The 115,343-nt window shown below is 65.4% G+C and carries 102 protein-coding genes and 1 pseudogene (2 of these 103 only partly in view); 44 read left to right on the forward strand and 59 right to left on the reverse strand.

Annotated elements, in window-relative coordinates:
• Both DX923_RS14690 and DX923_RS14695 read left to right on the forward strand, forming a co-directional pair.
• Window positions 1-876, forward strand: the 3' portion of a protein-coding gene (locus DX923_RS14690) for a hypothetical protein (protein WP_162873038.1). Its footprint begins 258 nt before the window's first position; the window shows 876 of its 1,134 coding nt (coding positions 259-1,134); the start codon falls outside the window, past its left edge; its stop codon occupies window positions 874-876.
• 449 nt (window positions 877-1,325) lie between these two features.
• Complete coding sequence (locus DX923_RS14695; RefSeq protein ID WP_116115843.1) at window positions 1,326-2,246, forward strand: hypothetical protein; 921 nt, start codon at window positions 1,326-1,328, stop codon at window positions 2,244-2,246.
• Window positions 2,247-2,342: 96 nt separating this feature from the next.
• Here the strand turns inward: DX923_RS14695 and DX923_RS14700 are convergent, their stop codons facing one another.
• A complete protein-coding gene (locus tag DX923_RS14700; RefSeq protein ID WP_116115844.1) occupies window positions 2,343-3,242 on the reverse strand; it encodes a DMT family transporter in 900 nt (299 codons plus the stop codon).
• A 246-nt stretch (window positions 3,243-3,488) separates the two neighbouring features.
• Here DX923_RS14700 and DX923_RS14705 point away from each other — a divergent pair, with 246 nt between their 5' ends.
• The 8 genes from DX923_RS14705 (at window position 3,489) to DX923_RS14740 (ending at window position 11,523) form a co-directional block, all read left to right on the forward strand.
• Entirely contained in the window at window positions 3,489-4,499 is a 1,011-nt protein-coding gene (locus DX923_RS14705; RefSeq protein ID WP_116115845.1) for an ABC transporter substrate-binding protein, read from the forward strand.
• A gap of 25 nt (window positions 4,500-4,524) precedes the next feature.
• Complete coding sequence (locus DX923_RS14710) at window positions 4,525-5,727, forward strand: MFS transporter (protein WP_116115846.1); 1,203 nt, start codon at window positions 4,525-4,527, stop codon at window positions 5,725-5,727.
• Window positions 5,724-6,806 carry a FecCD family ABC transporter permease gene (locus DX923_RS14715; RefSeq protein WP_116115847.1) on the forward strand — a complete coding sequence of 361 codons (1,083 nt, stop codon included), beginning with the start codon at window positions 5,724-5,726 and terminating at the stop codon, window positions 6,804-6,806. The genes DX923_RS14710 and DX923_RS14715 overlap by 4 nt, the downstream gene beginning before the upstream one ends.
• A gap of 28 nt (window positions 6,807-6,834) precedes the next feature.
• Window positions 6,835-7,608 carry an ABC transporter ATP-binding protein gene (locus tag DX923_RS14720; protein ID WP_116115848.1) on the forward strand — a complete coding sequence of 258 codons (774 nt, stop codon included), beginning with the start codon at window positions 6,835-6,837 and terminating at the stop codon, window positions 7,606-7,608.
• A 41-nt stretch (window positions 7,609-7,649) separates the two neighbouring features.
• On the forward strand, window positions 7,650-8,186 hold the full coding sequence (locus DX923_RS14725) for an O-acetyl-ADP-ribose deacetylase (protein WP_116115849.1): 537 nt from the start codon (window positions 7,650-7,652) through the stop codon (window positions 8,184-8,186).
• Window positions 8,187-8,392: 206 nt separating this feature from the next.
• Window positions 8,393-8,680 (forward strand): lactococcin 972 family bacteriocin, encoded by a 288-nt coding sequence (locus tag DX923_RS17225; RefSeq protein ID WP_162873039.1) that lies wholly within the window; start codon window positions 8,393-8,395, stop codon window positions 8,678-8,680.
• Between the two features lie 107 nt (window positions 8,681-8,787).
• The gene (locus tag DX923_RS14735; protein WP_162873040.1) at window positions 8,788-10,803 is read left to right on the forward strand and encodes a bacteriocin-associated integral membrane family protein; all 2,016 of its coding nucleotides are present in this window, start codon (window positions 8,788-8,790) and stop codon (window positions 10,801-10,803) included.
• Between the two features lie 33 nt (window positions 10,804-10,836).
• Window positions 10,837-11,523, forward strand: a complete 687-nt coding sequence (locus DX923_RS14740) for an ABC transporter ATP-binding protein (protein ID WP_116115852.1) — start codon at window positions 10,837-10,839, stop codon at window positions 11,521-11,523.
• An 11-nt stretch (window positions 11,524-11,534) separates the two neighbouring features.
• Here DX923_RS14740 and DX923_RS14745 read toward each other — a convergent pair whose 3' ends face one another.
• The 11 genes from DX923_RS14745 to DX923_RS14795 all read right to left on the reverse strand — a co-directional run bounded on the left by DX923_RS14745 (window position 11,535) and on the right by DX923_RS14795 (window position 22,251).
• A complete protein-coding gene (locus tag DX923_RS14745) occupies window positions 11,535-12,026 on the reverse strand; it encodes a hypothetical protein (protein ID WP_162873041.1) in 492 nt (163 codons plus the stop codon).
• A 401-nt stretch (window positions 12,027-12,427) separates the two neighbouring features.
• Window positions 12,428-13,399, reverse strand: a complete 972-nt coding sequence (locus DX923_RS14750) for a hypothetical protein (protein WP_116115854.1) — start codon at window positions 13,397-13,399, stop codon at window positions 12,428-12,430.
• A 140-nt stretch (window positions 13,400-13,539) separates the two neighbouring features.
• Window positions 13,540-14,466 carry a DUF456 domain-containing protein gene (locus DX923_RS14755; protein WP_162873042.1) on the reverse strand — a complete coding sequence of 309 codons (927 nt, stop codon included), beginning with the start codon at window positions 14,464-14,466 and terminating at the stop codon, window positions 13,540-13,542.
• A gap of 278 nt (window positions 14,467-14,744) precedes the next feature.
• Entirely contained in the window at window positions 14,745-15,038 is a 294-nt protein-coding gene (locus tag DX923_RS14760; protein WP_162873043.1) for a hypothetical protein, read from the reverse strand.
• Window positions 15,028-15,354: an SAV_915 family protein gene (locus tag DX923_RS14765; protein WP_116115857.1), complete on the reverse strand. Its 327-nt coding sequence runs from the start codon at window positions 15,352-15,354 to the stop codon at window positions 15,028-15,030. Before DX923_RS14765 ends, DX923_RS14760 begins: the two co-directional genes overlap by 11 nt.
• A 111-nt stretch (window positions 15,355-15,465) precedes the next feature.
• The gene (locus tag DX923_RS14770; protein WP_116115858.1) at window positions 15,466-16,428 is read right to left on the reverse strand and encodes an N-acetylmuramic acid 6-phosphate etherase; all 963 of its coding nucleotides are present in this window, start codon (window positions 16,426-16,428) and stop codon (window positions 15,466-15,468) included.
• On the reverse strand, window positions 16,425-17,675 hold the full coding sequence (locus DX923_RS14775) for an anhydro-N-acetylmuramic acid kinase (protein ID WP_116115859.1): 1,251 nt from the start codon (window positions 17,673-17,675) through the stop codon (window positions 16,425-16,427). Before DX923_RS14775 ends, DX923_RS14770 begins: the two co-directional genes overlap by 4 nt.
• Window positions 17,672-19,261 carry a glycoside hydrolase family 3 N-terminal domain-containing protein gene (locus tag DX923_RS14780; RefSeq protein WP_116115860.1) on the reverse strand — a complete coding sequence of 530 codons (1,590 nt, stop codon included), beginning with the start codon at window positions 19,259-19,261 and terminating at the stop codon, window positions 17,672-17,674. Before DX923_RS14780 ends, DX923_RS14775 begins: the two co-directional genes overlap by 4 nt.
• 4 nt (window positions 19,262-19,265) lie before the next feature.
• Window positions 19,266-20,075 carry a carbohydrate ABC transporter permease gene (locus DX923_RS14785; protein ID WP_116115861.1) on the reverse strand — a complete coding sequence of 270 codons (810 nt, stop codon included), beginning with the start codon at window positions 20,073-20,075 and terminating at the stop codon, window positions 19,266-19,268.
• A complete protein-coding gene (locus DX923_RS14790; RefSeq protein ID WP_116115862.1) occupies window positions 20,072-20,977 on the reverse strand; it encodes a carbohydrate ABC transporter permease in 906 nt (301 codons plus the stop codon). Before DX923_RS14790 ends, DX923_RS14785 begins: the two co-directional genes overlap by 4 nt.
• Window positions 20,977-22,251, reverse strand: coding sequence for a sugar ABC transporter substrate-binding protein (locus DX923_RS14795; protein ID WP_116115863.1), 1,275 nt, complete (start codon window positions 22,249-22,251; stop codon window positions 20,977-20,979). Before DX923_RS14795 ends, DX923_RS14790 begins: the two co-directional genes overlap by 1 nt.
• A 278-nt stretch (window positions 22,252-22,529) precedes the next feature.
• Between DX923_RS14795 and DX923_RS14800 the strand changes: the two genes are divergently transcribed.
• Window positions 22,530-23,537, forward strand: a complete 1,008-nt coding sequence (locus tag DX923_RS14800) for an N-acetylglucosamine kinase (protein ID WP_116115864.1) — start codon at window positions 22,530-22,532, stop codon at window positions 23,535-23,537.
• Window positions 23,538-23,933: 396 nt separating this feature from the next.
• Here the strand turns inward: DX923_RS14800 and DX923_RS14805 are convergent, their stop codons facing one another.
• From DX923_RS14805 to DX923_RS14825, 5 genes are all read right to left on the reverse strand, one after another.
• Window positions 23,934-24,347: a DoxX family protein gene (locus DX923_RS14805; protein WP_116115865.1), complete on the reverse strand. Its 414-nt coding sequence runs from the start codon at window positions 24,345-24,347 to the stop codon at window positions 23,934-23,936.
• Window positions 24,348-24,456: 109 nt separating this feature from the next.
• On the reverse strand, window positions 24,457-25,773 hold the full coding sequence (bioB, locus tag DX923_RS14810) for a biotin synthase BioB (protein ID WP_116116368.1): 1,317 nt from the start codon (window positions 25,771-25,773) through the stop codon (window positions 24,457-24,459).
• A 139-nt stretch (window positions 25,774-25,912) separates the two neighbouring features.
• On the reverse strand, window positions 25,913-26,698 hold the full coding sequence (bioD, locus tag DX923_RS14815) for a dethiobiotin synthase (RefSeq protein ID WP_116115866.1): 786 nt from the start codon (window positions 26,696-26,698) through the stop codon (window positions 25,913-25,915).
• Window positions 26,695-28,080 carry an adenosylmethionine--8-amino-7-oxononanoate transaminase gene (gene bioA, locus DX923_RS14820; protein WP_205413059.1) on the reverse strand — a complete coding sequence of 462 codons (1,386 nt, stop codon included), beginning with the start codon at window positions 28,078-28,080 and terminating at the stop codon, window positions 26,695-26,697. The genes bioD and bioA overlap by 4 nt, the downstream gene beginning before the upstream one ends.
• A gap of 91 nt (window positions 28,081-28,171) precedes the next feature.
• On the reverse strand, window positions 28,172-29,266 hold the full coding sequence (locus tag DX923_RS14825) for an SGNH/GDSL hydrolase family protein (RefSeq protein ID WP_162873044.1): 1,095 nt from the start codon (window positions 29,264-29,266) through the stop codon (window positions 28,172-28,174).
• A 295-nt stretch (window positions 29,267-29,561) separates the two neighbouring features.
• Here DX923_RS14825 and DX923_RS14830 point away from each other — a divergent pair, with 295 nt between their 5' ends.
• The 6 genes from DX923_RS14830 (at window position 29,562) to DX923_RS14855 (ending at window position 37,190) form a co-directional block, all read left to right on the forward strand.
• Entirely contained in the window at window positions 29,562-30,503 is a 942-nt protein-coding gene (locus DX923_RS14830; protein ID WP_116115868.1) for a COX15/CtaA family protein, read from the forward strand.
• Window positions 30,504-30,717: 214 nt separating this feature from the next.
• Window positions 30,718-31,935, forward strand: a complete 1,218-nt coding sequence (locus DX923_RS14835) for an acetyl-CoA C-acyltransferase (protein ID WP_116115869.1) — start codon at window positions 30,718-30,720, stop codon at window positions 31,933-31,935.
• A 64-nt stretch (window positions 31,936-31,999) separates the two neighbouring features.
• A complete protein-coding gene (locus DX923_RS14840; RefSeq protein WP_116115870.1) occupies window positions 32,000-32,845 on the forward strand; it encodes a 3-hydroxyacyl-CoA dehydrogenase family protein in 846 nt (281 codons plus the stop codon).
• Window positions 32,846-32,938: 93 nt separating this feature from the next.
• Entirely contained in the window at window positions 32,939-35,041 is a 2,103-nt protein-coding gene (gene paaZ / locus DX923_RS14845; protein ID WP_116115871.1) for a phenylacetic acid degradation bifunctional protein PaaZ, read from the forward strand.
• 439 nt (window positions 35,042-35,480) lie between these two features.
• Complete coding sequence (locus DX923_RS14850) at window positions 35,481-36,665, forward strand: hypothetical protein (RefSeq protein ID WP_116115872.1); 1,185 nt, start codon at window positions 35,481-35,483, stop codon at window positions 36,663-36,665.
• A 315-nt stretch (window positions 36,666-36,980) separates the two neighbouring features.
• Window positions 36,981-37,190: a hypothetical protein gene (locus tag DX923_RS14855; protein WP_162873045.1), complete on the forward strand. Its 210-nt coding sequence runs from the start codon at window positions 36,981-36,983 to the stop codon at window positions 37,188-37,190.
• Between the two features lie 121 nt (window positions 37,191-37,311).
• On the opposite strand, the gene DX923_RS14860 is transcribed toward DX923_RS14855, so the two are convergent.
• Window positions 37,312-38,055 (reverse strand): CPBP family intramembrane glutamic endopeptidase, encoded by a 744-nt coding sequence (locus DX923_RS14860; protein ID WP_116115874.1) that lies wholly within the window; start codon window positions 38,053-38,055, stop codon window positions 37,312-37,314.
• Window positions 38,052-38,651, reverse strand: coding sequence for an isopentenyl-diphosphate Delta-isomerase (gene idi / locus DX923_RS14865; protein ID WP_116115875.1), 600 nt, complete (start codon window positions 38,649-38,651; stop codon window positions 38,052-38,054). The genes DX923_RS14860 and idi overlap by 4 nt, the downstream gene beginning before the upstream one ends.
• 230 nt (window positions 38,652-38,881) lie before the next feature.
• On the opposite strand from idi, the gene DX923_RS14870 reads away from it, so the two are divergent.
• A complete protein-coding gene (locus DX923_RS14870; RefSeq protein ID WP_116115876.1) occupies window positions 38,882-39,427 on the forward strand; it encodes a MarR family winged helix-turn-helix transcriptional regulator in 546 nt (181 codons plus the stop codon).
• Here DX923_RS14870 and DX923_RS14875 read toward each other — a convergent pair.
• From DX923_RS14875 to DX923_RS14890, 4 genes are all read right to left on the reverse strand, one after another.
• Window positions 39,424-39,915: a pyridoxamine 5'-phosphate oxidase family protein gene (locus tag DX923_RS14875; RefSeq protein ID WP_116115877.1), complete on the reverse strand. Its 492-nt coding sequence runs from the start codon at window positions 39,913-39,915 to the stop codon at window positions 39,424-39,426. The two genes, DX923_RS14870 and DX923_RS14875, sit on opposite strands and share 4 nt — an antisense overlap.
• 111 nt (window positions 39,916-40,026) lie before the next feature.
• Window positions 40,027-41,580, reverse strand: a complete 1,554-nt coding sequence (locus DX923_RS14880; RefSeq protein ID WP_116115878.1) for a hypothetical protein — start codon at window positions 41,578-41,580, stop codon at window positions 40,027-40,029.
• A gap of 374 nt (window positions 41,581-41,954) precedes the next feature.
• A complete protein-coding gene (locus DX923_RS14885; protein ID WP_116115879.1) occupies window positions 41,955-42,620 on the reverse strand; it encodes a TetR/AcrR family transcriptional regulator in 666 nt (221 codons plus the stop codon).
• A gap of 55 nt (window positions 42,621-42,675) precedes the next feature.
• Entirely contained in the window at window positions 42,676-44,037 is a 1,362-nt protein-coding gene (locus DX923_RS14890; protein WP_240322657.1) for an AMP-binding protein, read from the reverse strand.
• Between the two features lie 276 nt (window positions 44,038-44,313).
• Here DX923_RS14890 and DX923_RS14895 point away from each other — a divergent pair, with 276 nt between their 5' ends.
• From DX923_RS14895 to paaE, 6 genes are all read left to right on the forward strand, one after another.
• On the forward strand, window positions 44,314-44,982 hold the full coding sequence (locus tag DX923_RS14895) for a CPBP family intramembrane glutamic endopeptidase (RefSeq protein WP_162873046.1): 669 nt from the start codon (window positions 44,314-44,316) through the stop codon (window positions 44,980-44,982).
• Between the two features lie 249 nt (window positions 44,983-45,231).
• Window positions 45,232-46,263: a 1,2-phenylacetyl-CoA epoxidase subunit PaaA gene (gene paaA / locus DX923_RS14900; protein ID WP_116116371.1), complete on the forward strand. Its 1,032-nt coding sequence runs from the start codon at window positions 45,232-45,234 to the stop codon at window positions 46,261-46,263.
• 2 nt (window positions 46,264-46,265) lie between these two features.
• A complete protein-coding gene (gene paaB, locus DX923_RS14905) occupies window positions 46,266-46,586 on the forward strand; it encodes a 1,2-phenylacetyl-CoA epoxidase subunit PaaB (RefSeq protein WP_116115881.1) in 321 nt (106 codons plus the stop codon).
• Entirely contained in the window at window positions 46,583-47,434 is an 852-nt protein-coding gene (paaC, locus tag DX923_RS14910) for a 1,2-phenylacetyl-CoA epoxidase subunit PaaC (protein WP_116115882.1), read from the forward strand. Before paaB ends, paaC begins: the two co-directional genes overlap by 4 nt.
• Window positions 47,434-48,015: a 1,2-phenylacetyl-CoA epoxidase subunit PaaD gene (gene paaD / locus DX923_RS14915; protein WP_430732307.1), complete on the forward strand. Its 582-nt coding sequence runs from the start codon at window positions 47,434-47,436 to the stop codon at window positions 48,013-48,015. The genes paaC and paaD overlap by 1 nt, the downstream gene beginning before the upstream one ends.
• Window positions 48,016-49,176, forward strand: a complete 1,161-nt coding sequence (paaE, locus tag DX923_RS14920; protein WP_116115883.1) for a 1,2-phenylacetyl-CoA epoxidase subunit PaaE — start codon at window positions 48,016-48,018, stop codon at window positions 49,174-49,176. It begins immediately after the preceding gene.
• 40 nt (window positions 49,177-49,216) lie between these two features.
• Here paaE and DX923_RS14925 read toward each other — a convergent pair whose 3' ends face one another.
• The 3 genes from DX923_RS14925 to DX923_RS14935 form a co-directional block, all read right to left on the reverse strand.
• On the reverse strand, window positions 49,217-49,906 hold the full coding sequence (locus DX923_RS14925) for a PadR family transcriptional regulator (RefSeq protein ID WP_116115884.1): 690 nt from the start codon (window positions 49,904-49,906) through the stop codon (window positions 49,217-49,219).
• A 51-nt stretch (window positions 49,907-49,957) separates the two neighbouring features.
• Window positions 49,958-50,737, reverse strand: coding sequence for a hypothetical protein (locus DX923_RS14930; RefSeq protein WP_162873047.1), 780 nt, complete (start codon window positions 50,735-50,737; stop codon window positions 49,958-49,960).
• 156 nt (window positions 50,738-50,893) lie between these two features.
• Window positions 50,894-51,211 (reverse strand): hypothetical protein, encoded by a 318-nt coding sequence (locus DX923_RS14935; RefSeq protein ID WP_116115886.1) that lies wholly within the window; start codon window positions 51,209-51,211, stop codon window positions 50,894-50,896.
• Between the two features lie 653 nt (window positions 51,212-51,864).
• Here DX923_RS14935 and DX923_RS14945 point away from each other — a divergent pair.
• The gene (locus DX923_RS14945) at window positions 51,865-52,764 is read left to right on the forward strand and encodes a Cof-type HAD-IIB family hydrolase (RefSeq protein ID WP_116115888.1); all 900 of its coding nucleotides are present in this window, start codon (window positions 51,865-51,867) and stop codon (window positions 52,762-52,764) included.
• A gap of 52 nt (window positions 52,765-52,816) precedes the next feature.
• Here the strand turns inward: DX923_RS14945 and DX923_RS14950 are convergent, their stop codons facing one another.
• On the reverse strand, window positions 52,817-53,359 hold the full coding sequence (locus tag DX923_RS14950) for a YceI family protein (protein ID WP_116115889.1): 543 nt from the start codon (window positions 53,357-53,359) through the stop codon (window positions 52,817-52,819).
• A gap of 100 nt (window positions 53,360-53,459) precedes the next feature.
• Here DX923_RS14950 and DX923_RS14955 point away from each other — a divergent pair, with 100 nt between their 5' ends.
• Entirely contained in the window at window positions 53,460-53,978 is a 519-nt protein-coding gene (locus DX923_RS14955) for a MarR family winged helix-turn-helix transcriptional regulator (protein ID WP_116115890.1), read from the forward strand.
• On the opposite strand, the gene DX923_RS14960 is transcribed toward DX923_RS14955, so the two are convergent.
• Entirely contained in the window at window positions 53,950-55,437 is a 1,488-nt protein-coding gene (locus tag DX923_RS14960) for an amidase (RefSeq protein ID WP_116115891.1), read from the reverse strand. The two genes, DX923_RS14955 and DX923_RS14960, sit on opposite strands and share 29 nt — an antisense overlap.
• Window positions 55,438-55,518: 81 nt before the next feature.
• The gene (locus DX923_RS16390; RefSeq protein WP_162873048.1) at window positions 55,519-55,701 is read right to left on the reverse strand and encodes a hypothetical protein; all 183 of its coding nucleotides are present in this window, start codon (window positions 55,699-55,701) and stop codon (window positions 55,519-55,521) included.
• A gap of 258 nt (window positions 55,702-55,959) precedes the next feature.
• Between DX923_RS16390 and DX923_RS14965 the strand changes: the two are divergent.
• The 4 genes and pseudogenes from DX923_RS14965 to soxR all read left to right on the forward strand — a co-directional run.
• Window positions 55,960-56,326, forward strand: a pseudogene (locus tag DX923_RS14965) (aldo/keto reductase); the annotation flags it as partial.
• Between the two features lie 197 nt (window positions 56,327-56,523).
• Window positions 56,524-57,843, forward strand: coding sequence for an MFS transporter (locus DX923_RS14970; RefSeq protein ID WP_162873049.1), 1,320 nt, complete (start codon window positions 56,524-56,526; stop codon window positions 57,841-57,843).
• 111 nt (window positions 57,844-57,954) lie between these two features.
• Entirely contained in the window at window positions 57,955-59,538 is a 1,584-nt protein-coding gene (locus DX923_RS14975; protein ID WP_162873050.1) for a wax ester/triacylglycerol synthase family O-acyltransferase, read from the forward strand.
• 89 nt (window positions 59,539-59,627) lie between these two features.
• Window positions 59,628-60,122 (forward strand): redox-sensitive transcriptional activator SoxR, encoded by a 495-nt coding sequence (soxR, locus tag DX923_RS14980; protein WP_116115894.1) that lies wholly within the window; start codon window positions 59,628-59,630, stop codon window positions 60,120-60,122.
• On the opposite strand, the gene DX923_RS14985 is transcribed toward soxR, so the two are convergent.
• Complete coding sequence (locus DX923_RS14985; RefSeq protein WP_116115895.1) at window positions 60,097-60,510, reverse strand: VOC family protein; 414 nt, start codon at window positions 60,508-60,510, stop codon at window positions 60,097-60,099. The two genes, soxR and DX923_RS14985, sit on opposite strands and share 26 nt — an antisense overlap.
• 421 nt (window positions 60,511-60,931) lie before the next feature.
• Between DX923_RS14985 and ptsP the strand changes: the two genes are divergently transcribed.
• Window positions 60,932-63,517 carry a phosphoenolpyruvate--protein phosphotransferase gene (gene ptsP, locus DX923_RS14990; protein ID WP_116115896.1) on the forward strand — a complete coding sequence of 862 codons (2,586 nt, stop codon included), beginning with the start codon at window positions 60,932-60,934 and terminating at the stop codon, window positions 63,515-63,517.
• A 20-nt stretch (window positions 63,518-63,537) separates the two neighbouring features.
• Complete coding sequence (gene ptsG / locus DX923_RS14995) at window positions 63,538-65,460, forward strand: glucose-specific PTS transporter subunit IIBC (protein ID WP_116115897.1); 1,923 nt, start codon at window positions 63,538-63,540, stop codon at window positions 65,458-65,460.
• Between the two features lie 109 nt (window positions 65,461-65,569).
• Here the strand turns inward: ptsG and DX923_RS15000 are convergent, their stop codons facing one another.
• The gene (locus tag DX923_RS15000) at window positions 65,570-66,649 is read right to left on the reverse strand and encodes a hypothetical protein (RefSeq protein WP_116115898.1); all 1,080 of its coding nucleotides are present in this window, start codon (window positions 66,647-66,649) and stop codon (window positions 65,570-65,572) included.
• Between the two features lie 334 nt (window positions 66,650-66,983).
• Between DX923_RS15000 and amrB the strand changes: the two genes are divergently transcribed.
• Window positions 66,984-67,799, forward strand: a complete 816-nt coding sequence (amrB, locus tag DX923_RS15005) for an AmmeMemoRadiSam system protein B (RefSeq protein WP_116115899.1) — start codon at window positions 66,984-66,986, stop codon at window positions 67,797-67,799.
• A 49-nt stretch (window positions 67,800-67,848) separates the two neighbouring features.
• Here amrB and DX923_RS15010 read toward each other — a convergent pair whose 3' ends face one another.
• The 5 genes from DX923_RS15010 to dapA all read right to left on the reverse strand — a co-directional run bounded on the left by DX923_RS15010 (window position 67,849) and on the right by dapA (window position 73,483).
• The gene (locus tag DX923_RS15010; protein WP_116115900.1) at window positions 67,849-69,510 is read right to left on the reverse strand and encodes a methyl-accepting chemotaxis protein; all 1,662 of its coding nucleotides are present in this window, start codon (window positions 69,508-69,510) and stop codon (window positions 67,849-67,851) included.
• A 133-nt stretch (window positions 69,511-69,643) separates the two neighbouring features.
• The gene (locus DX923_RS15015; protein ID WP_116115901.1) at window positions 69,644-70,393 is read right to left on the reverse strand and encodes an ABC transporter ATP-binding protein; all 750 of its coding nucleotides are present in this window, start codon (window positions 70,391-70,393) and stop codon (window positions 69,644-69,646) included.
• An 11-nt stretch (window positions 70,394-70,404) separates the two neighbouring features.
• Complete coding sequence (locus DX923_RS15020; protein ID WP_116115902.1) at window positions 70,405-71,505, reverse strand: hypothetical protein; 1,101 nt, start codon at window positions 71,503-71,505, stop codon at window positions 70,405-70,407.
• Window positions 71,506-71,651: 146 nt separating this feature from the next.
• Window positions 71,652-72,368 carry a hypothetical protein gene (locus DX923_RS15025; protein WP_116115903.1) on the reverse strand — a complete coding sequence of 239 codons (717 nt, stop codon included), beginning with the start codon at window positions 72,366-72,368 and terminating at the stop codon, window positions 71,652-71,654.
• Between the two features lie 203 nt (window positions 72,369-72,571).
• Window positions 72,572-73,483 (reverse strand): 4-hydroxy-tetrahydrodipicolinate synthase, encoded by a 912-nt coding sequence (dapA, locus tag DX923_RS15030; protein WP_116116373.1) that lies wholly within the window; start codon window positions 73,481-73,483, stop codon window positions 72,572-72,574.
• A gap of 83 nt (window positions 73,484-73,566) precedes the next feature.
• Here dapA and DX923_RS15035 point away from each other — a divergent pair, with 83 nt between their 5' ends.
• From DX923_RS15035 to DX923_RS15050, 4 genes are all read left to right on the forward strand, one after another.
• Window positions 73,567-74,487 (forward strand): LysR family transcriptional regulator, encoded by a 921-nt coding sequence (locus tag DX923_RS15035; RefSeq protein ID WP_116115904.1) that lies wholly within the window; start codon window positions 73,567-73,569, stop codon window positions 74,485-74,487.
• 57 nt (window positions 74,488-74,544) lie between these two features.
• Window positions 74,545-75,063, forward strand: a complete 519-nt coding sequence (locus DX923_RS15040; RefSeq protein ID WP_116115905.1) for an SRPBCC family protein — start codon at window positions 74,545-74,547, stop codon at window positions 75,061-75,063.
• Window positions 75,064-75,528: 465 nt separating this feature from the next.
• Window positions 75,529-76,686, forward strand: a complete 1,158-nt coding sequence (locus DX923_RS15045; RefSeq protein WP_116115906.1) for an AAA family ATPase — start codon at window positions 75,529-75,531, stop codon at window positions 76,684-76,686.
• Entirely contained in the window at window positions 76,683-77,261 is a 579-nt protein-coding gene (locus tag DX923_RS15050; protein WP_205413060.1) for a hypothetical protein, read from the forward strand. The genes DX923_RS15045 and DX923_RS15050 overlap by 4 nt, the downstream gene beginning before the upstream one ends.
• Before the next feature lie 55 nt (window positions 77,262-77,316).
• Here the strand turns inward: DX923_RS15050 and DX923_RS15055 are convergent, their stop codons facing one another.
• The 12 genes from DX923_RS15055 to DX923_RS15105 all read right to left on the reverse strand — a co-directional run bounded on the left by DX923_RS15055 (window position 77,317) and on the right by DX923_RS15105 (window position 95,193).
• Entirely contained in the window at window positions 77,317-78,624 is a 1,308-nt protein-coding gene (locus DX923_RS15055; RefSeq protein ID WP_116115907.1) for an enterochelin esterase domain-containing protein, read from the reverse strand.
• Window positions 78,617-79,441 (reverse strand): ABC transporter ATP-binding protein, encoded by an 825-nt coding sequence (locus tag DX923_RS15060; protein ID WP_116115908.1) that lies wholly within the window; start codon window positions 79,439-79,441, stop codon window positions 78,617-78,619. Before DX923_RS15060 ends, DX923_RS15055 begins: the two co-directional genes overlap by 8 nt.
• A complete protein-coding gene (locus DX923_RS15065; RefSeq protein ID WP_116115909.1) occupies window positions 79,438-80,547 on the reverse strand; it encodes a FecCD family ABC transporter permease in 1,110 nt (369 codons plus the stop codon). Before DX923_RS15065 ends, DX923_RS15060 begins: the two co-directional genes overlap by 4 nt.
• Window positions 80,547-81,560: a FecCD family ABC transporter permease gene (locus DX923_RS15070; protein ID WP_116115910.1), complete on the reverse strand. Its 1,014-nt coding sequence runs from the start codon at window positions 81,558-81,560 to the stop codon at window positions 80,547-80,549. Before DX923_RS15070 ends, DX923_RS15065 begins: the two co-directional genes overlap by 1 nt.
• Before the next feature lie 31 nt (window positions 81,561-81,591).
• Window positions 81,592-82,593, reverse strand: a complete 1,002-nt coding sequence (gene fepB / locus DX923_RS15075) for a Fe2+-enterobactin ABC transporter substrate-binding protein (protein WP_240322659.1) — start codon at window positions 82,591-82,593, stop codon at window positions 81,592-81,594.
• Window positions 82,594-82,759: 166 nt separating this feature from the next.
• Window positions 82,760-83,785 carry an endonuclease/exonuclease/phosphatase family protein gene (locus DX923_RS15080; RefSeq protein ID WP_162873051.1) on the reverse strand — a complete coding sequence of 342 codons (1,026 nt, stop codon included), beginning with the start codon at window positions 83,783-83,785 and terminating at the stop codon, window positions 82,760-82,762.
• A 90-nt stretch (window positions 83,786-83,875) separates the two neighbouring features.
• Window positions 83,876-84,016, reverse strand: a complete 141-nt coding sequence (locus tag DX923_RS16395; protein WP_162873052.1) for a hypothetical protein — start codon at window positions 84,014-84,016, stop codon at window positions 83,876-83,878.
• A 36-nt stretch (window positions 84,017-84,052) separates the two neighbouring features.
• The gene (locus tag DX923_RS15085) at window positions 84,053-86,746 is read right to left on the reverse strand and encodes a TIGR03773 family transporter-associated surface protein (RefSeq protein WP_116115912.1); all 2,694 of its coding nucleotides are present in this window, start codon (window positions 86,744-86,746) and stop codon (window positions 84,053-84,055) included.
• A gap of 26 nt (window positions 86,747-86,772) precedes the next feature.
• Window positions 86,773-88,605: a choice-of-anchor M domain-containing protein gene (locus DX923_RS15090; RefSeq protein WP_162873053.1), complete on the reverse strand. Its 1,833-nt coding sequence runs from the start codon at window positions 88,603-88,605 to the stop codon at window positions 86,773-86,775.
• A 386-nt stretch (window positions 88,606-88,991) separates the two neighbouring features.
• Window positions 88,992-90,986, reverse strand: coding sequence for a choline BCCT transporter BetT (gene betT, locus DX923_RS15095; protein ID WP_240322660.1), 1,995 nt, complete (start codon window positions 90,984-90,986; stop codon window positions 88,992-88,994).
• Between the two features lie 113 nt (window positions 90,987-91,099).
• Window positions 91,100-92,896: a choline dehydrogenase gene (gene betA, locus DX923_RS15100; protein ID WP_116115915.1), complete on the reverse strand. Its 1,797-nt coding sequence runs from the start codon at window positions 92,894-92,896 to the stop codon at window positions 91,100-91,102.
• Window positions 92,893-95,193 carry an aldehyde dehydrogenase family protein gene (locus DX923_RS15105; protein WP_116115916.1) on the reverse strand — a complete coding sequence of 767 codons (2,301 nt, stop codon included), beginning with the start codon at window positions 95,191-95,193 and terminating at the stop codon, window positions 92,893-92,895. Before DX923_RS15105 ends, betA begins: the two co-directional genes overlap by 4 nt.
• A gap of 361 nt (window positions 95,194-95,554) precedes the next feature.
• Between DX923_RS15105 and DX923_RS15110 the strand changes: the two genes are divergently transcribed.
• Window positions 95,555-96,082: a PH domain-containing protein gene (locus DX923_RS15110; RefSeq protein ID WP_205413061.1), complete on the forward strand. Its 528-nt coding sequence runs from the start codon at window positions 95,555-95,557 to the stop codon at window positions 96,080-96,082.
• On the forward strand, window positions 96,079-97,728 hold the full coding sequence (locus tag DX923_RS15115) for a PH domain-containing protein (protein WP_116115917.1): 1,650 nt from the start codon (window positions 96,079-96,081) through the stop codon (window positions 97,726-97,728). Before DX923_RS15110 ends, DX923_RS15115 begins: the two co-directional genes overlap by 4 nt.
• Before the next feature lie 81 nt (window positions 97,729-97,809).
• Here DX923_RS15115 and DX923_RS15120 read toward each other — a convergent pair whose 3' ends face one another.
• The 3 genes from DX923_RS15120 to DX923_RS15130 all read right to left on the reverse strand — a co-directional run bounded on the left by DX923_RS15120 (window position 97,810) and on the right by DX923_RS15130 (window position 102,000).
• A complete protein-coding gene (locus DX923_RS15120; RefSeq protein ID WP_162873054.1) occupies window positions 97,810-98,133 on the reverse strand; it encodes a GIY-YIG nuclease family protein in 324 nt (107 codons plus the stop codon).
• Window positions 98,134-98,515: 382 nt separating this feature from the next.
• Window positions 98,516-100,957 carry a DUF917 family protein gene (locus tag DX923_RS15125; protein WP_162873055.1) on the reverse strand — a complete coding sequence of 814 codons (2,442 nt, stop codon included), beginning with the start codon at window positions 100,955-100,957 and terminating at the stop codon, window positions 98,516-98,518.
• Between the two features lie 98 nt (window positions 100,958-101,055).
• Complete coding sequence (locus tag DX923_RS15130) at window positions 101,056-102,000, reverse strand: nucleoside hydrolase (RefSeq protein WP_116115920.1); 945 nt, start codon at window positions 101,998-102,000, stop codon at window positions 101,056-101,058.
• 103 nt (window positions 102,001-102,103) lie between these two features.
• On the opposite strand from DX923_RS15130, the gene DX923_RS15135 reads away from it, so the two are divergent.
• The 5 genes from DX923_RS15135 to DX923_RS15155 all read left to right on the forward strand — a co-directional run bounded on the left by DX923_RS15135 (window position 102,104) and on the right by DX923_RS15155 (window position 106,494).
• Window positions 102,104-103,135 carry a LacI family DNA-binding transcriptional regulator gene (locus DX923_RS15135; RefSeq protein ID WP_162873056.1) on the forward strand — a complete coding sequence of 344 codons (1,032 nt, stop codon included), beginning with the start codon at window positions 102,104-102,106 and terminating at the stop codon, window positions 103,133-103,135.
• Between the two features lie 97 nt (window positions 103,136-103,232).
• Window positions 103,233-104,093 carry a GNAT family N-acetyltransferase gene (locus tag DX923_RS15140; protein ID WP_116115922.1) on the forward strand — a complete coding sequence of 287 codons (861 nt, stop codon included), beginning with the start codon at window positions 103,233-103,235 and terminating at the stop codon, window positions 104,091-104,093.
• Window positions 104,094-104,407: 314 nt separating this feature from the next.
• The gene (locus DX923_RS15145; protein ID WP_116115923.1) at window positions 104,408-104,623 is read left to right on the forward strand and encodes a hypothetical protein; all 216 of its coding nucleotides are present in this window, start codon (window positions 104,408-104,410) and stop codon (window positions 104,621-104,623) included.
• 356 nt (window positions 104,624-104,979) lie between these two features.
• The gene (locus DX923_RS15150; RefSeq protein WP_116115924.1) at window positions 104,980-105,948 is read left to right on the forward strand and encodes a DMT family transporter; all 969 of its coding nucleotides are present in this window, start codon (window positions 104,980-104,982) and stop codon (window positions 105,946-105,948) included.
• 105 nt (window positions 105,949-106,053) lie between these two features.
• Window positions 106,054-106,494 (forward strand): hypothetical protein, encoded by a 441-nt coding sequence (locus tag DX923_RS15155; RefSeq protein ID WP_116115925.1) that lies wholly within the window; start codon window positions 106,054-106,056, stop codon window positions 106,492-106,494.
• A gap of 46 nt (window positions 106,495-106,540) precedes the next feature.
• Here DX923_RS15155 and DX923_RS15160 read toward each other — a convergent pair whose 3' ends face one another.
• The 8 genes from DX923_RS15160 to kdpB all read right to left on the reverse strand — a co-directional run.
• Window positions 106,541-107,401, reverse strand: a complete 861-nt coding sequence (locus DX923_RS15160; protein WP_116115926.1) for an alpha/beta fold hydrolase — start codon at window positions 107,399-107,401, stop codon at window positions 106,541-106,543.
• A 179-nt stretch (window positions 107,402-107,580) separates the two neighbouring features.
• The gene (locus DX923_RS15165; RefSeq protein ID WP_162873057.1) at window positions 107,581-108,681 is read right to left on the reverse strand and encodes a DUF418 domain-containing protein; all 1,101 of its coding nucleotides are present in this window, start codon (window positions 108,679-108,681) and stop codon (window positions 107,581-107,583) included.
• A 123-nt stretch (window positions 108,682-108,804) separates the two neighbouring features.
• Complete coding sequence (locus DX923_RS15170; protein WP_116115928.1) at window positions 108,805-109,449, reverse strand: response regulator transcription factor; 645 nt, start codon at window positions 109,447-109,449, stop codon at window positions 108,805-108,807.
• A gap of 1 nt (window position 109,450) precedes the next feature.
• Window positions 109,451-110,770, reverse strand: a complete 1,320-nt coding sequence (locus tag DX923_RS15175) for a sensor histidine kinase (RefSeq protein ID WP_162873058.1) — start codon at window positions 110,768-110,770, stop codon at window positions 109,451-109,453.
• A 50-nt stretch (window positions 110,771-110,820) separates the two neighbouring features.
• Complete coding sequence (locus DX923_RS15180) at window positions 110,821-111,504, reverse strand: response regulator (RefSeq protein WP_116115930.1); 684 nt, start codon at window positions 111,502-111,504, stop codon at window positions 110,821-110,823.
• 1 nt (window position 111,505) lies between these two features.
• Window positions 111,506-114,085, reverse strand: a complete 2,580-nt coding sequence (locus tag DX923_RS15185; protein ID WP_240322661.1) for a sensor histidine kinase — start codon at window positions 114,083-114,085, stop codon at window positions 111,506-111,508.
• Entirely contained in the window at window positions 114,075-114,659 is a 585-nt protein-coding gene (gene kdpC / locus DX923_RS15190; protein WP_116115932.1) for a potassium-transporting ATPase subunit KdpC, read from the reverse strand. The genes DX923_RS15185 and kdpC overlap by 11 nt, the downstream gene beginning before the upstream one ends.
• A gap of 6 nt (window positions 114,660-114,665) precedes the next feature.
• On the reverse strand, window positions 114,666-115,343 hold the 3' end of the coding sequence (gene kdpB, locus DX923_RS15195) for a potassium-transporting ATPase subunit KdpB (RefSeq protein ID WP_116115933.1). 1,362 nt of this gene lie beyond the right edge of the window; only the last 678 of its 2,040 coding nucleotides appear in the window; the start codon falls outside the window, past its right edge — the gene reads right to left on this strand; the stop codon is at window positions 114,666-114,668.

The raw sequence follows: 115,343 nt of genomic DNA on the forward strand, positions 1-115,343 counted from the left end.
GCTGCGGTCGACAACGTCGGACACTGGCGTGGCCTGCCGATCGACGCGGTCACCTCCTACTCGAACAAGCGGGTGCTCCACCCGTCGTCCGGCCCGGACGCCCTCGCCGATTCCCGCTGGAATGTCAGCACGTTCTCCGGCTTCGGCGGACTGATGTCGTACAACCTGGCGATGATCCCCAGTGACAACACTGTCACCTTCGACTCGATCGCCAAGGGCGACCAGGACGAGGTCTGGCGGTTGAACGCACGGGCACTCAAGGACAACGGACGCGGGAACGCTCTGGTCAACATCGGCTGGGAAGTCAACGGCGACTGGTACAAGTGGAGCGCCACCTACCTCACCGCGCCGAAGTTCAAGGACGCCTGGAATCGCATCGCGATGGTGATGAAGCAGGAAGCGCCGGGGCTGAAGTTCGGCTTCATCATCGGCTGTGGACGCGCAATGACCGGCCAGCTCCACCGGATGGATTCCCTGGAGCGGCTCTACCCTGGCGATGAGCGGGTCGACGTGGTCGGCTGCAATGACTACGACTGGTGGCACATCAAGGGACGCAACGAGCGTGAATGGAAGAAACGGATCAATCCGCCGCTGGCGGCCGGCCTGGCCGATGTGGCTTCCTTCGCCCGGAACCACAAGAAGGGCTTTGCGATCAGTGAGTGGGGGCTGTCGGCCACCGACAAGCACGGCAGCGGCGACAACCCGTTCTACATCCGGAAGATGTTCGAGTTCTTCGAGCAGAACAAGGATGTTCTCGTCATGGAGAACTACTTCATGGAAGCCGAAGGAAATGTGACGAACTCCCTGCACAACCCAGCACAGATGCCGAAATCTGCTGAGGCCTACAAGGAGAGCATCAACCGCATCAAGCGCTGATCCCCAGCGGCGCGACCGAGTCGGTCGCCACGTGAGCATGCCCGCGGGGGCGCCTTCCGGATCAACGAATCCTGGAGTGGCGCCCCCGTAGTCATGTCTCGGGGAGCTTCTCGACGAGGAAAAACCAAAGGCCTTCATATGGTAAATCTAGAAAGATGAACTCCCTTTCATGAAAAATACGGGCATAACCGCATATGACCCGATATCGCCAGATCGATAACGCCTGAAATCATTCAGCAGAACTAATAGCCTCACACTATCTATACGGGTCAATCCTCCGTGGATGTAGAGTGCAGAATATATTCAAGCTGCACACAGCATGTATGCCTACGTTTCAGGGGCTCCACGAGACCGAGATTCGCCGCAGGGTCGTGACGCTCTCCGATGAGCGGACCCTATGAACGCGCAGAAATCTCATCATCTTTGTCATAGAAGACAGGATTCGACATATGGGAATTAAGTCACACTTCAAGAAGCTCTTCGTCGTCGCCGCCACCGGCGCCCTGGCTTTCAGCTTCGCCCCCGTCTCTGCTCAAGCGTTCACACCCGGCGAGATATACGACGGAGCCTTCGCCGGACACGGCAAATACACCAAAGAGCTCGTCAGAAAACACATCGCAGAAAACCAGAAGAAGTACGGTTCCCCGATGTTCGCCCGGCTGGCCCTGGCCTTCGACAACGAGTTCCTCAACAAGGCTGGCGCAAGTGGTCAGGCAATCGTCACCAGGAGATGCCTTGACAATGCAGCCTGCGCGTCTGTGCGAGGGCTTCCCATGGACCCGATCAAGCCTCATTCTGTCGAGAAGTTCCACGCGGCGCTGACCGAGCAGTGCGCGAAGCTGACCACCAAACCCGGAAGCGGAGTCACCTTCAAGAAATATAACTTCACACAAGAGGGTCCCTCCAAGTTCGTCATCGCGAAGGCTGGAACCATCCAGACCAATGCCACTCAGCAGTCAGTAGCCTTAACGCTAAAAAATGCTGAGAGCTACACCAAGACCAACACCATCGGTTGGAATGTCGAGGCCAGCCTCGCGATCAAGGGGATCGTCACCTTGAAGAGCGGCTTCCAGTCCTCCTGGGCAAATGCGGTCAGCAGCACCGCTGAAACATGGCGCACCGTCCAGGCCAAGCCCGGTGAGAGCTACCGACTGGACAAGGGCCATCAGGAGACCACCGGCAAGGTCACCGCGCTCTTCGACACCACCAAACAGGCCCGGAACACTGGCTGCCGCAGACTCATCGCCAAGGACACCAAGGTCACTGTCGGACATTCGGCATCCGAGGTCGTTCACCAGGTCAACACCTCTGGCATGATCATTCGTGACGCGCCTCGGGTCGAAGCTCAGCGCGGCCCGAAACCTGCCTGAGCAACTCCCTAGCACTGCGCGATTCGCTATAGACATCGCCCTTCCTCGGCATCGCGACCAGGCGCCGGTCGTAGCCTTCCGAGGGAGGGCACATTCTTACCTCCGGTCCGGCTCGCCCAGCTGGGCGAGCACGATCCCGCTCAGCATCACTGCACACCCGGTCAGACCCCGTGCCGTCATCTGTTCTCCCAGCAGCAGCATCCCGCCCAGCAGGCCGAACACTGCTTCCAGGCTCATCAGCAAAGCCGCCGTCGTGGGCTCCGCGTCGGCTTGGGCCACCACCTGCAAGGTGTACGCCACCCCCACGGAGAACAGTCCGCCGTACACGATCGGGACCGCTGCCTGAGTGACTCCCGCGAAGGGTGTCTCCTCCACCACCACAGCTGCCAAGCAGCTCAACACACTGCTCGTGGCGAACTGGGCCACCGAGAAACGCAAGGGGTCCAGGCCCCGCCCGCTGAACGTCCCGACCAGCAGAATGTGCCCGGCGAAGAAGAAGGCACACGCGAGAACGAGCCCGTCCCCGTAGGCGATCGACAGCTCTTCGGTGACGCTCAACAGGTAGAGCCCTGTCACGGCCAGCACCACTCCGGCCCAGGTCGGCCAGGTTGCCCGGCGACGCAGGAAGATCCCCAGTACCGGCACGATCACGATGTACAACGACGTGATGAAACCGGCGTTGCCGGCCGTGGTGTGTCCCATGCCTGCCTGTTGGAAGGCTGACGCGGTGAAGAGCACCCCTCCGGTGAGCAGCCCGGGTACCGCCACCGCCTGCCACCGGGCCGCGCCGTCGTTGGCCCGTAGCCGATGATCGACGGCCCAGACCAGGGGTATCAGCGATGCCGCCCCCAGGGCGAAGCGAACCCCGTTGAAGGTGTAAGCGGTGACATGTTCAGCGCCGACCCGCTGCGCGACGAAGGCGAATCCCCAGATCATCGCGGTCAGCACCAGGAGTGCGTGCGCACGGAGCCGGCGCGCATCGGCTCGGGTCGTCATGAAAATCAAGAATATTCACTGACTTCAGAGCGCAGGTCACCTCTACCGAACGAACGGTGAACGTAATATACCGTTATCACCGCTCACGGGTTAGTATAACCTAAGTAATTGACAATAATAATCATTATTATTACGCTGCTGGGACCCTCCCGCCGGTGATCCCGACGCCAGGACCTCACCCATCCCTGCACTGTGACCGGCACAGCCCGAAATCCTGCGCCGGCGAAATACGGAGAGTTTCGACCCATGAGGAAACTTCGCCCCGGCCTTGCCCTGACATCAGCTGTCCTGATCATCGCCGCCGGCTGTGCCCCGGCCGGCCATGACAACGGCACCAAAGCCAACTCGTCATCGATCACCATCAACAGCTGCGGCCGGGAGGTCACCTTCGACTCCCCTCCGAAACGCGTCCTGGCGATCGGTTCAGAAGCACCGTCATTGCTGGTCGCTGCGGGAGCCGGGGACAAGATCACGCACTACGCCGGCAGCCTGAAAGTGCCCTTCGAGCAAGAGACCAAGGCGTTGGTCGAACGTGCCGAGCGGGTGAGCGAGGACTCGCACAATGTCTCCTACGAGATGATCCTGAACTCCAAGGCCGATGTCGTCATCGGTACCGACATCACCAAAGGTGTCGACATCAATGCCCTCGCCAAACGCCTGGAACAGGCAGGCACGAAACTCCTGACGGTCAGCGGATACTGCGGAGGAATCCCCGGTCGAAGCACTAACGGCATCAACGGTTTCGACCTGATCTACCAGGACGTCGACAACTACGGTCGCTTGTTCGGCACCAGCCAAAAAGCAGCAGACTCCGTCAAAAGCATGAAGGACCGCGTCGACGCCGCCAAGAAACTCCTGACCACTCAGACAGGAAAGACCGCAGCGCCTCTTTACGTGCCGTCCAAAGGAGGGATCGGCTCCTACGGCGGCCAATCACTGGTCTCGGAGCAAATGGCCGCGCTGGGGCTGAAGAATGTCTTCGCCGATGTCCCCAAACGCTACTTCGAGCCCAGCACCGAAGAGCTGATCGGCAAAGAACCCGACCTGGTCTTCGGGATGTACCTGCCCACCGGATCGTCGAGCACCGAATCCGACGAGGACGTCGTACAGCAGCTACGCACCCGGCAGGAGCTCAAGGGCCTGGCCACCGTCCACAAAGACGGTGCCGTGCTCCCGCTGAACTACTTCTACACCTCCCCCGGGCCACTTGCTGTCGACGGGATCGAGCTGATCGCCAACCGCCTGTCAGCGTCATGATCCGCGCCGAACTCTCGAGGACCTCATGAGCGACGCGACCCCGACGGAGACCCTGCCCAGCGAAAGACGCATCATCGCAGCGGTCTGGCCGACCCTCCTGGCCTCGGCCGTGGGGCTGCTGCCGTTCACCGTCTTCACGACCTATCTCGTGCCCATCGCCGACGCTGTCGGTGACGGGCACGCCGAAGTGGGCTCGATGCGCGGTCTCGCCGGGATCGGTGCAGTACTGACCGGGGTCGCGCTGGCTCCTCTCATCGGACGGATCGCCCCCGGCCGGGTCGCTGCCGCCTCCCTGGTCCTGCTCGGCCTCGCCGCACTGGTCGGAACCGCCGCCTGGATTCCGGCACTTGCCGCATTCTGCCTGCTCACCGGGGTGTCGAATGCGCTGCTGTACCCGGCCCTGTCCGCAGCAGCAGCCGACCGCTTCGGCTCCGGCCCGGCCGCCAGCAGAGGCGCCGCCCTCGTGATGACCTCACAGACCCTGGCCTCCACGCTGGGAGCACCGCTGCTCATCGTCCCCACGCTGTGGTGGGGCTGGCAGGGCGACCTCGTTGCCGTCGCCGTGCTCGCCTTTCTCCTGTCGCCGCTTCTCTTCCGCTTCGGACGTGACGAGCACGCCGGCAAGGCACCCACGCTCGGCTATGTCGCAGCATTCCGCACCCTGGCCGCAGTTCCGGGCGCCGTGCCGCTGTTGCTGGTCTCCTTCGCCCGGGCCGGTGCCTTCATGGGGCACCTGGCCTTCCTCGCCCCGTTGTACGGCGACCGGTTCGGTCTGACGTCGTCGATATTCGCCTTCGTCTGGTCGCTCAGTGGTGGTTCGTTCTTCCTCGGCCACCTGGTCTCGGGTCGCATGGTCAATCTGGACGAGTCCGACCGGCGGGCGCAGGGGGTGATGGTGGCCAGCCTGGTGACAGCGTTGGTCGCCATGATCGGTGTGTACACCGCGCCGGTCCTGCCGTTGGCCCTGGTCTGTACGGCGGTGCTCTCGGCCAGCCATGCGGTGGTCGCGGCAGCGGTCGTCACCTTGTTGGTGCGTCGCTGCGCCGATGTCCGAGGGACGGCGTTGAGCCTGAACTCCGCCGGGATGAGCCTGGGCCTCTTCCTCGGCGCTGCCGCCTCCGGGGCAGCGCTGACAGCGGCCGGTGACCGTGGCGCGGTGGCTGTCCTGAGTGCCATGACCGTGGTCGGGCTCGTGGCCGCGATGAGTTTGAGGAGTCGTACCCGATGAGTGCGACGACATCGGTGATCGTCCCGGACGACGACCTGGATCACGACCGTCGGAGAAGACACACCAGGTTGTGGGTCGGCGGGCTGTGGCTCGCCCTGTTCCTCACCCTGCCGACGGCGATCGGCCTCGGGCCGGTCTCCATCCCGGTGGACACCGTGGCCGGGATCCTGGGGCACCATCTCTTCGGCACCCCTGTGGAGGTGACGTGGACGAGGACCGAGGACTCCATCGTCTGGCTGCTGCGCGCACCACGGGTCCTCCTGGGTGCAGCGGTCGGTGCGGGCCTGGCCATCGCCGGTGTGGCTCTCCAGGCACTCACCCGCAATATCCTCGCCGAGCCCTACCTCCTCGGAGTGACCTCGGGGGCGTCCACCCTGGCAGCGGCCTCGATCCTGTTCGGTGTCGGGACGGGGATCGGCTCGGGTTCGCTGGCGGGCAGCGCCTTCATGGGTGCCTTCGCCGCCGGGGTCGCGGTCTTCCTCCTCGCCCATGTCGGCGGGCAGATGACCTCGACCCGGCTCATCCTGGCCGGTGTCTCCGTCGGTTATGTCCTGCAGGCCCTCACCTCGTTCCTGATCTTCGCTTCCGACGACCCCGACGCGGGCCGTTCCGTGCTCTTCTGGACCCTGGGTTCACTGACCTTGGCCACCGGGCAGTCCGCGCTGATCACCGGGACGGTGGTGTTCGTGACCCTGGCCGTCCTCGTCGTCAAGGCCCGGCCGTTGGACGCGCTGGCGATCGGAGACAACACTGCCCAGACGTTGGGGATCTCTCCGCTCCGGTTGCGGGCCACGGTCATGTCGGTGGTCGCGCTCTGTGTCGGGGCTCTGGTCTCGGCGTCGGGTGGGATCGGCTTCGTCGGCCTGATCATCCCGCACGTCGCACGGTTGTGCGTCGGCACCGCCCATCGCCGGTTGCTCCCGGTCTCCGCTCTGCTCGGCGCGATCTTCCTGGTGTGGGCGGACGTCCTCGCCCGGGTCGTCCTCCCTGCTCAGGAACTCCCCCTGGGCATCGTGACGGCCCTGACCGGTGCCCCGTTGCTCTTCCTCCTCGTCCGCCAGCTCAACACCCACCAGTGATGAGTCACCCCGCAAGGAGCTCCCCACCATGATCGCGGCGAACGATGTCTCCGTCGGCTACGACGACACCCTCGTCCTCAAGAACGTCGGGCTACGGGCGGGACCCGGCGAGGTCGTCGGCCTGATCGGCCCGAACGGTAGCGGCAAGAGCACCTTCCTGCGCACCTTGTACGCCGCGCTACGTCCCCGCGCCGGCCTGATCACCATCGACGAGCAACCGATCACCGCGCTGCGCAGTCACGATCTGGCGCGGCGGGTCGCCGTGGTCGCCCAGGAGACCCCGTCCGATCTGCCGATCACGGTCGCGGACATGGTGCTGCTCGGCCGGGCGCCGCATCGCCAGGCCTTGGCCGCGTTCACCAGGGAGGACCATCAGGCCGTGGCGGCGGCGTTGACCCGCGTCGGCGTACGGGCGCTGGCCGATCGCCGGTTCGCGACCTTGTCCGGTGGGGAGAAACAGCGGGTGTTGGTGGCCCGGTCGCTGGCGCAGCAGGCCGATCATCTTCTCCTCGACGAGCCGACCAATCATCTCGACATCCGCTATCAGCACGAGCTGTTGCGCATGGTCGGGCAGCTCGAGGTCACTACGGTCGTCGTCCTGCACGACCTCAATCTGGCGGCCAGGTACTGCACGAAACTCGTCCTGCTCGAACGCGGTCAGGTGGCAGCCGCGGGGACCCCGGAGGAGGTCCTCACCCCGGAGACGCTACGCCGGGTCTACGGCATCCAGGTGGAACGGGTGATGGTGAAGGACTCCCTGCAGTTGGTCTTCAGCCCGTTGGACGAGCACGACGCGGCGTGACCGGAGAAAATGGCGAGGAACCCCGACCTGAGGAAGATCCCATGAACAGCCCGGCCCGGATCGACGCCGTCCACGGCGACATCACCACCGAGCAGGTCGATGCCATCGTGAATGCCGCCAATTCTTCCTTGATGGGCGGCGGCGGGGTCGACGGCGCCGTCCACCGCGCTGCGGGCGTCGAGCTCCTCAATGCCTGTAGAGAACTACGGTCCGGCGAGCTTCCTCGAGGGCTGCCGGTCGGTCAGGCTGTCGCCACTACTGCCGGACGGTTGCCCGCCGCGTGGGCGATCCATACGGTCGGCCCTAACCGATATGCCGGGCAGGATGATCCGGAGCTGCTTGCGGCGGCTTTCCGCAATAGCCTCGACGTCGCTGTCAGCGTCGGAGCACGCAGCGTCGCTTTCCCGGCGATCGGCGGAGGCGTCTACGGCTGGGATATGGCCGACGTCGCCCGGATCGCAGTCGCTACGACAGGCGCGCATCCGGCGGCCACCGATGGACGTCTCGACCTGATCCGGTTCGTGCTGTTCAGCGTTGAGGCCCACCGAATCTTCACCGAGCTGATCGATCACCACTGAGTACGGCCAGGCCCCGCCCCCACCGGTCGATGCAGCCGATGCCGTCACGGTCGGAAAGCTCGTGTCGCTACCCTTCTGCCGCTGAAAGATCTCTTATTCTCAGCGGCGGGATGCCCATCTATCACGGTGAGCTGTTTCACCGGCAGGCCGTCCCTCCACCATGGATATCAGGAGCTCCGCATGTCACTCAGCATCAGGAGCTCCGCATGTCACTCAAAAAAATTCTGATCTGCACAGTCTCAGCAGCTGTCATCGCAAGTGGCTCAACTGCAGCTTTTGCCTACGCGGAAGTAGACGGCGGAAAATGGGACTTCGGTCATGGTCCATTCGACACCTATTCCAACTACTGGCATCCCACAAAAAATCATGGAAGCTCCGTGACTCGGAATGGGCAAAAATTTGACTCAGGGTGCGCATCGCCCAACGAGTGGTCAAGAGCAAGCGTCAATGCAAAATGGACCGACAGCGTTGCGCAGTACTATCGATTCTGCTGAGAGAAACAGCATTTAGAATCCACAGGCTCTTGGCGGATCGCAATTTTCTCCAATGATCCGCCAAGAGCCATAGGCAGCGAAAGCAGACCATGCGATTAAATCGAACCTTGACAACGGCACACGTACTGCTTATTTTTTTCTCCTTTCTGTTCGCATTCCACTGCTTCAAAATCTTCGATGAACAATCGGTTGTCGGCCCCACAGGACGACTCACCGCTCTCACGGAGGAAAACCACGTAGATCCGCGAGTCTTTTTTTCGGAGCTCGAAAAATTTGCTCTTGAAAAGAGCATCGATATCGCCGTCGTCGAACCTGATCCCGCTTCGCCGCTCAGTGGAGAAAATATTCATCCGATACGGGGCGAAAAGGCGCCGGGCTCCACTCTGTCCATGTGGGAAAAACATGGATATCCCCATTTCAGCCGAGACACGGAGAGGGCCGTCCTACCTCCTGGAAATCTAGCCAACAGGGACCCCCGCATCTCATATTTCATCTTCGGCGATGAGGGCAAGGTCCAGTCTGTACAGAACTTCTTCAGCGCGAAGGGTTTCACCTGGCATTACGAAAAGGTCTTCTCCTGGGAGAAAGCCTTCAGTTTCTTCCTGACAGGCCACCGTCTGATCTGCGCGTCTCTTACCGTCCTCCTGGTCTGCCTGCTGTCTTTGAGTGGAGTTCTTTACGACGCCAAGAGGTACGCCATCCTCTCGCTTCACGGCCACACCATCGAACAACAAGTGTTTTTTCGCGCACGACAATCGATACAACAGATCGCACTCTTCTTCACTATCGGTGCAACCATCAGCGCAGCTGGCCTATGGCTCTATAACCGACTCAATTATTTTCCCATTTTTATCGGGCTGTCGCTTTTTATTCTCGCCGTGACATCCGTAGCCATGATCGCCGTTCAGACCATCACCCTCTGGCTGGTAGCTCGACTTCCCGTGGTCGAGGGCGTTAAGGGGAAACTCCCTTTCAAATCCGCCCATGCCCTGACTTACCTGGTGCGCATACCGACACTTTTTTTAATCATCATGGTCGTACAAAGTTCTTCCATCGCCCTCCATGCAGTAGAACAGGCTGAGCAAAACTCGCGGCGTTCGCTGCTCTCCGGGGAGAGCTACTCGGGGACTCTCAGCATGGCGACCCAGAACCCTGAGGATGAAGATAAAGTGGCTGCGTACCTACGTGAAGCCGAAGAAAAAGGTGACATTTTTGTCGCCTCAAAAGTCAGCCTCAGCGGCACCCCTGAAGCCATGCCTATAAGAATGGTCAACCATCATCTCTGGCAGCGACTCAGAAGCCACGACCACACGCTGCCTCAGCTGCCCTCAGCACCAGACGGATCAAAGGCATATCTCATCGCACCCGCTGGGTTCTCGAGAAACATTAGTTCCGTCGAAGAACAGCTACGTTCAAAAAACATCCTGAAGAACAAAGAAGTCCAGATTCATCAGATCATCAGCGATCACGACCTGGATTATGCACCGGCTGCCACAGGCGGGGCACATCTCGCTTCGATTCCCCGGCAAGCTCTCCTGGTCGTCTCTGCCGGGGTGCCCCTGTTGGGGGACAGGAATGCTGTCGCCGCGCTTTCTCGGGGAGAGCTGTTCTTCGCGGACAAATCTGCCGCCGAACGAATGCTCGCTTCGGAAGTGACCTGGGCGCTGGCTGGGATCGGTTCTACTGCTCAACTCAACGCAGCCATCATGGCCGCGCCCCGGCAGGCTCTACAGATCTCCTACATCAACGGGGGTCTTTCACTCGTGATGCTGGTGATCAGCTCGTTGGCCGTCGCCACGACTCACATGGCACGTTACCGGCAACGTGATTTCGTCAGACGACTGTTCGGGTGGACAGTGCTGCAGTCCAACCCTGTTCCCATCTTCTTGGAGGTTGGGCTGACCTCAGCTGTGGCCGCATGGGCTATCGACAAGTTCATCGCGAGTCAGGTTCCTGCCTCAGATGTTCCTGGTGCGCCACCGCCGTTGCCGGACGCCTTCGTGCCCACAGCAGTGAGTTTGTTCGTCACCCTCGGGGTGCTCGTTCTGTCTGTCGCGCTCTTCATCTGGACTTTGCACCGGCTCAGCGACCGATCGTTGAAGAACTTGTCCGCGCAACCGTGATCTCGCTGATCGAACACTGACAAAGGATTATTCATGCTTCATCAGTTGTCCCTGAAAAAAGCGACGAAATCTTTCGGGAACAAGCAGCTGTGGGCTGGCCTTGACCTACAGGTCTCAGGTGGTGAGTCTCTCGCGCTGTCCGGTCCCAGCGGAAGCGGCAAAACCACCCTCTTGAACTGCATCGGTGCACTCGACGAACTCACAGCAGGAGATATCTACTTGGATGATGTCCACGTCAATGCCTTGCGGGAGCGGCAGACCCGCAGCTATCGACGTGACCATATCGGCTATCTCTTCCAGGACTATGCGCTCATTGATGATGCAGATGTCTACGCCAACTTGGAGGTCGCTGTCGGTGTCTGGGGGACATCGCGCAGGATTCCCCGTTCAAAACGTCGAGAGGCCTTCGACGCAGCACTCGACCAGGTTGGCCTCACCGGGCGTGGGCATGATCCCGTTCATATTCTCAGCGGTGGCGAACAGCAACGGGTTGCTCTTGCCCGTCTGATGATCAAGAAACCTTCGATCGTTCTGGCTGACGAGCCGACTGCTGCTCTTGACCTCGTCAACGAAGACATGGTCCTGGACGCTTTGCGGAAGCTGGCCGATGAAGGAGCAATCATCGTCATCGCCACCCATAACGAGCGTGTCTACCAGTGGTGCGACCAGGCGATTCAACTAAGCGAAGCAGATCATGAGGCTCACTGCAGATTGACTTAATTAACTTCTTGTTAGTACTCAATTATTCCTGGGGTGGCGCTCCTGCGCTGAACCTCTTCAGCGATGTCCCGCAACGACTCCCGAGTGCCCAATCGCTGGCGAGCAGCTTCATTCTTAAGATAGAAGTCAACGACATTTGCAGCATAGCATTTATCATCATGAAAAATATTTATTGCAAGAGACACCATCTCCCCCTCCCCTTCGCGAAAAGGAATATGCACTCCTAAAAGGATCGGAAATTGCCGCTCTGGCCTGAAACCATCTTTCATGAATAGAGCCCCACCAAGCATCGGATACTTCACAATTAAGATCCCGTCCCAGGGGATAATCGTGCGAGAAAACTTTTCCCGGTAAATAATTTTATCCGGCATTAGGATTAAGGTTCCATACCCATCCCACATCCCCAGCGAAGGGAGAAGCAAACCAATACCAAATAAGTATAAGAATGCAACCAGAAAAGGGTGGCCTTGCCCTCTCTCAAATTCCGCGCCCAATGCGATCATGTAACCGATAGAAAACACTGAACATCTTATAGGCCACGCCTCTTTCCTGGGCCACCCTGGGATGACCGTTACAAAACGACGTCTACAGACTGAGATATATGACTCCGGCATATACTTCGGCACTCGCCCCGGGAGTACTGGCCGCATTAAATATGCAAAAGAAAATATTCCGCTTCCGACAAGAATCGCTCCTATGCGGAAGATTATTTCCGTATTCACATCACGCAGCCCACTTGCCACCACCTGATATCCCCCATAAACTAATACGGGAAATAAGATTAATTCAAAAAGGAACCACCCCCAAGTCTGCTTGTCTTCTCCACTGTTAGACAATTACATTCACCCTTCCTCGAAGGCTACCACCGAAGGCCCACCTCGACCTCGCGTCATTCGCAGGCATATTAAAAAATATAAGAATAAAAAGTGTCGTCTTGATTATCCCACTTAAACGAGACCGGACAGCATTGACAGCCCTCCGGACAATTAACTCTCTCATCCATGTCAGGCAAAAGAAGATAAGGTCTGGTTCTCAGTTCTTCATCCCTAATCTCTCGCAGAGACTCCCGAGTTCCGATCCGCTCCCGCGCCTCCGCATTTGCTAAGTAAAAATCAACGATGCGCGAAGCATACCCCCATTGGTTGATCAGAAACCAATGCTCAAAGAGGGAATGGATATCGATGTTATTCGGAACCTGAATGAGAGGCGTGGGGATATTCAATCCAAAGAGGATACGAAACCTCCTCTCGGCCCTCACCTGCGCCGCGACTTTAATCCTAAAATTCTGGCCTGAACTATCTTTAACAACCTTCTCCCAAGGAATGATGGTCTCCCAGGTTTTGTAGTGGATAACAACTGCATCTGAACGCAATATCACCCTGGGCCAACCCATCCAGACCCCCGAAACTGCTGCTAACGACATAAGCAGTAGAGGGAAGACCATGATCCAGAAAAACCTATCAAAAACTAAATGTCCATCATTTCCTGCTAAACTAAGTGTGAGCATAAAAGCAGCTATTGAATGTACCCCAAGATTGGAGACTACCGTAAGCAACCTGGGAATAGATGACATGACTACAACTTTTCGCCCTCGATAAATTGAAATATAACATTCTGGAGATACTCCAAAAATATCCCATACCATGAATGCGGAAAATAAGATCCCGCCGAAAAAAGATATACTAAAGAAGGGGATGCCTATCCAGGCTCTCTGGTCAAAGGCCACTCTCTGGTCAAAGGCCATGTAAGCAAGGCCCCCAGCGAGGAGGAGGTTTCCTCCCGCCAAAAAGGCCAACCGCGCTACCTCATACCACCACTTCCACGTCTTTCTCTCTGCCCCGATAAAAAATTTGATGAAAACTCTGTCTTCAGACATGTGACTCGCCGACTTTCTTCTCCACGGCCATAGCGCACGTCGGAAACAGCCGCAACCCTATGCCCCGGAGGGGGATATACCTTTCTCCCGACGCCTGGCCAACACATACTGCTATGCAAAAATACTCTCTAAGAGAGAGATCACCTTCTGATCTTGCTTATCAGCGAGCCAACCCCGCCAGCAGCAGCTGAAGTAAGTTCTGCGATGTCTTTACCTGTCTGCACAACGGCCTTCATGCCGTCCTTCCCTGCTCTTCCAAGGTCTTGATGATCATAGAGAGACTCGACTGCTCCAGATGCAAACGAGCCGGCAGCTACCCCAACGAGACTCCCAACGACAGCTCCCGCAACTGAACCTGGAGGCCCTAAAACCGAACCTGCAAGAGCGCCTGTTGCTGCTGAAGCTAGCAAATTAGTGCCACCAGAAAGGACCGCTTTCTTAGGGTCCTTTCCATTCGCAATATCAGCCACTGTTCCAGCTGCAGCAAATGGCGCACCAGCCTTGACTGCAGATGTAAAAGATCGAATAGGTGTGTACTTTGCTGGGATCTTCGCTATCTCATCGCCCGCCTTCGCGAACTTCACCTTATCAGAGGCTGCAGCTCTCTCATGAAGATCGCGAAATGCAGGACCAACCCCTGGTTTTTCGGCTGCCTTCCGCGCACTCTCTCCCGCCCTTTCGTATCTACCTTTCAACTTTTTCTGCCACTTATCATATTTATTGTCAATTATCCTCTGCTTGATATCCTTGGACAGAGGATAAACTACCCCTGCAACAGTAAAGGCAGCCTTAGCTCGAGCAGTATTCAAATCGCTCAGATATTTCGTCTGCCCCAACCGCAGGTCCCCGAATATCTCTTCGACCTTTTTCTGCGCCGCCCGGTACGCCTCCGCCTTCTGCTGGTGCCGCCGATAAGCGACCTCAGCCTCCCGCACCTGACGCACCGACTCGCTGCTGCTGTCCGACGCCAGCATCGGCGGCTTACCCGGCCCCGCCCCCGGGTCCTCGATCGTCGTCGCAGTGACTCGAAGACCGGCCTGCTCCGCTTCCTGACGAACCCTGCCCATACTCTCCTGGCACCGACGTAACCGACTCGCATAACCATCGCTCGCCGCCGCCATCGCCTTCACACCATCGGCGAAAGAGTCCGCTTTCTTCCCGCTGTCCCCAGCCCGCCCCTGAAAACGGTTACTGGCTTCACCGGTCCAGGACGAACTCGCCGCATTCTTCGCCCGGGCAAGGTCATCCCCCGCCTTCACAGCCTGAGCCGCCACCGAGCCACGCAGCCACTCAGCAACCTTGCTGAGGTCTTCAGGTCTCCCCTTGATCTCCGTCCCCAAAGACATCAGCGGTCACCCCGCGTCTGCGCGGCTCTCTGCACAGCGTCCAAGGCACTCTTGTCCGTCTGCTCATAAGCGCCCCGGCACTCGTTCACCGCACCGGACAGCCCATGGAGCTCTTGCGACAAAGCGCCCGCCTGCTCAGCGATGAACGCCAAAGCCTCGAAGACCGCAGAACTGACCTCCCCCGCATCGACCTCGCCAGGCGCACCATCAGCCACCCCGTCAAAAGAATCACCAGAGCGCGACAAGATCCCAGAAATCTGCGACAACTGCCCCAGATCAACCTCAAAGTTCACGAGAAGCCCCACCCTCAGCGCCATCTGCGCCGCCGTCACCCAACAGATCCAGGTCGTACAAGAACAGGTCGAACGGGCTCAAATCATGCACCTGCTGCAGCCCATCAGCATTGAGCAGCACCCACGGACAATCGCCGATTCCGTCACGAAGCCGATCCAGCGCCGTGTACCCCACCAAAGCCACCCGGCCGTCCTCCATCCGCCGCAGCATCACCCGCAACTCGCCGTCGACCTCCATACACGGCACGTACCACACCGGAGGAAGCTCAACAGGCTTCTCCTCCGGAACCGACCGCGCCCACACCTGTTCGTCCACCGTGCCCCCTTGGCCACCAGCATCACGCCGAAGAAGGTCACCCCGGCCCAGGGAGAATAGAACGGACCCCGCCCCCGCCGCCCCAGTAACCGAAGAACAAAACACCGACGTTCAGGAACGCCCCGAAAGCACCCGAGCCACCGCCGCCCGAACCCCCGAAGGATCCCCTCTCCGACCCGGATCCGGTGGATACGCCGCCACCGCCGCCCGCACGCCCGCCGAGCCGGCCTCCTCCGGACACAGCCCAGCCACCAGAGCCACCAACGCCGGCCGCACCTCCCCCTGCGCCGCCGCCAACGCCCGCACACACTCCGGCTCCGAACGGCCGCTGCCCTGAACCAGCATCCGCACCGACCTCGCCCGCAACTTCGCATTCGTCGGCACCAGGTCGATCATCAAACCCTCGTACGTCTTCCCCAGACGGACCATCGTCGCCGTCGACAAGGCGTTCAACACCAACTTCTGCGCCGTCGCCGCCTTCATCCGAGTCGACCCCGTCACGACCTCCGGGCCCGTGTCCGGCAAGATCGCCACCTCCACCAGCCCTGCCAACGCCGCATCCGGAACCGCCGCGATCAACACCGTCGCCAACCCGCGCGCCCGCGCCGCCACCACCGCCCCCCGCACGAACGGAGTGCGCCCGCTCGCAGCGATCCCGACGACCACATCACCCGGAGCACACCCCCGCACCACCGCGGCACCCGCCGCCTCGTCGTCCTCCGCACCCTCCACCGCACGAGTCATCGCAGCCAGCCCCCCAGCCAGATGAGCCCGCACCGACTCCGGGCCCACCCGATACGTGGGCAACAGCTCCACCGCATCCAATACGCCCATCCGCCCGGACGTCCCCGCACCCACGTAATGGACGACCCCCCCGGCATGCACCGCCGCGACCATCAACTCCGCCGCCGCCACCACCTGCGCAGACACCGCCTGCACCGCGTCGAAGACCTGAAGATCAGCAGCCAGCACCGCCGCCACCACCTCAGCCGTGTCACCGGTGTCGAGACACCCCGAAGCCGGATGACGCCCCTCAGTGCGCCACCCCAGATCCGGCCGGGAAGCGCCGCTCACCGCCCGCCCCCGTCACGCACCCCACCGACGGACGGGCCACCCACGACCAGCCGTCGAGGCGACCGACCACACCGGCCACCACCAGGCACCGAGCAATGCGGCGGAGTCAACGACCCCAACACCACCGACCGGGCCGCCCCCGTCACCGGACCCCGCGAACCGGTCGCCACCCCCGGAACCCCATGAAAAGACATCCACCCCAACAAAGCCATCAACAAAGCCTCCTTCGCGGACGACGGCAGACCGAGCTCATCACTGACAGCCACCGGCACATCAGCCAACTCGCGGATCCTCCCCATCAACGTCGGATTCTCCACTCCGCCACCCGACACCACGATCCGCTCGACGCCCCCGAGCGCACCCACCACCGTACGAGCCGTCAACTCGGTCAACGTGGCGAACAGATCAGGCCCCGTCGGCGCCCCCTCCCCCAACAGATCACGAACATAACGACGATGGAAATAGTCCCGACCAGTGCTCTTCGGAAAAGGCCGGGCGTAATACGGGTCAGCCAGAAGCCGCGCCAAAGCAACCCCGTCGACCCGACCGGCCGCCGCCCAACGGCCACCCCGATCACACGGCTCCCCGACCTGCGCCGCCGCGCTGTCCAACAGACAATTCGCCGGACCGGTGTCACCCGTGGCGACCGCCCCCGCCGCATCGACCAGGGTCACATTCGCGATACCACCCAGATTGACCGCCGCCGAAGGCCGATCGTTCAACCACAAGGCGTCCAACGTGCTGGCCAACGGCGCGCCCTGACCACCCGCAGCGATATCAGCGCTCCGCAGATCACTGATCACCGGAACCCCCGTGGCCGCATACACCTGAGCAGGCGAACCGACCTGAAGACTGGCATACACCCGACCGTCCTGCACGACATGCGCAAGCGTCTGCCCATGGCAAGCGATCAGATCGACCGGCCCCCACCCAGCCACCACCTCCGCACAGGCCGCGCCCAACACCCGCCCGACCTCGGCATGCCAACGACACCACCGATCCGGACCGGCCGCACCCGACCCCGTACTCGCCGCAAGCAGCTCCTCCCGCAAACCAGCCGGCCACGGCACCTCCCCCTGAGCCACCGGTGCCAGACAGACGTCATATGCCCCGGCCAGCGCCCCTGAACCCGCCGGACCCTCCGGCACCTCCCGCCCCGGCACCGGAAGATCCACCGCAGTGATCTGCGCCAACGCCAGATCGACAGCGTCCAAGGACGTACCCGACATCACCCCGAGTACCCTCACGCGCCACCCCCGCCAGTGCCCCCGGCCGCCAATACCTCCACCACCGCCACCGCATTCGCCGCGCCACTCCCGAAAGAACAGACCAGACGAGGCGGAGCAGGCGCCGCGCCGGACACCCCGGTATGGACGACCACCCCGTCCGGACGCGCCGCGAGCACCGACTTCAACAGATCGCCCTCGACCGGATCAGCACACGCCCGCCCGGTGAGCACCACCACGTGATGGCCCACCGGAGCCACGTCCAGAGCCGCCTCGACCTCAGCGACGTCCAACGGGATCAGGACATCGGTGGCCACCCACGTCCGCCGAAAAGCCTCCGCGAAAGGGCACGTGAGACGGTCAGCAGCCATATCGACACGACGACGGACGTCGATGAGCAACGGCGGCCCCGTCAACGCGACATCACCCGAACACCGCAACGCCTGCCGCGCAGCCTCACTGCCGACGACCCGCACCGCCTCCTCCGTGATCTGCCACACCTCGGAAGCCACCCGGGCACCACCGTCGACCGCCACCTCGTCCGAAATACCGTCCGAAGGCCAACCCAGACCGCGAGAACGCCTGACAAGAGAAGCATTACGCGCAGCCGACGCCGCCAAGGCAGCCGGATCGACCCGCCCCGCCGCCAAGGCCTCGTCGATCGCCCCCACCGCCTCCGCGAAAGCCACCTCCGGGTCACGATGATGCGGCGCATCCAAACACAACAGATCAGCCCCCGCCACCAAGGCCCGCACACACGCCTCCCCCAAGGACATCCGATCGCCGAGCGCCCGCATCCCCAAGGAATCGGTGACGACCGGGCCGGCAAAACCCCACTCCCGGATACTGCGCACCGCCCATGGCGACAAGGACGCCGCATCAGGGCCCCGGCCAGGAAACACCAGATGACCCACCATCACCGCGTCGACGATCGACCGTCCTTGACCGTCCGGAGTCAGCAGAGCCCGGAAAGGAGCCAGATCACGACGCTCCAGCAACTCCTCGTCGACATCGAGCACCGGCAACGCCAGATGACTGTCCACCCTGGTGTCCCCATGCCCCGGATAATGCTTCGCACAAGAAGCCACCCCCGCCGCCGCCAGACCCGCAGCGAAGGCCGACGCCTGCCGGACCACGACCTCCGGCTCCCCACCGAACGCCCGCGTACCGATCACCGGATTGAACGGCTCCGCCGCGACATCCACACACGGCGCCAGATCGAGATCCACCCCGACCTGAGCCAACAACTCGCCCAACATCCGACCGCACCGCCAGGTCAGCTCCGGGTCGTCCACCACGCCCAAGGCAAAAGCGCCGGGCAAGGACGAACCATGGACAGCCTGCAGCCGGGTCACATCACCGCCCTCCTCGTCGACCGCCACCACCAGCCCCCCGGCGCTGTCCGCCTCAGCACCCGCCCGGGCCGCCGCCTGATCGTGCGCAGCCCGCAACCGAGCCGTCAGCTCACGCGTCGTCTCCGCATCAGGAGTATTCCCGGCGAACAGACAGACCGCGCCGAGCCCGTCGGCAAGAGCCTCCGCCAGCCACGCAGGAACCTCGGTGCCCACGAAACCGGTCATCAACACCCCATGGGCCAGCCTGCTCATCAGGTCATCCCTTCACCGCACCGGAAGTCATCCCCGAGACGAGATGACGTTGCACCACCATGAAGAACACGACCACCGGGACGGCGAGCAAGGTCGACGCCGCCATGATCGGCCCCCACTCGGCGGTGTTCTCCCCGAAGAACCTCTGCAGACCGATCGCCACCGTGTACTTCCGCTGATCCTGCAGAAAGGTCAACGCGAAGATGAACTCGTTCCACGCCGTGATGAAACCGAAAACACTCGTCGCGACAAGACCCGGAGCGACCAGAGGCACCAGCACCCGCCAGAACGACTGCCACCACGTACACCCATCGACCTGGGCCGACTCCTCCAACTCCACCGGGATCGCCGCCACGAAACCACGCAACTGCCACACCGCGAACGGCAACGAGAACGCCAGATAGACCACGGACAGGCCCAGAAGAGAATTCAACATGCTCAACGTCCGAGCCTGCAGGAACAACGGAATGACCAAAGCCTCCAGAGGCACCATCTGAGCGACCAGGATCATCACCATCACCGTGGTGCGCATCCGGAACCGGAACCGAGCGACCGCCACCGCCGCCAACAAGGCGACGAACGAACTGATCGCCACCGCCACCAAGGCCACCAACGCCGAATTCATCAGATAACGACCGAAACCGGCCCCGCTGAACACCCGCGTGAAATGCTCGGCGCTGACCCCCGACGGCAACAGGCCCCCACCTCTGGTCGCCGCCCGTGGATCGACCGCGGTGGACACCATCCAATAGGCCGGGAACAGCGCGAAGACCAGCAGGGCGACGACCCCGGCCCACCGTCCGACGCCCTTCACCACTCCTCCTCGGCGAACAACGTCCGCAGATAGACCACGGTCACCGCCAATAACAACAAGGTCAACAGGACCGCGATCGCCGCCCCCATGCCATAACGGCCCTGCCCAAAACTCGTGATGTAACTCCACACCCCCAGGTTGAAGACCTCACGGTTCGTGCCACCCCCACCAGGCATCAGGAAGATCTGCGTGAACACCTTGAAATCCCAGATGGTCGACAAGATGGTGACCACCGCGAACAGCGGCCGCAGCATCGGCAAGGTCACATGCCGGAACTGCCGCCAGGCCCCCGCCCCGTCGATCCGCGCCGCCTCGTAGAGCTCGTCCGGGACGGCCAACAACCCGGCCAGCACCGTCACCGCCACGAACGGGAATCCGTGATGAACCACGTTCAACGTGGCGATCGCGAAGAAGGACGTCCGGTCGAGGAACCAGTTCGTCCGCCCCGTCTCGACCAACCCCAGACCGCCCAACAGGTGCGTCATCAACCCGTCCCCGGGATCGAACAGGAAGACCCATACATAGGTCCCCGTGATCGCCGGCACCGCCCAGGCCACCATGATCGCGCTGCACAACACGAAGCGCAGCGATGTCGGCAAGGACTTCAGGAAAAGCGCCACCACCGTGCCCACTACGACGGTGAGCACCACGCACACCGCCGCGAAGACCACCGTATTGGGCAACACCGTGCGCCACAGATAACCGTCGCCGAGGATCTCGGCATAGTTACGCCACCCGATGTCATTGGTCGTTCCCCGATTCAGTTCACGCAGCCCGTAGTCCTGGAAGGACAACCGGACGACCTTGCCGAGCGGCCACACCATGAGCACCGCGAGAATCGCCAGAGCAGGCGCCAACAACAACCACGGTCGAGACCGCCGGACCAGACCACGAACCGCCATCACTTCGCCGCGAAGACCTCGTCCATGTCCTTCGCCGCCTGATCAGCGGCCTGCTGAACAGTGGCCTTCCCGGAAAGCACCGACTGCATCATCGTCGGGACGACCTTCTTGCCCTGTACCTTGCCCCACGCCGGTGTCACCGGTACCGACTTACCGCCCTGCGTGAACTGCTCCACGAACACCTCCGTCAGCTTCCCCTCCCCGCTCAGCTGCCCGACCAGGCTCTTCGTCCCGGGGAAATAGGTCGATTCCTTCCCCCACCTGGTCGCCAGGTCACCGGTGGTCATCAACTTCACCAGCTCGAACGCCAAGTCCTTCTTCGGGCTCCTCTCGAAGACCGCCAGATGGGAGCCGCCGGTGAAGGAATGCGCCATGCCGTCCTTCCCCGGGATCGGGAAAGCCCCCGTCCGAGCGGCGACCTCCGGGGCGTCCTTCGTCAACGTCGGCGGGGTCCACGACCCGGAGACGATCATCGCGACGCTGCCCTTGGCATAAGCCGCCAGGGCGTCCTTCTCGTTCCAGGTCGCTGCCGCCGGGGTCGACCCCTGCTTCTTCACCGCGAGATCGGTCAAGAAGGTGATCCCTGCGACGGACTCGGGCGAGTTGATCCGGCTCTTCCACCGGTCGCCCTCCTTCGCCGCGAGTTCGCCGCCCCCACCCCAGATGAACGGCACCGCCGTGAACTCGCTGCTGCCGGGCACCGCGAACGGCGTGACCCCCGGCTGGTGACTCTTGATCTTCTCCACGGCCTCAGTGAGTTCGGACCACGTGGTGGGCGTCGACCTGATCCCCGACCGGGCGAAGATCTCCTTGTCGTACAGGACGGCGCGTACCCCGGCGTACCAGGGCATGCCGTAGAGCTTTCCGTCGAGAGTGCCGGCTTCTTTCAACCCGTCGACGAGATCGTCGGCCAGACCTGCTTCGCGAACTTTCGTGGTCAGATCGGCCAGGGCACCGACATCGGCGAACTCAGGGGTCCACGTGGTACCCACCTCGGCGACATCAGGGGTCGTTCCGCCGGCGATGGCCGTGGTGAACTTGTCCTTCGCGCTGGCCCAGGGCACGAGCTGGACGTCGAGCTCGGCACCGGTCTTCGAGGTGAAGGCCTCTTTCACCTGAGCGAAATAGGCGGTGCTGTCCGGGTTGGTGCCCTCCATGATCCAGACGGTGAGTTTCTGACCGTCACCGCGGGTGGAGCTGCTCCCGGAGTCTCCGCAGGCTGCCATCGGGAGCAGCAGCAGGCCGGTCAGGGTACACGCCAGACGCTTGCCCATCAGTTCTCCTCGTCGAGTCCGCGCGGGCCGGGTGATCCTCTGAAACTAACGTGTCCTCCCCTGTCCTGTAGCGCATTTGATACCACTGGCCGCTTCGGCGTGCCAGGTCGCCCCACCGCACTGGGCGATCTCGGCCCACCGACGACGGACATGTGGAAGCCTGTTTTCCTCTGGGGAATCGGTCCGTCTCGGGTTCTTCTCCGTGCCAAGCACCTACGAAGGACGTACACCTGCGGTCGGGTCGACAGACGGCGTCGACAGGTTGAAGAGGTGACCCCATGGTTTTTCTCGGCGTGGACATCGGCGGAACCACCATCCGAGCCGTACTCACCGATGCCCAAAGTTCTTTGGTCGGAAGGGGATTGGCCCGCGGCGGCAATGTGCGTTCCTCTCCGGGTGATCTGGCCGGTCATCTGACGCGGGCGCTGCGGGAATGTCTCGACACCGGGCCGATGCACACCCGGCCGGAACAGGTGTGCATCGGGTCGGCCGGTGCTGGTCCGGCCCGCCGCGACGAGGTCGCCGGAGCGATCCGCCGGGCGTGTGCCGCCGTCGGTCTGAAGGTCGCCGAGCAGCCGTCTGACCCGGATACACGCTCTTTCTCCCTGGTCACAGACCTGGAAATCGCTTTCCGCGCGGCCGCTCACAGCCCGGACGGGCTCGTCCTGATCGCGGGAACGGGCGCGGTGGCCGCCTCGATCCGTGGGTGGAAGCTGCACGACCGACGGGACGGCCTGGGCTGGCTCCTGGGCGACACCGGGTCAGGGGTCTGGTTGGGGCGGCGGGTGTTACGCGCTGTCGCCGCCGACCTGGATCGGGGCGGGGCACCGACGGCGATGACCGGGGCCGTCTTACGGCAGCTGTCGCTCAACCCGGAGGCCGGCCGCGAACAGGTCGACCCACAACAGTTGATCCGGGCGGTCGACGAGCTACGCCCCGCCGAATGGGGACAGTTCGCGCAGGTCGCCCTGAACCTGGCCGGGCAGGACGAACAGGCCACGGTGATCGTGGACCGGGCCGGGCAAGCCTTGGCAACGACCTTGGCCGCCGTCGGACCTGTGGGCGTGGCCGGGGGCTCGGAGGCGATCGACGATGTCGACCACCGTGAGACTCCGGTGATCTTCGCCGGCGGGCTGCTCGCGTCGGGTCCGCTGCGTCACCGGGTGGGCGCGGGATATCCGCAGGCGGTCTTCGTCCCCCATCCGGTCGTCGGCGCCTGCGCGGCGGCGGCCGCTGCGGCAGGCGTCGAGCTGGACCGAGCAGCCCTGGCCCGGGCGATGGAGTGAACACCGGCGCCGTGGGCGGCGCCGTGGGGGACGACGTGGGCAGCGACGATGCGACCATCGACGAAGTCGCTGGTCGGACACGTGATTCATCGTGGCCTACTTCGTCGACACCTACATCAGGCTGAATTCCTGAGAGCTCCTTCCCGATCCGCTGGAGGCCTGCTCCATCCGCTGGAAGCCTGTTCCATCAACTGGAAGCCTGTTCCATCAACTGGAGGCCGTTTTGAATACGGCCGGTAGTGTCCGAAACAGGCTTCCAGTCACCCAGGAAGAGTCAGGACACGCGAAGAGGGTCGTCCGACCCCCTGGATCGGGCGACCCTCCGAGAAACGAGCGGCGGCACCGCCGACGGTCAGGCCTCCCTCAACCCGAGACGTCCCGGCAAGACAACCGCTCTCAACGCGAAACCGGCTCCGACGGCCCGCTGGTGGCCCACAGCGCCCAGGCCACGAACGCCGGCTGCACCAGCAACCGGACCAACCGTTTGTTGTCGTCGTCCAGACCGAAAGTGTCCTTGCGTTCCATGTACTGCCAGACATTCGCCGGGAACACCCCGACGAAGAAAGCCGCTGCCGTCCGACCCACCACACGCTGCTGGGACGGCAGCGCGATCAATGCAGCGCCCTGAGCGATCTCCGCGACCCCGGAGGCCACGACGGTGCGGTCCTTGTCCGCAGGGAACCAATCAGGCACGATCTCGGCGAATTCGGCGCGCTTAGCACCCAGGTGACTCAGACCTGCCCGAATGAGCAGCGCTCCGAGTGCAACCCGACCGACCGTCCTGGCGGTGAACTTCATGAGTGATGTCATCTCCTCGTCCGGGCCCGCGCGTGATGCCGTGACGACGTGCCCGGGCCACGGGCCCACGAACGGACAACGAACCGCCGGCCTGATCAGCTCCCAGAGCCGTGAACAGTGATCAGGCGTTCGGCGGCAGCTCCGTCCCGACACCACGGCGACGCACCTGAACACTCGGCGGCTCCGAACCCACCGTGACCGGCACCGGCCCGGAGACCGGCTGCCTGCTGGGGCAGTCCTTCGGCGGCTCGACGACCGCAGCCTCTTCCCCGCCGTGCCCGTGCCCGTGCCCGTCGCCATGGGAATGTCCGCCACCGCCACCACAGCCGCCCGACCCACCGCATGAACCCGAGCCGCCACAGCCGCCGCCCTCAGCGCTGCCACAGGTCTGCCCGACCACGTGAGCATGCCCCTCGGCAACCCCGTGCACCTGACCGTGCGCCGCCGCCGCAGCCGCCTCCAAGATCTCCTCCGGCGTACCACCGCCCTCGATGGTGAACCCCAGATCGGCGATCATCTGCAGGTCAGCCGCACCGGCCTGGCCCTCCGAGGTGAGATAGTCGCCCAGGAAGATCGAGTTCGAGATCTCCAAGGCCAACGGCTGCAAGGAACGCAAGTGGTACTCGCGCCCGGCAGCAGCCCGCACCTCCGTGTCCGGGTGCACGAAACGCACCATCGCGAGGATCCGCAGACAACGCTGCGGGGTGAGCGCCAGATGCCCCTGCAACGGAGTGCCCTCGAAAGGCAGCAGGAAGTTCACCGGCACCGAATCCGCGCCGATCTCCCGCAGCGCGAAGACCACCTCGATGAGCTGCTCGTCGCTCTCCCCCATGCCGGCGATCAACCCCGAGCAGGCCGACAATCCACCGGCGTGCGCCGCCTCGACCGTGGCCTCCCGGTCGGCGTAGGTGTGCGTGGAGCAGATCTCCTCGTACGCCGACTCGGCGGTGTTCAAGTTGTGGTTGTACGCATCGGCCCCGGCCTCGTGCAGGCGGCGAGCCTGATCCTGGGTGACGAAACCGAGGCAGGCACACACCTCCACCTCGGGGTTGTCGGCCTTGATGCCCTCGATGATCCCCGCGACCTTCTCGACCTCACGGTTGCTCGGGCCTCGGCCGGACGCGACGAGACACACCCGCCGGGCGCCACCGGCGACACCGGCCGCAGCCGCCGCGGAGGCCTCGTCCTTCCCCAGCCAGCTGTACTTGAGAACACCGGCCTCCGAGCCGAGCGACTGGCTGCAGTAGTGGCAGTCCTCCGGGCACATGCCGCTCTTGAGGTTGATCAGGTAGTTCAGCTTCATCCGACGTCCGAAATGCTTGCGACGCACCTGGGAAGCCGCCGCGACCAAGGACATCAGGTCGTCGTCCCCGCTGGCCAGGACGGCCATGGCCTGTGCACGGGTGATCGATCGACCGGCGAGCCCGGCCTTGACCATCGCTGGGAGATCCAGCACGGACCCGCCGTCCTGCGGGTCAGCAGCCTCAGGGGTGCCGGTCGCCTCGGTCACATCAAGGGTGGTCATGGTGCTCACCTTTCGTCGGCGGTCGCCGGGATGCGGCGGTCCGGGTGTCGGTTCATGCCAGTGCCTGCCGTACGTCGGACCGTGCGGGGAGGTCGATATAGGTCAACGGGACGCCTCCAGCGGCTTCCTGTACCCGTTCAGGAGACGCACCCACCCCGGAAGGAACGGTGAAAAGAATTGGTGCATCACAGAATTCACTGATTTCTTCAAGATTGCAGCGCTCGGCGAGATGGTCCGGACCGGCCAAAGACTCCGCATCGGTCACCGCCCCGATCACCAATCCGCTCAGATCATGACCCCGGCCCCGGATCGCCCGACAGGTCAACGCGCTGTGGTTCAACGTCCCCAGCCCGGCCCGAGCCACCACCACGAAACCCGTCGGCACCCCCCGGCACCGCAAAGCATCCGCCAGCTCCAACAGGCCACGCCCCGCGTCGTCCAGACCCACCAGGACACCCCCGGCGCCCTCGACCAGCACCGAATCATGCGCCCGTGCCAGATCAGCGATCCGCCGAGCGTGCTCGGTCACCGCCGGAAGCGCGATCCCCGCCCGGCGACCCGCCGTCGACGGCGCCAACGGCTCCGGAAGACGGACGTACTCATGACAGACCCCGGCCGGGAGACCCGCCAGCCGCTCCACCACCTGGACGTCACCGTCCAAGGACTCCGGAGCCAGCCCCGTCTGCGCCGGTTTCACCACGGCCAGACCGACACCCCGGCGGTGCAGCGCCGCAGCCAACACCGCCGTCACCACCGACTTGCCCACATCGGTGTCCGTCCCGGTGACGATCGTGACACCGCTCCACAGACTCGGGGAACCAGCCACCCGAGGAGTCATGACGTCCTCCCCGCCAAAGCCTCGACCACCGCGCGCATGCCGTGCGCGATCGTCACCAGGTCCGACTCGTCCGCCACATAAGGCGGCATCGCGTACACCAGATTCCGGAACGGCCTCAACCACACGCCGTTCTCCACCGCAGTCCGCAAAGCCAATGGCATGTCCAGAGGAACCGTCAGCTCGATCGCCGCCGTCGCCCCCAGGACCCGCACGTCACCGACCGGGGAGCCCGGCTCACCGGCGCTCTCCGCCAAGGGCGCCAGCTCCCGGCTCAACACATGAGCAGCCTGACCCACCAGCGGCTCCCACGCCCCATCGGCCAACAGGCCCAAGGACGCCAAGGACACCGCGCTGGCCAGCGGATTACCCATGAACGTCGGGCCGTGCATCAACGCCCCGAACGGCCCCCGTCCGATCTCCGCAGCGATCTCGTCCCGGGCGAGCACCGCAGCCTGAGTCAGGTATCCGCCGGTCAGCGCCTTTCCGACGACCAGGACGTCCGGAACGACCTGCGCCCATTCACAGGCGAACAGCCGCCCCGTCCGGCCGAAACCGGTCGCGATCTCGTCCGCGATCAACAACAGCTCGTACTCGTCGGCCAGCTCCCGCAACACCGACAGCGCCGCCGGTGCCCAGGACCACATGCCCCCTGCGCCCTGCAGGATCGGCTCCACCACGATCGCCGCCAGCACATCCCGATGACCATGGACCAGCTCCCGGGCCTGCACCGCCCATTCGACCATCTCCGGGTCGTCCGGGGCCGTGGTGAACGACGGCGGACGCGGCAGGAAGAGCTGGGCCGGGATGCTGTCGGCAAAAGCTGCGTGCATCCCGCCCTCGGGATCACACACACTCATCGCGCCCAAGGTGTCCCCGTGATAGCCACCGCGCAGCGCAGCGATCTTCGTCCGTGCCGACCCGGTATCGGCCGCAGCCCCCCGCGCGGAACGGGTCAAGGCCAACTGACGGGCCAGCTTCAGCCCGACCTCCATCGCGACACTGCCCGAATCGGCCAGGAAGACCCGGTTCAGACCAGCTGGCGCCATCTCCACCAAGGCCTCGGCCAGGGCCACCGCAGGCTCGTGGGTCAACCCGCCGAACATGACATGGCTGAACCGGCCCGCCTGAGCGAGGAGTGCCTCGTCCAGCACCGGGTTGCGGTAGCCGTGGATGGCACACCACCAGGAGGACATCCCGTCGACGACGTCGTAGGTGCTTCGTCCGTCGCTGAGCGTGAGGCGGGTTCCGGACGCAGAGTTCACGGCGTACAGCGGCCCCGGATCGATGGTGGAGGCGTAGGGATGCCACACCCTGGTGCGGTCGCGGACGACCAGGTCCACGGCTGTGGGGTCAGCGGATACCGAGGCGGATCGGTCGTGCATGCCGCGGACAATACCAGCCGAATTGAACCATGTTCAGGAGACGAACGTCCCAGAATGCCCGATCATCCCGCCCGGTGGAGATACTCGTCGATCACATCTTGACGGCATGGTCCCCCAAGGCGGAGAGCACCGCCTCAGCGAGCAACTGATGACCCGCCGGGCCCGGATGCTCCCCGTCCGGAGCCAACAGGTCGGTGGTGTCCTGGGTGCCATCTCCCTTGAAAGCGGCATAGGCGTCGGCGTACAACGCCTGATGATCGGCGGCACTCTGCGCAATCATCTGGTTGACCCACTTCGTGAGGCTGTTACTACCCGCGACGAACTCCGGCCCGTGCGCGCGACCGACCTCGCCATCGGCGTAGACATTCCAGTAACCCAGCACGACGACCTGGGCTCCGGGCCGCTGTTGCAAGGCCTTCACCTTGGTGAGGATCGCGTCCAGATTGGCACGCATCGACTTGGCCGTGTCGGCATAACAGGACGACGCCGCGGCATCACGGCACTCGGCCAGGAAGGCGTTGTCCGCTTCTTCGGAGAAGTCGTTCGCCCCGATCCCCACGACGACGAGGTCGGACTCCCTGATCTTCTTCTGAGCCTCCTCCTCGGCGAGCTGATCGAGGACGTCCTGGGAGAAGGCCCCCGGATAAGCCTCATTGGCGATGTCGACCGGACGTCCGTACCGGTCACCGAGCCGGTGGGAAACCATGTCGACGTAGTTCATGCATTCACAGGCGAAACCGGAGGCGACCGAGTCCCCCAGACCGACGACCTTCAACGAGCCCCCCGGATTGCCCGGATCTGGCGCGAAAGGCACCGGCAAGGCGCCTGGCTTCGGCATGACGGGGACCGCCACCGAAGGTGCGTGCGGAGCAGACTGGCCGGCTTCGGGGTTGGCCGTGGGCGGATCGACCGGGGTCTCCGGCTGACCCGGAGTCACCGGGTCGGCAGGCGCACTGGGTGGGGCGGCCGAGGGCATCTCCACATCCCGGTGGCCGGCGAGCGCCTCCGCAGCGAATTTCAACGGTTCGCGTCCCTGTTGCACTTCTTCTGCGGCGAAGATGCCTCCGGCGAGCGCGCCGAGGCCGACCACGGTGGCGAGGGCGAGACGGGCGGCCGAGTGTGGTGCCGAGGTCGAGCGGCGGGATCCACGGTGTGCGCCTGCGGTCCGACGACGGGCACGGGTCATGAGGGAAGAGTCCCGGGTGAAACTGTCAACGACGGTCTCTTTTCTGTGTGCCGACTGTGGATGGCTGTTCGAGCGGTCCCGCATGTGCGCCTTATCGGCACATCGTGACTCATCCCAACCTTGAGGCTCATTCAAGTCCGAATACCTCCGTCATGGCATAACCGTCCACCGACGAAAAACCGAAAACACCACCAAAAACACGAAGTTACAGCGAGATTCACCTACCGTCTGAATCGGGCGCTCTCCGCACCCGTTTGTTCCGAGTTCATCGAGCATCCTCGACCAGGAGCATCGCATGACCATCGATCCGCGTCTGCCCGTCTCTCATACTCAGCGGACGGTCTTCCGGTTGGCCACTTTGACCACTCTGATGGCAGTCGTGATGGGCTCGGTCGTCTGCGCGACTGAGTCCGGGGCTGCGTGTCCTACCTGGCCGGGCTGTCATCCTGGGCAGATCGCTCCTCGGCCGGATGATCTGAATCCGCTGATCGAGTTCGCTCATCGGATCGTGGCGATCGCGGCGGGTCCGCTCATCCTTGCGGCTGCTGGGTTGTCCTTGCAACATCATCGGCGGGAGGCTCTTGTCCGGGTGTTGCCTTGGGTGGCTTTGGTCGGGGCGATCGCGGCTGCGCTCTTCGGTCGGCGGGTCGTTCTGCATGGGTTGCCGCCGGTGTTGAGTGTTCTCGATCTGGGGTTGTCGTTGATGGCGTTGATCGCCATCACCACGGCGACGGTTGCGGTGAACAATTCTCCGTATCTGACCGTCCGTCGTCGCACGGCTCTGTGGGGGTGGGCCGGGTTGGCGGTGCTGCTGGTCATGCACACGTCTGGGGTTCTGGTGGCGGGGACGGGGTCGTTCACCCGGTGTATGGGGTGGCCGATCTGGCGGTTGATCGACACCGATGGGCTTCCTGCGGTGCAGGTGGGGCGGATCGTGTTGGCGGCAGTGGCAACCGTGTTGATCTTGGCTGTCGTCATCAGTGGGCGTGACCGGGCGGATCTGCGGCCGTGGTCGGTAGCGCTCGTGCTGGCTTGGATGGTGGAACTCGTCACCGGTGTGGTCATGGGTGGGCAGCGGTTGAGTTCGGGTGGTGCTGCTCTGTATTCCACGGCGGCGGTGGTCATCCTCTGGACGCTCACCGTCATCACGGCGAAGGCGACGGTGGCGCCGGTTTCCGTGTCGGAGGGAGAGCCTGCGCCGGACGTGTGGGGTCGTCCGCGCATCATGTTCGGCTGATCTCGGCGAGTTATACCGGATACCGGAAATTTTCGGTTGAGCTGGTGTGGCGGGGTGGTCCCGTCCGCCGCACCGGGCTGCCTCTCGTCCGTCCCGCGCGTGTTCTTCTCGCTGTGGGCGGGGCGGCTCTGCCAGCCTGCTACTGAATGTCCGCCCGTGCCGGTGATCCCGTCGTCGCCGGCCGTCGACATCGGAGCCAAGGAGCTGCCTCGCCATGACCGAAGCCTTCCTCGTCGGCGGAACCCGCACCCCTGTCGGGCGGTACGGTGGCGCGTTGGCCTCGGTCCGTCCTGACGATCTCGCTGCGCTGGTCGTGGCCGAAGATCTGCGGCGTACCGGCGTCGATCCGGCTGCGGTCGACGAGGTCGTTCTGGGCAATGCCAACGGTGCTGGCGAGGAAAATCGCAATATCGCCCGGATGGCGTGGCTGCTCGCCGGCCTTCCCGAGTCGGTCTCCGGGATCACCGTGAATCGGTTGTGTGCCTCCGGGATGTCGGCTATTGCCCTGGCTGCCGACATGGTCCGGGCGGGTTCGGCCGATCTCGTGGTCGCCGGTGGCGTCGAGTCGATGTCTCGTGCGCCGTGGGTCCTGGCCAAGCCCGAAGCTCCTTATGCGAAACCTGGAGAGATCGTCGATACGTCGATCGGCTGGCGGTTCGTGAACCCGCGTTTCCTCGACGGTGAACTGGCGAGGAATGGCACCATGACGTATTCGATGCCGCAGACCGCCGAGGAACTCGCCGCTCTGGACCGCATCAGCCGGGCCGATGCCGATGCTTTCGCGTTGCGCAGTCATCGGCGGGCCTTGTCCGCTGTCGAGGCAGGGCGATTCGCCGCCGAGATCGTCCCGGTGGATGTCCCCGGTCGGAAGGGTGCCGTCACCACGGTCGGTGTCGACGAAGGCCCCCGGGACAGCTCTCCGGAGGCGCTGGCCGCGCTGCGCCCCGTCGTCCGACCGGATGGCGTCGTCACCGCAGGTAACGCCAGTTCGCTCAACGACGGCGCATCTGCGGTGCTCGTCGCTTCCGAGCGGGCGTTGCACGCTCACCGGTTGACTCCCCGGGCCCGGGTCGTGGCCTCCGCGACGGCGGGTGTTCCGCCGCAGATCATGGGGATCGGTCCGGTCCCGGCCACCCGTAAGGCTCTCGACCGGGCCGGATGGCAGTTGCAGGATGTGGGCGCCGTCGAACTGAACGAGGCCTTTGCCACGCAGTCGCTGGCCTGTCTGCGCAGGCTCGGGATCGCCGATGACGATCCACGGGTGAATGCCGATGGCGGGGCCATCGCCTTAGGCCACCCGCTGGGCAGCTCAGGGGCACGGATCACGGTGACCCTGCTCGGCCGGATGGAACGAGAAGGTGCTCGTCGCGGGCTGGCCACCATGTGTGTCGGTGTCGGGCAGGGCATGGCACTTCTGCTCGAACGGGTGTGACCGGGATGGGTCGCGCTCCGCCCTTTCCCACGTCTGCCCGATCACCCGTACGAAAGGTTCCTCGATGAGTTCACTTCCGACCCGTGTCGGTGTCCTCGGCGGCGGCACGATGGGTGTGGGCATCGCCCATGCCTTCCTGATCAAGGGGTGTGAGGTCGTCGTCGTCGAACGTGATCCGGCAGCGGCGGCGGTGACCGGGCAACGCATCGATAAGGCCTTGTTCGCCTCGGTGGAACGGGGCGTCCTGGACAATGCGGAGCCGTGCACCGAGGCGGTTTCGCTGACCACCGACATCGCCGATCTGGGCGGGTGCGGCCTGGTGGTCGAGGCGGTCCCGGAGGTCATGGAGGTCAAGGTCGAAGCGCTCCGTGCGGCCGAAGCCGCGCTCACGCCAGAGGCATTCCTGGCCTCGAACACCAGTTCCTTGTCGATCAGTGAGCTCGCTGAGCGGTTGGACCGGCCGTCCTCTTTCTGCGGTCTGCACTTCTTCAACCCGGTGCCTTCCAGTTCACTGGTCGAGATCGTGGTCGGGGCCCGTACCCGCCCTGAGCTCACCGAGGCCGCCCGAGACTGGGTGTCCGGCTTGGGCAAGTCCGCGATCGTGGTGACCGATGCGCCGGGCTTCGCGTCGAGCAGGCTGGGGGTGCAGCTGGCTCTGGAAGCGATGCGGATGCTCGAAGAAGGCGTGGCCAGCGCAGCCGACATCGATCGGGCGATGGAACAGGGGTACAAGCATCCGGTCGGCCCTCTGCGCACCACCGACATCGTCGGCCTGGACGTCCGCCTGGGCATCGCCGACTACCTGCATTCGACCCTGGGCGAACGTTTCGCGCCGCCGCAGATCCTGCGGGACAAGGTCGCTGCCGGGGAGCTCGGCAGGAAGACCGGGAAAGGTTTCTACGACTGGTGAGTCCCCGCCCGGGCCCGCCTGACGCTCGACCGCGCCACAGATGCTCGACCGCACCCCAGCACGTCGTACCACGACCCGAAGGGACTCCCTGTGATGACTGCGACCGACGCCCCCACGATCACGACCGTTCCCAGCTATGTGGGCGACCGGTGGTGGACCCCCACCGCTGGTGACCTGCAGGACGTGCGTGATGCGTCGACCGGTGAGGTGATCGCCCGGGTCGGTTGCGACGGCCTGGACGTCGCCGCCGTGGTCGAGCATGCCCGTACGGTCGGCCGCAGCAGCCTGGGCGGGATGACCCTGCACGAGCGGGCCCTGGTGATGAAGGAGTTGGCGCTCTTCCTGTCCGGCCCCGGGTGCAAGGAGCGCCTCTACGATCTGTCCTTCGCGACCGGTGCCACCAAGGTCGACAACGTCATCGACGTCGACGGCGGCATCGGGGTGCTCTTCACGATGTCGTCGAAGGGCCGCCGTGAAATGCCCAATTCGAATGTGGTCCTCGACGGTCCGGTCGAGATGCTGTCCAAGGACGGCAGTTTCCTCGGCACCCACGTGTACACCCGTATCCCGGGCGTGCTCGTGCAGATCAACGCCTTCAACTTCCCGATCTGGGGAATGTTGGAGAAGTTCGCGCCGGCGTTCATCGCCGGGGTGCCCTCCATCGTGAAACCCGCCGCACAGACCGGTTACGTCGCCGAGGCGGCGGTGCGGCTGATGTTGGGGTCGGGGCTGCTACCGGAAGGTTCGTTGCAGCTGGTCAGCGGCGGCACAGTGGATTTCCTGGACCATCTGGACCATCGGGATGCCGTGCAGTTCACCGGGTCGGCGGCGGTGGCGCACCGGTTGCGCGCCCACCGGCAGGTCGTCGAGGGTGGGGTGCGTCTCACCACCGAGGCCGACTCGTTGAATGCGGCGATCCTCGCCCCGGACGCCACCCCGGACACCCCGGAGTTCGCCGCCTTCGTGAAGTCCGTGGCCGTGGAGATGACGGCCAAGGCCGGGCAGAAGTGCACCGCCGTACGGCGGGTGATCGTGCCGGCCGACCAGGTGGGCCCGGTCACCGAGGCGGTCGGGGTCGCACTGGCGAAACGGGTGGTGGGCGACCCTCGCACCGAGGGCACCACGATGGGAGCGCTGGTCAGTGACGAACAGTGGCAGGTGACGACCGAACGGGCACGACGGATGGCCCAGGCCGGCGGTGAACTGGCGTGGGGTTCGTTCGAGGAGGACACCGAAACCCCGGGGGCCTTCATGTCGCCGAAGCTCTTCCGTTGGGCCGATGCCACCTCGACGGTACTGCACTCGGTGGAGGCCTTCGGGCCGGTCAGCGGCATCGTCGGCTACACCGACCTGGACGAGGCGATCGACCTGGCGGCCCGCGGTGGTGGTTCGCTCGTGGCGACGGTGTGCACGAACGACCGGGACATCGCCCGGCGTCTGGTGCTCGGCATCGCCGCCCATCACGGCCGGGTGCTCACCTTGAATCGGGAGGACGCGAAGACCTCCACGGGGCACGGTTCCCCGATGCCGACGTTGACCCACGGCGGGCCGGGCCGGGCCGGAGGCGGGGAGGAGCTCGGCGGTCGACGCGCCATCCTGCACACGATGCAGCGCACCGCCCTCCAGGGTTCGCCCAATATGCTCACCGCGATCACCGGGGTGTGGCATCCGGGCTCGGACCGGCGGTGCGCGGGCGACCCGGCGTACGGCGGCGTCGAAGGCGAGATCCATCCTTTCCGGAAGTCGTTGGAACAGCTTCGGATCGGCGATGCGTACGCGTCACCGCTGCGGGAGGTGTCCTTGGCGGCGATCTCGGCGTTCGCGCAGGAGAGCGGCGACACCTTCTATGCGCACACCGATGAGGCCGCTGCGGCGGCGAATCCTTTCTTCCCGGGGATCGTGGCGCACGGCTATCTGCTGGTGAGCTGGGCGGCCGGGCTCTTCGTCAACCCCGATCCGGGTCCGGTGCTGGCCAATTACGGCTTGGACAACCTGCGTTTCATCACCCCGGTCGCCGCCGGGGACTCGATGCGGGTCACGTTGACCGCCAAACGGATCACCCCGCGGGTCACCGACGAGTACGGCGAGGTCGCTTGGGACACCGTCATCCACAACCAGCACGACGAGATCGTGGCGACGTACGACGTGTTGACCTTGGTCGCCAAGACCTGGCCCCCACCCCCGTCCGACAACTGACCACCCCGCACCCCCCAACCCTTGGCCCCCGGGCCCCGGGCCCTACCCCCGTTCCCCCCACTGCCAGCCCCTACCCCCAGCGATCCCCTAGCCCTGGCCCACCCCCGCTTCCCTACCCTCGTTCCCCCCACTGCCAGCCCCTACCCCCGACTGCCGGACGTGATGGAACAGGGCACCAAGCGATCCCCTAGCCCTGGCCCACCCCCGCTTCCCCCCACTGCCAGCCCCTACCCCCGACTGCCGGACGTGATGGAACAGGGCACCAGTCGAGCAAAGTGGCTGGCAGTGGGGGTCGAGCGCAGCCTCATGTCCACAGGGGTGGCTGGCAGTGGGGGTCGAGCGCAGCCTCATGTCCACAGGGGTGGCTGTGCAGAGCAGTGTGCACAGGGTCAGAGTGGTGGGTACCCGGGTGAGAAGCACATGGTCCCAAGCTGGGCGCATGTCCGACGGTCTGCTCAGCCTGCTCACCCATCGGGGCGATCGTCCCCGCGCCCGACTCCTCGCCCAAGGATTCACCGAAGCCGACATCGCAGCAGCGGTCCGGCATGGCGACATCGTCCGGGTCGCTCGAGGGATGTACGGCGTGCCCCGCCCCGGCTCCACCCCCGAAGAACGCCACGTCAGACTGGCCGCAGCGATGGCACGCCGATTCGCCGGTACGGCAGTGCTCAGCCACCACAGCGCATTGGCCACGGCCGGCCTTCCGTTGCACGGCGTACCCTTCGATGTCGCCCACCTGACCTCGGTGCGGAGCCGTCACTATCGACGGCGTACCGACCATGTGCTGCACGCCGCCGATTTCTCCTCCCAGGACGCCCTCGTCACCCTGCAGCATGGCGCGTCCTGGGCCTGCCCACCTGGGTTGCTCGTGGAGCTCTGCCCCGGCAGGCACGACACCCCCGGCAGGCACGACGAGCACAGCGGGTACGACGAGCACAGCCGACACGACGACCCCAGCGGGCATGATGTTCTGCCCCGGGTGGGGATCGGTGCAGCTCTGGTGCAGACCGGGCTGCGGTGGGGCGCCCAAGCGCTGCTCCCCAGTGCTGACGCCGCGCTGCGCCGTGGCCTGGTGTCCGAGCAGGAACTCGCCGAAGCGGTGGCCGGTTACGCGCGCAGCCCCGGCATGACCCAGGTACGCCGAGCCGTCGCAGCGGTGGATCCGTTGTCGGAGTCGGTCGGGGAGACTCTGCTGCGCTGGCAGATGACCTGCCTGGGTTTCCCGATGCGCTCGCAGGTCGAGGCGGGGTGTCCGGGGCGGCGCTATCGTCTCGACCTGGTGATCGAGGGCACGGGGGTGGCATTGGAGTTCGACGGGATGACGAAGTACGGACTGGACGATGCGGCCATGTCCGTTCAACAGCGGGGTGCGCTGCTTCGGGCGGAGAAGTCCCGTGACGAGAATCTTCGTCGTCGTGGCTGGTATGTCATCCATGTCACCTGGCCGGAGCTCTTCCGCCCCACGCTCCTCGCCGGCCGACTCCCCGTCCCCTTCCCACCCCAACCATCCAGTCACCAACCGCTCTCCCACACACCCTCCCCAACCACCCCATCATCGACTCGCACAAGCTCCCCGCGCTCCGCCCCAGCCCCTCCTCGACTGACACCCCATTTACTCGACTGACGCCGTGTTCGATCCCGGGCTGGAGTCGAGGAAACGTGCTGGCAGTCGGCTCGACCAGACTGGCAGTCGGCTCGACCAGAAAAGATCCTTCGACAGTGGAATGAGAAACGTCCTTCCGGGTAGAAGCGCACCATACGGATCCTCGTGACCGGCGCAACCGGATAGATCGGCACGTGGCTCGTCCCCGAACTGCTCAGCAGAGGACATGGGGTCCGGGCGGCCTATGGACGCCACTCACCGCCTCCCCTCGGGTGGACCGACCGTGTGGCGTGAACCCACCTGGACGTCACCTCCCCCACCAGCGTCGCCACCGGCGTGGACGGCATGGACGGCATGGACGGCATGGACAGCGTGGACGCCATCTTCTACCTGGTGCACGGGGTAGGGTGCGACGACTTCCGACGTACCGATCTCCTCACCGCCCAGATCACCGCCCAGATCACCGCCCAGGCCTGCGCCGTCTTGTTGGTGGCGTCGGTGGCGGACCCGGAGTGGGCTGGTGGATTCATCGGCTTGGACCAGTGAGGCGTGGCCGTACACCGGCCCACCCGGTGGTGGAGCCGCCTCACCTTGGGTGTCCGGGAGGCCGGTTCGCGAGAGGCACGCCCGTGACGAAAGGCACGCCCGTGATCAGGCTGCGCCCGCCTCACCCTCCGCCCCCGAAGAGTGCGAGCGTCGGTGGCAGAAGGAAGAGCATGCCCACCGACCAGGTCAGGTGGGTGATGATCGGGCCGAGGACTCCCCCGGTGACTCGCCGCTGCAAGCCGACGACGAGCCCTAACGCGGCAGCGGCGAAAGCCAGCAGCGGGATACCTGCAGCCGCAGTGACCACCGTGTAGACGGCCGCAGTGACCGCGAGCGCGTATTTTCCGCTCACGGCGGGGTACAGGGCGCCTCGGTAGAAGAGTTCCTCGGCGATGCCGTTGACGACGGTGATCGCCAGTACCAGTGGTAGTGATCCGGTTCTGGCGTGGTCGAGTAGTTCTTCGATGGGGTCGCGGAGCACGGGGATCTGGGCGACGACGCCTGCTCCGGCGAGGAAAATTCCCAGCAGCAGCGTTCCCAGGGCCAACGATTGGGTCACCGGGTATCCGATGCCTTGCCGGCGTCGGTGTGCCCGGCCCAGGTGGAGTCGCCCTGAGGCGAGGGCGCCGATGGTGTAGGTGCCGGCGAGTGCCAGGGTGGCCGGGTAGAAGCGTGGGTCGCCGGCGGGGATGCGTAGGGAGTGTGCGACGAGGGCGATGGCGGCGACCAGGGTGGCCATGGCGACTCCTCTGCGGCGGAGTCTGTTGTCTTCCAGATGGTTCCGAGGGACTGATTCGTGGAGTGCTGCGATGAGGAAGCGTCGTAGCTCCCGGGCGGGTGCTCCTGCCCGTCTGTACAGGCTCATCTGGCCGTCTCCGGGGATGGCCGGTCGCGGTGTGGCGGGCCGTCCAGTTCGAGGGGTGCCAGCATCGTCCCGGGGTCGAGGAGGGTGAGCTGTTGAACGCACCACGGGCTCAAGGTGAAGGGGGCTGAGCGTGCCGTGGTGTGGGCTTCTGGGAGGTCGATCCAGGCGGCGTCCATGACTTCGTCGGGTGCGAGGTGGAGGTCGCCACGGGCCTGGCCGACGAAGACCGGGCACAGTTCGTGTTCGACGATGCCTCCGGCGTCGACGGCTCGGTAGGTGAATTCGGGGAGCAGGCAGGTCAGCCGGTCGATGTTCAGCCCGGTTTCCTCGAGGGTGCGGCGGGCGACGGCGTCGGGGACGGTCTCCCCGGGGCGGGGGTGTCCGCAGCAGCTGTTCGACCACACTCCGGGCCACGTGCGTTTGGTGAGCGCGCGTCGGGTCATCAGGAGGCGGTCGTCCTGGTCGAGGAGGTACACGCTGAAGGCGAGATGCAGGGGTGTGTCGGTGCCGTGGACGGTTGTCCGGTCGGCGGTGCCGATCGGTCGTCCGTCCGTTCCGATCAGTACCACCTGGTCGGGGGTTTCTTCTCGGTTCATGGTCTGCCTTGTCGGGAAATTCCTAGGGCTCGGGGTCCAGGAGTGGGCGAGGCCTTTGTCGCAGTTCAGCCTAGGTATTTTCCGGTGTTGTCGCCGGGTCTGTTCGGGGGTGTCGGAGGGTCGGTTCGCGTTCTGGGTCTGTGGCTGGCGGCTCGGCTCGTACCATCGAGAGGAGGAGGCATCGTCGCTGACCGGTCGGTCACCGGCGCTCGTGGAGGGAGAGGGTCGGAGTGCAGGTCGGGCAGGCGGGTCGAGGCGACGGCGGGTCGTCGGCTCAGGGGATCACCGAATCGATGCGGGCGCTCTCCATGGAGACGATGCGTTATGTCGACGATGTGGCTCGTGTGCTGGGTCATCACCGCAGCGATGTCGCTGCTCTCGGGGCGCTGATCGAGGCCGACCGTCGGGGTGTCGAGGTGACTCCGAGCGAGTTGGCTCACGAGATGAGTTTGTCGTTGGCGGCGGTCACGGCCTTGGTGGACCGGTTGGAGCGGGCAGGGCATCTGTGTCGTCGCCGTCATGTCGATGACGGGCGGAAGGTCGTTCTGGAGTTGACCGATCGTGCCCGGGAGACCAGCCGGTTCATGTTCCTCCCGTTGGCCGAGCGGATGTGTGCGCAGTTGGCGGGTTATTCGGCTGAGGAGCTGGATGTGGTGGCGCGTGCGCTGGCTGATCTGTTGGTGGCGGCGGAGTCGGCGCGTCCTCCGTCGGTCGAGGTCACCGGTTCCGGTACTGCTGTCGGGGTCGGTACCGGAGCCGGTGGCTCGCACGGTTAGGGCAGGTCGACGGTGTCATTGCGGCCTTCGGTGCGGCGCCCGGTGACGGCACTGCGGACGATGTGCATGAGTTGGCCGATGCGGCCGCCGGTGCCGTTGTCATTGCCGCCCCAGTATTCGGCGGAGTCGGCTTCGATGTGGAGCAGGATGTTGTTCGGGTTGTCGGGGCCGCCTTCCATGAAGAGGTCGGTGAAGGTGTTCCAGTACTCGTGGAGTTTGGTGGGGTCTTCGAGGACGCGGGCGCGGCCGGAGACGCTCACCCAGGTTCCTTTGCCGGTGTAGGACACGTTGACCTGGGGGTTGGCGGTGATGGCTCGGGTCTGCTCGGAGTCGCGTTCGGCGATGAACCACAGGTCGCCGTCGAATTCGACGTCTTGGGTCGACATGGGTCGGGCGAGGAGTTTCCCGCTGGGGTCGACGCTGGTGAGCATCGCGGTTCTGAGGTCTTTGATCATCGCGGCGATCTTCTGGATGTCGTGGTCGGACATGTCGTCTTCTCCTCGGCAGTGGGTTCGCGCGGTCGTTCTTCCCTTACCCCTCGCAGGTCAGATCATTCAATCGTCGAAAGATCTGTCTGCGAGGGGTAAGGGTGCACGGGGTTACGGCCGGAAGGTCTTGCCGTCGGCGATCTGGTAGGCGTCCAGGGCGAGGACGTGGTGTCCGGGCGAGGTGTGAGCTTCTACCGTGATGGTGTGTTTGCCGTGGTCGCAGACGATGTTGCCGAGGACTTCCTGATATTTCACCGGTCCGGCGGTGTCCAGCTCGGCATAGCTCGTGCCGTCGACGTACACCGTGGCTTTGGCTCCTTGGGGGAGGGTCGTGCCGCGGAAGACCAGATACCCCTGGCCGTCGAAGGTTTCTGTCGTCGTCCATCGGGCTTTGTCCTGGTAGGTGACCAGGGCTGTCCCGTTCAGGTAGGACGGGTGCTGCACGAAATGCCAGTTCTTGTCCGCGCCGACGCCGGTGATGTCGATCGGGGCAGGTGCCAGGCGGACGGTAGTGGTGGAGACCGCGCTGTTCCGTCCGTCTGGCCAGAGTGCGCTGACCCGTACTTCGTACTTGTCGCCGAATTCTCCTCGGAAGGTGGCTTCTGTCTTGGAGGTGTCCGCGAACCAGAGTTTTTCCGGCCCGTAGGAGCGGCTTCCGTCGGGGTTGATCTTCACCTCGGCGAAGGTCACCCGGTAACGGGTGTCCAAGGGTCCGTGGGAGACGTCCCAGGAGACCTTCTGGGTTGGCTCTTCGTAGTTCAGTTCGCCGGTGGACAGGACGTCGACGCTGCCCATCCGGTCTTGGCCGTGGCGAGGGGTCACGTTGAGGGAGTCGAGTGCGAGGGTGCCGGCTGAGCTGGATTTGATCGTGACGACATGTTTTCCGGCAGGGAGCGGCACTGTTGTCAGGGGCTGACGGTAGGGGTATTTCGAGGTTGTTGTTCCGGTGGAAGTGGTGAAGGATGTGGCCGGGCCGCCGTCCACGGAGATCTCTGCGGTTCCTCCTTGAGGGACGAGCGTTCCTTTCACGGTCAAGGTCGCGTCGACGGCGGTGGTGACGACCTGGGTGATCGTTTCCCCGGGTCGGTAGGTGACGGCGGCGGTCCCGCCGAAGTATTCGGGATGTTTCACCAGGTGCCAGCCCGGTGAGGCTTTTCCTGTGGCCGAAGGAAGATCCATGATGTTCGTCATGTGGACGATGTGTTCGCCTCGGGCTTTCTCCCCGGTCAGTGGGTCACGGCCGGTCACGGTGAAGCGGTGGATGTCTCCTAGTCCGCGGTGCACCCCGACCGCACGGTGCATCGCGTTGCTCATCGGGTATTTCTCCTCGGGTCCGAAGGTCACCTTCCCCTCGTCGTCCGTCGTGCCTTTCGCCCACATGACGTCGTACTCCCAGTTCTTGAGAGCGAAATCTCCACGGACGGCGCTCCACATCACGGTGGCCAGGGGGGTCTGGGCATCGATGACCGAGCCGATCTCGATCTTGACCGCCGTCGACGTCGGGGCGACCGTGGTCTGTCCGCCCATGGCTGCCGGTGGTCGGGCCGAGGTGAGGGCATCGGGTGCATTGACCGGGAGTGCTGCCGCTGCGGAGGTGATCCCACCGGGCAGTAGGAGCCCGCCGGACAGTGCGAGGACGAGCAGATGGGAACGACGAGCAGACATGACAAGACCTCATCTCGAAGAAAACGGCCCCCGATGAATTGAATAAAGTGGCCCACGTGAAAACCTGGCGTGGCCTGTTAGTAGATCCCCCACCCGCAGAGAGAAAAACGGTTTTTCAGGGCAGCAGAATGTTCCCCTCAGAGCCCTGGAAGCGGGTATGCAAAAACACTATTCCGCCAGAACCAGCCTTGTCATCAGCCGTTTTCAAGACGTGATCGATAGGTCACATACCGTGATCGACGATTTCTTGTCGCTATTGATCCGTGATCATATCGCCATCAGAAAAAATATTCACCGGACCATGCGATGACTTTTCGATGAAAAATATAGGAAGATCGTTCCTTCAGGGCTGGAGGACATCTATCCCCTGCAGCTCAGTCGACGCCGGACCCGCCACGCAGCCCAGCCTGGGGTGCATCCCGGCCGTCCCGGGCGTCCAAGCCCTGGAAGACCATGGCGACCAGGGCGTCCGCCACCGCATCGACATCATGGTCACCGTCCGGCCGATACCACTCCACCAGAGAGTTCACCGTCCCGTACACGAAACGAGTGATCAGCAGGGCGTCAGCATCGCCCCGCAGCGCGCCCTCGGCCCGTGCAGCCTCGACCAGCGCCGCGAACCTCAGGTCGAACCGACGGCGTCGCTCCAGAGCGTCCCGCTCGACCTCGGTGTTCCCCCGAACCCGGAGCAGCAAGGTCACATAGGGAAGTTCGTCGTGCAGGACGTGGACTGCGCGACGCACCACTGCTTCGAGCCGTTCCCGGGCCGTCCCGGAGGTGGAGACCTCTTCCTCGAAGGCTGTTTCCAAAGAGCACAGGGCCCGGTCGCAGGCTCGTTGCAGCAGATCCTCCTTGCTGCTCACGTGGTAATAGATCCCTGCTTTGGAGATGCCGAGATTTTCTGCGAGCACCCCCATCGAGGTGCCTTCGTACCCGTGCCGGTTGAAGACTTCTACAGCGACGGCGAGGATCGACTCACCGTCGTAGCCAGGACGTTTGCGTCGCTCACCCAGGGTGCCGGGTTCGGGGCTCGTGGTCACCGGTTCATTCTCCCTCGCGCATTCCGACAGGTGGACGGGGGTGTCCGGTGCGCTGTCAGTCGCCGGACAGGTTTCGGTTGTCGTAGATCCGACGGAGTTTGCCCATCGAGCGGGGCAGCGTGCCGGGGTCGGCGACGGCGATGCGGGCGGACGAGCCAATCCGTGACTTGACCAGATGTTGCAGTTCTTTCGCCGCAGAAGTGGCTTCATCATCAGACGCTTCGGGCCGACGTTCGATGTGGATGGTGAGTTCGTCCATCCGGTGGGGTCTGGTCAGCTCAAGTTGGAAGTGAGGTGACAGCGCGGAGAGGGTGAGGGCGATCTCCTCGATCTGCGTGGGGAAGAGGTTCACGCCGCGCAGGATGATCATGTCGTCGCTGCGGCCGGTGAGTCGGCCCATCCGGCGGTGGCCGGGGCGGGCGGTACCGGGCAATAGGCGGGTCAGGTCATGGGTGCGGTAGCGGATCACGGGCATCGCGACCTTGGTCAGTGACGTGAAGACCAGTTCGCCTTCGCTGCCGTCCGGGAGCACTTTGTCGTCGGCGAAGGGGTCGATGATCTCGGGCAGGAAGTGGTCCTCCCAGAGGTGCAGGCCGTCGTGGGTCTCCGCGGATTCGCCGGCGACGCCGGGGCCCATCACTTCGGAGAGCCCGTAGATGTCGCTGGCGGTGATGGCGAACCCGGCCTCGAGCTCGCGGCGCATCTGGCTGGTCCACGGTTCGGCGCCGAGGACGCCGACCTTCAGCGCGGTGGCGGCGGGGTCGAGGCCTTCTTTGCGCATCTGGTCCATGATCGCCAGGAGGTAGGTGGGGGTGCACATGATGGCTCGGGGTGCGAAGTCCTCGATGAGTTGGATCTGCTTCTCGGTCTGGCCTCCGCTCATGGGGACGACGGTGCAGCCGAGGCGTTCGGCGCCATAGTGCGCGCCGAGTCCACCGGTGAAGAGCCCGTATCCGTAGGAGATCTGCACGAGGTCTCCGGGTCGGACCCCGGAGAGCCGCATGCATCGAGCGACCAATCCGGCCCAGGTGCGCAGGTCGCCTTCGGTGTAGCCGACGACGGTGGGTCGGCCGGTCGTCCCGGAGCTGGCGTGGACCCGACGGACGTCGGCCATGGGGACGGCGAAGGTACCGAAAGGGTAGGCCTGGCGGAGGTCGTCCTTGTCGGTGAAAGGGAATTTCGCGAGGTCTTCGATGTGGCGCAGGTCATCGGGGTGCACGCCGACCGCGTCGTACTTGGCCTTGTACATGGGGACGTTCTCGTAGGCGTGCCGCACTGTCCAGGACAGCCGTGCGAACTGTAGTTCGCGCAGCTGATCGACGTCATAGAGCTCTTCGGGGTCAGGTCGGGTCGGGTCGAGGTGGGCGTCGGTGTCGACGAGGCGGGGTGGTGTCGGGGGCGCGATCATCGCGGTCATCGTCGACCTTCCTGGGGTATGGGCGCCGATGGTGAGCGGCGGACATGGGCGGCTCCGGCTGCGAGGCCCACGTCTTTCACAGCCGACCGGACTACGACGGAATACCCTTGTAAAATCGGATATTTCGTCAGCACACCGGATGTGCTGTCCCGTGTCCAATGCCCTCGCACCCAGAGGCGTTCGACGGCGGGTCGGCGCGTCCGACGGCCTGGGCCTGCGCGCCCAGCGCAGCGTGTCGTCGCCGAACGCCTTTACCTCGTTTATAAACTCCGCTGCATGCGATGGGTCGAACGTCCGTACGACGAACGGTTCACCCGCTGGTCGGCTGTGTGGTCGACGGTGTGGGTGGTCAGCGCACTGGCGATGTGGTTCAAGGTCATCCCCGGGTTCCCCGGTGGCCTCTTGCTGATCCTGTTGTTCTGGCGCCCTCTGCTGGACAGCGTGCGGGGCGCGGCGAGCCGGATACGGCCGACGGTGCGGGCGACCCTGACGACTTTCCTGATCGCGCTGACCGCCGGCGTCCTCATGCAGTCATTCGTGGATCCGCTGTTGGCGTCCCTTTTCGGCATCGACCGGCTGTCCTCGGCGAATACGCAGTGGGCGACGAATTTCCTGAAGGACGCGCCCGTGCTGGCAACGGTCCTCTTCGTGGTGCTCGGCCCGCTCGGTGAGGAGCTGAGCTACCGGTACGGGCTCTTCCGGCTGATCAGCAGATTCAGCGTGATCGCGGGCCATCTGGTGACCGCGCTGGTCTTCGCCCTGCAGCATGTGGTGGTCGGCTGGCTGAGCGGCGCCCCCGAACAGTTGCTCCTGATGCCAGGACATGCCGTGACCTCGGCGATCTGGACGGTCGCTTATCGACGTACCGGGAATCTGATGGTCTGTTTCGGCTCCCATCTGCTGTTGAACGCGCTGGGCGTCACGTTCATGTTCCTGAACGGGTGATTCCGCAGGTTCCGCGATGCGGGCCGCGGCGACGGATGGCCGTGGCACGACAGTGGGCTTCGTCGTCTACCGTCCACCGATGGCTCCGTCCGTCCGACACACCACCTGGCCGGTCTTCCTTGTCATCGTCCAAGGGCGCCTTTAGCGTCCGGAGTGACCGATCGGTCAGTCATCGCAGCCGGCACTCGTCCGGCTCCCGTCGGGATGCGGTGGACCGGTCGTCCGACCGCCGACCCCGAGGTGACCGCAATGACGCACACCCCGCACCCGACCATGCCCGGCTCACCATCCGACCGAGACCGGTTCCCCGGAGAGAGTGGTCCGGAGCTGGAAGTCTCTGCCGAGCAAGCAGCTTTCGACCGGTTGATCGCCGAGGACTCCCGCATCGAGCCCCGCGACTGGATGCCAGAGGCCTACCGCCGGACGCTGGTGCGGCAGATCAGCCAGCATGCACATTCGGAGATCATCGGCATGCAACCCGAGGCGAACTGGATCACGCGGGCGCCGAGTCTGCGCCGCAAGGCGATCCTCATCGCGAAGGTGCAGGACGAAGCAGGCCACGGTCTCTACCTGTACAGCGCGGCCGAGACCTTGGGCACGCCGCGGGCGACCTTGGTGCAGCAGCTGCTGGAGGGCAAGGCGAAATACTCGTCGATCTTCAACTACCCCACGAAGACCTGGGCCGATGTCGGCGCGATCGGCTGGCTGGTCGACGGTGCGGCGATCTGCAACCAGGTTCCCCTGTGCCGGTGCAGTTACGGCCCGTACGGGCGGGCGATGGTCCGGGTGTGCAAGGAGGAGAGCTTCCATCAGCGGCAGGGGTGGGAGATCCTCCATGCGCTCTCCCACGGCACACCGGAACAGAAGGAGATGGCGCAGGACGCGGTGAACCGTTTCTACGGTCCTGCCTTGCAGATGTTCGGCCCGCCGGATGCTGATTCGCCGAACAGCCGTCAGTCGATGGACTGGCGGATCAAACGGTTCAGCAATGACGAGTTGCGGCAACGTTTCGTCGACATGATGGTGCCGCAGGCCGAGGCCCTGGGGCTGACGCTGCCCGACCCCGACCTGAGATGGAACGATGCCCGGGGGCATTACGACTACGGCGAGTTGGACTGGTCTGAGTTCAAGTCGGTGCTGGCGGGGAACGGGCCGTGCAATCAGCAACGGATGGAGCGGCGCCGCCAGGCCCATGCGGAGGGCACATGGGTACGTGAGGCCGCCGCAGCCTATGCGCAACGCACGGCGGGTGCGACGGAGACGGCGGTGAAGGGCGCGTGAGCATGGGAGATATCGACCGCGGAGAAGACCTCGACGGAACGGGCGACGACTGGCCGTTGTGGGAGGTCTTCGTCCGCTCCAGCCGGGGATTGTCACATGTGCATGCTGGGTCGTTGCATGCCCCGGACGCGGCGATGGCGGTGCGTAATGCCCGCGATCTGTACACCCGACGCAATGAGGGAGTCTCGGTGTGGGTGGTTCCGGCGGAGGCGATCACCACCTCTGATCCGGACCACAAAGGCGCTTTCTTCGAGTCGCCCCAGGGCAAGTCCTACCGGCATGCCACTTACTACACCCTCTCAGAGGGGGTGAAGAACCTTTGAGCGCAGGAGGTTTCGCATCTGCAACGAAAATCGGGGTCGGGGTGGCACTCACCCCCGAAGAGATCGCGGGCCGGCTCGAGAACGGCCCGACCCCCGACGAGGCCGTGGCCCGATATGCGCTCCGGCTGGGCGATGACGCGCTGATCCTGTCGCAGCGCCTGTCGTGGTGGGTGACTCGTGCTCCGGAGATGGAGGAGGACATCGCCCTGGCCAATATCGCCCTCGACCTGCTCGGACACGCCAGGAGCCTGCTCACCTACGCAGGGAGTACCTGGGGTCGTACCGAGGACGACCTGGCCTTCTTCCGGGACGAGGACGAATTCGTCTGCGTACACCTCGTCGAGGTGGAGAACGGTGATTTCGGGCAGACCATTGCCCGACAGATCCTTGTCAGTCTCTATCAACTCGGTATGTACGAAGCCCTGCGAGGCAGCCGTGACGCGATGCTCTCAGCCATCGCCGCGAAGGCTCACAAAGAAGTCGAGTACCACGTCGATCACGCCTGGCAGTGGGTGCTGCGCCTGGGGCTGGGCACGGAGGAGAGCCACCGGCGGATACAGCACGGCTTGGAGGTCGTCTGGCCGTATGTCGAGGAATTGTTCGCCGACGACGAGCTGATCGACCAGCTCAAGGATGTCGACGAAGGTGGAGTCGCGGTACGGCCGAGTTCGCTGCGGGTGGACTTCGACCGACGGCTGGGTCGGCTGTTGTCGGAGGCCGGTCTGACGATGCCTGAAGTTCCGGCAGCACGCACCGGCGGTCGGCAGGGCCTGCACCGGGAGGCTTTCGGTCCGTTGCTGGCCGAGATGCAGGTCCTGGCGCGCCGCCACCCTGGGGCGTCGTGGTGATCTCGGTGGCGGGCGACGAGGACCAGTCGGCGCGATCTTCCCCGGCGGGGTCCCGACCATCCGATCCGGAGTCGGCACGAGCCTGGGATGTTGCGGCAGCAGTATGCGATCCGGAGATTCCGGTGTTGTCCGTGGCGGATCTGGGGGTACTACGTACGGTGCGGGTGGTGACCGCCTCCGACCCGTGGGGTGCTTCGCGCCGGGTCGTCGAGGTCGAGATCACTCCGACCTATTCGGGGTGTCCGGCGATGGAGGTCTTCCGCTCCGATATCGCGGTGGCGCTCATGTCTGCCGGCTATGACGAAGCACATGTCGACATCGTCCTGTCCCCGGCGTGGACGACCGATTGGATGACGGACGAGGGCCGGGCGAAGCTCCTGGCCTACGGCATCGCACCCCCTGTCGGTCCGGCCTGTGGCCAGGAACCCGGTCGGCCGAGACCCACTCGCAGTGCAGTGGTCTGCCCTCGATGTTCGTCGACGAACACCCGCGAGCTGTCACGCTTTGCCTCGACCTCGTGCAAGTCGCTCCACCGATGCGACGACTGTCTTGAGCCCTTCGACTGTTTCAAGGTGTTGTAGATGTCCGATCAGACTGGGGTGGCGGCCCGGCGCCGCGCTCATTTCCACCCGCTGGCCGTGGCCGGTCTGCGCCGGCTGACTGAGGATGCGGTGGAGGTGACGCTCACCGTCCCGGAAGAGCTGGCCGGACGGTTCAACTACACGTCGGGGCAGTACGTCGCGATGAGTGCGACGATCGACGGCCGGGAGGTGCGTCGAAGCTACTCCCTGTGCGCTGAGCCGGCACCCGGGCTGATCCGGGTGGCGATCAAAGCGGCCCGAGGCGGGGTCTTCTCGACGTGGGCGAACGAACGGCTGCAGGTGGGGGACGTCCTGGAGGTGATGGCGCCGATGGGGGCCTTCGTCAGCCAGCACGCCCTGACCGAGCTGAACGACCCGCAGGCGGTGGCCGAGCGGGTGTCGACCGGAGGGACCGAACGGTTCGCAGCAGTGGCCGCAGGGTCGGGAATCACCCCGGTCATCGCGATCGCGCGGAGCATCCTGGCCTCGAACCCGCGGGCGATCTTCGAATTGGTCTTCGCGAATCGCACGGCCAATGACGTGATGTTCGTGGAGGAGCTGGCCGATCTGAAGGATCGCTATCCGGCGCGGTTCGCGGTACATCATGTGTTGTCACGTGAGCAGCGACAGAGCCCCTTGCATTCGGGGCGGATCGATGACGAGAAGATCCGGTTGATCTTCGACCGGGTGTTCCGCGCGGAGAAAGCGGACGAGTTCTTCCTGTGCGGCCCGTTCGAGCTGGTCCAGATGGTGCGAGCCGAGTTGTCACGCCGCGGGGTTCCCGAGGAGAGGGTCCGTTACGAGCTCTTCTCCTCAGGCCGGCCGGCCGAGGCGCGTGCAGAGGTGGGCGCGCCGGTGGCTGCGGATCCTCATGGGGAGGATTACACGATCTCCTTCACCCTCGACGGGCTGACCGGCGAGGTGGAGTCGCCGCGCAGCGCACGTGAGTCGGTGTTGAATGCGGCCTTGCGGGTGCGTGGCGATGTGCCTTTCGCCTGTGCAGGTGGGGTGTGCGGAACGTGCCGGGCGAAGGTGTTGGAGGGCGAGTTGTCGATGGACGAGAACTACGCCTTGGAGGCGGACGAGGTCGCGCAGGGATATGTGCTGACCTGCCAGGCCCGCCCGATCTCCGACCGGGTGTCGGTGACCTTCGACGCCTGATCCGGGCGGGCCTGGTGCCGTCTCTGCGGGGGACGACAGATCAGTCCCGGTAGGGCACCTCGTCCTGGACGTCCTCCTCGGGGTTCTCCCCTCGGATGTCGGGGTCTTCGGCGAGGAGGCTGTAGAGCTGTCGGCGTGATTCTTCGAGCAGTTCACGAGCTGCTCGGTTGACGTGGGGGTCGGCGGTGCCGGAGACCGATCGGACGGCCAGGGCGAGCTGCCCGAAGGCCATCCACAGTTCGGTGTTCCCGCTAGGTGTCTTTTCGGAGCCTGGCTGTTCGCCGGGTGCTGGTTGTTCCCAGGGCCGGGCGCGGGGTCCGAGCTCGCTGACATGGGAGCGCCCGGCCTCGGTCAGGGTGTACATCTTTCCGGTGCCTTCGGCCTGAGCGATGAGTTCTTCGTCCTCGAGCTGGGAAAGTGCGGGGTAGATGGCGCCTGGGCTGGGCCGCCAGCGTCCGTCGGTGCGCTCTTCGAGGGTGCGGATGATCTGGTAGCCGTTGAGGTCGTCTTCGGCGAGGAGCCCGAGAACAGCCAGACGGATGTCGCCGCGGCGAGCTCGTCCCCCTCGATGTCCAGGGCGCGGACCGGCATGTCCTCTCGCCCCCCGTCCGGGCGTGCCTGGCTGCCCGAGGTTTCCGAGGAGACTGGCGATGGCTCGGTATTCAGGCCCGAAGGCTTCCCAGGGGTGACGCGGTGGCTGGTGACGGGTGTGGTCGTCGTGGGGGTGCATGGTGCGTCCTTTCCCAGAGGCGGTTGCCCTGCCCCTCCATCATGCGACGAGCTATCGAGATATGTCTATAGATATATCGTTGTTGCCACCTGACGACCCTGGTGCGGCGAGGGAATACGCGAAGGCTGCGCCGCCTCGCGTCGAGGAAATCACCTCATCGGCACCGATAAAGCACTCCTGCGCCGTGATCCGCCCGCACCACTCGGCGTCGCCGCGATCTGCGACAGGAACGACCTGCCCCGCCGTCAATCCGGTCCATCCGACGACTTCGCCCCCGTTCGACAGTCGAACCACCAGGACGAGAGCTGCTCCGAGAGGCGAACCATGCACCGGAAGGTCGATCCCGCTGATCCGGAGGCGGCCGTCGGGCAAGAGCTCTCCGGACAGAGGCAAACGATCCCGATCAGGGAGGACGACGGTCGCCGTGCCGCGACGCAAGGCCTGGAGCAGTCGCTCGTTGGCGATGGTCCGTCGCCCTCGAGCGAGGGTCTCCATGGCGTGTCGCTGATCGCACAGATGCCGGGCTGCGGCCGGGCAGAGCGTAGCGATGTCATCCACTGCCGCATCGAAGAGGAGGCGGGCGCTCCGAGCAGAGTCGGCGCAGGCGGCAGGCCATCCGTGCGTCTCGGCAAGAAGGGCGTCAAGACCGATGTCGAGCAGGCCCGTGGCGGCCACGGCTCGCATCAGGACCCTGATCGAGGCGTCATTGCCAGGGCACCCTTGAGTGGAAAGCAGGCTCAGGACTGGTGCAAGGGCGATGTCGACAGGCGCTTCTGGGTCGAAAGAGGTCCGGACGACGGCGTCGTCCGCCAGGACTGTCGAGGCATTCATGGTCGTACCCCCGGTATCCGATGGGATGGAGGCCCCTCGCACGGCACAGCACCGCGGAAAGGTCATCTCCTGTTCGACCAGATCATCAAACCTTATAGGTTTAGTAATGCCAAATTATAAGTAGCGGAGCGAGTGGAAGCGGGCGACCAGACTCGATCAGCGGCGAGGCGCATAGGCCGGGCCGTCGACATGCTCACCGGTGGCGCGGGGCGCATAAGCAGGCCCACCAACCAGGGGAGTCTCAGATCCATCCATGCTCGGCAAGGACACCGGGCTGACGAGACGCTTGAGGGCGGCGCGCTCCCGCTCGGGGATGGATTCGACGGACTTCGTCGCAAGAACCCGCACCTGAGGCGCATTGGCGAGCGCGGAGATGCGTGCCGGAGCGCTGCTCACTACGGGGTCCGCAACGACCCCACCAACGGCCACACCTCCGGTGAGCAGGGATGTCACGACGAGGGCAGTGCACTTCATGGCGAAACCTTTCACATGCTGCAATCGCGGATCGGCGATAACGATAGGTTAATCGAATCGAAACTGAGATTGAAATCTATTATGACTATGAAGATGATGGGCGCCATCTATGGCTTTGGAGCCTTTGATCGATTCCCCCACGGGTTGATCCGAGACGGAGCCATGAGGGAATGCCCACTCCGACGATGGGTAGGCCGATGCATAACGCGCCCCAAAAGCCACGAAGACCGCCAGCGACATCTCACAGAAGGCGGATGTCGTAGGCAAGGTGCTTCAGGCGGAGAAGACTCCGAGCAGCGGGGCAACCCCGGGCCCCATCGACACCCCATCGACCGCAAAGGCAGGAGTGTGATTTCGAATGCCAGCCGGACAAGATCTCTCGATCTCAGCAGGCGGATTGTCCCTCTTCAACGGGGCATCCAGATCAGGACGCTCCCGAGCTCTCAGGCCGTCGATCGGACCGACAGCGACTCGAGCTGAAGTCTTCGGAACCAGATTGTACACAAAATAGCCACTGGTGAACAGCCTGGCTTCAGGAAAAATTCAGAGCCCGTCGACGCAAGCCTGACGATTCATCCCAAAACACCCGCTCCAGGGTCAGCACCCAGGGCGGCCACCACCATTGCGGGACCTAGGCAATAACGTGTCTGACCATGATGGATCACCGCGTCATCGTCTGCGACGTCGACGGCACACTCCTCAACAGCTCCTTGGAGGTTCTGCCCGGAACCCGCGCCTGGCTCGCTGCGGCGCAGTCACGAGGAGTGATCATCATGCTCGCGTCCGGCCGCCCCGTCGCCGGACTGCACCGCCTCGTCCAACGCTGCGAACTCAACCCGACGGGGATGATCCTGGCCGGTTACAACGGCGCTTATGTCGTCGAAGCAGACAGTCGACGCACCCTGACCCGCAGCACGATCCCCCTCGCGATCGCCCACCAGGTCGCCGAGATCGCACAGAGCCGAACAGGTCTGGTCACCCTGTGGTGCCATGGGAATCAGGTCTACACCCCTTGTCCCGACAACCCCAGCGTCAGGGCCCAGGCCCAGGAGAACGATCTGGAGATCATTCACACCGCTGATCTCGACACCGTGGACAAGGCCCCTGATGCCATCGTCTGCCATGGCGGCGAACAGCTCGGCGCGCTGGTGCGACTGATCCGGGCACGGCTGCGCGACGAGGTCGAGTTCTCCTTCGCCTCGGGCAGCTACATCGAGATCACCTCACGTGGCTCGACCAAGGGATCGGCCTTGCGTCGGTGGTGCAGCTATGCAGACATCCCTCCGGAAAGCGTGATCGCCTTCGGGGACCACGACAACGACATCCCCCTGCTGGAATCCGCCGGACTGGGTGTGGCCATGGGCAATGCCACCGCCGCGGTCAAAACTGTCGCCGATGTGGTCACCCGCAGCCATGACGACGAGGGGATCGCCGCCGTCCTCAGTGAACTGGCCCCCTCCGAGCTCGTCGACACCCGTCCGGTACCGGTACCGGACGGGAAAACCGACGCTGCACAGCGAACGACGGTGCGCCCGCTCCTGCCGAAGCAGTAGAGGCACACCGTCGTCACGAGCTCGGGCCGGGCCCGAACGACCCGAAAAGTAGTCAGCCCTTGATCGCGGAGATCTCAAATTCGAGGGTGATCTTCTCCGAGACGAGAACGCCGCCCGTCTCCAGCGCCGCATTCCAGGTCAGGCCGTAGTCCTTACGGTTGATCACGGTCGAGCCCTCGAAGCCGATGCGCTCGTTACCGAACGGGTCCTGGGCCGCACCGGCGTAATCGAAGTCGATCGTGACCGAGCGAGTGACGTCCTTGATGGTCAGGTCGCCGGTCATGCGCAGGGTGCTCTCGTCGACCGCCACCAGGTCGGTGGAGGCGAAGGTGATCGCCGGGAAGCGCTCGGCGTCGAAGAAGTCTCCGGTGCGCAGATGTCCGTCACGGTCAGCATTGCGGGTGTCGACGCTGGCGACCTGGATGTCGATCCGGACGGAGGCTTCAGCAAGCCCCTCGCCCGTCGTGGCCGAGCCGGTGAACTCGTCGAAGGAACCGCGCACCTTGGTCACCATGGCGTGGCGGGCCACGAAGCCGATGCGCGAGTGGGCGGGGTCGATGGTGTAGGTGCCGGCGAGCTGGTTCAGCGTGGTCATTCGAGTACTCCTCAGGATTTCGGGCCACCTAAGTGGTTGATACGTCAACTACTTTAGGGACTGATTGAGTGACATGTCAATCATCTCGTAAGATGGGGTTATGACGACGAGCCCCCGACCCGGAAACACCACAGGTCACCCCACAACCGAAAAGACGTCCCCCGAGCCCCGCTGGCTCACCGCGCACGAACAGCGCATCTGGCGGAGCTGGCTCACCGCCACCAAAGGCCTGCAAAGCACCCTGGGCAGTGACCTGATCAACGAATCCGGCCTCTCCATGCCCGATTATGAAGTGCTCGTCGTCCTCAGTGAAGCCCCTGACGAGACTTCCCGGGTCAGCGCCCTGGCCGATCTCACCGGCTGGGAACGCAGCAGGCTCTCCCACCACCTGGGGCGCATGGAAAAACGCAAGCTGATCCAGCGGCGATGCTGCCCCGAAGACGCCCGCGGACAGCTCGTCAGCCTGACCGACACCGGGCGCGAACGCATCCGCGAATCCGCGCCCGGCCATGTCGCCGCAGTACGCCGACACCTCTTCGACATCCTCGACAGCGACGACCTGGCGGCGCTGGAAAGAATCACCGCTCGGATCATCGACTCCCTGCCCGACCAGGGGTGACCGGCCCCGGCCAAGGGTCAGCCGCCTCGATCTGAGCAGCCAACGAAAGCAACAACTCGTCCTCTCCCAAGGCGGCCCCCAGCATCACTCCGTAGGGCAGCTCCACACCGTCCACGACCTCCCGATGGACCGGGAGACTGATCGCAGGGCGGCCCGACAGGTTGTGAATGCTGGTCCACGGAGTGAAGGCGCACTGATCCGCAAAATCTGCTGCCGGATCCCGATCGTTGCGCAGCGCCCCGATCGGGGCCGGCGGCCTGGCGAGGGTCGGCGTCAACACCACGTCGAACTCCCCCCAGGCCTGAGCAACTTCACGAGCAAGTTGCTGAGTCGCCACGAGCGCCGCGGCATAATCCGCGCCACGCACCTCGCGCCCACGATCGCGCAGCCAACGCGTCAACGGCACCAGCCTCTCCTCACCCCCCGGTGGCAAGGGCACCGACAGGGCGAGGACCGACCAGATGTCGGAGAAAGCCGCCCAGCGTTCACGGGGAAAAGGCCTGGGCGCAGGGGTCACCCGATGCCCCAGTCCACGGAGAAGATCGGCCGTACGTCCGACGGCACGTAGCGGCCCTGGATGGACGTCACAGTCGGTGATGACCGGTTCGGTGAGGACACCGATGCGTAACGGGCCCGGGGCTCGTCGACAGGAGTCCAGGTAGCTCGTGCGAGGACCGGGCAGCCGATAGACGTCACCGGGCCACCCGACATGCAGCAGATCGAAAGCCAGCGCCGTGTCCCGGACGGTACGGGTGAGTACACCGTGAGTGGCCAGGCCCGGGCCGTCGACGTTGGCAGGCCCGGGGCTGATGAGCCCGCGAGAGGCTTTCATCCCGACGAGCCCGCAGGCCGAGGCGGGGATGCGCAGGGAGCCACCGCCGTCGCTTCCGTGAGCGATGGGGACGAGTCCTGCTGAGACGGCAGCGGCGGCACCGCCGGAGGAACCACCTGCGGAGCGTCCGAGGTCCCAGGGAGTTCGGGCCGGCGGGGCGATATCGGGTTCGGTGTAGCAGGGGAAGCCGAACTCCGGGGTGGTGGTCTTGCCGATGATGAGCGCTCCGGCCCTGCGCAAGCGGCGGACGATGCCGTCGTCGCTGTCCGGGACGAAGCCGTCCATCGCTGCAGATCCGAAGGTGCAGGGCATTCCGGCGACCGGGGTGAGATCTTTGACCGGGCAGGGGACGCCTAGCAGCGGTGGGAGCCCCTGGCCGTCAGGATCTCGCGGGTCGCGCCGTCCGCTCAGGAGCACGTCGGCCGCCTCGGCCTGTTCGAGGGTGTGCTCCTCGTCGACGTGGACGAAGGCGCCGATCACCTCGTTCTGTCTACGGATCCGGTCGAGAACGGCCTGGGCGACGTCGAGGGCGCTGAACTCGCGACGCCGGAGTGCTGCGGCCAGATCGAGGGCGCTGAGTCGGGAGTGATCCGTCTCGTCGGACTCGCCGGGGTGAAGTGGCTGCATGGATGCATCTTGCCAGCGCCGGATGTTCGCCGAACGCTTTCCGTAGGTGCCTGGTGCGGGAACGCGGTCCGGCGATGCCCCTCAGCGTCGTCCGCAGGGCGCGAAGAGCGGTCGTGTCCTCGCTCGGCTTCGTGGGTAATCGAGCTTCTCGCCGGTGTCGCTCAACGAGGGTGCGGAGCGTCGCCGGGTGTCGATGGTGTGGACGACGCGGCAGTTCTGGCGTGGTCGCGGCTGGTAGAGGCAGTGAGCGCAACGGTCGGGCATGGGATTCCCCTTGCGTGTTTCCAGGTGAGTGATGGGGGTGACCCTCAAGGCGGTGGGGCACCAGAGGCGATTGCTCTGGCCGGCTGGAGATCCGGTTTTTCTCCGGTGGAGCTCTCTGTACTTCCACGGTAGAGCCAAGATTTGATTAGTTCAAGCAATGACTTTGGTTAACTACCTTGATCAAGCGTCCGTCCAGCACCGTAGAGAGACCCACTCGATCACGAAAATGACGGAACACCAAAGAGATGCAGTCTTTTCATGGAATACCGATATCTCGGAAAAAATGGGCTCAAAATCAGCGAGATCGCTTATGGCAACTGGCTGACCCACGGCTCACAAGTAGAGCGGGAGACCGCGATGGCCTGCGCGCACACAGCACTTGACCTGGAGATCCTCACCAAGGCCTACTGGCCCACCGGCCCTGGCCGACACAACGACTGCAGCCTGTCCCGCAAGCACATCATGGAGTCGATCGACGCCTCATTACGCCGGCTGCGCACCGACCATGTCGACCTATCGCTACGACCAACCCACACCCCTGGAAGAAACGATGCAGGCCTTCGCCGACATCGTCCGGGCAGGGAAAGCCCTGGACATCGGAGTCAGCGAGTGGACAGCCAACAGATCCGCGAAGGCTGCCGGGGCACGCCCGGATCCTTCCTTGATGTCCCGGATCGATCAGGCACTCGAAAGGGTGGTCATCCGCAACCCAGGTGAGACGGCTCGAAATGCACCGCAGGGCCACCCCTGTTCATGATCCGGTCATATCGGAATTCTTGTACATAAGAGTCGCCCTCCCTACTGTGGTTCCGTGGACGCCACGTGCAGCGACGACGCAGTGGCCTGGAAATGACCCCGCCACTGCGCCACAACCAGCGCTACCGGCTCTTCTGGGCCGGAGGCGCCCTCAGCTCGCTGGGCACCAGCCTGACGGCTTTCCTGCTCAACCTCATCGCCGTCGTTCCGCTACAAGCCTCCCCGATATGGATCGGACTGCTCAACGCCGCCGTGTGGCTCCCCTGGCTCATGCTCGGACTACCCCTGGACGTGGCCATCAGCCGAGGGAATGCCCCCCGCACCATGGCCATGGGTCATCTGGCCGCCGCCTTCGTCCTGGCGACGATCCCACTGGCTTGGGCCCTCCACCAGCTGCACATCGCCCATCTGCTGGTCGCCGCAGTCACGGTCGCCGTCACCACCGTCCTCTTCCGTGCCGGATATCCCCGCATCATGGTCGAACTCGTCCGACGGCACGACCTGGCGACGGCCAATGCCGATCTCACCCGGGCCGAGTCGACCACCCAGATCATCGGCCCTGTCCTGGGTGGCGCGACCGCCGCCATCCTTGCACCGGCCTTCGTCGTCCTGGCCAACATCTGTTCCCACCTCGGCTCGGCCATAGCGCTGCTCCGCATCCCCGCTCTGCGGAGCCCGCCCATGACGAACACGGCCTACACCGACGCGATGCGTCACGTCCGAACCGGATGGCGGATGACCTTCCGCGATCCCTATCTGCGTTTCTTCTCCGTCCAGGGCGCAGTGTCCAATGCGGGGCTGACCGGACTGCAGACCTTGATGGTGCTGGTCCTGATCCGTGATCTCGGGCTAGGGCCGGCCCAGGCCGGGCTCGCCGTCGCCGTCCAGGCCTTCGGCTCATTGGCCGGGGTGGTCATGGCGCCGCGCATCTGCCGCGCACGGGGAGACATCGGCAGCATCATGCTGCTCTACCCCCTCGTCGGAACCGGTGGGCTCCTGCTCCCCCGCTGGTGGCCGGACGACCCGCATCTGCCGCATCTCCTGGCCGGCACCTTCCTCATCGGCGGCGGGGTGGTCTGCAGCAATATGATCCGAGCCGGCTGGCGCCAGAGCTACGTTCCGGCCGTCCTCATGGCCCGACAGATCACTGCCACCCAGACCGTGAACATCAGTCTGATGTCCCTCGCCGCCGTAGGGACGGGATGGCTCGCCGCCTCCGCCGGCTCGTCAACGGCGCTGACCACCGTCGGGGCAGTCATCGCCATCTCCTCCTTCGGCGCCCTCATCGGCACCCCCTGCCGACGACGTACGTTGCCGAGCCAGCCTTCCGCAGCTCTGCTGGAGGCCGCGCAGTTACCGCCCCCGGGCTGGGTGGATGTCCGCTAGACCATCGATCTCATTGCCTGACAAAAGAACCCATTCACATGGCATGCGCACGCCCCGGGATACCCTCTGGCATAGCGTCACCGACAAGTCCTGGAGCCCAGCATGAAATCCATGACCAGCACCGAGCGCATCTTCCTGCGACTGGAGCGCGACGGCTTCCCGATGGACGTCGTCGGCATCACCGTGCTCGAGCCCTCCGGGAAAACCGAACTGACCTACGACGCTGTCAGGCTGGTCATCGCACGGGTCCTGGACGAAGCTCCCTACCTGAGTCGACGGGTCTCCCAGGCCCCGCTCGGGATCGGGGAGGACAAGTGGGTCGACGACCCCCATCTGGACCTCGACCATCACGTCCAGGAGGTCTTCTGCCCCGGACAGGGCAGCGAACGTGACCTGCTCGATCTCGTCCTAGACCTCACCGCCGATCCCCTGGACCGCTCCCGGCCGCTCTGGCAGGTGTGGTTGGTCCACGGCATGGCCGAACGACGGAGCGCACTGGTTCTACGCGGCCATCACGCCCTGACCGACGGGCTGGGTTTCATGCGGCTCTACCAGTCGATCTTCGAGGCCGACCCGCCGTCGGATCCCGCAGAACAGGCGTTGCACTCACCCACCGTGGGCATCGGGGACAAGGCTGGCTCCCCCGGACCGACCCGTCCCTTCATCAGCAGGTCGACCGGGTACGAACCGCCCGCCCTGCTGCGAGCCGCCGTGGAGATCCCCCAACGGGCCGCGATCACCGTTCGGACAAGCATGCGGATCGCTCGTACGCTGACCGGGATCGCACCCCGCGCAGTGGACCGAGCCACCCGCAGGATGCGAAATCGCCTTCCTGGTGGGCAGTTGTCACCTGAAAGGCCTGCCGCAGCATCGACCGGTGGACGGTCGGCCGGTCGCCCGCTGAAGCTTCCTCCGTTCGTCCCCTCCCTCACCGATCACCCTCCAGTGACCCGGTTCAACCGGCACATCAAGGACACCGGACGAGCCATGGCCGTCCTGAGCCTCCCGCTGGACCAGGTACAGACTGCACGAGGAGCCCATCCCGGATCGACGTTGAACGATGTGATCCTCGCGGTGGTCAGCGGGGCGCTGCGCGCCTACCTGGCGGAATTCGACGAGGTCCCGGACCGGCCCTTGGTGACCACCTGCCCGGTGAGCGTCCGCACCCGCCGGGAGGGGGACGGTGATCGATCAGGCGGGAATGCCTTCACTGCGATCTGGGTCGACCTTCCAGTACATCTCGCCGATCCGGTCGAGCGGCTCGCCGCTGTGCACGCCCGGTCGAGCCAGGCCAAGAGTGGCCTCCCCCGTTCGCGGGCGTCCTGGGACGTGCTCTCGGACGTAGGGGATCTGCTGCTGCCCGGGGTGGTCTCGGCGGCGATGGCCTTCGCGGGTTCACGGCCATTCCATCTCATCCCACCGACCCAGAACCTCTCGGTGTCGACGATGCGCGGTTCGGCAGACCCGTTGTATTTCTGCGGACGCAAGGTGGAGCACCTGTACGCCCGCACGATCATCTGCCCGCCGGTATACCTTTTCATTCATGCGATCAGCTATGACGGAAAGCTGGAGATCGGCATTCTTTCTGCTCGCGAGTTACTTCCCGATCCGGACGCTGTCGCCCACCACATGCGCACCGAACTGGAGGCTCTCCTGGAGCATATTTCAGCTCGGGCGTCGCGCGGCATTGCTTGACAACACTTCACAGTGTTTCTGTATGAGTTCACAGATTTTTCTCCTTTGCGCGACACGGATCAAAGACGTGAACAGGCTAGGCTCACCTCATGTCACGTCGGCTGACCATGCACGACATGTTGCCGATCGGCAACATGTCAGAACGCTCGGGGATCCCAGTTCCAACCCTGCGTTTCTATGAAGACCAAGGCATTCTCACGTCATATCGAACACGCGGGAACCAGCGTCGATATCCACGACATGTCCTCCGTCGCCTTGCCTTCATCAAGGCTGCTCAACAATTCGGCATGTCGCTGGCCGACATCCGCGCTTCCCTCGAACACCTGCCCCAGAACGATGTGCCCTCCGAAAGCGATTGGAAACACCTCACCGGGATCTGGCAACGCTCCCTCCAGGAGCGCATCGACCACCTGACCGCCATGCGGGACAGCCTCGACTGCTGCATGGGGTGCGGATGCCTCTCCACCGCACGCTGCCCACTCGTCAACCCCGACGACATCTGCGCCAAGGAGCCCCTGCAGAGCCGACGCAGGAAGTCCGCTCGTACCGAGCAAGCGCTCAGCCGTCGCTCGCCCCGACGTTGATCGACCAGACCACCCCGTAGCGGTCCACCACCGTTCCGAACTCATCCCCCCAGGGCTGTTTCTGGAAGGATTCGACGACCTCACCCCCGTCGCAGAGGCGGTCGAGGTATCCCGCCATCTCCTCACCGCGAGGCCCGCTGAGCGAAAGCTGCCCGTTGGGCCGAGGAGGGCGCCCCGCCGACTCCAAGGAATCCACCGCCATCAGGACGAAGCCCGATCGGGTGATCAGGTGACTGTGCAGCACCCGCTCCGCCCCCTCTCCATGCACCGCCCCGTACTGACCGAAGGTGGCGAACTCGAGAGACCCCCCGAAGGTGTCCCGGTAGAACTCCATGGCCTCCCGGCAAGTGCCGTCGAAGCTCAGACAGGGACTGAAGAGCACACCCATAGGTCCTCCTGCACGGAGACTGACGTGGACACGACTAGAGACATTCAGGATTTTTCACTTTAATTTCCCTATGGCCCACTGTCATGCCAGACAGCCCGTCGGGCTGCCCGGCGCGTCGCGCGACCACCTGCCCCACGGCCGACACGATCCGGACGCGACATGTGACCATCCAGCGAAATCTGCCCTTGGTCCCGAAAACACTCATAAGGCTCGAACGGGAGTCGAATAGCCTTGCTGTACAGGAAAATTCTTAGGAAAGGGTGCCCTGAGCCAGACTTTGGGGCACCCCGCCCATGGCTTAGGCGGCAGCCCGGGTTTCGTCTTTAGGGACGCGTCTGCAAGCATCTGTTCGACCCCGGACCCCACTGCAGCGGATCGTGTGAGCGAATCCCGCACGTCCGCCGTTCCCAAGGAGGTGGACATGACGACTGCACCGTCCTCTGCGCCTGGACTGCGCCTCATAGCGCCGGTCTCAGGTGTGCTCGTCCCCATAGAGCAGGTACCCGACCCCGTCTTCGCCCAGAAGATGGTCGGCGAAGGTATCTCCATCGACCCGCTCTCCTCGAGCCTGCTAGCCCCGTGCGACGGCGAAATCGCCCACCTGCACCCCAGCCAGCACGCCGTCACCGTGCGGACAGCCGAAGGACTGGAGATCCTCCTCCACATCGGGCTGGACACCGTCCAGATGCGTGGCGAAGGCTTCACCGCCCGCGTCGAACTGGGCGACAAGGTCACCACTGGGCAGCCGCTCATCGACTTCGACATGGACAAGATCGCCGTCGAGGCCAAGAGCCTGCTCACCCAGGTCGTGATCGCCAACTCCGACCAGATCACTTCACTCGTCCCGGCCACCGGAGTGGCCCAGGCCGGCGACGATGTCGTAGCCACCATCACCCTCGCCGCAGGTGACACGACCGACACCGCCGGCACAACACCCACCGGGCGCACGGTCACCTCCCCGGCAGTGCTTGTCCCCAACCCGACCGGTCTGCACGCCCGACCGGCCGCTGCCCTGGCCACCGCCGCCAAGCGCTTCGAATCGCAGATCCTGCTGCGCCGCGGCGAGGAGAGCGCCAACGCCAAGAGCGTGATGGCGATCATGGCCATGTCCGTCAGCCTGCGCGACAAGGTCCAGATCAGCGCCACCGGCGCCGACGCCGAAAAAGCCGCCGCAGACCTCTCACGCGCCATCGCCGAAGGCCTCGGCGAAGCCGGGGTCAGCGCGCTGCCCGACGACCCCGAAGCTGCGCCCGTCAGCTCACCGGCCGCCGCGACCCCCTACGGCGAACCGCTCATCCGGCGTCGTTCCGAGGACCCCAACGTCCTCCTCGGCGTCTCGGCCTCACCAGGCCTGGGAGTCGGCACCATCGTCCAGATCCGCAAGGACGAGATCGAGGTCGAAGAGTTCGCACACGACCGCCACGCCGAACGCCGCGCCCTGACCGACGCCCTCGACCGGGCCGCCGTTCAACTCAAGTCGCTGCGCGACAAGATGGCCAAGGAAGCCGACGACGACAAGGCACAGATCTTCGAGGCCCACCAGGCCCTGTTGACCGACCCCGACCTGCTCGACATCGCCATCTCCGGCATCGACAAGGGCAAGAGCGCCCCCTACGCCTGGCGGGCCGCCTACACCGTCTACGCCGACCGTCTGGCCGGGCTGAAGAACGAGATCCTCGCCGGGCGAGCCAATGACGTCCGCGACGTCGGCCGCCGCGTGCTCGAGGAGCTCACCGGGCACAAGGCCGAAGGGCCGGTCATCGTCGAAGGCTCGGTCCTCATCGCCGAAGACCTGACCCCCAGCGACACTGCTTCGCTGGACACCAGCAAGGTCGTCGGCTTCGCCACCGTCGGCGGCGGAGCCACCAGCCACGTGGCCATCCTGGCCCGCTCGATGGACATCCCCGCCATCGCCGGCATCGAGGCCAAGGCCCTCGAACTGGCCACTGGCTCCCGCGTTGTCCTCGACGGTGCCGCAGGAACCCTGCGTATCAACGTCAGCGACGACGAGATCACCCAGATCCGCGAACGCCAGGCCCGCGCCGCCGAACGCAAGCAGCGCGACCTCGCCGAAGCCCAGAGTCCAGCCGTCACCACCGACGGTCGCGCCATCGAGGTCGTCGCCAATATCGGCAGCGCCCAGGACGCCCGCGCAGCCGCAGAGGTCGGCGGCGAAGGAGTCGGGCTGCTGCGCAGCGAATTCCTCTTCCTCGACCGGGCCACCGCCCCCACCGAGGACGAGCAGTACGAGGCCTACCGGGCTGCGGCTGAGGCGCTCTCCCCCGGCCAGCCGTTGGTCATCCGTACCCTCGACGTCGGCGGCGACAAGCCCCTGCCCTATCTGCCCCTGCCCCGCGAGGAGAACCCCTTCCTCGGCGAGCGGGGCATCCGGGTCGGGCTGAACCGCCCCGATGTGCTGCGCACCCAGCTGCGGGCCATCCTGCGTGCCTCCACCACCGGCGCGAAATTGCACATCATGTTCCCGATGATCGCCACCCTCGAAGACCTGCGCGCCGCCAAGGGCGTGCTCGAGGAAGAGCGTGAGCTCCTCGGGGTCGACCCGGTGCCCGTCGGCATCATGGTCGAAGTACCTTCCACCGCCGTCATGGCACGTCAGTTCGCCGCCGAATGCGACTTCTTCTCCATCGGCACGAACGACCTCACCCAGTACACCCTCGCGATGGACCGGGGACACCCCACACTGGCACCGCAGGTCGACGCGCTCAACCCTGCAGTGCTGGGCCTGATCGCCCAGACCGTCGAAGCTGCCCACGCCCACGGGCGCTGGGTCGGTGTCTGCGGCGGTGTGGCCTCCGACCCGCAGGCCACCGCCATCCTCGTCGGGCTGGGAGTGGACGAACTGTCCGTCTCCGTCCCCGCGATCCCCACGGTGAAGGCGCAGGTCCGCGCCCTCAACGTCGAACGTGCCCGTGAGATCGCCGCACAGGCCCTGGCTGCGAACACCGCAGCCGACGTGCGCGCACTCGTCCCCTACGAGCAGTACTGAGCCGGAAGGAAAACAGAGCCATGTCCACTGTGGCCACTCAGTCGGAGAAGACCTCCGGCTCGACGGGGGCGACCGACGAGAAGAACGGGCTCGGATCCCGGATCTTCGCCGAGATGCAACGCCTCGGTAAGTCCCTGATGCTCCCGGTGTCCGTCCTCCCGGTCGCCGGCATCCTGCTCGGCGTCGGTATGGCGTCCTTGAAGGGCATCGAGACCAACGGATGGCAGGTGCCCGAAGCGGTCACCCTGCTCTTCCAGATCATGCAGAACTCCGGAGACCCGATCTTCGCCGCGCTGCCGCTGATCTTCGCGATCGGTGTCGCGCTGGGTATGACGAAGAACGACGGTGTGTCCGCGCTGGCCGCGACCGTCGGCTTCCTCGTCATGATCGCGACGATGGGGGTCATCGGTAAGGCCCGGGGCATCATCGTCCCGTTGAACGACAAGCTGCCGAAGGCCGATCAGAAACCGCCGTTCAGCATGTTCGGCATCGAGACCATCTCCACCGGTGTCTTCGGCGGCATCATCATCGGCCTGGTCGCCGGGTACCTGTTCAACAAGTACTACCGGATCAGCCTGCCCCCTTACCTGGGCTTCTTCGCCGGTAAGCGGTTCGTGCCGATCGTCACCGCCTTCGCCGCCATCGCGGTGGGTGTCGTTCTGGCCTTCGTCTGGCCGCCCGTCCAGAACGGGATCAACTCCTTCGGTGCATGGGCTTCCAACAGCCAGACCTGGGCCGCGGTGTGGCTCTACGGAACGGTCGAGCGTTCGCTGATCCCCTTCGGCCTGCACCACATCTGGAATGCGCCCTTCTTCTACGAGCTGGGCGAGTGCACCAAGCCTGATGGCACCGTGCTGCACGGCTGGCTGAACTGCTTCTACTACAAGCCCGAGTACGGCGTGCTCGGCGGTGGCTTCCTGTTCAAGATGTTCGGTCTGCCCGGTGCAGCTCTGGCCATCTGGAAGACGGCCAAGCCGGAGAACCGTGTCCGCGTCGGTTCCATCATGTTCTCGGCCGCGCTGACCTCGTTCCTGACCGGTATCACCGAGCCGCTCGAGTTCTCGTTCATGTTCGTGGCGCCGCTGCTGTACGTCGCGCACATCATCCTGGCCGGGCTGAGCTTCCCGATCATGTTCCTGCTCGGTGGACGTCTGGGTTACACCTTCAGCCAGGGTGGTATCGACTACCTGCTCTACTTCGCACTGGACCAGAAGCCCTGGCTGGTGCTCCTCGTCGGACCGATCTACTTCGCGCTGTACTACGTGGTCTTCGCCACGCTGATCAAGTGGCGTGACCTGAAGACCCCGGGCCGTGAGGACGCCGTCGCCGAGAGCGCCGTCACCGGTGGCTCGACGAACGACTTCGCCCGCCAGCTGGTGCTCGCCTTCGGTGGCCGTTCCAACATCACCGACCTCGACGCCTGCATCACGCGTCTGCGTGTCGGGGTGAAGGACATCAGCCGCGCCGACCAGGCCAAGTTGAAGGCGCTCGGGGCTGCCGGTGTCCTGGTCGTCGGCCGCAACATGCAGGCCATCTTCGGCACCCGTTCGGAGAACCTGAAGACGGACATGGAGGAGTACCTGTCCACTGCCGGTGACGACGCCGATCTCTCCGAGGCCGATGTCGCCGATGTGGTCTACGAGGCGCCTGCTGCGACTCAGCCGAAGCTGCGTGACCCCGAGGCCCCGCAGAAGGTCGAGATCTGGCTGGGTGCCCTCGGTCACCGCAGCAATATCGTGAAGGTCGAGGAGGCCGGGGAGACCCGTCTGCGAATCGTCATCCGGGAGAATGCCCCGGTCGACGAGGATGCTCTGCGCGCTGCCGGTGTTCTGGGCATCGCGCAGATCACCGACACCACGCTGCACCTGATCGTCGGGCTCAACGCCGATCAGTACGCGACCGAGATGAGGGCTCAGCTCTCCAAGGAGCCGAAGACCGTCTGAGGTCCTGAAGAACCGACGGGAGGGCCGCCCACGCGCTGCGTGGGCGGCCCTCCCGTCGTATCAGGCACCGATCTTCTCCGTCCAGCGGTTCGGCGACCGCGGCAGAACGTCAGCCGGCGAGAAGTCCGGTGACCGCTGGGTCGATCCGGGTGGAATAGGTCAGGTTCGGCTTCTTCACCGCAGGGGTGTAGTTGCCGGTGAAGATGACACCTCCTCCGGTGTTCCAGAAGAACACCAGGCCGCCCTGGTCGGTCATCGGGCCGTCGGGCTGGGCACACCACATCCGGGTGATCGCGGTGGCGTCGCGGATCTCCTGGTGCGGGCCGAGCACCGGGGTCATGCCGTCATGGGTGCCATCGCGCATGACGATGGTCTGTTTGACGGTGTCGCCGTCGACGATGAGCACGCGGGTCGCGGCCTGCTCGTCCACGGCGAGGTTGCCGTCGAGATCGAAGCTCTCCACGCTCATGGAGGTGACATTGCGCAGGCCGGTCGCGATGACCTTCGGCTCGGAGAGTTTGATCTGGCGGGCGGCGGCGCTCATCTCGTAGCGCAACAGCTGGCCCTTGGCGTCGACAACGAAGATCTCCGGGTCGCCGTTGATGTGGAAGGCCACCGAAGCGCCCAAGGCCTTGGCCTTGTCGTATCCCTCGCCCAGTACCACGTCGGTGGTCAGCATCGAACTGGCGACCTTGCCTGCGTCGTCGCGGGTCATGCTGACCTCGATGTAGTGCAGGCGCCCTTGCGGGTCGGTGGCGACGAAGGTCTCCATACCGCTGCCGACATCACCCATTCCGCCGCCCCTGGCCAGGAGGACCGGCTGGAAGCTGAACTGTCCCTGCCGTTCGACCATGCGGGCGATGGAGCCGTTGAGTTCGTGGGCGTACAGGGTCTGGCGAACCGTGCTGGCAACCTTGGCCCGGCACTCCAGCCCGTCGAGGAGCCGCCCGGCCGGGGCGGCCAGGTTCTGGACGGACATGACACCGGCGGCGGTGTCGGTGGTGGCCTCGCCCTGAGGTTCTGCCGCCGACGAGGACGCAGCCGCAGCGGGGGTCTTCGCCGATGCAGAGGTCGAGACCGGTGCGCTTCCGCAACCAGCAGCGGCCAGGGCTGCGCACGTCGTCACAGCCAGCACCTTTCCCAGCAGGCCGAGTCGACCGGGGAGGAAACGGGAGGTCTTGACGTTCATAGTGGTTCCTTTGCCCTTGAACCAGTCTCGCAATACATACTGTCCCCCCTCTGACGCTCTGACCAGAGCCCCGGCTTCGCTTGCTGCGTAACCGTGATGTCACGTATCGGTCACAGAACTATCCGCCCAGGTCGCAGATATCGGTCGAAGCCGACATGTCACGGACGGGTCACGCTGAGTCCACGCGATAGCCACGGAGCCGGGAGGCTCGACACGGCACACCCACGCCGTCCGGTTCTCCCCCACGCACGCCAACCCCGAGTCAGGCCGCATTGGGATGTCATGGGCAGCATACCCGTAAAAGACCCAACTCATTTGTGGGTAGCGTTGACCCATGGCCGCCAACCGACCGCCGGCAGCGGCCGGCAGACAGTATCCAGCCGAGGCTCGCGAGCTGACCGATCTGATCAGATCACAGCTCGCTCAGGGACGTGCCGACATGGCGCTCGATCCGGAGCACCCGCCGAAAGCCGTTCTCGTGGCGCACAGCGACTACTCCCACTGCGGTCACGGCTCCGCCGCCGCCTACGCCCGCGTCGAAGTCGCCCGCAGCAACATCCGGAAGGTCGTCCTCCTGGGCCCGGTTCAACAGGACCCTCCCCGGGGGATCGCCCTGACCGGCTACGAAGCCTTCAGCACCCCCTTGGGTGACGTCCCCGTCGACCAACAGGCAGCCCGAGCCCTGGCCGAAGCCCTGCCCGAGATCGTGCACACCGACGACGAAGCCCACCGAAGGGAGATCTCCCTGGAGGTACAGCTCCCCTTCCTGCAGGAGGTCCTCGACGAGTTCACGTTCGTCCCCCTCGCCGTGGGCCGGGCCATTCCCGTCGAGGTCGCCGCCGTTCTCGACCTGCTCTGGGGCGGTGAGGAGACCCTGGTCGTGGCCAGCTCAGCATTGTCCAGGTCGCTACGCCAAGAAGAAGCCCGCGCCGTCGACGAGGTCACCATCGGGCAGATCCTCGACGGGCGCGGCGCGTTGACCGCCGAACAGGCCAGCGGAGCCACCCCGGTCAACGGCCTCCTCCTGGCCGTCCAGAATCACCGGCTGATTCCCGAGCTGCTCGACACCAGCAACTCCGGAGACACCGGGGGCGACCCCCTGAAGGTCACCGGCCACGCATCCTTCGTCTTCCGACCCTCGAACGACTGAGGGAGGGGCAAGCCTCTGCCAGGCCGCCCCTCCCTCCGCGTTCTACGGATCAGTACTGGAAACGTCCGATCAGCGACTGCAATTCATGTGAACGGGAAGCCAGTTCCTGAGCTGCTGCCGAGGTGTCCTCGACAGCGCCGTTGGTGTCGGCCGCCGCTTGGGAGACTTCGTCGACATAGCCGGCGATCTGGCCTGCTCCGCTCGCTGCATCGGAGACATTGCGACTCATCTCGTTGGTGGTGGCCGTCTGCTCCTCCACCGCCGAGGCGATCGTGGCCTGGGTGTCGTTGATCTGGGCGATGATCGCCGAGATCTCGCTGATCGCCGCGACTGCGGCTTCGGTGTCGATCTGGATCTGCTCGACCCGGTGGGAGATGTCCTCCGTGGCCTTGGCGGTCTCCTGCGCGAGGTCCTTCACCTCATTGGCGACCACGGCGAAGCCCTTACCGGCTTCACCGGCCCGGGCTGCTTCGATCGTCGCATTCAGGGCCAACAGGTTCGTCTGCTCCGCGATGGTCGTGATGACCTTGACGACATTGCCGATCTCCACGCTGGAATCGCCCAGCTTTGCGACCGTGGAATTCGTACGGTCGGCGACCTGTACAGCGCTGGCCGCGACCCCAGCCGCGTCGGTGGTGTTCTTCGAGATCTCCCGGATCGACGCCGTCATCTCCTCGGTACCGGCGGCGACCGTCTGCACATTGTTCGACACGTCGGCGGCCGAGCCCGCTGCTGCTCCTGCTCGCTCCGAGGACAATGTCGCCGAGGCCCGCATCTGACCGGCCGTGGCGGTGAGTTCTTCACTGGCGGCAGCCACGGTGGACGAGGCCTCGCCGACCCGGCGGAGAACGTTCCGCATCGACTCCCGGCTCTGGTCCAGTGCTCGAGCCATGTCGCCGATCTCATCGGCGCTCTGCACATCGGCGGAGACTCGAAGGTCACCGGCGTCCATCGCCTGCACGCTCTGCAATACCTTACGGACAGCGGTCAGGATGGCACCGCTGATCCGCAAGGACAGGAAGACCAGGATGATGCCGGCAACCAGCACCATGCCTATCGAGAGATAAGTCGCCAGGTTCCGCGCGGAGGCCAGATCGGCCCGGCTGTCATCGACCCGTTTCTTCGCCAGATCGTTCAGTTTGGTGGTGGCATCGCTCAATGGATTCATCGACTGGGCAGAACCAGTGGTGGCCAGCTCAGTGGCCTCCTTGAAACTGTTCGCGCCATTGGCCTTCGCCAGGGAGACGATCTTGTCGTCGTTCGCGGTGAAGGCTTTCGCCTGGGCCTGGATCTCGGTGAGGAGCTTACTCCCCTCCTCGGTACGAACCATGTTCGTCAGCTGGTTCAACCGGTCGTTCAACCCGGCCATGGCTTCCAGGTAACTCTTACGCGCTTCGTTGCTCGGCTCCACCGCCGCGCTGCCCTTCGCTGCGATGTCCAGCACGTAGGCGTTCTGCTGGCCGTTCATCTCCGAGACGAACTGATCGACCCGGACGACAGCTGTCCGGGTCTCGTAAGCGTTCTCCAGTTCGCTGGTAGTGGACGCGATCGAGTTGAGCGACCACATCGAGAGGAAGGTCAACCCTGCGGCCACGACCACACCGGTCAGACCGATCGACAGAATCTTGGTGCGCAATCCCAACCGTCGTCCCTGTGGCGAAGGGCCCTGCCCTCCGGCCTGCGACTCCTCCGGCACGGATGATTGGTACATCTGGGCTCCTGCGAGACTCGGTAAGGTGGCCTCTCGGTCCAAAGGCCACGAGCGCCCGAGGTGGCAGTCCGGGGCGCACGGTCACCTTTCGGCAGTTCCCGGACCAAGCTGAGCGAACAGGCCATGAACAGCGTCAGATTCGCTCCGCCTGTTGTCGTGCGGTCCTCAACTGCGGGTCAGCTCGACCGGAACACCGAAGGACTCGTCCTGGAGAACTTTCTCCAACGGTGAGTCCGGCCGCTGCTCTTCGATCGACGAGGTAGCTCGTGGTGCAGCAGTCGATCATCTCTTTGTCGTGGGTCGCGATCAGGACGGTGCACCCGGTCTCCGCTCGTTCTTGGAAGAGTCGGATGACCGCACTGCGGTTCTCGTGGTCCAAGGACGCGGTCGGCTCGTCGACGTAGATGATCCGGGCTTTCCGGTAGATCGCCCGGGCGACTGCGAGGCGCTGTTTCTCCCCGCCGCTGAGATGGGACGCCTGTTCGTCTTCTCTTCCGACGAGGCCGACCTCACTGAGAACATCGGCCAATCGCCCTCGGTCGCCACGGGTTTTCCCGCTGAGCGGGCTCGCCCGCATGGTCACGTTGAATCCGACGTTCTCGTCCTCCATGATCCCGTAGTCCTGCAACACGAAAGCTGCGTCCTGCCGCCAGAAGCGACGCCGCCGCGATTCCTGCCATCCGGTGGCGTCCACCCCGTCGATGACGACCTGCCCCGTCGTGACCTGCTGCACCAACCCCAGGCAGTGCAACAAGGTGGTTTTTCCGCACCCGCTCGGACCGATCAGCGCGGTCATCGTGCCCGGTTCGCAGGTCAGATCTACCCCGTCGAAGACCTGCGAACCGTCGATCACGACCCCGAGGGAACATGCTTGCACCATCATCGCGACACCTCTCAGATTCTGCGGGTGGCCACCCTGTCGAAGACTTTCCGGACCGCGAGAACATGCATCACCGGGGTGAGCAGCACCATGAGCACACCCAGGAGCACGATCTCCGCACGATGTGCACCACCGACCGTGAACACGGCCAGAACGGTGATCACGGTCATGACCACCAGCTCTGCGGGGAGTCGTTCACCGACGACCTCGGCCCAGGTCGCCCCGGAGAACCGGAGCGGGAAATCACGCCGGGCACGCACCAGCGCCCGGACAGATGCGGAGACCCCGGCCGAGAGCACCAAGGCCACCACCGTGGTGACAAGTGAAATCCCCTGCAGCCAGGCAAAATACTCCGCGTACTGGGCACGGAGCACTCCTGCTTCGGCGACATATTTGACGGTGACCTTCCCGGACAGTCCGTGATCCTGAACCCCCTGCCTCGTCGCCGAAAGGCCGGTGAGCACGATATTTCCGGTGGAGGAGACCGACCCCAGGAAACCGTCGTCGAAGGTCTCGTACAGCGACGGGGCCACCGCGATGAGGGCCTGGTCACTGAAGAGGAGAACACCGCTGCCCGCCTCGGCCAGCGGAAGTCCCGGTCGACCGGTGTAACGGTAGAACGCGAGATCAGTCGCCTTCAGGGGCCGGTCGGTATGTCGACGCCAGATCTCCAGGTTCGGCTCCAACATCTGGGTGACCGCGATGGGCACTTTCTCCGGTGCCACCTTCGTGAACCCGGGAGCAGACTCCCAATCGGCCCGGCCGACCATCATCGCCAGCCAAGGGGCCGTCACCAAGGAGAAACTGTCGTCCTGATCAAGTGGTGGGCTCGCCGCTCCGCCTCTGGCCCAGGTGTAGGACAGCGCGGCCCCGTCGCGTCGCTCCGCATCGTGAACGACCGACCCGATCCGGTGCTTGATCTGTTCGAATCCGGTATCGCCGGTGCCGGAGGGAAGCAGGACATTGACTTTGTCCGCCAGGTGTTTCCACTGAGCCAGTTGTTTCGACGCGGAACGGGATTCCTCGACGATCGTCAACGTCGGCGGAAAAGTCACCATGACGAGCCCGAAGAGGACGAAGGTGAGCGTGAGCGCCGGTCCGCGCAGGCTTCCCACGGCAGGCCGACGTCTGACCAATGCCGTCGTGGAGGGTCGAGAAACCGCCGAGAGCAACACCGCCAGAAAAGCAGTCAGCGACAGGGTCGTCCCGGCGAAGACCGCCCACGACTCCAGATAGGACGGGACGAAGACACTCCCCTGGGTCAGGGCGCGACCAGCCCCGTGGAGACGATGGCGGCAACGGCCGCGCCTGCCCCGACGGCCACACCGAAAACGGACAGGTCCTCTGCTTGGATCCGCGCAGCCGAGACGCCGTTGAGGATACGCAGCGACCTGGTTCGCGCCCGGACCGCCGCCCAGTAGAGCACCAAGGATCCCGATAACCCGACGACGGCACCGATCGTCGCCAGAAAACTGGGCTGTCGGTAAAGCATCTCGAGCGAGGTGCCGATGCTGATATCGACCCAACGGACAATGACACCTTGGCCCTCCAGCCAGGAGGTGAATCCCGACCGGTCGGCAGACGGCCCGGTCACCAGGTACTCCCCTGACGGGTAGGAGCTCTCCAAGACCTCGACCGGCCGCACCGGAGAAGTCGAACCGCCGAACCGAGCAATCTGCCCGGACACGTCGACGCCACCGAGCGGAACAAGGACCTGCCCGGACTGGTCGCCGCTCAGATCAGGCAATAACTTCACCAACCCGACCCGGTACTTCTCCGCAGCCGCCGCCAACCGAGGGTACGGGTCGGCGCCGAGCTCCGGAGACCTGGTGAAATCCAGGTCCAACGAAGCCCGAGCACCGACGGCCACTGGAGCAGAACGGTCCAGCAGGCTGACATTCACCACACTCAAGAACGAGATCAACCCGAACAGCAGCACCGACGCCAGAGAAATCAACCGCAGATGGAATGACCTCATCGTCCAATGCCTCCTCAGCGATCTCTACAGGTAAATCCCGAGAGCAAAACCGCAGATTCAGCACGAAAAACCATGACTTCCCCGCCTCATCTCGCGAGCTGCCATCAGCTCATAGGCCAATGACACAAAGAACCACGGCCCACGACAACGAGAAACGCCGAGGAAATGCTCTAAATCAGCCGCAGATCAGCAGCGGAAACCGGTTACTCCACTGCTGTGGAACCCACACCCGACGCGGCCAGCCCGGACCGCAGGATCTCCAGTTCCGCCTCCGAGGACTCCACCAGCGGCATCCGCACCGCCGCGTGCTCGATGACCCCGAGTTCCACCAGCGCAGCCTTCGCCATGATCGCGCCCTGCGAAGTACGCATGATCGCGTTCACCGCAGGCACCAGCTGCCGGTGCACCCGCCGCGCCTCGACAAGATCACCGGCGTCCACCGCGTCCACCATCGCCCGGTACCGATCACCGGCGACATGGCCGACGACGCTGACCACACCGGCCGCACCCAACGCCAGATAAGCCAGGTTGTCCTCGTCCGACCCCGAGTACCAGGCCAGACCGGTCTGCTCCATCAGCTCGGTCGCCGCCCACTGGTCACCCTTCGCGTCCTTCACCGCCACGATCCGCGGGTGCGACGCCAACTCCCGCAAGGTCTCGGAGGTGAAGGGGATCCCTGTCCGACCAGGGATGTCGTAGAGCATGACCGGCAGCTTCGTCGCATCGGCGACCGCACGGCAGTGCGCGATCAGCCCGCGCTGCGTCGGCTTGTTGTAGTAAGGGGAGACCAGCAGCAGACCGTCGACCCCGGCCGCCTCGGCGCGCGCCGTCATCTCCAGGACGTGGCGGGTGTCATTGGAGCCGACACCGGCGATGACCTGGGCGCGTCCGTTCACCTGGCCGACGACGAGTTCCATCATCTGCACGCTCTCGTCGTCGGAGAGCGTCGCCGATTCGCCGGTGGTGCCATTGACGACGATGCCGTCGTGGCCGGTGGCGAGGAGGTGTTCGACGAGGGCGCGGGCTCCGTCGAGGTCGAGGGAGCCGTCGGGGTGCATGGGGGTGACCATGGCGGTGAGGACGGAGCCGAAGGGGCGGGCGGGTGTCTGCGTCATGGGGTCAGCCTGCCCGACCTGAAGCATCCAGTCCAGCAACTGATTCAGTGCAGTATTACGTAGTTTTGCTTCATAATCGGGGGGTGGTCGAAGCAGAAGCCCTCCGCGCGCTGGCCCTGGTCGCCGAGACCGGCTCGGTGACCAGTGCGGCCGACGTCCTCGGGTTCACCCCGTCCGCGGTCTCCCAACGGTTGAAACGGCTCGAAGCCGACATCGGTGTCGCCCTGCTCGCCCGGGTCGGACGCGGGGTCGCGCTCACTCCCGCCGGAGAAACCCTCGTCGCCCGCTCGGTGGACGTCTTCGCCGCCTTGGAAGGCGCCGTCCATGCAGCCCGGGCCCGCACCCGCCACGTGTCCGGCACCGTGCACGTCGTCGCCTTCTCCACCGCCATCCGCGGACTGTTCACCCACGCCCTGCCGGCCCTCGCGACAGCACACCCGGACCTGACCATCGAGATCGACGAGGCCGACCCGGCCGAAGCGCTCGCCGTCCTCGCCAATGGCAGCGCCGACCTCGCCGTCGTCCACGACTCCCGGACAGCACCTGCCCGTCGGGCCGAGAGCTCGTCACAGCGCACCTGTCTGCGGGAACTGTGCGTCGACGTCGGCGATGTCATCGTCCCGGCCGGGCACCGCCTCGCCGGACGCGAACGGGTCGGTGCCGCCGACCTGCGGGAAGAGACTTGGGTGACCAGCCCGACGGGAACGGCCTGCCACGACTGGTTCCGCCGCCTGTTCGCCCGCGGAGCGCACCCCCATGTCGGCCACCGCATCGACGACTTCTCCACCCAGATCGCCTTGGTCCTCGCCGGAGGCGGTATCGCCCTCGTTCCCAGGATCGCCCGCCCGCCTCTACCCGACGGTGTGGTGTCCTTGGCGGTCTCCCCGGCTCCGGCCCGTGTCGTGGAAGCCGTCTGGCGGGTCAGCTCCGACGAGAATCCGGCCGTACATGCCCTGGTAGCAGCACTGTCAGAGGCCGCCGATGGATTACCTGACATGTCATAGTCGCATCCGATCGGCACCTCCGGCCGAACCTCCAGGAAACAGGGGTAGCGTCACCACATGACGACCTCCCAGCCGCACACCGCCGGGTGTCTCCAGTCACGCAGTGTGGAACGCCTCATCCATGCCGACCGGCAGACGATCTTCGACGTCCTCGCCGATCCCTTCCAACATCACCTGATCGACGGCTCCGACATGGTCAGCGGAGAACCGCACGGCCCCGGACGACTCAGCCACGGAACCCGCTTCACCATGGGCATGCGCCGGTGGGGGCGCGTCCCCTACCGGTCGGTCAACGAGGTCGTCGAATTCGAGGAGCCCCGGCTGATCGCCTGGGCCACCACCGGCGAATTCCGGGGGAAGCCCTTCGTCGGCGGACACCGTTGGCGCTACGAACTCGAAAGCCACGAGGAGGGCACCATCGTCCGGGAGACCTACGACTGGTCGACCGCCATGCACGCCCACTGGACCATCGAGAAACCTGCTTTCCCCGACCGGTTCGCCCCGGCCATGGCCGCCACCCTGAAACGACTCGCCGAGCTCGTGGAGAACCCACAGCATTCCCGTCGCCCAGCCTGAACCGCGGATCTCCGAGCAGTCGGCGTCACCGTCGGGAAGATCCGGTGGTGGCGCCGAACACTGCCCGGAGTGGTCGACCACACATCCGATAACTTCCCATCTGGCACGCCCGCGCAAGCGAGGACACGCCGAACACACCGGCAGATACTCAGATCGCGGAACTGTAGGAGCCACGCCTCGTCTACTGGCTTTCCTCTGCGACGCCGAGCCGACCGAAAAACTTCGCGCGAGGGGAATTTCGATGACTCCCGCCCCTTGTTCGAAGACGCTTTCCGTCGACGCGGAATGCTACGTCAGGCTGAGCCAGCTCACCGTCGAATTGAAACAGCACTGCGAGGTACTGCAGGAGCGGCGGCACAGCACCGAATCCTCTTGCCCCCCTCGAGCTGTCAGATGCCACCGGTAGCCTGGGATCGCACGAAACCCCTCTGCAGCTGGGGTGTGTAAATCGGGACAAGGAGAGACATGCACGTCACTCGAGTCAAGGCCAGCAATTGGAGAAATTTTAAAAACATCGACTTTCCCATCGAAGACCGACTGTTCATCGTGGGCCCCAATGCTTCAGGGAAGTCCAATCTTCTCGACCTCTTCCGCTTCGTTGGAGATCTCGCATCACCCGGCGGGGGGTTGTCCGCAGCCCTTGATAAACGCGGCGGGCTGACGAAGGTCCGCAGCCTTTTTGCACGCAACAAGCAAAAGGGCGCGCTGATCGTTGACTTCGAGCTTGAGGACGACTCGGACGTCTGGCACTACCACCTCGAGATCAAGACAGAAAAGGGTGGGAGAAATCGCCCTATCGTTCACGCAGAAGTCGTGGAGAAGAACGGGAAAAAACTCCTCAGCAGGCCGGATTCCGCAGACAGCGCTGACCCGGAACTCTTGACCCAGACCCATCTCGAACAGATTTCCGCGAATCAGAAATTTCGCCCCCTATCCGACTACTTCACCAAAGTAAAATACTTTCATCTGGTCCCCCAGATCATCCGCAGCCCACTGCGGCAGGGCATCACAGCCGGAGACCCTCACGGGAGCGACTTCATCACTCAGATGAATACAGTCCAGACTCGAACTCGGGAGGCTTGGATACGACGCATGCAGGCCGCGCTCCAGGCCGCCGTTCCGGAGTTCGAATCACTGAACCTAGAAGTGGATAAAAGCGGCGTGCCGCACCTGATAGCCGGTTATCGCAACTGGCGCAACAGCCCGGCACGGCAAAACGAAGCCGATTTCTCCGACGGCACCTTACGACTCATCGGCTTGCTCTGGACGCTGGTCAGCGCGCCTGCAAAAGGAGGTGTTCTGCTGCTAGAGGAGCCAGAGCTATCACTCAACTCGGCGATCGTCCGCAAGCTGCCCACTGTCCTCGCCACCGCGCAACGCGACCGTAGCATGCAGACGCTGCTGTCGACCCATGCGCCGGAAATCCTCGACGACGAGGGGATTCGCCCAAGTGAAGTGCTCGTACTCAGGGTGACCGCAGACGGCACCACAGCCTCCCTGCTGTCCAAGATTCCCGAGGTGGCAGGGGAGATTTCTGCCGAGCTCCCCACCTCTGAGATCGTCAACGGCCTGGTCTCGCCGACGGACCTTTCCGGCCTGGTCTCCGTGGGCAAGAAAACATGATCAATATCGCCGTTGAAGGAGAGTCCGACCGTGAGGCAGCCGCGGCGGTCGTTCGAACAGCCGGGCACGAGGTCGCGAAAATTGTGGTGGCAGGAGGAAAATCGCGACTCGACCCAAAAATTCCGAACTACAATACAGCGGCAGCATACGCACCCTGGGTCGTTTTTCGAGACTCTGATTCCGACTGTCCCGTCGAACTCCTCCGCAAGTTGGCTCCACCATTGGAAGACTGGAACAAATCTTTCTGCCTGAGAATCGCGAAATCGATGACGGAGTCATGGCTGATGGCAGACTCAGCATCTTTCTCGAAGTACTTCAAAATCAAAGCTAAAATCATCCCACAAGACCCGGACGCATTGACACATGCCAAGCGTGCACTTCTACAACTGTGCAAAGACTCCTCTTCTCGAGATATACAGAGAGACATGGTCGCCGCCGATGGGAGGGCAGGGCCCTTGTATGCCAGCCGCCTCAATGAGTTCGCCTCTCAGCACTGGGACGTAACGGCCGCAGCAAATCGGAGCAACAGCCTTGCCCGAGCGCTCAAACGCATCGGGACAATATCGTTTCCATGATCTCCAATGCCAAGAGGCATCCCCGGAAAGACGCAGCTCACCATCAAACCCGCAGTTAGGGTGCGATGCCGTCCAGTTCGTCGAGGGCGTGGAGGAGACCGTGCCGCCACCAGGCGTAGTCGTGCCCGCCCCGGTATTCGCGATGGGTGACATCGACCCCGGCGAAGCGCAGAGTGTCCCGGCAGGCGCGGGACAACAACACCATGTCGTCCTCGTCCGTCCCGACCTGGACGACGAGACGACGGCCGGGCAGGGTCTCCCCGGCCTCGGCCAGAGCTCGAACCTCCTCCAGCAGGACCCCCGGTGTGGGGTCGTCGCGACGAGGTTCCCGTCCGGGCGCGAACCAGAACGAACCGGACTGGGCGACCGCCGCCGAGACCAGGTCTGACCGGTGCACGAGCAGCCCGGCCGCGGCCAGGCCGCCGAAGGACTGCCCGCAGACGAGGGTGCGAGACGGATCGTGCACGCCGATCAGCGGCGCGGTCGCAGCCAGCGCTGCGGCCACGACGGCCCCGACACGCTCCGGGTGAGGCAGATCGGCGGCGCGCTGATCGAGACTGCCGGAATCGACCATCAGCAGATGAGGGCGCCGACCGCCGCGGCGGTCAAGAGCGACAGGTAGACCGAGCCAGTACCACATCCGTCCGTCGAGAACGATGAGGACGGGCGCGTCCGGGCCAGCAGCCGGTGAGAGATAACAGGTCCGCATATTGTCGCCGTACGGCGTGCGCAGGTCGGTCGACCCGACGGCAGGCCCGGCAGGAGGCAGCCCCACCGGGAAAGTCAGTTCGATGACCAGTCGACCACCGGTATCCGTATCGGCCCAGGCCGGGTGGATGCAGGCAGCCGGACCGGTATGGACCGATGAGCGGTACCCTCCCCTGAAGTCGGGGATGGATTCGGGATTGGCCGGATCTGGTCGTCCAGCAGCGTGAACGGCCAGCCATCCCGGACGGGTCGCCCCCACGTCGGCGGGAAGGTCACCGTGGGGCATGTCGGCAGCAGCAACGAAACGGTAGCTCCACGTGCCGTCGGCCGGAAGCAGGTAGGTGAGCTGCCCCTCGTCGAGGAAAGCCAGGTCGGCTCGGGCGCGGTGGCGATCGGTGAGCCCGTTGAGATGCAACATCACCGGCCCTGCCTGGTCGGGGTACCGGAAGATGACCGGGTGGTGCCGGACACCGCCGATCAGGAGGACCTCCCGGCCGGAACGCCCACCGACTTCCCGCAGAACGGTGACATCGTCGACGGTATCGAGATCGGCCGGAGTGAGCGGGCGGCTGCCGGGCCCCAGAGGTGCAGCGACGAGCTCCCGGTCAGGGGCGGAGCCGGGCGCCCAACAGGACTGCTCTGCCGTCCTACGCATGGTCGTCCCAGCGGGGTGCACCGGTCGGGATCACCAAGGGTGCACCGCTGAACGGGTCGTCGATGATCCGAGCAGGCAGCCCGAAGACCTCCTCGAGGAGTTGTTCGGTGAGCACAGCAGCGGGAGCTCCTTCGGCGACGATACGGCCGTCGCGCATGGCGACCAGGTGAGTGGCATAGCGGGCGGCCTGGTTGAGGTCGTGCAGCACCGCGACCAGAGTGTGCCCGGCCTGGTGCAGTTCCCGGCACAGTTCGAGCACTTCGACCTGGTGGGCGATGTCGAGATAGGTGGTCGGTTCGTCCAGGAAGACGACCGGAGTGTCCTGGGCCAGCACGGTCGCCAACCACACCCGTTGGCGCTGCCCGCCGGAGAGCTGGTCGACGACACGGTCGGCCAATGCGGTGATCCGGGTCGCAGCCATCGCAGCGGCGACGGCTGCCGCGTCCTGCGGGCTCCACCGGCGGAAAAACCGCTGATGGGCGAAGCGTCCCCGAGCGACCAGATCGGTGACGGTGATCCCGGAAGGCACCACATTCTGTTGCGGCAGCAGCCCGATCCGGGTCGCCACGTCGACGGTGCGCATCCGGTGGATGTCCTGCCCATCGACCAGGACACAGCCCGAGGACGGTTTCAGCAGCCGAGCCAGCCCTTTGAGCAGGGTGGACTTCCCGCAGGCATTCGGCCCCACGATGACGGTGAACTCACCGACCGGGACCTCGAAGTCGAGGGCGTCGACCACCGCCCGGTCGTCATACCCCAGGCTGAGCGCCTGGCCCGCGATCTGCGGGGTCGAGGTGAGGGGAGATGATCCGCTCATGTGGTGACACTCCGGGATGGTCGGGACAACAGCCACAGCAGGTAGACGCCGCCGAGGACACCCGAGGTCAAACCGATGGGCATCTGCAACACCTGGGGAAGCCGTTGTCCGAGGAGGTCGGCGGCGACCACCAGCAGCGACCCGGTGACGGCGGCGGTGACGACGGGAACCTCGGCGACACCGACCATCCGACGGGTCAGGTGGGGTGCGGCGAGAGCGATGAACGAGATCGGCCCGGCGGCGGCGGTGGCCGCACCGACCAGACCGACCCCGGCGGCCACCGTCACCACCCGGGACACCTGGACAGGGACCCCGAGCTGGGTGGCCAGGTCGTCACCGAGTTCGGCAGTGTTGAGATGGCGGGCCACGGCGAGCAGGACGGGCAGCAGCACAATGACGGCGACAGCAGCCATCGCAGCCTGGGTCCAGGTGCGGGCGTTCAGGGTTCCGGTGAGCCAGGCGTGCCCGGCCAGGGCGATGTCGGCGTCGTACTGGGTGAGCACGATGGTGGTGACGGCGCGGAGAAGGGCACCGACACCGATACCGACGAGGATCACCCGGTAGCCGCCGGCAGCACCGCCGCGAAAGGACAGCGCGTACACGACCAGCGCGGCCAGGAGCCCACCGAGCATCGCCCCGGCGGACACCACGAGGGGCCCGGCGCCGAAAATGACGATGAGCACGACCGCACCGGCAGCGGCACCGCTGGTGAAACCGATGATGTCGGGCGACCCGAGGGCATTGCCGGACATCGACTGGAAGACCCCGCCCGAGGCGGCCAGAGCAGCTCCGACGACGACCCCGGTGACGACCCGGGGCAGGCGGATGTTCCACAGGATGGCTTCGGTGGTCTCCCGGCCGTGCCCGGTGAGGGTGGCCAGGACGTCGGTGGCACTGATCGAGGTGCGTCCGGTCGTGAGCGCGGCGACGACGGCGACGGCCAAGGCCACGATCAGGGCGGTCAGGACAACGGCTTTGCGCCGATGCCAGGGCAGGCTGAAGTGGGTGCCGAACCGAATCGGAGTGAAAGCCAGATGCCGGGTCGGGTCGAAGTCCTCGGCCCGACGGCTCTGATCGGTAGCGGTGCGAGCGGGTGGCGGTGTCATCACAGCCGGTCCAGTCTGCGACGGCGGGCGAAGGCGATGAAGATGGGGGCACCGATGACGGCGCAGACCACGGAAGCCTGGACTTCCTGCGGGGGGACGACCGCTCGGCCGAGGACATCGGCCAGGAGCAGCGCATCCGCGGCGACCAGCGCGGAGACGGGGACCAGCCTGCGTTGGTCGGGCCCGAGCAGGGAACGGACGATCATCGGCGCGGCCAGGCCGACGAAGCTGATCGGTCCGGCGATGGCGGTGGCCGTCCCGGCGAGCAGGACGACGGCGATCCCGGCCAATGACCAGGTCAGCAGCGGTGAGGCGCCGACGGCACGGCCCAGTTCGCTGCCCAGGGCCAGGGCGTTGAGACCAGGAGCGGCGATGAGTCCCAGGACGATGCCCAGGACGGTGATCACCGTGCCGGTGACGATCAGCGGCCAGGGCCGGGCGGCAACGGCACCGGAGTCCCAGTAACGGAAGGATTCGAAGACGGCGCGGTTATTGATGACCAAGGCTCCGGTGACAGCGCTGAGCACGACGGAGAGCGCCGCCCCGGCGAGGACGAGCCGAACCGGATCGACGGTTTCCCGGAAGGCCCCACCGAGCAGCAGTACGGCGATGCCACTGGTGGCAGCCCCGGCGAAGGAGAACAGGATCATGGTGGCGACGTCGGCGTGCGGCATGACGACCAGTCCGAGGGCGACGACGACAGCTGCACCGGCACTGATGCCGAGGAACCCTGGTTCGGCGAGCGGATTCCTGGTCACGGCTTGGGTGAGAGCCCCGGCGGCGCCGAGGGCTGCACCGACGACCACGGCGACACCGGTGCGGGGCACACGTAGGTCACGCACCAGGACGTGGTCGCTCAGCGAAGCGTCGTACGCCGTGAAGGCGGCGATGACACGGCCGAGGGGGATGTGATGGGAGCCGACGGCCAGCGATGCCAGGACCAGCACGGCCAGAACAGCGCTCGAGACGAGCACCGTTCCGACCGTGCCGGGGCGTGGCAGCCGGGTCAGCATCCTGTCCCCCTGGCGGGGTCCAGGAGGTGATTCACGCGGGGAAGGCCTTGGCGAGGGTGCGGGCCATCTCCAGGGCGCTGTAGTAGTCCATCTTGAAGGAGCTGGGCTGCAGAGGAACGATCTTGCCTTCGGTGGAAGCGGCGGGGACGGTGGCATAGCCGGGGGCGACTTTCAGCTTGGCCACGGTGTCCTCGGTGCCGTCGATGAGGAGAAGGTTCTTACTGGTCAAGGCGCTGACGCTGTTCTCTGCGGAGAGGAAGGCGACGTCCTTGCGGTTTTTTCCGCCCGGGTTCTTGGCCTTGGTGGTGTCGACCGGCGCGAGGGTGAAGCCCATGGCTGAGAAGACCTTGTCGTGGGGCCCGTCGGGCAGGGCGAAGGCGGATCCGTTCTCGCCGTTGAAGACGATCGCCTGCACGGGTTCCGTGGGTGCTGCGGTCTTCTTCTTGAGCTCGGCGACCTCCTTGTCGTAACCGGCGACGATCTCGTCCGCCTTGGTGGACAGCCCGGTGGCCTGCCCGAGTTGCTTGGTCACGTCCTGCCAGCTCTGGGTGAGGTAGTTGACGGAGACGGTGGGTGCGATGGCCTTGAGCTGCTCGTAGTTGTCCTTGGTGCTGTCACCGCCGGAGGAGGACATGATGATCAGGTCGGGTTTGGCGGCGGTGATGGCTTCGAGGTCGAGCTGGTTCTTGGCGTAGAGCGCTTTGACGCCGCGCTCCTTGGCCACCGGCGACCAGTAGGAGAAGAATCCTTGCTCGTCGAATCCGGGCATTCCGGGGGCGGAAGCGCCGGAGCCTTTGACGGGGGCCTCGATCGCCAGGAGGGATCCGGTGAGCACGATCGAGGTGGAGACGATGTTCTTGGGTTTTTCCTTGAGGGTGGTCTCGCCGAGGTCGTGCTTGATGGTGATCGGGCCGGAGCCTGACGCGCTTCCTCCGGAGGCTCTGCCGGTCGCTTCTGGCGAACAGGCGGCGGCGGTGAAGGCAAGGCTTACCGCGCTGAGTGCGACGAGGGAGCGGCGGATCAGCGAGTTCATGAATAACTCCTGGTGGAGACACTGCAACAGGGATAACTTAGGTGAGCCTAACCTAAATTTCCTGGGCAATTGAGGGCCTTTTCCCCTTACCGAAACCCTCAGACAGGCTTCTCGCCGCGAGCCGACCTCTCCCAGAAGGACATCGCGGAGCACACGAAAAAAGACATCACTTCGATACCAATACGCACCGCGTGTAGACCCCCGCATGATCAGTGCCGGACACCACGAAATTCCGATGCCCCGAACAGGTCAGCCCACGCGACAGCACATGGTCCAACTCCACGAAAGGCGGAACGAACGACCCCTGCGGCCAGGTGTACGCCGGCCACACCCCCGAGGAAGCCGACGACGAGCCCACCTCAGCACGTAAGGCCCGGAACACCGGATGACGGGCCGTCGCATTGAAATCCCCGGCCAGCACCACCGACTCACCGGCGCTGACGGACCACTCCCGCAGCGCGGTCAACTCCCGATGCCACGCTCCGTTGTACAAATCCACCGGAGGAAAGACATGCACGCCCCTGATCAGTACAGGGGTACCACGCACGCCGACCCTCACCAGCGGATTCTGGAAGGTGAACTCCTCCGCCAAGGGGTCGACGACAGCCTCCTGAGGTGCCTTCGTCAACACCATCGACCCTGCAGCGGCCTCGTCGCGTACCTCCCCGGTACGGAACTCGTACCGGTCAGCCAGGCCCAGACCGTCCAGTTCCTCGACATGCCGGGGGTTCGTCTCGACGAGCACCACCACATCCGGATCGAATTCCGACAACCGATCGATGATTTCCTTCGGATCAGCTTGGCCCAACTGGCAATTGAGGGTGAGCACCGTCAGATCAGGAGACGCAGGATCTCCCTGGACCCGCACCACCGGAAAAGGTGACGGCGCCACCGCCAAGGCCACCAGGACAGCCAGGCAGGCCCACCCGACCCGGCTCATCGAGCCACGCCTCCACGCCACGACGAGAAGAGCCAGGGCCGCTGATCCGAAGCCCAGGACCGATTGCAGGATCGGGATCAACGGCTCGGCCGTGTCCCACATCCCCAAGAGCACCAGCCCAGCGCAGCAGACGATCGCGAACACCTTGGCCAGCACGACGAGCGGCGTCGCCACACCGCCCTGCGATGACGAAGCCACCGTCCTCCCCGAGCGCTTCCTCGACGGACGCATGCCCTCCGACGAATCGTTCACCACAGTGCCTCTCAGAAGGCCGGCCTCCCTCCGATGATCAGTGCCCGTCGACGGAGACTGCGCGCAGACACGGCCGCCTCTGCCTGTGCCCTACCCGTCCAGCCCGTTCTCACACCCGCCGGTCCAGGCGGACGGTTCGACCCGGTCGGCGACATGCCTCAGGCAGACCTCGGACACGACTCGGGGCCGTACCCCGGACACCACGGCGATCGCCGTAGCATCCAGGGACACGGCCCCGATGAACCTGTCGGCTCAGAACCTCTCGGCTCAGACGGTTCCTGGGGTGTCCCCATCCGGAACGGCTGCGGCCTTACGGCTCCGGTGGCGTCGTGCCAGCAGGAAGAGCAACCCGGCGTTGACCGCCAGGGCAGCTGCCAGCAAGCCGTCCTTCACACCGAAACCGGCGCGAGAAGCAGCCACCTGAGACGGGTTGGGAGCCCCCGTCGGTGCAGCAGCTGCCGCCGTCGGCGGTGCGGTGATCTTCGGCCCACTGTCACAACCGCCGACCACCACGTTCAGCGTCATCGGAGCAGACAGTTCCTTGCCCTGCTTCGTCTTCGCCGAATGTGTCAAGGTCAGTCGGTATTCACCAGGTTTGGTGAACACCCACGAACCCACCTGACGGGCGTTGGACGGCAGAGCGTAGGACGTCGTCCCACCGACCGTGTCGAACAGACGCTGTCCGACTCCGCCACCGAACGGACCAGGCAGGAAATGCGCGACCTGCCCCGGCCCTTGAGCAGCCGTCAGGGTCACCGTGACCGGGCCTGCGGCTTCCTTCACCAGACTTTCGTGCTGGCTGTTCTCCCCGATCAGCGGCACGCCCTCTTCAGGGGTGGCACCGATCGTCCACACGTTCTCGCCGGGTTTGGCGATGAACTCCATACCCTCAGGTGCCTTGTGCCGGGCTTTGTCGCCCAACCCGAACACCATCGCGGTCGGGGACACGAACTTGGGTGGGGCATTACGGGAGTCCTTGATCATCGGCACCAAGGCCTGCGCCTCGAGCCGCTGGGTGATGTCGAAGCTCCCGCTGGTCGCCACACCCGAAGGCATACCCGAAGCACCCGGTTTGCTGCAGACCCCGTCGAGGATCGGCGTCGGATCAACCTCTACCGGTTGGCCGGGTTCGACCGGCTCGCCGATGGGGGTGACCACCGGAGGCAGCCCCAGGCCGTTCTCCAACGGAGGAAGCGGCCCCGCCCAACCTGCCCAACCACCGGGAAGATCCACGGGCAGAGCGTCCGGGAGCGGTCCCACCGGGGCGGCAGCACCACGCGTCGTCGGAGCCGTGGAGGCCCCCGACGATCCACCCACGACGAAGGTGTAGGTGACGGTACGGCTGGACATCCCGGACGAGGTCGCCCGCGCTGTCAGCGTGTACGTCCCCGGAGCGGAGAACAGCCAGTTGGCGTGTTCCAGCGAGGGCTTGGCCAGGTGGAAGGTGCCGGGAAGCGCAAGCCCCCCGTGCGTGAGCACACTGCCCGGCTTGCCGTCTCGGCCCGTCCGGAACAGTGACACCCGGCCCGGACCGCTCACCGACATCTCGATGTCCGTGGCCCCGAGGCCGGTGCCCTCCAGCGCGGAGGTGTTCCAGCCCAGTCGGATCAGCCGCGGGCCACCGCCCGCCGGGAGCACGTAGGCCCTGTTCCCGGCCTCCGGGAATCCCGCAGGCACCTGGCGGAGAGCGTTGTCGCCCACCAGAACCCGCACATTCTCCGGAGTACGGATCACATTGCGGCCAGTGATCTCCTCACGCACCGACAGGTCCAGGGCACCCTGACCCTGACGGACGTAGAACAGGTCGGCGACACCCCGGTTCAAGGTGACCTTTCCCTCGGCCGGAGCCGAAGGTCGACCCGGACCGGGCACGGATGCCCCCGGGTTCGACGGCGAAGGTGTCGGGTTCGAGGTCACCGGCGGCTGGGGGGTCGTCGGCGGGTTCGACGTGGACGGCGGCGTGGACGGCGGCGTGGACGGCGGCGATGCGCCCTCCCCCACCACCCAGGTGTACGTCACCGCACGGCTCGTGACCTTCTTGCCGTCCTTGACCGCGCTGGCCTGGACCGTCACGGTGTACGTGCCGACCTTGGTGAACACCCAGTTGGCGACACCACGACCGGCCTTGTCGACCCGAAAGGCGCCCGGCAGGGAGTACCCCTCGGCCAGAACCGGCTGAGGAGACGCTCCACCGCTGAACAGTGCCACCGCTCCAGGGTTCTTCCCCACGGTGAACTTCAGATCCACATCGGTGAATCCGGCAGCCTGCGCCTGGGTGGTATTCCACGCCGGACGCAGCAGACCGGGCGTGCTCTTCTCCGGAAGGAGATAGCCTGCGCCACCCTTCACGACCGCCTCAGGCAAACCAGTGCGCTGCGCCTGAGGTTTCACGTGGAACACGACCTTCTCCGGGTCGTGAGCGGCACGCTGTGCCCCTGTGCCCGTTGCCGATCCGAGCTGAAGGACGCCGTCCTTCACCGTCACGTCGAAAGCGTCCACATCGCCCTGATCGAGTTTCTTCTTCCCGACCGGGGTCGCCGTGGTCGTCGGGGCCGACTCCGCTTCCGAGACCGGCGGGGAATCCGCCGTCGTCGGCGCCGGAGCCGAGGATGCCGTGGCAGGAGCCCCGGTAGAAGAATCCGTCGCAGCCGGAGCAGCACCGGTCGGTTTCGCCGCCGGAGCCACCGGCCTGGCCGGAGCGGCCGAGGTCGCCGGAGCCACCGGAGCCGAAGAGGACGCCGGAGCCGAGGGCTTCGGCGACGCCGACGAGGAGGAGGCCCCCGCCGATGCACCGGCCGACGCGCCCGGGGTCGCCGGAGTCGGTTCCGCCGCGGCAGCGTTCGGAAGCCCACCGGTGGGGAAGGCCAACATGACGCCGCAGCATCCGGCCAAGGCCATGGAGAGTCGAGAACGACCGCGCACGGCCGCCACTGCTCCACGCCCGTCAGCAGCACCAGTCACTCGGACACCTGGAGCCCAGGGCTCGTTCATGGAGTCCCGCCCGTGCTCTTGCGGCTACGCCGGAAAAGCAGGAAGCCCGCGGCCAGCGCGGCACCACCGACACCCAGCATCGACAGGATCGGGCCACCGGTGTACGGCAGCTCACCACCCGGGAAGCCCGGGATACCAGGGGTGCTGTCCCCGGCAGGGAGGCCCGGGAAGGCAGGGCTGCCCGGAGTGACCGGGACCGCCGGAGAGACTGGCTCACCCGGGCTGGCCGGCAGTCCCGGGCTGGCAGGCAACCCCGGTGAAGCCGGGAGACCCGGAGGCGCCGGAAGCACAGGAGCAGCAGGCATCCCGGAGTTGTTCGGCGGCACGCTCGGCACCACCGGCACGACCGGCACCTCGTCGGCCGCCGGAGCGGCCTGCGCACCGATCTCGATGCTCTCCTCAGTGGCAGGAGTGGACGCGGACGGCGCAGGCGCCACCGGTTCCGCCTTCCCACCACCGGCCTTGATAGCGTCCTGACCGACGAGGACCTTCAGCGTCTGCGTTCCGCTGTCCAGATCACGGCCGTCCTTCGACTTCGCCGTGTAACGCACCGACAGGTCGTAGGAGCCGGGCTGGGTGAACACCCATCCGGAGTTGGCCCGGGCTGCCTTGTCGATCGCGAGCTCCCGCACCCCCGCACCGGTGTCGATCTGCACGGACGGCTTCTTGGTCATCGCGTCCAAGGTGAACAGCTTCACCTCGCCAGGCCCCGAGGACTTCTCCAGGTGCAGACGCACCGGCCCGGACAAGGACGCGAAGTCGATCTTCTCCGTCGAGTACCCCGGCCACACCACACCCGGCCGCGGCGCAGGCGGGGTGACGAAAGCCGAAGACCCTTGGTCACCCAGGAAGTTCCACTCAGCACCCTCGAACTCGGCGCCACGCACCGACTTGGCGCTGTCACGCACGCCCAGGGCCACCTCTTCCAACGGGCGTCCTGCTGCGGAAGCACCGTCGGTCACGGACAGGGTGAGACGGTCGCCGTCCTGACCTGCCTGCAGGCTGACCTTGCCCTCAGTCACCAACCGACGCTGGCCAGGCGCCTGCTTCTGCTGCTCCTGGCCCTTCGGTTTCGCGCCCTGGTCGTCGACGACGACCGGGGCGTCCGTGGAGACCCGCGGCGCGCTGGTGACGTCACCGACAGGAGCCTCGATCACGACGTCGTCCGGGGCTGTACTCGGAGCGCTGCGGTTTCCCTGCGTGGTCGGCGCGGACGAGGGCTGGGTCGCCGTGGGCGAGGGCTTCGGCGCGACGGTCCGCTGCTTCGGCGGAGCCGTCCTGGTCTGCTGCGCAGCAGGACGTTTCGTGTCGTCCTGTCCGGCCAGCACGCCACGTGCAGCGTACTTCTTCGACGGGTCGAAGTCAGGGGTCAACAGCACCCGTGAGGTCTTCGCCGCAGCACCGTCCTTCTGGGCGGCAGGAGTGAACTCGAACACCAACCTCGTACGGGCGACTGAGGCCGCCTCCACGATGGTGTGTTCCCAGACGCCGTCGGCGGCGTCCTCCTTCCAGGATGCGGCGGCTTTCTGCTCATCCGCCTTGTAGCTGGTCAACGTTCCGGTTCCACGCAGTGCACGGTCGGTAAAAGCGATCTTGACCTGCATGGTCCGTGCGTCTGCACCGGGGGTGAAGGTCACCGTGAACGGCGTGCCTGCCGTCTCGGTCTTCGGGGAGGGAGCAGCGTCCTGGGCGTGCACGACCACCGACGGCGCGCCATGAGCGGCGGCGACAGAGGGAGCCAGGCCAGTCACGGCCAGGAGTGGCGTCGCCAAGCACAATGTCACCAAGTGACGTCGCCGCGACGGCGCTCCCCCGAGGAGGGATTTCATGCGGAGCCTTTCCGATAGAGGGGCTGATGAAGATCAGTGAGGCGTCTCGGGTTGGATCAGATCATGGGAGTACACCCTTCCGCCGGCCACCGGTACGACGGGGAGAAGCACGACGCGCCTGTTCGAAGACACCTTCAGTGCCTTCCGGCGGGGCCACACGCTCTGGCCTCATCTTCTGCTCCTGCCACCACATCCACACCGGCGGTCCCGATGCCGCAGACAGGCGAAATGCCTGCGGGCAGACCATATCCGGCCCAAGCGCGCCAGGCGACGGATAGGTCCCCACAAGAAGACATCACTACACCCAGGCCGGAACGCCCTCCAGCATGACAGCAGACGGGCGTTCCGGCCAGGGAAAACAGATGACGGACATCGAACCGACCGTCTCAGGTCGCGGCATCCTCCAACCGGAGGAACTCCAGATGCCCCTCGTACTGGTCGAGGACGTCGTGGATCAACTGACCACGGTTGTACCCCATGACGTCGTACTCCTGCCCACCGTTCGCCAGATGCACCTCCAAGCGGGCATAGGCGCTGCGGCCCTTCATCATGCGACCGCCATAGGCCGGGACCGGCGCCTGGTCGAGCTCCACCCGATACACGAACGGATGGTCCCCGACGCCGGACGTCCTCAGATCCACGAAAGACTCCCCGACCTCGACCTCAGCAGGCTGACCACGCAACACGAACTCGGCAGCGACTGCACGCAGCGCCGGCTCCACCACCCGGGAGAGATAACGGTCGGCGTCCGCGACATCGGTCAATTCCATCGCCCGAGCCAACCGAGCCTTCCACGCCGATGCGCTCGCATCCTGTTGACCGACGGAAGCGGTCGCACCACCAGGCAACGGCGCCCGGACCGGAAGCACCGGCGGGAACCGATGCCGACGAGCCTGAGCCTGACGTCCTTCGACCTGAAGAGCTCGATAGAGACCCACCATCACCAGCACCATCACCACGGCGAAAGGCAGACCCATCACGACGGTGGCCTTCTGCAAGGTGGAGATGCCACCGACGAAGAGCATCGCAATGGTCAGGACGCCGGTCACCGCTGCCCAGACGATCCGCAGCCAGGGCTTGCCGTCGTCATAGGGCGAGCTGAGCCGAGAACTCAGGTTCGCCATCACCAGAGCGCCGGAGTCGGCAGAGGTCACGTAGAAGAGCAGACCCACGAAAGTGGCCACCCCGACCAGGAAGGTCGGCGCAGGATACTGCTGCAGAAGGGTGTAGAAACCCTGCTCCGGTTTCGCCGAGGCCAAAGCGGCAAAAGCTCCGTCCCCGCTGCGGATCCGCTCGATCGCAGAATTACCGAAGATCGACACCCACATGACGATATAGCTGAACGGGAGCACCATCGTCCCGGCGACGAACTGGCGGATCGTCCGACCCTGGCTGATCCGGGCCAGGAAGAGACCGACAAAACTCGCCCAGGCGATCCACCACGCCCAGAAGAACAGCGTCCACGAAGACATCCACTCCGTGGGCTGGTCGTAGGCGAAGGTCTGCGCACTCATCCCGGGAAAGGCGACCACGAAGCCACCAATGTTCTGCACCAAGGCGTTCAACAAGAACTGGGAGTTCCCGGTCACCAGCACCCAGGCCGCCAACCCGATCGCCAGGAGGACATTCATCTGGCTGAGCACCCGGATGCCCTTGTCGACCCCGGTGGTCGCCGAGACCGCAGCCATCACCACAGCGATGACGACGAGAGCCGTCTGCGCAGATAGCCCCTGCGGCACACCGAAGAGGATCTCCAGGCCCACATTGAGGAAGACGACACCGATCCCCAGCGAGGCGGCAACACCGAAGATGGTGCCAAGAACTGCCGCCACATCGACCAGGTGGCCCAGCGGACCCTCCATGCGGGACCCGAAGACCGGCACCAGCGCGGAACGTACCGCGAGGGGCTGATGCCGCCGGTAGGCGAAGTAGCCCAAGGCCATTCCCATCAGGCAGTACATTCCCCAGCCGGTGATGCCGTAGTGGAAGAGGGTCCATACCGGTGCCTGTTCGGCGGCTTCCAAGGTGCTGCCCGGGCCTCGTGGCGGGGTCAGATATTGGGTGACCGGTTCGGCCACCGAGAAGAACATCAGGTCGGTACCGATGCCGGCCGCGAAGAGCATCGCGGCCCAGGAGAAGGTCGAGAACTCCGGTTTGGCATGGTCCGGCCCGAGTTTGATCCGGCCGTATCGAGAAACGCCCAGCAGGATGACGAAGACCACGACGGCGGTGCCCAACAGGATGTAGAACCAGCCGAAGGCATCGGCGGTCACATTGACCAGGTCGGTGATGATCCGCCCCGTGGCCTCCGGAGCAGCCATCGCCGCCCCGGCGACGGCGAGCACCCCCATGATGGAACCCACGAAGACCACCGGGTTCACCCGATTTTCTGTCGTGAGATCTCCTTCAGGACATGGATTTTCGCCTGGCAGTCCGCCCCTGCCGACCGGGACGGCGCTCTGGTCGAGCGCCGTCCCGGTCGTGGGCGAGCCGCTCACGCCTGCGCCCCTGCCTCCCGCAGGTTCGCTGCATCGGGGACGGCCGAGGACTCCCGCGCTAGGCGCACACTCGCCGCGGATGGCAGCTCGGTACGCGCATCCCAGGCGTTATTGCGCGGGTCGCCTGCCGGGTACAGCGGCATGCCTTCACCGTGGCGGTAGAAAGGTGCCTCGATCGCGGGCAGAGGAGTGTTGCCCATGATCAGGTCCGCGGCCTTCTCGGCGACCATCATCACCGGCGCGTAGATATTGCCGTTGGTGACATAGGGGAAGACGGAAGCGTCGACGACGCGCAGCCCTTCAACCCCGTGCACCTTCATCGTGGCCGGGTCGACGACGGACATCCCGTCGGTACCCATCTTGGCCGTGCACGACGGGTGCAGCGCGGTCTCGGCATCCTTGGCGACCCAGTCGAGGATCTGCTCGTCGGTCTCCACCTCATGTCCGGGAGAGATCTCCCCACCGCTGAAGGCCGCGAAGGCCGGCTGCTCCAGGATGTCCCGGGCCGCGCGCACCATCTCGATCCATTCGCGACGGTCGTTCTCGGTCGACAGGTAGTTGAACTGGATCGCCGGGTGCTCGAAGGGGTCGGTCGAACGGATCTTCAAGGTTCCCCGGCAGTCGGAGTACATCGGACCGATGTGCACCTGGTAGCCGTGCTCACTGGCCGGCTTCGACCCGTCGTACCGGATCGCGATCGGCAGGAAGTGGAACATGAGGTTCGGGTAGGCGACCCCGTCATTGCTGCGGATGAAGCCGCCGGCCTCGAAGTGGTTCGATGCGCCGACACCGGTGCGACCGAAGAGCCACTGGGCGCCGATCATCGGTTTGTACTTGTGCGCCAAGTACGGGGCGATGGACACCGGCTGGGTCGCGGCATGCTGGATGTACACCTCGAGGTGGTCCTGCATGTTCGCGCCCACACCAGGCAGATCAGCGACCGGGTCGATGCCCAGTTTCGCCAGTTCGTCCGCTTGGCCGATCCCGGCGAGCTGCATCAGCTGCGGTGAGTTGAAGGCGCCACCGCACAAGATGATGTCGCCGGCCAGCGCAGTGTGCTTGAAGCGGCCTGCACGGACGTAGTCGACTCCGATGACCCGGTTGCGGTGCATCCGCAGCCCGGTGACCTGGGCAAGTGTCTCCACGACGAGGTTTTCACGCTTGCTCACCGGGTGCAGGTAGGCCCGTGCTGCGGAGAGCCGACGGCCACGATGCACATTGCGGTCGAACTTCGCGAAGCCCTCCTGCCGGTAGCCGTTGACATCGTCGGTCAGCGGGTAACCGGCCTGCTGGGCGGCCTCGAAGAAAGCACCGAACAGCGGGGTGTTGGCCGGCCCACGCTCGAGAACCAGTGGCCCCGAGCCGCCACGCCAGGAGTCTGCTCCGGCGAGGCAGTTCTCCATACGTTTGAAGTAAGGCAGGCAGTGGGCGTAGTCCCAGTCCTGCATCCCGGGGTCCTTCGACCACCGTTCGTAGTCCATCGGGTTACCCCGCTGGAAGATCATCCCGTTGATGCTGGAGGAGCCACCGAGCACCTTGCCCCGCGCATGGTAGACGCGGCGCCCGTTCATGTAGGGCTCCGGCTCCGACTCGTACTTCCAGTCGTAGAACCGGCTGCCGATCGGGAAGGGCAGTGCGGCGGGCATGTGGATGAAGGGATCCAGCTTGCTGTCGTTCCGGCCTGCCTCGAGGACGAGAACGCTGGTACCGGAGTCGCTGCTGAGGCGGTTGGCGAGGGCGGAGCCGGCGGAACCGCCGCCGACGATGATGTAGTCGTACTGGGTCATACTCATCCGTGGTGCTCTCTCTCGTCGTCCTTGGTAGTGATGGCGGCGGGGTCGGCATTGGCCGGGGTGCTCTTCGGGACCGGACTGAGCGGAATCGGCAGGTCTGCGAGATTGGCCACGACCGGGATGTCGACCAAGCTGGTGACGACCGGGATGTCGACCCGGCTGGTGGTGGTGGCCGAGTCGACGAGGATCGATCGGCCGGACTTCCCGGCGAAGGCTTCGGTCACCGACGGGGTGGCTGTCACCTTGTCCTTCTCCGGTTCAGGAGCTGACTCCGGTGACTCGCTCGTGACATCTGCGTCTGCGGCAGGCTCCTCGGCGGGTTTTTCGGCCGACTCCTCGGCCAGATCCTCAGCCGACTCCTCGGCCGATGCCTCGGCAGGAGGTACTTCAGGTCCGGGTTCAGGGGTTTTCGACGGTTCCGTCGTTTCTGCCCTGTCGACGTCGACGTCGGCGGCGGGCACATCGGCCTTCCCGACTTCCTCAACGGCGGGCTCACCTGCCGGATCGGACGATTCCGGCTGCTCGGCCGGTTTCTCCGGCTCGGAGGACGGCTCGGTCACCGGAGGTACCGCCACCGGCAGCGGCTGCGAAAGCAAGGCGTCCGACAGCGGGGGCACGGCCAGGGGCTCGATGATGGGCATGGGACCGGACAGCGGTCCGAGCTCGGGTTCAGGAGCCCGTTTCGGTGCCGGTTCGGCGTCCAGGGTCGGCGCGGTCACCGCTATCGCGGTCGAATCGTCCTTCTCCGCGGTCTCCGGCTGCCCCGTTTCCTTCTTCTCCGGCTCCGTCGTCTCCTTGGCCACCGGCTGGGGGTTCTCGAACCATCCGGCCGGAGCAGGGTCGATGTTGTGCCAGATGTGCTTCGTCTCGCGGTATTCCTCAAGCCCGGCGAGGCCGAGTTCACGGCCGATCCCCGACTGTTTCATCCCACCCCACTCGGCCTGCGGGACGTAGGGGTGGTAGTCGTTGATCCATACGGTGCCATGGCGCAGACGGCGGGCGACCCGCTCGGCGCGGCCGGCGTTCTCGCTCCAGACTGCTCCGGCGAGACCGTAGATGGTGTCATTGGCCAGGGCGATGGCGGCGTCCTCGGCTTCACGGCCGGTGGCACCGCTGAAGGTCTCCACGGTGAGTACCGGGCCGAAGGACTCCTCCTGGACGCAGCGCATCCGGGTGTCGCACCCGTCGAGGATGGTCGGCAGGTAGTAGAAGCCGTCCTCGTAGCGGGGGCTCTCCGGGCGTTTTCCACCGACGCGCAGGACAGCGCCTTCGGCCAATGCGGCCTCGACATAGCGTTCGACCTTCTCGCGGTGGGCTGCGCTGATGAGCGGGCCGGTCTCCGCGGCCGATTCGAAGGGTCCGCCCAGCCGGATGGCCTCGGCACGCCGGACGAGTTCGTCGACGACCTGGTCGTGGATCGATTCCTCGACGATGAGTCGTGCCCCGGCGGAGCAGACCTGGCCGGAATCGAGGAAGACGGCGGTGAGCGCATTGTCGATGGCGGCCGGCAGGTCGGCGTCGGCGAAGATGACATTCGGGTTCTTGCCGCCGAGTTCGAGGGCGACCCGTTTCACGGTGCCTGCGGCGGCGGCCATGATGGTCTTCCCCGTGGCCAGGCCCCCGGTGAAGGAGACCAGGTCCACATCGGGTGATTCGACGAGTGCTGCACCGACCGTGGCACCCGGGCCGAGAACGAGGTTGGCGACACCGGCGGGAAGCCCCAGGTCGTCGAGCGTCCGCATCAACCAGATCGCGCTGGAGGGGGTCAGCTCACTGGGCTTGAGGACGAAGGTGTTGCCTGCGGCGAGCGCGGGTGCGACTTTCCAGGCGGTTTGCAGCAGGGGGTAGTTCCAGGGGGTGATCAGGGCGCAGACGCCGACGGGTTCGTGGACGATGCGGCTGCTGACGTTGGGGTTGCCGGTGTCGACGACTCGTCCGCCGTCGGCTTGGGCGAGCGCGGCGAAGTGGCGGAAGACGGAGATGATGTCGTCCATGTCGAGTTGTGACTCGACGAAGCGTTTCCCGGTGTCGAGGGATTCGAGTTCGGCGACGTGGTCGCGGTCGTGTTCGAGTTGGTCGGCCACGGCGTGGAGGAGGCGCCCACGGTCGGTGGAGGTGACGGCGGACCATTCATCGTTGTCGAAGGCGCGGCGGGCGGCGGCTACGGCGAGTGCCGCGTCTTGAGCGTCGCCTTCGGCGACCTCGGCCACTTGGCGTCCGTCGGCTGGGCAGTGGATGGTTCGGGTGTCGCCGGACGCGGCTTCCACCCACTGCCCATTGATGAAGTGTTCTGTCATGTGGGCTCTTTCGTTGAACTATCAGGGTTTTGTTCTAAAACCTAGCGAGGCTGCTGGTCGGGCGTGTCGAGATGACCTCGATGGGTTCCGGTGCTGGATATGCCCGGATTTCATGCCTGAGCCATGGGATGGCCAGGCCTTTTCAGGAGGTGGCGGCGGAGGATGTCGTCGCCATATACGTCGATCTTTATGTGAGATATATCTCTCTAGATCAAGGTCTCACATAGACACAGGTCGCCTGGTCCACCGTACGCCGGTGCCGAGAGCGACTCACGCTCGGGGAGCGTTGAAGAACCCCCCGGAACGACCTGCCACCCGATAATCTCGAGCTTACGTATTTCACCGTATTGAAGGCGGCGTCATGGACAACGAGCAGTCGACCCTGAACGGTCCACCCCTTGCGGGTTTCGCTCTTCGTCTGCCTCGGCATCGTGCCCATCCTCGGGCTCGACACATGTGGCGGACGCGCGCAGCCCTGTCCTGGCTGTTCCTGGTCGTCCCGTTGGCGGGTGCTGTCTGGCTGTTCGAGAACTTCCGCGGGTGGACGGTCTATGCCCTGATCGTCGCATCGGTCTGCGCGGTGGCCCATGTCGTGGTCATGCCGGAGTGGCGGTATCGGGTGCACCGGTGGGAAACCGATGACATCGCTGTCTACACGCGGGCCGGTTGGCTGACGCAGACCTCCCGGATAGCGCCGATCACCCGTATTCAGACGGTCGACAGCAAGTACGGGGTCATCCATCGTCTGTTCGGTCTGGGCAGTTTCACGGTGACCACGGCGAGCGCGAGCGGGTCGTTGGAGATCGACGGCCTGGAACGGCAGGTCGTGGAGGAGCTGGTCAGCCGGTTGACCTTGGTGACCTCGCAGGATCCGGGTGATGCGACATGAGTGAGGAGAGGTCCGAGGAGCCTGTGGGCGGGGTGCTTGAGAGCGAGCTTCCTCCGGCGGTGGGGGACACTCCGTGGAAGCGGCCGGCTTTGCGTCGGTTGGTGATCCTGCCGATCACGAATGTGACGGACTGGCTATTCCCTCTGCTGCCGTTGGTGATCTTCGCCTGGACCAGTGGCGGGGTGATGCTGTGGTTGTTGTTGGCGGCGCCATTCGTGCTGCTGGCTAGGGGTGCAGCGTCGATCTTCTTCACCCGTTATCGCATTCATGCGGGTCAGTTCTTGGTGAAGAGGGGGGTGTTGAACAAAGAGGTCGCCACGATCCCGTTGGAGAGGATCCGCACGGTCGACGTGGAGGCGTCGCTGCCGAGTCAGCTGCTGGGGATCGCGGATCTGTCGGTCAGGACGGGCGGTGCGACGGCGACGGAGCTGAAGGGGGTGGTTGCGGCGCATGCCCGCGAGCTGCGGATGACCTTGCTGTCCAGTCGGCTCGCTGCGGCCGGCATGTCGGGTTCACAGGCCGGGGGAAGGCGTGCACCGCACGATGCGCAGAGCGGCGGGGCCACGGCCGCTGGCGTATTCCCTGCCCCGGACGAACCGGAGCGGACGTTGCTGTGTCGGCTGGACCCGACGTGGGTGTTGTTGGCGCCGTTCAGCCTGAGCGGGTTCGGCGCGCTCGCCGCAGCATATTACTTCGGGTCGAAGTTGATGGAGGAGAAGCGGCTCGCAGAGCTGTTGTCGCCGTGGTTGGAGTCGGCCCGGGAAGGCACCTTACGGATCGACCCGGTGGCGCTCTGGGTGGGTGGCGGGTTACTTCTGCTGGTCCTGGCAGTCGTGTTGTCGATGGTTCTGTACGTCTTCGCGCATTGGAACTATCAGTTGACGCGGGACGGTGACGGCGGCCTGCATGTGACTCGGGGGTTGACGACCTCACGGGCGACGGTCATCGAGGAGTCACGGATGCGGGGGGTGGTCCTGGAGCGTCCGTTGTTCTTGTCGATCGCCCGCGGCGGGCAGGCCAAGGCACTGGTCACCGGTGGCATGACCTCCGGTCAGGAGGTCGCGGACGCCGTATCGGGCGCAGTGATGCTGGTTCCGCCGGCGCCCTTGTCGGTGTCGCGCAGGGTCCTCGCCGAGGTCCTGGACGATCCTCGGCCGTTGGAGGTCACTGCGGTGGGTCACGGCCCGGCGGCACGGCGGCGGCGATGGTTCAGGGCGTTGTCGCTGCCGGTCGTTGTGGCTCCGGTCCTGGCCGTGGGCTGTTGGCGGTGGGGGTGGCCGGTGTGGCTGTTCGCGATCGTGGGCGCGCTGGTGGTCGTCCAGTCCTGGCTGGCCTGGTTGCGGAACCGTCGTCTCGGCCATGCGCTCGTGCCGGGGTATCTGGTGTCGGACCAGGGGACAGCACCTTTCTCCCGGTCGGTGGTGAGGGTTCGGTCGATCATCGGTTGGCAGGTCACGGAGACCTGGTTCCAGCGTCGCCGGGGCCTGGTCACCTTGTCCGCGCTGGTGGCCTCCGGGCTGGGGGCCGTGCAGGTGATCGATGTACCCAAGGAGGAGGCTGTACGCCTCATCCGGGAAGCGACCCCGGGAATGGCCGATGCCTATCTGGTGATGGCCGAAGAGTCTTCACCGGCCCTTTCCAGCTGACTCCTCTCGTTGACCGCTGCCGGACATGACGAAGCCCCGGCCGCAGCCGGGGCTCGAACACGTGATCAGCAGATCGGAGGATCAGTAGGCACGACCTTCGTCCAAACCGAGCTGATCGACCCACAGGTCGCGCAGCTCCTCGAGGTCGCCGGACAGCATGTCCCCACAGTCCTCCGGGGGGATCTCGTCATGAACGGCGAAGTCGAAGGACTCCGCGCCATGAGTATCCCAGTCGGCCTGCATCGCCTGATTGGGATGCAGGTTGTTCGACAACTGCACTCGGTGGCTGTCGAGCGCCCCCACCAGATGGTCGGTGCACCCGACGTACGCCTTCCCCGTGCGGCGGCAGCTGATGCTGTAAACGCCGGCTCTGGGGTTGAAGCCCTCGAACGCGTGTTCATTCATATGCCCCGGCATGATCCCCTCCTCGTACAGCGTCCGTCGTTCAGACGCAGCCGGCAGAACCTTCTCAACGCTAAACCGCTCGCTCTCAAGCCTGTCGGCCACCCCCCGCAAGCGCGGCGGACGGGTGGTGTACGCCGTCGGACGGCACAGGCCACAGGTCGTCGACCGAGAGTCGTTCCAGCGGTCGAGCCGCCAGCCTGCCACGGCAGACGTCTCGGAAAGAGAGCGCCGGACACCCTGCTGGTGGTCGGCGTGTCGCTGCCGTGGCACCGGCTTGTTCTCAGCTGGACAAAAAGGAGGAAGCCCTGCGACCAGTACTGATCGGAGAAAGAACCCATAGGGGAGGTTCCATCGGTCCCGACCTGGAGAAGGTCACCGAGGGTCAACGAACCCCGAAGGGTTCCTCGTCGAAGACGACCTTCTCGAAAGGCACATAGTCGATGTCGAATCCGAAACTACGCGGACCGAACAGCTCGACCCCCGCCGGGGTCTTCCACGGCTCGGGCGCCGGAAGCGCGAAGACCACGTACTCCCGGTCCGGGGCATAGTTCGGGTTCGTCACCGGTTGGCCGTCGGCCTCCACCACGCACAACAGGTCGGGCACGGTGACATCGACGATGCCGTCCCGGGAAGAAACCAGGTACTCGTTCTTGAACCACATCTGGTACCGCGAACCGGAGTAGGAGCCGACCCCGCCGAACTCCACGTGTCCCACGGTGAACCCGCCCTGGTTCTGCCAGACCAGGTCGATCACCCGTCCGCGGAAACGCACCGCGCCCCCGCCCACGGCGGCGAGCGCTTCTGCGACATCCGCGCCCGAGGCCCGGGCCATCCGCAGAGCCTCCCCCATCGCGAGCGCTTTGGAGATCGCTCCAGGGATGACGACGTCACGCAGGTCGGCTCCGCGGATCGGGTGAGAAGCCACGCCGATCTCGTCGCCGCTGGCCACGGCCATCGCCCGGACGAGGGCTTCGGCCCGGGTGTCTCCGCCGACCTTGCTGAGCAGGGCGACATCGCCTTGGGCTGTGGCCACGGCCAGGGGCGCGATGGGTACGCCGTACATGGAGAAGGTCGAGTGTTGAAGTTCGGGCACCGATCGGCCGGCCGGGTCGGCGTCGACCAGGACGATGCCGAGTTCGACGGCGACGTGGACGGCGTCGGCGGTGTTCTCCGCTCCGAGTTCGGTGGAGATCACCCCGTGGAAATGCAGCCCGAGGTAGTCCTCCAAGGCGATGAACGAGGCCAAGGCGCTGGTATCACCGGTGGGGGTGGTGGATTTCCCGCCGGTAGCCGCACCGGCGGCGTAGGGGCAGGCGATCCATTCGTCGTCGGGTAGCTCTTGCAGTGAGGCCAGCCGGAGGGGGCGTCCGCTCTCGAGGTGGGGGCGGACGGTCTCCAGTCCTCCGGCGAGGGAGCCGCCGCCGCCGGTGCCCAGGACGCAGGCTCCGGTGATGAGGTCGGTGATCTCGACGGGGCCCAGTTCTCGGACCGGTTCGCGGCGTGGCATGGGGCCGGTCTGTCCACCTCGCCGGTGTCGTCCCCCGCCGTCGGCTGTGGTGTCGGGGGCGGGCGGGGCTGGCCAGATCCGTCCCAGGGCGAGGTCGGTCGCGGCGGCGGCGACCATGCCGAAGAGGATCGGTACGCCGAAGGTGACGAAGTGTCCGATGGCGACGCCTACGGCCCAGGCGATCATGCCGGGGATGCGGAATCCGGGGACGGCGCGCCATTGCTGGGGTGATCCACGGCCGCGCAGCCAGTAGTCGGCGATCATGACTCCGCACAGCGGGGTGACGACGACGCCGAAGGTCTCCATGATGACGAGGAAAAGCCCGAGGACGTCGAAGCAGGCTGCGATGATACCGATGATGCCGCAGCCGATGGTGGCGGCGGCGCGGAAGCTGTCGGGCAGGCCGAAGAGTTTGACGGCGTTGATCCCGGCGGAGTAGGCGTTCCCGGCGTTCGCGGCCCAGGTCGACATGACGACGGCGACGACGCCGAGGACGGGGATGCCGAGTTTGACGAAGATCCCGGCGAGATCGGGGGTCTTGGCGATGACGCCGAGCGCGGCCCCGGCGCACAGGGCCATGACCCCGGCCGGGAGGATGCCCACCGTCGTTGCGAGGGCGACGTGTCGGCGGGAGCGCTGATAGCGGTTCGTGTCGGCGGCGGTGACCGCGCCGACGGCGTAACTACCGACGACCACGGCGACGGCGGAGGCCAAGGTGCGCCCGCCGGTGGGGGTGTAGTTGAGCAGGGGGCCGAATCCGTGGGAGGACAGCGCAAGATACGTGCTGTAGGCGCAGACCCCGATCATCAGGGGGACGCCGACCATGTTCAGGTACTTCAGGCCTTGGAAGCCCAGTACTGCGGTCGACAGCATGACCAGGCCCCAGCCGATGACTGCGGCCGTCGTCGGCACGGGGATGCCGAGATGGTTGGTCAGCAGTGCGGCGAAGGTGACCCCGCAGATGTGGGCGTTGATCGCGAACCAGCCGACGGTGGACGCGGCGAGGATCGTCGAGACGATCCATCGGCTGCCTTGTTCTCCGAAGGCTGAGGTGGCGACTTCCACGGAGGGGACTCCCAGGTCCCGTCCTTGGATCCCTTGGGGGATGGCCAGGGCGACGATGACGGCGTAGCCGATGACACCGGCGAGCACCACGTAGGTGAGTGGTAGGCCGAGTGCCAGCTGTGCGCCGGTGATGAGGCCTGACACCGACACCAGGTAGCCGGCTTGGATTGCGGCTACGGAGGACCAGTGTTGTCGCTGTTCAGGGGGAACACGCGCCAACGCGATCGATTCGACAGCCTTCGACTTGGACATCTGACCACCTCGCATTCGGCGCAGTCTAGGGCGAGGTTCGTTGTGGGAGGAAGAATTTCGCTCCTGGTGGAGGTCCGGCGAAGGCCCGGGCGGGCCGCTCAACCCGGGTCACCGATGTGCTCCAAAGCCTGCTCGACGAGCTGCCAGAACCGGTCCCGGTCCAGCTCCAGGGCCACCTGTGTCGGACATCCCGGTGGCGCCGGCGCACGTAGGTCGACCACCGTCATCCCGAGGGTGTGGGTACCGGTGGTCTCGACGACGACGGGTGCCGGGACGGCTCGCACGACGTCGGGGGCGATGACGTGGGCGACGGCGCACGGGTCGTGCACGGGCGGGTGCTCGAAGCCGAAGACGTCCCGGTAGGTGCGGCCGAAGAAGTCGAGGAGTTCCCCGGTGAATCGGGCCGGGCCGGTGTCGAGGGCGGTGATCCGGGCGTGGACGTCGGGGGTCGCCAAAGCCTGGTGGGTGACGTCGAGACCGACCATGACGACTGGCCATCCAGCGGTGAAGACGATCGCAGCGGCTTCGGGGTCGACGACGATGTTGTACTCGGCGACGGGGCTCCAGTTGCCGATGTGGACGCCGCCTCCCATGAGGACGACCTTCTTCACCCGCGGGACGATGCGAGGTTCTTTGCGGGCGGCCAGGGCGATATTGGTGAGGGCGCCGGTGGGCACCAGGGTCACGGCGCCCGGGTCATGCGCCATGACCAGGTCGATGATCAGGTCGGCGGCGTGACGTTCGTCGAGGACGATCTCGGGTTCGGGTAGTACGGGACCGTCCAGTCCGGTGTCGCCGTGGATGGTCGGTGCATGTTCGACCTCTCGCATCAGCGGCCGTTCGGCCCCGGCGGCGAAGGGGACACCGGTGATCCCGGCGACGCGGGCGACGGCGAGGGCGTTGCGGGTGACCTTCGCCAGGCTCTGGTTGCCGGCGACGGTGGTGACGGCGAGGAGGTCTATCGCGGGGTGGCCGTGGGCCAGCAGGAGCGCGATGGCGTCGTCGTGGCCGGGGTCGCAGTCGAGGATGATCTTCTCCGGCATGTCCTGGCTCCCTCGTCGGCTCGGGCCCTCATCGTGGGCCACCGGATCGGGACGGGTCAACCGCTTGACAGTTTTGTCTGATGTGGTGGGCTAACCTGAAAAGGTGCCTCATTCCCGCCGCGTCAGTGCCGCGATGGTGGCGGAGCGTGCCGGGACGAGCGTGTCGACCGTCTCCTTGGTGGTGAACGGCAAAGCGGCAGGCCGGGTGTCGGCGGAGAAGGCGCAGCAGGTCTGGGACGCCGTGGACGAGCTGGGCTATGTGGTCGATCATGCGGCGAGTTCGCTGGCCAGCGGGCGCAGCGACCTGATCGTCCTGATCGCTCCCGATCTGTGGAATCCGTTCTTCGGTCAGGTGATTTCCGGGATCCGAAGCGTGCTGGTGGGCCGCTACCGACTGTTGTTGGCCGTGCCGGAGCGTCAGGGATTGCCCTCGGCGGAGGATCTGCGAAGGGTGGCGGCGATCCGCCCGGCGGGGCTGCTCACCTATGCGCCTGAACGTGGCCTGGTGGATGTCTTGGGTCAGTTCTCGCATCCGGTGGTGCTGATGGATGCGCCCGGGGTGCGGTCCTCCGACGTCGGGGTGACCGGCGACCCGGTGGACGTGGTGAATTTCGATCTGTCTCCCGGGGTCGATCAGTTGGTCGACCATCTGTGGTCGGCAGGTCACCGGACGGTCGCCTATCTGGACTCCTTCACGGGTTCGGCGACATTCACCTTGCGGCAGGAGTTGTTCCGACGGTCGTGTCTGCGCCGGAAGATACGCGTCCTGGACGAGGTCTTCCACGTCGACATGGAGATGGAGTCGTCGGTGGCGGCGGTTCGGCAGGCGCTGCCGCGGTGGTCGGAGGCGGGGGCGTCGGCGGTGGTGGTCGCCAATGACACGATCGCCTACGGCGTGTTGGCTGCCGCGGCCGAGGCCGGGGTGCGGGTGCCGGAGGACCTGGCGGTGGCCGGGTTCGACGATCTTCCGACGTCGATGGTCTGCGCTCCTGCCCTGACGAGTGTGAGTCTGCCCGGGCACGGCCTGGGCGAGGCGGCGGCGAGACGGTTGCTGGAGCGGGTCGAGGGACGTCCGTCCGGGCAGGTTCCGGTATTGCCTGCGGATCTGGTCGTCCGAGCCAGCAGCGGCAGCTGAGCCGACCGACAGACGGGGGGGAATCACCCGCCGGAGGCGTTGCCCCTGGGTTTCCGATATGCGGAGATGCTGCACAGCCCGTACCTAGGATGCTTCCATGACCTTGCAGTTCCGTGAGACCAGCAATCCTGCCGAATTTCTTTCTGTCTTAGATGATTTCCTCTCCAAGGAGGGGTTGCTGTGTTCGATGCTCGTGACAACAGCACACCGGTCACTCGCCTCGGACCCTCCCCAGCCCTGGCACTTGTGGTGGTGGGTCTGCGAGGACGGCGTCCCAGTGGGTGCGGCGATACTGGCCCACCCCGGTAGGCCTTATCTGGCTCTGCGCCGCGCCGATGTTGCGGAGGCCTTCGCCCGTCGATTGTCCGACCACTGTGCGGAGCATGATCATCCGTTGCAGGGCGTGCACGGACTTGCCATTGCCACGCAGGCCTTCGCCCGAGTCTGGATCGAGCGTCATGGCGGTACGGCTAGTGAGGGACGTCAGGATTTTTGCTACGAGCTTGCTGGTCCAGTGGCCGCGACCGACGATGTGGCCGGTCGAGCGCGGCGCGCGACGCTTGAGGACCTTCCCTGGTTGAACGAGTGGGGGCAGGATTTTCTTCGCGACATCGGTGACCACGGTGTCCCGGCGAACACCATGGGCGGCATGGTCAGCACCGGGCGGGTGCTGCTCTGGGAGTCCGGGGGCGTCCCGGTGGCCATGGCTTTCGCCACTCCGGAGTTCAAGGGGCGCTCACGGATCGGTTGGGTGTACACCCCTGAGGTCCATCGTGGGCACGGATACGGGCGGGCCGTCACCGCTGCGGTTGCCCGGATGATCCATGAGGAAGGCGGTCGGGCGCACCTGTTCGCCGATGTCACCAATCCGACGCCCAATCGTATCTACCGGGAACTCGGTTTCGTCGCGACGCACGGAAAGCAGTCCGTTCTCTTGGAATTCATCCAGTTGGGTTGAGCCGACCGGACGTCCGACTTCTGGTCGAAAAAGTTGTCCGGGAGTTCTCCAGTACGACCGTCCGAGGCCGAAAAGAACCTGCGGTATATCGCACACTTCCGAACCGGACACCCCGCGGGATGTGAAAAGACTTACAGCGCAAAGAAACTCCCAGAATTACCCGGTGGCATCCAGGGACACTGGCTATGGTCACCTTGTCGGACGAGCGTCCAGTACGCCCGACCGATCGTGCGCCGGCCAGGGGGCAGGCACACGGAAGGACCAGGACGGTGAAGCTCACCGGCCAGGTCTGATGCCACGGAAGGAGAGGTCTGATGACCCTTGTCGAGTTGATGTCGGCCCCTGCGGTACCCCTGGGGCCCGCCACGCCCGCCCAACGCCTCACCGAACTCGCGATCAGCGGCGGACTCGCCGTCCGACTCCGCGTCGCCGACCACCCGAACACCGACCAGGAGACCCTCGACCTCCTGGCCCGCGACCCCGACAGCGCGGTGCGCGACATCGCCCTGCGCAGGCTCGCCCTCACCTGACCCGGCCATCCCCCGACCCTCAGGCAGGTCGACTCACGGCCAGAGTCCAGCGCCGCATCAGGCTGCCTTAAGCAGCTCACGATGTACTTCTTCCAGGGAAGCCCGCCACCTCGCAGTGCCTCCGAGAATGGCGAACCCTCGGCTTCCCGCACGCTCTCGCCCCTCGCAGATCCTCCCCCGACTCCTGCGTGGGGCGAGTTCTTTTTCCTGAAATACATACGGGCTCAACGTTTCTGCCGCATCTCCAGGTGGCATACAGCGGTCTCATTACACTGAAAAAGGTCGGACGGCCGTCCTTGACGACCGCCCGACCGTCATGTCCGACCGGTCCTCCCGGCCGTGGAATGCCACGAGCCGTGAGACCCTTCCGAAACGAGCCCGACCTTGTCGACCCGACCCCACAAGTCGACCTCAGCACGCCCGTGATCACTGTTCTGCTGCTTTCGCTCGCCTCAGCGGCCTCGGCGGCCTGCTCCACCGTGGCCAAACACGCCAGCGCCCAGCGCCCCACCCCGGAGAGCCGTTTCGCCCAGGCGCTGCCACCCCTCCTGGCGACGATGATCGCCAGCCCGCTCTGGCTTCTCGGCCTGGTCTTCGACGTGGGCGGCATCATCCTCCAAGTACTGGCCTTGCGCTACGGCGACATCTCCGTGGTCCAGCCGGTGCTGACCGCCTCCCTGCTGATCGCCTTGATCCTGAGCCGGTGGGTCTCCCGCATCCGCATCCGTAAGACCGAGATCGCATGGGGCCTCTGCTTGATCGCCGGGCTGGTGATCTTCCTGGCCTCCTCGGGGTCCTTCGGCTCCCACGGCGGAGAAGGCATCGGACGGACAGCGCCCGGCGTCACCCTCGGCGTGATCTCCCTGGTCGGTTGCGCCTTCTGCGCGGAGGTGGCTCGTCGTTCCACCGGGCGGCATCGCGCGCGGGCCCTGGCGGTCATCGTGGCGGTGCTGTACGTGGCGATGGCCGGGTTCATCAAGTCCAGCAGCCGCATCTTCGACGTGGAGGGACCCCTGTCGATGCTGCTCTCCTGGCAGCTGTGGGGCCTGGTCATCTGCGCGGCGACCGCCATGATCTGTCAACAGGTCGCCTACAGCGCCGCGCCTCTGGCCCAGAGCCAACCCGTCGTCGCTGCGCTCGACCCACTCTTCGCCGTCCTGCTGGGCGTCGTGGTCTACGGAGAGATGCTGCGTTACGGCCCGATGGACCTGATCGCTGAAGCCATCGGCCTCTCTCTGCTGCTGTCCGGGGTGGTAGGCATCAGCCGCATCTCTGCCGATCAAGAGGACCCTCGACCGGAAACGGTGACGCTCGCGCCGAGATGACCGGTTCACGCAGATCACGGGGATAGCCTGAGATCGAAAGGTCAGGTCAGATCCCTACCTGACCGATGTCTGCGGCTGCGGGCATTCCGCGACGGAGGTCGACCGGTGACGTACTCCGAGTTCAGCGAGCACCAGCATGAGAACAAAGCGGCCTGCCTCAAAGCTGCTTTCTGGCTGTACCTGGTGGCCGCGGTGATGTTGGCCTACATCGGGGCGCAGTCGCACCGGACGGGCAAGCCCTACCCCGGCATCGTCTACCTACCGATGGTCTCCTACTCCCTCGTCACGATCCAGTTGATCGTTCGGGCCCGTAGAGGCCAGATGTGGCCGCTGTCGGAACCCCCGGATCACGCCCCGATCTATCTCTGGGGAGTGGCACCGGCCTTCGGCCTGATCTGGCTGCTGACGACGGTCCCGAATCCACCTTCCTGGATCGCCCTACTGGCGGCGGTGCTGTCCATCGGGCCCATTCAGTGCCTCTTCATCGACATCGGGCTCCCCGGCTGGCGCTGGCAACGCAAGCGCCCCGGGAAACAGGACGGCTGAGCCCGCACGCCAACGCAGGCCCCGACCCACGGCGGACCCTCAGGACTCAGACCACGGCGGACAAGACCGCCGAAGCCACCTCCTGCGGATGCTTCTCCGGCAGCCAATGATCGGCATCGAGCTCCACGAAACGGTACGGAGCATCCACGTACTGTCCTGTCCGATGGGCGGCAGCTCGTCCCAGGTAGGCGTCCCGCCGCCCCCAGACGTACGTCGTCGGCACCCGCACCGGCCCCAGCACCGGGGCCACATCCGGCGCCGGACGAGCCCACCTTCCCCGGTACCAGGCCAGACCGCCCCGCCACCCCTCCTCGGTGAGCAGACGAGAACGGTAAGCCTCCTCCTGCGCTGCCGGAAGACCGAAGCCGGACAACCCCCGACGGCGCACCCGCGCCGCCAGCAGACGCTCCGGCAACACCGGCACCTGCACCGCCGCCATGTACCAACTCTTCAACGCCTGGGTGGAATGCCGCATCGCCCACGCCAACGCCGCCGGATGCGGAGTGGACAGCACGGTCAACCGCGACACCCTCCCCGGGTGACGGGTCGCCAGCTCCCAGGCCAGCGCCCCACCCCAGTCATGCCCGACGACGTGCGCCCGATCCACACCCGCCTGGTCCAGGAGCGCCAGGACGTCCTCGGCCAGTACCTCCAAGCGGTACGCCGAACGTCCCTGCGGCCGCGCCCCCGGCGAATAACCTCGCAGATCAGGAGCCAACACACGGAAGCCCCCGTCGACCAGCAACGGAGTCACGCCTGTCCAGGCCCGCGAATCCTGCGGAAAACCATGCAGGAGCACTGCCGTCCTGGCCGCCCCCTGCATGCCCTGCGTACCCAGCATGCCGTCCACATCACCGGCGCTGTCCCTGACGTCGAAGACCAAACCGTCCCTTGTGAACTGCCTCATAGGGATACTCAACCAAGTTCCAGCAGGCAGTGGACAGGGAACCCCTGAAAAGTCGGGGCCACCCGGTCCTCCACCCGGATGGCCCCGACCCCGTCGAGTCCAGACACGCCACGCCAGCGACCTGTCTGCACAGGAACTGTCGACGGGTCCGGTGATCGACAGTTCCACCCCGACAGGCCTCAGTGCCTGGCGATCCCTGCCCAGGTCAGCCTCCGCCAAAGCTCTTCCATCGGCCCCTGCGAACGCCAAGCCAGCCAAGCTGTGCTCCATGCCCACTGCACCACGAGGGTGGCGGCGCACGCCCACATCGTGGCGTACCAGACGTCTGAGCCGCTGTCCGCAAGCCCCAAGGGGCCGAGCAGGTTGACGAAGGCCAAGATCGACAAGGTCGCCGTGAGGTAGTTCGTGAGCGCCATCCGCCCCAGCGGCGCGAAGACCGCGGTCAACACGCGCCGCACCCCCGGAATGCCCATCGCTGCGATCACCACAGCCGCGTAACACACCGCCATCAAGGCTCCAGCGACATGGGACTCCTTCGTGTAGCCGACATTGGCGGCGTTGAGCAACTGCCAACGCGCCATCGTCACCGCGAACGGCAGGGTCACGAAGAGCACCACCCAGCCGATCCAGGGGCGACGGTCCAACACCTGCGGGATCCCGTACAGGGTCATGGTGAAACCGAGTAGGAAGAAGCCAGGAATAGCGGCAATACCACCGTAATAAGCACCTGCCGGCACCAGCACCGATGCACCGGCCAGGACCAGCCAGCGCGGCAGCCAGGTGCTGGGAACCAAAAGGGTCAACGCTGCGATCGAGTAGAAGAGCAGCGCCTCACCCGGTTGCAAGAACTGGTGGCCCAGCCCCAGCACGCCCAGGACGACGATGCGCTGAAGAAGAGCCCGGCGAGGCTGGGCCGACCGATTCCGGGCGCTCAACCACATCAGGCCGAAGCCCAGCCCGAACAGCCAGCAGAAGATGGGGAAGAACCGTTCCTGCACCCACAGGGCGAGGAACTCCTTCAACGGTTCGGGCATGGACCCGACGTCGTCATTGGAGGTCCACATCAGTATCCGGCAGTTCACGAAGATGATCCCGCACAGTGCCACCCCTCGCAGCACGTCCATCCACCCCATGCGTGAGGTGTGCGCTGAGCGTTCGGCCAAAGCCCGACCGGCACCGGTACCCGGCATGTCCTCCGACGTGGATGTCACTTCCCCAGGCAGTTCGCCCCCCGAAACCGGACCGGCGGCATCCCGGCCGGACATACGCATCGCTGTCATGTCCTCAAGCGTCGTCGGAAGCGCCGCTACGGCGCTCCGGCCGAAGGAACGATCTTCCTCAGGGCGCATCAGCCGAACAGCCGATCCCCCGGCGTGTGGGACAGCTCGCCTCGTCCGCCGAGTTCAGACCACCGATCCCGACTCCCACATGCGGGCCGCGATCTCCACCCGGTTCCGCACGCCCAGCTTCGTCTGGATGCTCCCCAGGTGGGTCTTCACCGTGCTCAACGAGATGACCAGTTCCTCCTGGATCTCCGCATTGGTCGCCCCGCGGGCCACCAGGCGGGCCACCTCGCGTTCCCGGTCGCTGAGCGAAGCCACCGACTGCACCACGTCCGGCGGAGCCTGCACCGCGGCTCCCCGTGTCCGCTCCAAAAGCGGCACCAGCAGCTTCGGCGAGATCAGAGCCTCCCCCGATGCGGCCGACCGCACCGCCGCGACCAACAACTCCGGCCCGGCATCCTTCAGCAGAAATCCCTGCGCACCGTACGACAAGGCCCGGTCCACGTACTCGGTGTCCTCGAAGGTGGTCACCATCACCACTGCTGTCTGCTCCGACACCAGTCGGCACACCTCCAGGCCGTCCAGGCGCGGCATCCGGATGTCCAGCAGAGCGACCTCCGGCCGGTACCGGCGGATCGCCTCCACCGCTTCCACCCCGTCAGCGCACTGCGCGACGACGTCGACGCCCTCAGCCCGGTCGAGGATCAAACCGAAACCGATACGTACCATCTCCTGGTCGTCGGCCAGCACCACACGGATCGTCACATCACACCCCGTTATTCCTGCCCTGGCCGGACAGCCTCAGCCACCACCCCGGGCCTGCACCGTCGGGCCCCGCCCCCGAGGACGGCCCCGCACCACCTGTCGACATCGGCCCGCCGGCCGACCCTGTCTCGCCCAGCGGCAACTGAGCGACGACAACCCACCCTCCACTCTCGTCCGGTCCTGCCTCGAAGCGGCCGCCCAACACCCGGCAGCGTTCGGCCAAAGCCAACAGGCCGCTCCCATTCCCTTCCCCGGCACCAGCCGGTCGCACCCCGTCCTGTTCATCATCGTCCTGGGGCGGCGTGCCCCCCGAGTCGGCGACCCGGACCCACAGCTGGTCGCCGACGTCGGCGTCGACCCCGGTTTCCTCGCCCGCGATCCGGCAGACCTCCACGGCCACCCAATGCGCATCCGCTGCATGTCGACGCACATTCGTCAAGGACTCCACCACCACCCGGTGGGCGGTCAGCAGCACCGGGGCCGGGCAGCCGATCACCGACCCGTCATCCACCCGATCATCCACCCGTGCCTGCGTCGTCGCTGCGAAAGCCGCCACCGACTCATGGAACTCAGCCGCTCCCTGGGTGCTTGGTCGCAGCGCCGGAGCACCAGGTTCACGCAAGGCCGACACCATCGCCCGGATCTCGGTCAACGCCCGCGCCCCAGCAGCTTCGATCGCCCCGAACATCCGCGCATCCTGCTCGGAAGCTCCCGCGGCTGCCGCCTGGGCCAGGACCACGATGCCGGTGATCTCGTGGGCGACCACATCGTGCAATTCGCCGGCCATCTCCTGGCGCATCCGTGCCAAGGCCGACTGGCGGGCGACCTCCACCCGTAGGGTCGTGCTCCGCGCCTGCAACCCGATCGCGGTGGCAACGACCGATGACAGCGCCACCATCACCATCGCCAGCAGGACCTCGCTGTTTCCCCAGAACCCGACCGCGACCGTGACGACCGACAATGCCCCGGACCCGTACGCGACCGCCACCTGCCCCTTGGGCGCTTTCGGACCGTCGGTCCGGGCACACAACATCCCGGTCAAGATCACCGTCACCCAGTCGATGGTCGGCAGCCACCGGACGAGTTCTTCTTGGAACGCAGCAAAGACCACAGCCGTCGCCAGACCCGCCAAGGTCAACACGACCTCGCGGTCGGTCGGACGCATCGTGGGCCGGTCGTAGAGCTTCCGGACGAGCAATGCTCCGGCGATCCCTCCGGCCAGGTCCAGCAGGATCAGCGAAACCTGAGAGTGGGTGACCAAGGTGAGCAGGAAGGCCTGGACCGCCGGACCCACCGTGACCACGAAGAGGAGTTTCCTCACAGAGCCCGAGTGTAGGTCCCGTATCTACGCGCTTGACGTGAATCGGATGTTCAGGGCATCAGCCGGTAACCCTGACCGGGCTCGGTGATCAAGTGCACCGGGTTCGACGGCTCCGGTTCGAGTTTGCGGCGCAGCTGGTTCGCGAAGACCCGCAGATAGTTCGATTCCCGCCGGTAGGTCGGCCCCCAGACCTCCGCGAGCAGTTCGGTCTGCGTCACCAGATGCCCCGGCTCCCGGGCGAGAACGGACACGATCCGCCACTCGGTCGGGGTCAACCGGATCGGAGATCCAGCCGGGTCGACCGCACGACGTTCCGTGAAGTCCAGGACGAAATCCTGGCAGACGAACGGCGGCTGCCCGGAAAGCGTCTCGGCGTGAGCCCGACGCAATGCCGAACGGACCCGAGCCATCAGCTCGTCCATCCCGAAAGGTTTCGTGACGAAGTCGTCGGCGCCCAGGTCGAGCGCCTCCACCTTGTCGTCCGATTCGTGCCGGGCGGAGAGCACCACCACGGGGATGCTGCTGCGGCGACGCAACCAGGCCAGAACCTCGACACCGTCCCGGTCGGGAAGCCCCAGGTCGAGGATCACCAGATCGGGTTGATCCTCCGCGATGGCCCGCATCGCACTGCGGCCGTCCCCCACGATCTGCGGCTCGTACCCACGAGCCCGCAGGTTGATCCGCAAGGTACGGGCGATGGCCGGTTCGTCGTCGACGACGAGGATGCGAGTCATCTCAGCAACCGCCTTCCGACCGCCCGGCCTCGAGTTCCGGCCCCATCCGCACCGGCTCCCCCGGCAGGTCGATGGTCATGGTGAGACCGCCTCCAGGAGTGTCGTCGGCGGTGACCATCGATCCCATGCTCTCCGCCAGGCCGCGTGCCACCGCCAGCCCCAGCCCGACGCCGTCCCCCGCCGGGACATCCCCCTGCCGTTGGAAAGGCTGGAAGATCCGATCGTGTTCGCTCCGTGGCACGCCGGGCCCGCTGTCGATCACCCGCACCTGGGCACGCCCCCCGACCCGAGCCACGTTGACCACCACCTGAGAACTACGCGGAGCATGACGCAGAGCATTCTCCACCAGGTTCGCCACCACCCGGTCCAACAGCCCCGGGTCGGCATAGGCCAAACACTCCCCCTGCTCCCACAACGCCACCCGCTCCGGCGCCGAGGACTCCTGCACCGTCGCCTGCACCGCAGCCACCGCGTCGAAGACGACCCGGTGCGGTCGCATCGCCCCTGTCTCCAGTCGGGACAGGTCAAGCAGGTTCCCCACCAAGGAGTCCAGCCGGTCCGTGGATTCCTCGATCGCCGCCAGCAGCTCCGCTTCGTCCTCATCGTTGAAGACGACCTCGTCGCTACGCAGACTCGACACCGCTGCCTTCACCGCTGCCAGCGGAGTCCGCAGATCGTGCGAGACCGCCGACAGCAGAGCCTGTCGGGCCCGGTTGTCCTGGGCCAAGGAGATCGCCGCTGCTTCCTCCACCCGTAACCGTTGCCGGGTCAGTACTGCGGCCGCGTTGGCCGCATATGCCGTCACCAAGGACTGGTCCTCAGCACACAGTTCCCGTCCCGACAACACCAGGGTCGTCTCGTCGTCGACCTGTTCATGAACAGTCGCCCCGGCGATGTCGCCCACGGTGAATCCGCCCACCGATGCCAGCAGCCGCACCCGGTCGTCCCCGGTCCCGGAACGGGACGTCGGCGAATGCACCACCGCACCGGCCCTCATCCCGAACATGTCCAGACATTCCTGCAGCAACAGCGGCAGCGGCTCCGTCGAGGACAATATGGCGTGGGTGACCCGGGTCAGGCTGGCGGCTTCACGCTGCGCAGCCGCCGCTTCGGCGGCCCGGCGAGCGCTGTGGTGCACGACCGAGGCCACGGCCGCCGATACCAGCAGGTAGACCACCAGCAGGATCATGTTCACCGGTTCGGCCACGGTGAAGGTGCGCACGGGCGGGGTGAAGAACCAGTTGAGCAGCAGGGCCCCCAGCACCGAGCAGAGGAGGGCCGGTCCCAGCCCGCCCAGCAGCGCGACACCGACGGCGACCGCCAGGTACAACATCACGTCCAACGGCAGCTGGTGATATTCATGGGTCGCGACCAGCGCTGCGGTCAGCAGTGCAGGGGCGGCCACCGCGGAGGTCCACCCCATCCGTACTCGGGCCGGTCCCAGTCCTGCTCGGCGGCGTCGGCTCGCACCGCCTCCGGTGGCGGCCTGCGCGTGGGTGACCAGGTGTACGTCGATGTCGCCCGACCCGGCAACCACCCGGTCACCGACTCCTTCGGACCACAGGCGGGCCCATCGGCCACGGCTGCTCGCGCCCAGAACGATCTGGCTGGCGTTCACCCGCCGGGCGAAAGCCAGGATCGCTTCGCCGACGTCGTCACCGGCGACGGTGTGGAACTGTCCGCCGAGTTCTTGGGTGAGGGTGTGCCGGGCGGTGACTGTCGTCGCGTCCGAGCCGATCAGGCCGTCGCTACGTCGGACGTACACGGCGATCAGCTCGCCGCCGGCGCCGCGGGAGGCGATCCGGGCGCCCCGGCGGAGGACGGATTCCCCTTCGGGTCCTGCGGTCACGGCGACGACGACCCGTTCTCTGGCGGGCCAGGACGATCTGATCGCGTGATCGTCCCGGTAGCTCTCCAGTCGTTCGTCGACCCGGTCGGCGAGCCACAGCAGTGCCAGTTCGCGTAGTGCTGCGAGGTTTCCTGGACGGAAGTAGCTCGCCAGGGCGGCGTCGACCTTCTCCGCTTTGTACACATTGCCGTGGGCCATGCGCCGACGCAGGGATTCGGGGGACATGTCGACCAGTTCGATCTGGTCGGCCCGACGGACCACCTCGTCGGGCACCGTCTCCTGTTGGCGTACCCCGGTGATCGCGTGGACGGCGTCGTTCAACGACTCCAGGTGTTGGATGTTCACCGTGGAGACCACGTCGATCCCCGCCGTCAGGAGGACCTCGATGTCTTCGTAGCGGCGTCTGCGTGTCGATCCGGGCACATTGCTGTGGGCGAGTTCGTCGACGAGGGCGACCTGTGGGGCTCTGTCGAGCACGGCGTCGACGTCCAGTTCGGTGAACTCCACGCCCCGGTGGGTCAACACCTGCCGGGGCACCGTTTCGAGGCCTGAGGCCATCCGGGCCGTGTACGCCCGGTCGTGGGTCTCCACGAGGCCCACGACGACGTCGGCCCCTCGTTCGGCGCGGCGGTGTCCTTCACCCAGCATGGCCACGGTCTTCCCGACCCCGGGTGCCGCTCCGAGATAGATCCTCAGCGTCCCTCGTCGCATCTTCCGATTCTCACCCGGCATGCCGGTGAGCCTGCGCTACAGCGATGTTCAGTTCTAGAACGTTCACTCGGGGCTGTCCGAGGAAGCCCAGCGAGCGGCCCTCGACGTGGGCATCGACCAAGCCCTGCACCGCCGCCACCGGCAGCCCCCGCGCCGCAGCGACCCGCGGCACCTGCCAGCGGGCGTACTCCGGGCTGATCTGCGGGTCCAGGCCGGAGGCACTGGCGGTGAGCGCGTCTGCGGGGATGCCACCGGGCGCGTCGGGGTTCTCCCGTCGTAGTTCGTCGGCGCGGCGTTGCACGGCCCCTCGTTGTTCGGGCGACAGCGGTGACAGGTTGCTCCCTCCTGAACCCTCCCCGGAACGCCCGGGGTGTGAGGGCCGCGGCTGGAACCATTCGGCGCCAGGGCTGTCCTGGCCCAGGAGCGCGCTACCGGCGACCCGTCCCTCATGGACGACCGGTGAACCGTTCGCCCGGCCGGGCACCACCGTCTGCGCGACGGCGGTGATCACCAAGGGATAGACCACTCCTAGAAGAACCATGCAGCACAAGAGCATCCGCAGAGCGGCGCCCCACTGTCGTGACATTCCACGCATGTCGGATCACACCATTCCGGGCAGGAGGGAGACGAACAGGTCGATGGCCTTGATCCCGAGGAAAGGAGTGAGGACCCCGCCCACCCCGAAGACCAGCAGATTGCGCCGCAGGAGCGCAGCCGCCGACATCGGCCGGTACGGCACGCCTTTCAACGACAGGGGGATCAGGGCGACGATGATCAGGGCATTGAAGATGACGGCGGAGAGCATCGCCGACCGCGGACTGGCCAGCCCCATCACGTTGAGTGCGGCCAGGCCGGGGAAGACCGACATGAACATCGCCGGGATGATCGCGAAGTATTTCGCGACGTCATTGGCGATCGAGAAGGTCGTCAAGGCACCCCGGGTGATGAGGAGTTGTTTACCGATACCGACGACTTCGATGAGTTTCGTGGGGTCCGAGTCGAGGTCGACCATGTTCCCGGCCTCCTTGGCCGCCGATGTGCCGGTGTTCATGGCCACGCCGACGTCGGCCTGTGCCAGCGCCGGCGCGTCATTGGTGCCATCACCGGTCATCGCCACGAGCCGCCCACCGGCCTGCTCCTGGCGGATCAACGCCATCTTGTCCTCCGGGGTGGCTTCGGCGAGGACGTCGTCGACCCCGGCCTCCTCGGCGATGGCCCGGGCGGTCAACCGGTTGTCGCCGGTGACCATGACAGTGCGGATCCCCATCCGTCGCAGTTC

The organism is Austwickia chelonae, from assembly GCF_003391095.1.
Lineage (GTDB): Bacteria > Actinomycetota > Actinomycetes > Actinomycetales > Dermatophilaceae > Austwickia > Austwickia chelonae_A.

Bases quoted from the DNA above. Each gene is read 5' to 3' on its own strand.
- DX923_RS14695 (WP_116115843.1), top strand. From the start codon at position 1,326: ATGGGAATTAAGTCACACTTCAAGAAGCTCTTCGTCGTCGCCGCCACC.
- DX923_RS14700 (WP_116115844.1), bottom strand. From the start codon at position 3,242: ATGACGACCCGAGCCGATGCGCGCCGGCTCCGTGCGCACGCACTCCTG.
- DX923_RS14705 (WP_116115845.1), top strand. From the start codon at position 3,489: ATGAGGAAACTTCGCCCCGGCCTTGCCCTGACATCAGCTGTCCTGATC.
- DX923_RS14710 (WP_116115846.1), top strand. From the start codon at position 4,525: ATGAGCGACGCGACCCCGACGGAGACCCTGCCCAGCGAAAGACGCATC.
- DX923_RS14715 (WP_116115847.1), top strand. From the start codon at position 5,724: ATGAGTGCGACGACATCGGTGATCGTCCCGGACGACGACCTGGATCAC.
- DX923_RS14720 (WP_116115848.1), top strand. From the start codon at position 6,835: ATGATCGCGGCGAACGATGTCTCCGTCGGCTACGACGACACCCTCGTC.
- DX923_RS14725 (WP_116115849.1), top strand. From the start codon at position 7,650: ATGAACAGCCCGGCCCGGATCGACGCCGTCCACGGCGACATCACCACC.
- DX923_RS17225 (WP_162873039.1), top strand. From the start codon at position 8,393: ATGTCACTCAAAAAAATTCTGATCTGCACAGTCTCAGCAGCTGTCATC.
- DX923_RS14740 (WP_116115852.1), top strand. From the start codon at position 10,837: ATGCTTCATCAGTTGTCCCTGAAAAAAGCGACGAAATCTTTCGGGAAC.
- DX923_RS14745 (WP_162873041.1), bottom strand. From the start codon at position 12,026: ATGATCGCATTGGGCGCGGAATTTGAGAGAGGGCAAGGCCACCCTTTT.
- DX923_RS14750 (WP_116115854.1), bottom strand. From the start codon at position 13,399: ATGTCTGAAGACAGAGTTTTCATCAAATTTTTTATCGGGGCAGAGAGA.
- DX923_RS14755 (WP_162873042.1), bottom strand. From the start codon at position 14,466: ATGGGCAGGGTTCGTCAGGAAGCGGAGCAGGCCGGTCTTCGAGTCACT.
- DX923_RS14780 (WP_116115860.1), bottom strand. From the start codon at position 19,261: ATGAGCAGGCTGGCCCATGGGGTGTTGATGACCGGTTTCGTGGGCACC.
- DX923_RS14790 (WP_116115862.1), bottom strand. From the start codon at position 20,977: ATGGCGGTTCGTGGTCTGGTCCGGCGGTCTCGACCGTGGTTGTTGTTG.
- DX923_RS14795 (WP_116115863.1), bottom strand. From the start codon at position 22,251: ATGGGCAAGCGTCTGGCGTGTACCCTGACCGGCCTGCTGCTGCTCCCG.
- DX923_RS14800 (WP_116115864.1), top strand. From the start codon at position 22,530: ATGGTTTTTCTCGGCGTGGACATCGGCGGAACCACCATCCGAGCCGTA.
- DX923_RS14805 (WP_116115865.1), bottom strand. From the start codon at position 24,347: ATGACATCACTCATGAAGTTCACCGCCAGGACGGTCGGTCGGGTTGCA.
- bioB (WP_116116368.1), bottom strand. From the start codon at position 25,773: ATGGTCAAGGCCGGGCTCGCCGGTCGATCGATCACCCGTGCACAGGCC.
- bioD (WP_116115866.1), bottom strand. From the start codon at position 26,698: ATGACTCCTCGGGTGGCTGGTTCCCCGAGTCTGTGGAGCGGTGTCACG.
- bioA (WP_205413059.1), bottom strand. From the start codon at position 28,080: ATGCACGACCGATCCGCCTCGGTATCCGCTGACCCCACAGCCGTGGAC.
- DX923_RS14825 (WP_162873044.1), bottom strand. From the start codon at position 29,266: ATGACCCGTGCCCGTCGTCGGACCGCAGGCGCACACCGTGGATCCCGC.
- DX923_RS14830 (WP_116115868.1), top strand. From the start codon at position 29,562: ATGACCATCGATCCGCGTCTGCCCGTCTCTCATACTCAGCGGACGGTC.
- DX923_RS14835 (WP_116115869.1), top strand. From the start codon at position 30,718: ATGACCGAAGCCTTCCTCGTCGGCGGAACCCGCACCCCTGTCGGGCGG.
- DX923_RS14840 (WP_116115870.1), top strand. From the start codon at position 32,000: ATGAGTTCACTTCCGACCCGTGTCGGTGTCCTCGGCGGCGGCACGATG.
- paaZ (WP_116115871.1), top strand. From the start codon at position 32,939: ATGACTGCGACCGACGCCCCCACGATCACGACCGTTCCCAGCTATGTG.
- DX923_RS14850 (WP_116115872.1), top strand. From the start codon at position 35,481: ATGTCCGACGGTCTGCTCAGCCTGCTCACCCATCGGGGCGATCGTCCC.
- DX923_RS14860 (WP_116115874.1), bottom strand. From the start codon at position 38,055: ATGAGCCTGTACAGACGGGCAGGAGCACCCGCCCGGGAGCTACGACGC.
- idi (WP_116115875.1), bottom strand. From the start codon at position 38,651: ATGAACCGAGAAGAAACCCCCGACCAGGTGGTACTGATCGGAACGGAC.
- DX923_RS14875 (WP_116115877.1), bottom strand. From the start codon at position 39,915: ATGTCCGACCACGACATCCAGAAGATCGCCGCGATGATCAAAGACCTC.
- DX923_RS14880 (WP_116115878.1), bottom strand. From the start codon at position 41,580: ATGTCTGCTCGTCGTTCCCATCTGCTCGTCCTCGCACTGTCCGGCGGG.
- DX923_RS14890 (WP_240322657.1), bottom strand. From the start codon at position 44,037: ATGACCGCGATGATCGCGCCCCCGACACCACCCCGCCTCGTCGACACC.
- DX923_RS14895 (WP_162873046.1), top strand. From the start codon at position 44,314: ATGCGATGGGTCGAACGTCCGTACGACGAACGGTTCACCCGCTGGTCG.
- paaA (WP_116116371.1), top strand. From the start codon at position 45,232: ATGACGCACACCCCGCACCCGACCATGCCCGGCTCACCATCCGACCGA.
- paaB (WP_116115881.1), top strand. From the start codon at position 46,266: ATGGGAGATATCGACCGCGGAGAAGACCTCGACGGAACGGGCGACGAC.
- paaE (WP_116115883.1), top strand. From the start codon at position 48,016: ATGTCCGATCAGACTGGGGTGGCGGCCCGGCGCCGCGCTCATTTCCAC.
- DX923_RS14925 (WP_116115884.1), bottom strand. From the start codon at position 49,906: ATGCACCCCCACGACGACCACACCCGTCACCAGCCACCGCGTCACCCC.
- DX923_RS14930 (WP_162873047.1), bottom strand. From the start codon at position 50,737: ATGAATGCCTCGACAGTCCTGGCGGACGACGCCGTCGTCCGGACCTCT.
- DX923_RS14935 (WP_116115886.1), bottom strand. From the start codon at position 51,211: ATGAAGTGCACTGCCCTCGTCGTGACATCCCTGCTCACCGGAGGTGTG.
- DX923_RS14945 (WP_116115888.1), top strand. From the start codon at position 51,865: ATGATGGATCACCGCGTCATCGTCTGCGACGTCGACGGCACACTCCTC.
- DX923_RS14950 (WP_116115889.1), bottom strand. From the start codon at position 53,359: ATGACCACGCTGAACCAGCTCGCCGGCACCTACACCATCGACCCCGCC.
- DX923_RS14955 (WP_116115890.1), top strand. From the start codon at position 53,460: ATGACGACGAGCCCCCGACCCGGAAACACCACAGGTCACCCCACAACC.
- DX923_RS14960 (WP_116115891.1), bottom strand. From the start codon at position 55,437: ATGCAGCCACTTCACCCCGGCGAGTCCGACGAGACGGATCACTCCCGA.
- DX923_RS16390 (WP_162873048.1), bottom strand. From the start codon at position 55,701: ATGCCCGACCGTTGCGCTCACTGCCTCTACCAGCCGCGACCACGCCAG.
- DX923_RS14975 (WP_162873050.1), top strand. From the start codon at position 57,955: ATGACCAGCACCGAGCGCATCTTCCTGCGACTGGAGCGCGACGGCTTC.
- soxR (WP_116115894.1), top strand. From the start codon at position 59,628: ATGTCACGTCGGCTGACCATGCACGACATGTTGCCGATCGGCAACATG.
- DX923_RS14985 (WP_116115895.1), bottom strand. From the start codon at position 60,510: ATGGGTGTGCTCTTCAGTCCCTGTCTGAGCTTCGACGGCACTTGCCGG.
- ptsP (WP_116115896.1), top strand. From the start codon at position 60,932: ATGACGACTGCACCGTCCTCTGCGCCTGGACTGCGCCTCATAGCGCCG.
- ptsG (WP_116115897.1), top strand. From the start codon at position 63,538: ATGTCCACTGTGGCCACTCAGTCGGAGAAGACCTCCGGCTCGACGGGG.
- DX923_RS15000 (WP_116115898.1), bottom strand. From the start codon at position 66,649: ATGAACGTCAAGACCTCCCGTTTCCTCCCCGGTCGACTCGGCCTGCTG.
- amrB (WP_116115899.1), top strand. From the start codon at position 66,984: ATGGCCGCCAACCGACCGCCGGCAGCGGCCGGCAGACAGTATCCAGCC.
- DX923_RS15010 (WP_116115900.1), bottom strand. From the start codon at position 69,510: ATGTACCAATCATCCGTGCCGGAGGAGTCGCAGGCCGGAGGGCAGGGC.
- DX923_RS15015 (WP_116115901.1), bottom strand. From the start codon at position 70,393: ATGATGGTGCAAGCATGTTCCCTCGGGGTCGTGATCGACGGTTCGCAG.
- DX923_RS15025 (WP_116115903.1), bottom strand. From the start codon at position 72,368: ATGAGGTCATTCCATCTGCGGTTGATTTCTCTGGCGTCGGTGCTGCTG.
- dapA (WP_116116373.1), bottom strand. From the start codon at position 73,483: ATGACGCAGACACCCGCCCGCCCCTTCGGCTCCGTCCTCACCGCCATG.
- DX923_RS15040 (WP_116115905.1), top strand. From the start codon at position 74,545: ATGACGACCTCCCAGCCGCACACCGCCGGGTGTCTCCAGTCACGCAGT.
- DX923_RS15045 (WP_116115906.1), top strand. From the start codon at position 75,529: ATGCACGTCACTCGAGTCAAGGCCAGCAATTGGAGAAATTTTAAAAAC.
- DX923_RS15050 (WP_205413060.1), top strand. From the start codon at position 76,683: ATGATCAATATCGCCGTTGAAGGAGAGTCCGACCGTGAGGCAGCCGCG.
- DX923_RS15055 (WP_116115907.1), bottom strand. From the start codon at position 78,624: ATGCGTAGGACGGCAGAGCAGTCCTGTTGGGCGCCCGGCTCCGCCCCT.
- DX923_RS15060 (WP_116115908.1), bottom strand. From the start codon at position 79,441: ATGAGCGGATCATCTCCCCTCACCTCGACCCCGCAGATCGCGGGCCAG.
- DX923_RS15065 (WP_116115909.1), bottom strand. From the start codon at position 80,547: ATGACACCGCCACCCGCTCGCACCGCTACCGATCAGAGCCGTCGGGCC.
- DX923_RS15070 (WP_116115910.1), bottom strand. From the start codon at position 81,560: ATGCTGACCCGGCTGCCACGCCCCGGCACGGTCGGAACGGTGCTCGTC.
- fepB (WP_240322659.1), bottom strand. From the start codon at position 82,593: ATGAACTCGCTGATCCGCCGCTCCCTCGTCGCACTCAGCGCGGTAAGC.
- DX923_RS15090 (WP_162873053.1), bottom strand. From the start codon at position 88,605: ATGAAATCCCTCCTCGGGGGAGCGCCGTCGCGGCGACGTCACTTGGTG.
- betA (WP_116115915.1), bottom strand. From the start codon at position 92,896: ATGAGTATGACCCAGTACGACTACATCATCGTCGGCGGCGGTTCCGCC.
- DX923_RS15105 (WP_116115916.1), bottom strand. From the start codon at position 95,193: ATGACAGAACACTTCATCAATGGGCAGTGGGTGGAAGCCGCGTCCGGC.
- DX923_RS15110 (WP_205413061.1), top strand. From the start codon at position 95,555: ATGGACAACGAGCAGTCGACCCTGAACGGTCCACCCCTTGCGGGTTTC.
- DX923_RS15115 (WP_116115917.1), top strand. From the start codon at position 96,079: ATGAGTGAGGAGAGGTCCGAGGAGCCTGTGGGCGGGGTGCTTGAGAGC.
- DX923_RS15120 (WP_162873054.1), bottom strand. From the start codon at position 98,133: ATGAATGAACACGCGTTCGAGGGCTTCAACCCCAGAGCCGGCGTTTAC.
- DX923_RS15125 (WP_162873055.1), bottom strand. From the start codon at position 100,957: ATGTCCAAGTCGAAGGCTGTCGAATCGATCGCGTTGGCGCGTGTTCCC.
- DX923_RS15130 (WP_116115920.1), bottom strand. From the start codon at position 102,000: ATGCCGGAGAAGATCATCCTCGACTGCGACCCCGGCCACGACGACGCC.
- DX923_RS15140 (WP_116115922.1), top strand. From the start codon at position 103,233: ATGACCTTGCAGTTCCGTGAGACCAGCAATCCTGCCGAATTTCTTTCT.
- DX923_RS15145 (WP_116115923.1), top strand. From the start codon at position 104,408: ATGACCCTTGTCGAGTTGATGTCGGCCCCTGCGGTACCCCTGGGGCCC.
- DX923_RS15160 (WP_116115926.1), bottom strand. From the start codon at position 107,401: ATGAGGCAGTTCACAAGGGACGGTTTGGTCTTCGACGTCAGGGACAGC.
- DX923_RS15165 (WP_162873057.1), bottom strand. From the start codon at position 108,681: ATGACAGCGATGCGTATGTCCGGCCGGGATGCCGCCGGTCCGGTTTCG.
- DX923_RS15180 (WP_116115930.1), bottom strand. From the start codon at position 111,504: ATGACTCGCATCCTCGTCGTCGACGACGAACCGGCCATCGCCCGTACC.
- DX923_RS15185 (WP_240322661.1), bottom strand. From the start codon at position 114,085: ATGCCGGGTGAGAATCGGAAGATGCGACGAGGGACGCTGAGGATCTAT.
- kdpC (WP_116115932.1), bottom strand. From the start codon at position 114,659: ATGCGTGGAATGTCACGACAGTGGGGCGCCGCTCTGCGGATGCTCTTG.